This window comes from Candidimonas humi, from assembly GCF_019166065.1.
Taxonomy (GTDB): domain Bacteria; phylum Pseudomonadota; class Gammaproteobacteria; order Burkholderiales; family Burkholderiaceae_B; genus Candidimonas; species Candidimonas humi.
On sequence record NZ_JAHTBN010000008.1, the window covers coordinates 1 to 115,343 of the forward strand.

General features: G+C 65.8%; 95 protein-coding genes, 2 tRNA genes and 1 pseudogene (1 of these 98 running past the window's edge). 31 read left to right on the top strand and 67 right to left on the bottom strand.

Annotated features, from left to right (window positions below):
* Both KVP10_RS16185 and scpB read right to left on the bottom strand, forming a co-directional pair.
* Window positions 1-235, bottom strand: a pseudogene (locus tag KVP10_RS16185) (23S rRNA pseudouridylate synthase B); the annotation flags it as partial.
* A gap of 62 nt (window positions 236-297) precedes the next feature.
* On the bottom strand, window positions 298-1,563 hold the full coding sequence (gene scpB / locus KVP10_RS16190) for an SMC-Scp complex subunit ScpB (RefSeq protein ID WP_217965662.1): 1,266 nt from the start codon (window positions 1,561-1,563) through the stop codon (window positions 298-300).
* A gap of 71 nt (window positions 1,564-1,634) precedes the next feature.
* On the opposite strand from scpB, the gene KVP10_RS16195 reads away from it, so the two are divergent.
* A tRNA-Met gene (locus tag KVP10_RS16195) sits at window positions 1,635-1,711 on the top strand.
* A gap of 435 nt (window positions 1,712-2,146) precedes the next feature.
* On the top strand, window positions 2,147-2,290 hold the full coding sequence (locus KVP10_RS16200) for a hypothetical protein (protein WP_217965663.1): 144 nt from the start codon (window positions 2,147-2,149) through the stop codon (window positions 2,288-2,290).
* A gap of 204 nt (window positions 2,291-2,494) precedes the next feature.
* On the opposite strand, the gene KVP10_RS16205 is transcribed toward KVP10_RS16200, so the two are convergent.
* Complete coding sequence (locus KVP10_RS16205; RefSeq protein WP_217965664.1) at window positions 2,495-3,721, bottom strand: GTP-binding protein; 1,227 nt, start codon at window positions 3,719-3,721, stop codon at window positions 2,495-2,497.
* A gap of 342 nt (window positions 3,722-4,063) precedes the next feature.
* Between KVP10_RS16205 and KVP10_RS16210 the strand changes: the two genes are divergently transcribed.
* A complete protein-coding gene (locus KVP10_RS16210) occupies window positions 4,064-5,230 on the top strand; it encodes a GNAT family N-acetyltransferase (RefSeq protein ID WP_246600757.1) in 1,167 nt (388 codons plus the stop codon).
* An 8-nt stretch (window positions 5,231-5,238) separates the two neighbouring features.
* Here KVP10_RS16210 and phaR read toward each other — a convergent pair whose 3' ends face one another.
* From phaR to KVP10_RS16235, 5 genes are all read right to left on the bottom strand, one after another.
* The gene (gene phaR, locus KVP10_RS16215) at window positions 5,239-5,805 is read right to left on the bottom strand and encodes a polyhydroxyalkanoate synthesis repressor PhaR (RefSeq protein ID WP_217965666.1); all 567 of its coding nucleotides are present in this window, start codon (window positions 5,803-5,805) and stop codon (window positions 5,239-5,241) included.
* A 137-nt stretch (window positions 5,806-5,942) separates the two neighbouring features.
* Window positions 5,943-6,680 carry an acetoacetyl-CoA reductase gene (phbB, locus tag KVP10_RS16220; RefSeq protein WP_217965667.1) on the bottom strand — a complete coding sequence of 246 codons (738 nt, stop codon included), beginning with the start codon at window positions 6,678-6,680 and terminating at the stop codon, window positions 5,943-5,945.
* Between the two features lie 97 nt (window positions 6,681-6,777).
* Entirely contained in the window at window positions 6,778-8,409 is a 1,632-nt protein-coding gene (gene phaC / locus KVP10_RS16225; RefSeq protein ID WP_217965668.1) for a class I poly(R)-hydroxyalkanoic acid synthase, read from the bottom strand.
* A gap of 163 nt (window positions 8,410-8,572) precedes the next feature.
* Window positions 8,573-9,328 carry a peptidoglycan editing factor PgeF gene (gene pgeF / locus KVP10_RS16230; RefSeq protein ID WP_217965669.1) on the bottom strand — a complete coding sequence of 252 codons (756 nt, stop codon included), beginning with the start codon at window positions 9,326-9,328 and terminating at the stop codon, window positions 8,573-8,575.
* 166 nt (window positions 9,329-9,494) lie between these two features.
* Entirely contained in the window at window positions 9,495-10,457 is a 963-nt protein-coding gene (locus tag KVP10_RS16235) for an RluA family pseudouridine synthase (RefSeq protein WP_217965670.1), read from the bottom strand.
* A gap of 86 nt (window positions 10,458-10,543) precedes the next feature.
* Here KVP10_RS16235 and KVP10_RS16240 point away from each other — a divergent pair, with 86 nt between their 5' ends.
* The gene (locus tag KVP10_RS16240; RefSeq protein WP_281422012.1) at window positions 10,544-11,356 is read left to right on the top strand and encodes an outer membrane protein assembly factor BamD; all 813 of its coding nucleotides are present in this window, start codon (window positions 10,544-10,546) and stop codon (window positions 11,354-11,356) included.
* A gap of 140 nt (window positions 11,357-11,496) precedes the next feature.
* Here KVP10_RS16240 and yoaA read toward each other — a convergent pair whose 3' ends face one another.
* Window positions 11,497-13,503, bottom strand: coding sequence for a DNA repair helicase YoaA (gene yoaA, locus KVP10_RS16245; RefSeq protein WP_217965672.1), 2,007 nt, complete (start codon window positions 13,501-13,503; stop codon window positions 11,497-11,499).
* 164 nt (window positions 13,504-13,667) lie between these two features.
* Between yoaA and KVP10_RS16250 the strand changes: the two genes are divergently transcribed.
* On the top strand, window positions 13,668-16,037 hold the full coding sequence (locus KVP10_RS16250) for a Tex family protein (RefSeq protein WP_217965673.1): 2,370 nt from the start codon (window positions 13,668-13,670) through the stop codon (window positions 16,035-16,037).
* Between the two features lie 30 nt (window positions 16,038-16,067).
* Here the strand turns inward: KVP10_RS16250 and KVP10_RS16255 are convergent, their stop codons facing one another.
* The 5 genes from KVP10_RS16255 to KVP10_RS16275 form a co-directional block, all read right to left on the bottom strand.
* Complete coding sequence (locus KVP10_RS16255) at window positions 16,068-17,081, bottom strand: acyl-CoA dehydrogenase family protein (RefSeq protein ID WP_217965674.1); 1,014 nt, start codon at window positions 17,079-17,081, stop codon at window positions 16,068-16,070.
* Window positions 17,078-18,268, bottom strand: coding sequence for an acyl-CoA dehydrogenase family protein (locus KVP10_RS16260; protein ID WP_217965851.1), 1,191 nt, complete (start codon window positions 18,266-18,268; stop codon window positions 17,078-17,080). Before KVP10_RS16260 ends, KVP10_RS16255 begins: the two co-directional genes overlap by 4 nt.
* A gap of 22 nt (window positions 18,269-18,290) precedes the next feature.
* Entirely contained in the window at window positions 18,291-19,268 is a 978-nt protein-coding gene (locus tag KVP10_RS16265) for a tripartite tricarboxylate transporter substrate binding protein (RefSeq protein WP_217965675.1), read from the bottom strand.
* An 88-nt stretch (window positions 19,269-19,356) separates the two neighbouring features.
* The gene (locus KVP10_RS16270) at window positions 19,357-21,489 is read right to left on the bottom strand and encodes an acetate--CoA ligase family protein (protein ID WP_217965676.1); all 2,133 of its coding nucleotides are present in this window, start codon (window positions 21,487-21,489) and stop codon (window positions 19,357-19,359) included.
* Window positions 21,486-22,316, bottom strand: a complete 831-nt coding sequence (locus tag KVP10_RS16275; protein WP_246600759.1) for an enoyl-CoA hydratase — start codon at window positions 22,314-22,316, stop codon at window positions 21,486-21,488. Before KVP10_RS16275 ends, KVP10_RS16270 begins: the two co-directional genes overlap by 4 nt.
* 73 nt (window positions 22,317-22,389) lie before the next feature.
* Here KVP10_RS16275 and KVP10_RS16280 point away from each other — a divergent pair, with 73 nt between their 5' ends.
* Window positions 22,390-23,163 (top strand): IclR family transcriptional regulator, encoded by a 774-nt coding sequence (locus tag KVP10_RS16280; RefSeq protein WP_217965677.1) that lies wholly within the window; start codon window positions 22,390-22,392, stop codon window positions 23,161-23,163.
* A gap of 85 nt (window positions 23,164-23,248) precedes the next feature.
* Here the strand turns inward: KVP10_RS16280 and KVP10_RS16285 are convergent, their stop codons facing one another.
* The 8 genes from KVP10_RS16285 to KVP10_RS16320 all read right to left on the bottom strand — a co-directional run bounded on the left by KVP10_RS16285 (window position 23,249) and on the right by KVP10_RS16320 (window position 35,417).
* Window positions 23,249-24,346 (bottom strand): ABC transporter ATP-binding protein, encoded by a 1,098-nt coding sequence (locus KVP10_RS16285; RefSeq protein ID WP_217965678.1) that lies wholly within the window; start codon window positions 24,344-24,346, stop codon window positions 23,249-23,251.
* Window positions 24,336-25,910: an ABC transporter permease gene (locus KVP10_RS16290; protein WP_217965679.1), complete on the bottom strand. Its 1,575-nt coding sequence runs from the start codon at window positions 25,908-25,910 to the stop codon at window positions 24,336-24,338. Before KVP10_RS16290 ends, KVP10_RS16285 begins: the two co-directional genes overlap by 11 nt.
* Window positions 25,911-25,963: 53 nt before the next feature.
* Complete coding sequence (locus KVP10_RS16295) at window positions 25,964-26,968, bottom strand: iron ABC transporter substrate-binding protein (protein ID WP_217965680.1); 1,005 nt, start codon at window positions 26,966-26,968, stop codon at window positions 25,964-25,966.
* Window positions 26,969-27,073: 105 nt separating this feature from the next.
* Window positions 27,074-28,405 carry a tryptophan--tRNA ligase gene (locus KVP10_RS16300; protein ID WP_217965681.1) on the bottom strand — a complete coding sequence of 444 codons (1,332 nt, stop codon included), beginning with the start codon at window positions 28,403-28,405 and terminating at the stop codon, window positions 27,074-27,076.
* Between the two features lie 42 nt (window positions 28,406-28,447).
* Window positions 28,448-29,539 (bottom strand): cell division protein ZapE, encoded by a 1,092-nt coding sequence (zapE, locus tag KVP10_RS16305; RefSeq protein WP_217965682.1) that lies wholly within the window; start codon window positions 29,537-29,539, stop codon window positions 28,448-28,450.
* A 176-nt stretch (window positions 29,540-29,715) separates the two neighbouring features.
* Window positions 29,716-31,143 carry a dihydrolipoyl dehydrogenase gene (gene lpdA / locus KVP10_RS16310; protein WP_217965683.1) on the bottom strand — a complete coding sequence of 476 codons (1,428 nt, stop codon included), beginning with the start codon at window positions 31,141-31,143 and terminating at the stop codon, window positions 29,716-29,718.
* Window positions 31,144-31,294: 151 nt separating this feature from the next.
* Window positions 31,295-32,515 carry a 2-oxoglutarate dehydrogenase complex dihydrolipoyllysine-residue succinyltransferase gene (odhB, locus tag KVP10_RS16315; protein WP_217965684.1) on the bottom strand — a complete coding sequence of 407 codons (1,221 nt, stop codon included), beginning with the start codon at window positions 32,513-32,515 and terminating at the stop codon, window positions 31,295-31,297.
* 31 nt (window positions 32,516-32,546) lie between these two features.
* Window positions 32,547-35,417 carry a 2-oxoglutarate dehydrogenase E1 component gene (locus tag KVP10_RS16320; RefSeq protein WP_217965685.1) on the bottom strand — a complete coding sequence of 957 codons (2,871 nt, stop codon included), beginning with the start codon at window positions 35,415-35,417 and terminating at the stop codon, window positions 32,547-32,549.
* Window positions 35,418-36,001: 584 nt separating this feature from the next.
* Between KVP10_RS16320 and KVP10_RS16325 the strand changes: the two genes are divergently transcribed.
* Window positions 36,002-38,299, top strand: coding sequence for an NADP-dependent malic enzyme (locus tag KVP10_RS16325; RefSeq protein WP_217965686.1), 2,298 nt, complete (start codon window positions 36,002-36,004; stop codon window positions 38,297-38,299).
* A gap of 103 nt (window positions 38,300-38,402) precedes the next feature.
* On the opposite strand, the gene KVP10_RS16330 is transcribed toward KVP10_RS16325, so the two are convergent.
* The 7 genes from KVP10_RS16330 to KVP10_RS16360 all read right to left on the bottom strand — a co-directional run bounded on the left by KVP10_RS16330 (window position 38,403) and on the right by KVP10_RS16360 (window position 44,192).
* Window positions 38,403-39,707, bottom strand: a complete 1,305-nt coding sequence (locus KVP10_RS16330; RefSeq protein ID WP_217965687.1) for a citrate synthase — start codon at window positions 39,705-39,707, stop codon at window positions 38,403-38,405.
* A 20-nt stretch (window positions 39,708-39,727) separates the two neighbouring features.
* Window positions 39,728-39,988, bottom strand: coding sequence for an FAD assembly factor SdhE (locus tag KVP10_RS16335; RefSeq protein WP_217965688.1), 261 nt, complete (start codon window positions 39,986-39,988; stop codon window positions 39,728-39,730).
* 18 nt (window positions 39,989-40,006) lie between these two features.
* On the bottom strand, window positions 40,007-40,723 hold the full coding sequence (locus tag KVP10_RS16340) for a succinate dehydrogenase iron-sulfur subunit (RefSeq protein ID WP_217965689.1): 717 nt from the start codon (window positions 40,721-40,723) through the stop codon (window positions 40,007-40,009).
* A 13-nt stretch (window positions 40,724-40,736) separates the two neighbouring features.
* Window positions 40,737-42,512 (bottom strand): succinate dehydrogenase flavoprotein subunit, encoded by a 1,776-nt coding sequence (sdhA, locus tag KVP10_RS16345; protein WP_217965690.1) that lies wholly within the window; start codon window positions 42,510-42,512, stop codon window positions 40,737-40,739.
* A gap of 3 nt (window positions 42,513-42,515) precedes the next feature.
* A complete protein-coding gene (sdhD, locus tag KVP10_RS16350) occupies window positions 42,516-42,899 on the bottom strand; it encodes a succinate dehydrogenase, hydrophobic membrane anchor protein (RefSeq protein WP_217965691.1) in 384 nt (127 codons plus the stop codon).
* A 1-nt stretch (window position 42,900) separates the two neighbouring features.
* Window positions 42,901-43,314, bottom strand: a complete 414-nt coding sequence (gene sdhC / locus KVP10_RS16355; protein WP_217965692.1) for a succinate dehydrogenase, cytochrome b556 subunit — start codon at window positions 43,312-43,314, stop codon at window positions 42,901-42,903.
* A gap of 107 nt (window positions 43,315-43,421) precedes the next feature.
* Window positions 43,422-44,192 carry a GntR family transcriptional regulator gene (locus KVP10_RS16360; protein WP_217965693.1) on the bottom strand — a complete coding sequence of 257 codons (771 nt, stop codon included), beginning with the start codon at window positions 44,190-44,192 and terminating at the stop codon, window positions 43,422-43,424.
* A gap of 330 nt (window positions 44,193-44,522) precedes the next feature.
* Here KVP10_RS16360 and KVP10_RS16365 point away from each other — a divergent pair, with 330 nt between their 5' ends.
* From KVP10_RS16365 to gorA, 4 genes are all read left to right on the top strand, one after another.
* Complete coding sequence (locus tag KVP10_RS16365) at window positions 44,523-45,512, top strand: malate dehydrogenase (RefSeq protein WP_217965694.1); 990 nt, start codon at window positions 44,523-44,525, stop codon at window positions 45,510-45,512.
* Window positions 45,513-45,777: 265 nt separating this feature from the next.
* Window positions 45,778-46,956 carry a bifunctional 2-methylcitrate synthase/citrate synthase gene (gene prpC / locus KVP10_RS16370; protein ID WP_217965695.1) on the top strand — a complete coding sequence of 393 codons (1,179 nt, stop codon included), beginning with the start codon at window positions 45,778-45,780 and terminating at the stop codon, window positions 46,954-46,956.
* Between the two features lie 31 nt (window positions 46,957-46,987).
* Window positions 46,988-48,439, top strand: a complete 1,452-nt coding sequence (locus KVP10_RS16375; protein WP_217965696.1) for a bifunctional 2-methylcitrate dehydratase/aconitate hydratase — start codon at window positions 46,988-46,990, stop codon at window positions 48,437-48,439.
* Between the two features lie 83 nt (window positions 48,440-48,522).
* Complete coding sequence (gene gorA, locus KVP10_RS16380; protein ID WP_217965697.1) at window positions 48,523-49,875, top strand: glutathione-disulfide reductase; 1,353 nt, start codon at window positions 48,523-48,525, stop codon at window positions 49,873-49,875.
* Between the two features lie 97 nt (window positions 49,876-49,972).
* On the opposite strand, the gene KVP10_RS16385 is transcribed toward gorA, so the two are convergent.
* Window positions 49,973-50,320, bottom strand: a complete 348-nt coding sequence (locus KVP10_RS16385; protein ID WP_217965698.1) for a hypothetical protein — start codon at window positions 50,318-50,320, stop codon at window positions 49,973-49,975.
* Window positions 50,321-50,616: 296 nt separating this feature from the next.
* Here KVP10_RS16385 and KVP10_RS16390 point away from each other — a divergent pair, with 296 nt between their 5' ends.
* From KVP10_RS16390 to efp, 7 genes are all read left to right on the top strand, one after another.
* Window positions 50,617-51,009 carry a hypothetical protein gene (locus KVP10_RS16390; protein ID WP_217965699.1) on the top strand — a complete coding sequence of 131 codons (393 nt, stop codon included), beginning with the start codon at window positions 50,617-50,619 and terminating at the stop codon, window positions 51,007-51,009.
* Between the two features lie 119 nt (window positions 51,010-51,128).
* Complete coding sequence (locus tag KVP10_RS16395) at window positions 51,129-51,425, top strand: GNAT family N-acetyltransferase (RefSeq protein WP_217965700.1); 297 nt, start codon at window positions 51,129-51,131, stop codon at window positions 51,423-51,425.
* A 412-nt stretch (window positions 51,426-51,837) separates the two neighbouring features.
* Complete coding sequence (gene acnB / locus KVP10_RS16400; RefSeq protein WP_217965853.1) at window positions 51,838-54,423, top strand: bifunctional aconitate hydratase 2/2-methylisocitrate dehydratase; 2,586 nt, start codon at window positions 51,838-51,840, stop codon at window positions 54,421-54,423.
* Window positions 54,424-54,770: 347 nt separating this feature from the next.
* Window positions 54,771-57,476 (top strand): aconitate hydratase AcnA, encoded by a 2,706-nt coding sequence (acnA, locus tag KVP10_RS16405; RefSeq protein WP_217965701.1) that lies wholly within the window; start codon window positions 54,771-54,773, stop codon window positions 57,474-57,476.
* Window positions 57,477-58,168: 692 nt separating this feature from the next.
* Complete coding sequence (locus KVP10_RS16410; RefSeq protein ID WP_217965702.1) at window positions 58,169-59,374, top strand: DUF2863 family protein; 1,206 nt, start codon at window positions 58,169-58,171, stop codon at window positions 59,372-59,374.
* 61 nt (window positions 59,375-59,435) lie between these two features.
* Window positions 59,436-60,539 carry an elongation factor P maturation arginine rhamnosyltransferase EarP gene (earP, locus tag KVP10_RS16415; protein ID WP_217965854.1) on the top strand — a complete coding sequence of 368 codons (1,104 nt, stop codon included), beginning with the start codon at window positions 59,436-59,438 and terminating at the stop codon, window positions 60,537-60,539.
* A 119-nt stretch (window positions 60,540-60,658) separates the two neighbouring features.
* Window positions 60,659-61,216 carry an elongation factor P gene (gene efp / locus KVP10_RS16420; RefSeq protein WP_217965703.1) on the top strand — a complete coding sequence of 186 codons (558 nt, stop codon included), beginning with the start codon at window positions 60,659-60,661 and terminating at the stop codon, window positions 61,214-61,216.
* A 67-nt stretch (window positions 61,217-61,283) separates the two neighbouring features.
* Here the strand turns inward: efp and KVP10_RS16425 are convergent, their stop codons facing one another.
* From KVP10_RS16425 to KVP10_RS16460, 8 genes are all read right to left on the bottom strand, one after another.
* Window positions 61,284-61,754: a DUF1178 family protein gene (locus KVP10_RS16425; protein ID WP_217965704.1), complete on the bottom strand. Its 471-nt coding sequence runs from the start codon at window positions 61,752-61,754 to the stop codon at window positions 61,284-61,286.
* Between the two features lie 231 nt (window positions 61,755-61,985).
* Complete coding sequence (locus tag KVP10_RS16430; protein ID WP_217965705.1) at window positions 61,986-63,794, bottom strand: ABC transporter ATP-binding protein; 1,809 nt, start codon at window positions 63,792-63,794, stop codon at window positions 61,986-61,988.
* On the bottom strand, window positions 63,791-65,266 hold the full coding sequence (locus KVP10_RS16435; RefSeq protein ID WP_217965706.1) for an ABC transporter permease: 1,476 nt from the start codon (window positions 65,264-65,266) through the stop codon (window positions 63,791-63,793). The genes KVP10_RS16430 and KVP10_RS16435 overlap by 4 nt, the downstream gene beginning before the upstream one ends.
* Before the next feature lie 282 nt (window positions 65,267-65,548).
* The gene (locus tag KVP10_RS16440) at window positions 65,549-66,526 is read right to left on the bottom strand and encodes an ABC transporter permease (protein WP_217965707.1); all 978 of its coding nucleotides are present in this window, start codon (window positions 66,524-66,526) and stop codon (window positions 65,549-65,551) included.
* Window positions 66,520-68,787: an ABC transporter substrate-binding protein gene (locus KVP10_RS16445; RefSeq protein ID WP_376810969.1), complete on the bottom strand. Its 2,268-nt coding sequence runs from the start codon at window positions 68,785-68,787 to the stop codon at window positions 66,520-66,522. Before KVP10_RS16445 ends, KVP10_RS16440 begins: the two co-directional genes overlap by 7 nt.
* Window positions 68,763-69,353, bottom strand: a complete 591-nt coding sequence (locus KVP10_RS16450; RefSeq protein WP_217965708.1) for a thermonuclease family protein — start codon at window positions 69,351-69,353, stop codon at window positions 68,763-68,765. Before KVP10_RS16450 ends, KVP10_RS16445 begins: the two co-directional genes overlap by 25 nt.
* Window positions 69,354-69,404: 51 nt before the next feature.
* The gene (locus KVP10_RS16455) at window positions 69,405-71,042 is read right to left on the bottom strand and encodes an acyl-CoA dehydrogenase family protein (RefSeq protein WP_217965709.1); all 1,638 of its coding nucleotides are present in this window, start codon (window positions 71,040-71,042) and stop codon (window positions 69,405-69,407) included.
* 129 nt (window positions 71,043-71,171) lie between these two features.
* Window positions 71,172-72,122: a magnesium and cobalt transport protein CorA gene (locus tag KVP10_RS16460; protein ID WP_246600773.1), complete on the bottom strand. Its 951-nt coding sequence runs from the start codon at window positions 72,120-72,122 to the stop codon at window positions 71,172-71,174.
* A 286-nt stretch (window positions 72,123-72,408) separates the two neighbouring features.
* On the opposite strand from KVP10_RS16460, the gene KVP10_RS16465 reads away from it, so the two are divergent.
* Window positions 72,409-72,783: a DUF423 domain-containing protein gene (locus tag KVP10_RS16465; protein WP_217965711.1), complete on the top strand. Its 375-nt coding sequence runs from the start codon at window positions 72,409-72,411 to the stop codon at window positions 72,781-72,783.
* A 17-nt stretch (window positions 72,784-72,800) separates the two neighbouring features.
* On the opposite strand, the gene KVP10_RS16470 is transcribed toward KVP10_RS16465, so the two are convergent.
* The 3 genes from KVP10_RS16470 to KVP10_RS16480 form a co-directional block, all read right to left on the bottom strand.
* Window positions 72,801-73,940, bottom strand: a complete 1,140-nt coding sequence (locus tag KVP10_RS16470) for a CaiB/BaiF CoA transferase family protein (RefSeq protein WP_217965712.1) — start codon at window positions 73,938-73,940, stop codon at window positions 72,801-72,803.
* Between the two features lie 99 nt (window positions 73,941-74,039).
* Window positions 74,040-75,017, bottom strand: a complete 978-nt coding sequence (locus KVP10_RS16475; protein WP_217965713.1) for a Bug family tripartite tricarboxylate transporter substrate binding protein — start codon at window positions 75,015-75,017, stop codon at window positions 74,040-74,042.
* A gap of 141 nt (window positions 75,018-75,158) precedes the next feature.
* Entirely contained in the window at window positions 75,159-76,853 is a 1,695-nt protein-coding gene (locus KVP10_RS16480; RefSeq protein WP_217965714.1) for an acyl-CoA dehydrogenase family protein, read from the bottom strand.
* Between the two features lie 291 nt (window positions 76,854-77,144).
* On the opposite strand from KVP10_RS16480, the gene KVP10_RS16485 reads away from it, so the two are divergent.
* Window positions 77,145-78,128, top strand: coding sequence for a LysR family transcriptional regulator (locus tag KVP10_RS16485; RefSeq protein ID WP_217965715.1), 984 nt, complete (start codon window positions 77,145-77,147; stop codon window positions 78,126-78,128).
* 16 nt (window positions 78,129-78,144) lie between these two features.
* Here the strand turns inward: KVP10_RS16485 and KVP10_RS16490 are convergent, their stop codons facing one another.
* From KVP10_RS16490 to pcaH, 8 genes are all read right to left on the bottom strand, one after another.
* A complete protein-coding gene (locus KVP10_RS16490) occupies window positions 78,145-79,677 on the bottom strand; it encodes a tripartite tricarboxylate transporter permease (protein WP_217965717.1) in 1,533 nt (510 codons plus the stop codon).
* Window positions 79,674-80,111 (bottom strand): tripartite tricarboxylate transporter TctB family protein, encoded by a 438-nt coding sequence (locus tag KVP10_RS16495; RefSeq protein WP_217965718.1) that lies wholly within the window; start codon window positions 80,109-80,111, stop codon window positions 79,674-79,676. Before KVP10_RS16495 ends, KVP10_RS16490 begins: the two co-directional genes overlap by 4 nt.
* A 4-nt stretch (window positions 80,112-80,115) precedes the next feature.
* Complete coding sequence (locus KVP10_RS16500; protein ID WP_217965857.1) at window positions 80,116-81,087, bottom strand: tripartite tricarboxylate transporter substrate binding protein; 972 nt, start codon at window positions 81,085-81,087, stop codon at window positions 80,116-80,118.
* 181 nt (window positions 81,088-81,268) lie between these two features.
* Window positions 81,269-82,720, bottom strand: coding sequence for a sensor histidine kinase (locus tag KVP10_RS16505; protein ID WP_217965720.1), 1,452 nt, complete (start codon window positions 82,718-82,720; stop codon window positions 81,269-81,271).
* Window positions 82,710-83,387 (bottom strand): response regulator, encoded by a 678-nt coding sequence (locus KVP10_RS16510; RefSeq protein ID WP_217965722.1) that lies wholly within the window; start codon window positions 83,385-83,387, stop codon window positions 82,710-82,712. Before KVP10_RS16510 ends, KVP10_RS16505 begins: the two co-directional genes overlap by 11 nt.
* A 57-nt stretch (window positions 83,388-83,444) precedes the next feature.
* On the bottom strand, window positions 83,445-84,794 hold the full coding sequence (locus tag KVP10_RS16515; protein WP_217965723.1) for a 3-carboxy-cis,cis-muconate cycloisomerase: 1,350 nt from the start codon (window positions 84,792-84,794) through the stop codon (window positions 83,445-83,447).
* A 55-nt stretch (window positions 84,795-84,849) separates the two neighbouring features.
* Window positions 84,850-85,437, bottom strand: coding sequence for a protocatechuate 3,4-dioxygenase subunit alpha (gene pcaG, locus KVP10_RS16520; RefSeq protein WP_217965724.1), 588 nt, complete (start codon window positions 85,435-85,437; stop codon window positions 84,850-84,852).
* A gap of 80 nt (window positions 85,438-85,517) precedes the next feature.
* Window positions 85,518-86,228: a protocatechuate 3,4-dioxygenase subunit beta gene (gene pcaH, locus KVP10_RS16525; RefSeq protein ID WP_217965725.1), complete on the bottom strand. Its 711-nt coding sequence runs from the start codon at window positions 86,226-86,228 to the stop codon at window positions 85,518-85,520.
* A gap of 272 nt (window positions 86,229-86,500) precedes the next feature.
* Between pcaH and pcaQ the strand changes: the two genes are divergently transcribed.
* The 3 genes from pcaQ (at window position 86,501) to eda (ending at window position 90,672) form a co-directional block, all read left to right on the top strand.
* Window positions 86,501-87,511, top strand: coding sequence for a pca operon transcription factor PcaQ (pcaQ, locus tag KVP10_RS16530; protein WP_217965726.1), 1,011 nt, complete (start codon window positions 86,501-86,503; stop codon window positions 87,509-87,511).
* 443 nt (window positions 87,512-87,954) lie between these two features.
* On the top strand, window positions 87,955-89,781 hold the full coding sequence (edd, locus tag KVP10_RS16535) for a phosphogluconate dehydratase (RefSeq protein ID WP_217965727.1): 1,827 nt from the start codon (window positions 87,955-87,957) through the stop codon (window positions 89,779-89,781).
* 270 nt (window positions 89,782-90,051) lie between these two features.
* Entirely contained in the window at window positions 90,052-90,672 is a 621-nt protein-coding gene (gene eda, locus KVP10_RS16540) for a bifunctional 4-hydroxy-2-oxoglutarate aldolase/2-dehydro-3-deoxy-phosphogluconate aldolase (protein WP_217965729.1), read from the top strand.
* Between the two features lie 47 nt (window positions 90,673-90,719).
* Here the strand turns inward: eda and KVP10_RS16545 are convergent, their stop codons facing one another.
* From KVP10_RS16545 to KVP10_RS16575, 7 genes are all read right to left on the bottom strand, one after another.
* Window positions 90,720-91,682 carry a sugar kinase gene (locus tag KVP10_RS16545; protein ID WP_246600763.1) on the bottom strand — a complete coding sequence of 321 codons (963 nt, stop codon included), beginning with the start codon at window positions 91,680-91,682 and terminating at the stop codon, window positions 90,720-90,722.
* Complete coding sequence (locus KVP10_RS16550; protein WP_217965730.1) at window positions 91,679-92,485, bottom strand: sugar phosphate isomerase/epimerase family protein; 807 nt, start codon at window positions 92,483-92,485, stop codon at window positions 91,679-91,681. The genes KVP10_RS16545 and KVP10_RS16550 overlap by 4 nt, the downstream gene beginning before the upstream one ends.
* Window positions 92,486-92,576: 91 nt before the next feature.
* On the bottom strand, window positions 92,577-93,371 hold the full coding sequence (locus KVP10_RS16555) for an amino acid ABC transporter ATP-binding protein (RefSeq protein ID WP_246600764.1): 795 nt from the start codon (window positions 93,369-93,371) through the stop codon (window positions 92,577-92,579).
* A gap of 16 nt (window positions 93,372-93,387) precedes the next feature.
* Window positions 93,388-94,194: a transporter substrate-binding domain-containing protein gene (locus tag KVP10_RS16560; protein WP_217965731.1), complete on the bottom strand. Its 807-nt coding sequence runs from the start codon at window positions 94,192-94,194 to the stop codon at window positions 93,388-93,390.
* A gap of 61 nt (window positions 94,195-94,255) precedes the next feature.
* Window positions 94,256-94,909, bottom strand: coding sequence for an amino acid ABC transporter permease (locus KVP10_RS16565; protein ID WP_217965732.1), 654 nt, complete (start codon window positions 94,907-94,909; stop codon window positions 94,256-94,258).
* On the bottom strand, window positions 94,909-95,580 hold the full coding sequence (locus tag KVP10_RS16570; RefSeq protein ID WP_217965733.1) for an amino acid ABC transporter permease: 672 nt from the start codon (window positions 95,578-95,580) through the stop codon (window positions 94,909-94,911). The genes KVP10_RS16565 and KVP10_RS16570 overlap by 1 nt, the downstream gene beginning before the upstream one ends.
* Before the next feature lie 132 nt (window positions 95,581-95,712).
* Window positions 95,713-96,765, bottom strand: a complete 1,053-nt coding sequence (locus tag KVP10_RS16575; protein WP_217965734.1) for a LacI family DNA-binding transcriptional regulator — start codon at window positions 96,763-96,765, stop codon at window positions 95,713-95,715.
* Window positions 96,766-97,045: 280 nt separating this feature from the next.
* On the opposite strand from KVP10_RS16575, the gene zwf reads away from it, so the two are divergent.
* From zwf to KVP10_RS16600, 5 genes are all read left to right on the top strand, one after another.
* Complete coding sequence (zwf, locus tag KVP10_RS16580; protein ID WP_217965735.1) at window positions 97,046-98,506, top strand: glucose-6-phosphate dehydrogenase; 1,461 nt, start codon at window positions 97,046-97,048, stop codon at window positions 98,504-98,506.
* Window positions 98,503-99,183 carry a 6-phosphogluconolactonase gene (gene pgl, locus KVP10_RS16585; protein WP_217965737.1) on the top strand — a complete coding sequence of 227 codons (681 nt, stop codon included), beginning with the start codon at window positions 98,503-98,505 and terminating at the stop codon, window positions 99,181-99,183. Before zwf ends, pgl begins: the two co-directional genes overlap by 4 nt.
* 192 nt (window positions 99,184-99,375) lie before the next feature.
* Window positions 99,376-100,251, top strand: a complete 876-nt coding sequence (locus KVP10_RS16590) for an SIS domain-containing protein (protein ID WP_246600765.1) — start codon at window positions 99,376-99,378, stop codon at window positions 100,249-100,251.
* 1 nt (window position 100,252) lies between these two features.
* On the top strand, window positions 100,253-101,350 hold the full coding sequence (locus KVP10_RS16595) for an adenosine deaminase (RefSeq protein WP_217965738.1): 1,098 nt from the start codon (window positions 100,253-100,255) through the stop codon (window positions 101,348-101,350).
* Window positions 101,351-101,376: 26 nt separating this feature from the next.
* Window positions 101,377-102,333, top strand: a complete 957-nt coding sequence (locus KVP10_RS16600) for an alpha/beta hydrolase (protein ID WP_246600766.1) — start codon at window positions 101,377-101,379, stop codon at window positions 102,331-102,333.
* 302 nt (window positions 102,334-102,635) lie between these two features.
* Here the strand turns inward: KVP10_RS16600 and KVP10_RS16605 are convergent, their stop codons facing one another.
* Both KVP10_RS16605 and KVP10_RS16610 read right to left on the bottom strand, forming a co-directional pair.
* Window positions 102,636-103,454, bottom strand: a complete 819-nt coding sequence (locus tag KVP10_RS16605) for a hypothetical protein (protein ID WP_217965739.1) — start codon at window positions 103,452-103,454, stop codon at window positions 102,636-102,638.
* Window positions 103,455-103,840: 386 nt separating this feature from the next.
* Entirely contained in the window at window positions 103,841-104,044 is a 204-nt protein-coding gene (locus KVP10_RS16610) for a cold-shock protein (RefSeq protein WP_088603307.1), read from the bottom strand.
* Window positions 104,045-104,446: 402 nt separating this feature from the next.
* Between KVP10_RS16610 and KVP10_RS16615 the strand changes: the two genes are divergently transcribed.
* The gene (locus KVP10_RS16615) at window positions 104,447-104,998 is read left to right on the top strand and encodes a DNA-3-methyladenine glycosylase (RefSeq protein WP_217965740.1); all 552 of its coding nucleotides are present in this window, start codon (window positions 104,447-104,449) and stop codon (window positions 104,996-104,998) included.
* A gap of 242 nt (window positions 104,999-105,240) precedes the next feature.
* Here the strand turns inward: KVP10_RS16615 and KVP10_RS16620 are convergent, their stop codons facing one another.
* From KVP10_RS16620 to KVP10_RS16635, 4 genes are all read right to left on the bottom strand, one after another.
* A complete protein-coding gene (locus KVP10_RS16620; RefSeq protein WP_217965741.1) occupies window positions 105,241-106,263 on the bottom strand; it encodes a D-2-hydroxyacid dehydrogenase in 1,023 nt (340 codons plus the stop codon).
* A gap of 477 nt (window positions 106,264-106,740) precedes the next feature.
* On the bottom strand, window positions 106,741-107,895 hold the full coding sequence (locus KVP10_RS16625; RefSeq protein ID WP_217965743.1) for a type I restriction endonuclease: 1,155 nt from the start codon (window positions 107,893-107,895) through the stop codon (window positions 106,741-106,743).
* Window positions 107,896-108,014: 119 nt separating this feature from the next.
* Complete coding sequence (locus tag KVP10_RS16630; RefSeq protein WP_217965744.1) at window positions 108,015-108,377, bottom strand: hypothetical protein; 363 nt, start codon at window positions 108,375-108,377, stop codon at window positions 108,015-108,017.
* A gap of 644 nt (window positions 108,378-109,021) precedes the next feature.
* A tRNA-Arg gene (locus KVP10_RS16635) sits at window positions 109,022-109,098 on the bottom strand.
* Window positions 109,099-109,291: 193 nt separating this feature from the next.
* Here KVP10_RS16635 and KVP10_RS16640 point away from each other — a divergent pair.
* Window positions 109,292-110,467, top strand: a complete 1,176-nt coding sequence (locus tag KVP10_RS16640) for an alpha-hydroxy acid oxidase (protein WP_217965746.1) — start codon at window positions 109,292-109,294, stop codon at window positions 110,465-110,467.
* Here KVP10_RS16640 and KVP10_RS16645 read toward each other — a convergent pair whose 3' ends face one another.
* Window positions 110,468-111,973, bottom strand: coding sequence for an aminotransferase-like domain-containing protein (locus tag KVP10_RS16645; RefSeq protein WP_217965747.1), 1,506 nt, complete (start codon window positions 111,971-111,973; stop codon window positions 110,468-110,470).
* A gap of 185 nt (window positions 111,974-112,158) precedes the next feature.
* Here KVP10_RS16645 and KVP10_RS16650 point away from each other — a divergent pair, with 185 nt between their 5' ends.
* Window positions 112,159-112,533 carry a hypothetical protein gene (locus tag KVP10_RS16650; protein WP_217965748.1) on the top strand — a complete coding sequence of 125 codons (375 nt, stop codon included), beginning with the start codon at window positions 112,159-112,161 and terminating at the stop codon, window positions 112,531-112,533.
* 186 nt (window positions 112,534-112,719) lie between these two features.
* Here KVP10_RS16650 and KVP10_RS16655 read toward each other — a convergent pair whose 3' ends face one another.
* From KVP10_RS16655 to KVP10_RS16670, 4 genes are all read right to left on the bottom strand, one after another.
* Window positions 112,720-113,307: a transferase hexapeptide repeat family protein gene (locus tag KVP10_RS16655; protein ID WP_217965749.1), complete on the bottom strand. Its 588-nt coding sequence runs from the start codon at window positions 113,305-113,307 to the stop codon at window positions 112,720-112,722.
* A gap of 189 nt (window positions 113,308-113,496) precedes the next feature.
* Complete coding sequence (locus KVP10_RS16660; protein WP_217965750.1) at window positions 113,497-114,219, bottom strand: ABC transporter ATP-binding protein; 723 nt, start codon at window positions 114,217-114,219, stop codon at window positions 113,497-113,499.
* Window positions 114,216-114,965: an ABC transporter ATP-binding protein gene (locus KVP10_RS16665; RefSeq protein WP_217965751.1), complete on the bottom strand. Its 750-nt coding sequence runs from the start codon at window positions 114,963-114,965 to the stop codon at window positions 114,216-114,218. The genes KVP10_RS16660 and KVP10_RS16665 overlap by 4 nt, the downstream gene beginning before the upstream one ends.
* Window positions 114,966-115,343 carry the 3' portion of a branched-chain amino acid ABC transporter permease gene (locus KVP10_RS16670; RefSeq protein WP_217965863.1) on the bottom strand. Its footprint extends 507 nt past the window's final position, so 378 of the gene's 885 nt are visible here — the last part of the coding sequence; its start codon lies beyond the right edge, outside the window; it ends in the stop codon at window positions 114,966-114,968. It abuts the gene before it with no gap.

Below are 115,343 nucleotides of genomic sequence, written 5' to 3' on the forward strand. Positions count from 1 at the left end.
CGGTGGGCTGGGCGGCCGCGGCGGCATCGGCCGGGGCGTCGGATGCGGCGGCCGCGGTCGCCGGCGCATCGGCCGCATCGCCGCGACGGCGGCGGAACGGCGTCCTCAGCTTGCGGCCACGCGACTTGGGAGCCTGCGCGCCGCCTTCGCCCAGAGGCAATTCGGACTGTACGGGCTGCGCATCGGCGCGCTCCAGCACGGGCGTGTTGTTTCCGGACTCATGGTCTTGATTCATTTCAGTCATTTCTTATTTCAGGGAATTCGTTATCGGTATTCGTTATCGGTATTGGGTCTTGATCATCTGTCGGGCCGCTGCGTGTCCTCGTCCCGAGGTTCCGCGGCGGTATCGCCCTGGGCCAGCGCGGCTTCCAGGGGAGCATGGTCTTCGGCGTTTTCCGGACCGGCATTATCTTCCGGCTCTTCCGGCGCCGTCTTGTGTTCCGGCATCGCTGTGTCTTCCGGCACCGCTGTGTCTTCCAGTATCGTTGCGCCTTCCGGTACCGCAGTATCTTCCGGCCCGGTGTTTTCCGACCCGGTGTTGTCTTGTTCAGGCCCGGCCGCAGTATCCAGCTTGCGCGGCGCGGCCTCATCCTGGCTTGCTTCGGGCGCCCGAGGGCTTTCATCCGGCAAGTCGTCGGACGCGCCCCCTTCCTGCGTGGCAGGAGCGGCCTGCGCATCCGCGACCTCGGAGGCTGATGCCGCGATATCTGATACCTCGGCGTCTGAAACTTCGGTATCTACGGCTTCGGCATCCACAGCCGGCGAGTCTGAAGCGGCGGTGTCCGAAGCTTCAATGTTCGAACCCTCGGTGTCCGAAGCCTCATTGTCCGAAGCCTCGTTGCCGGAAGCCTCGTTGTCCGAATCTTGAGTGTCTGCGGCCTCTGTATCCGCAACCTCCGCGCCTGCCACCTGGACCTGTGCATCCGCGACCTGCGTGTCTGCCGTCTGCGCGTCCGAGGGTTGCGCTGCTTCGGATTGCGCATCCGCAGCCCTGGTCGCGACGCCCGTGGCCTCTTCGAGCGACAAGCCGGCCAGGGCGGCCACGGACTCGTGGGTCTCGAGCGGCGGCAATTCGTCCAGCGCCTTCAGGCCCAGGTCGTCCAGGAAAGCGCGCGTGGTGCCGAACAGCGCCGGCCTGCCGGGCGCATCGCGATAGCCCAGGACCTCGATCCAGCCGCGTTCTTCCAGCGTCTTGACGATCTGCGAGGACACCGTAACCCCGCGTATGTCTTCGATGTCGCCGCGCGTGACCGGCTGGCGCCAGGCAATGATGGCCAGGGTCTCGAGCACGGCCCGGGAATATTTGGGCGGCTTCTCGGGGTTGAGCCGTTCGAGATAGCGCTGCATTTCGGCCCGGCTCTGGAAACGCCAGCCGCTGGCCAGATCGACAAGCTCCAGGCCTCGTTCGGCCCACTCGCCCTGCAACTGGGCCAGCAGCCTGCGTATGTCGTCGTTGGAAATTTCTTCGTCGGGGAACAGCTTGCGCAGCACCATCAGGGGCATGGGCTGGTCGGCGCACAACAGCGCGGTTTCCAGTACACGGACAATCTCGGTATCAGTCATCGATCAGCGGCCGGGGACAGGCCCTCGACTTGCAATAAGTATGAATACAAGTTAATATTCTTTTCTTCAGACGCGGGGTGGAGCAGTCTGGCAGCTCGTCGGGCTCATAACCCGAAGGTCGTAGGTTCAAATCCTGCCCCCGCAACCAGAATTCTTCGATGGGCCGCTTTCCTTGTGAAAGCGGCCCATTGTTTTTGGGCTCGCAGCTTTCAGGCTTGCTGCTTTCGGGCTTGCTGCCTGCTCGGCACAAAACGCCTGAGCGGGCGCACTGCTGGCGCGCACACACGGCCAGGCACGGGTCGCGGCGCGGGCGCGCGGCGCCACGGCTGCAAGCGCAGGCATCAAGGAAAATGGATGGTAGAAAAGCGCCAGTACGAGGCGGAAAATCATCATTTCATGGTCAACAGGGCGGCGCGGCATTGCTGCCCGCCGGCAGCCACTAGCGGGCTCGCCGAATCACAGGATTCAATCGGCACGCAGCATTCGGCAAGCCGAACGAGCGACACCACTACGAGTCGGAACAAGGCTCGAGACGCGAATACGCTCGAACCATAAGTGGCCAGCAGGCGCCATGCGACACACCATGACCGCAGCCCGTGCGGCAACGGCGCCCGAACATCAAAGAGCTTTAAATCTGAGATATATAGAAATTGCCTTGCTGCCGATGGAAGAACATATTCCCGGAACTCGGCCGAAAGGCGCCATGTTGTTTTTGGAGGAGCTTTAACATGAACGCGGCCCGCCAGGCAGCAGCTTGCGCATCTAATGCGATGAGCAACTTCCTACATTACACCACCACCCAGCGCTTCGCGCAACTCCTGGCGCGCTCAAATACGGCCGCAATCGACAAAAAAATACAGTGGGACGGCGGCAGCGGCCAAGCATGTCTTCGAAGCCAGCGCCAGAGCGCCACGGCCGATGCCGCGCCGCCTCAGGCTACCCTTCGCGGCGCGGGCGCCATGGCTCGCAAGCCGGACAGCAAGGCCTCGGCCCGGCGCAAGAAGCCGCTCGCCGCGCCGGCCTCCAGCACTACGATCAGCAGCGAGGACTCGCCGGGCGAGGCCGAGGCCACGGCCTGCCAATAGAGCTGCCGGTGCACGCCGCGCAGCTCCCAGGCTCCGGCTTCGCCATGCAAGCGCAAAACCCCGGCGATACGCAAAATGTCGTCGCCATATGCGCCCAGCAACGCATCCATCGCGCGCACGAGGTCGGGCCGCGCCAATGCGCAGCGGCCCGCCAGCCGCAACACGGCCACGCCCGACTGCGGGCGCAGCCGGCCGGCATGAGCCCCGCTCCACAAAGAGCCGACTGGCCTCGCCGCGCGGGCTGGCTCATCCACGGGGGATTCATCCAAGAGTGCCTTATCCAAGGGTGGCCTATCCAGGGATGACGCGTCCGACGGCGGCTCGTCCAGGGATGGCTCGGTTAGGGACGACTCGGTCAGGGATGACCCGTCCAGGGGTAGCTCGTCCGGCGGCGGCTCGTCCTGGAGCGGCTCGTCCTGGAGCGGCTCGTCCAGAGGCCGCTCGTCCAGAAGCGGCTCCTTCAGCGGCGGCGGGTCCAGAGCGGTCCCGCGTGCGAGCATATGCGCCAGGTCCGGCAGCTCGTCCGCATCGAAACATGCCGCCAGCGGATTGATTTCTTCGAGCAGGGAGCGCAAGGCGCCGCGCGGATCTATGCCTGTCGCCGGGGCCGGCCCCAGCACCAGCGCGTCGGCCAGCACGGCCTGGCGCAGCCCGACGCCGTCCAGGCGGCTTTGCGCCGCCACGGTCGTGATGCATCCCCGGTAAAAGTAGCGCTCGCGCAGGAAGGGGTCGTGCTGCAGGGAATACAGTATGGCAGCCGGATCGCCCCGGCCCTCGGTCTCGATCAGCACCTGGCGCGGCACCGCAATGCGCCGCTGCAGCGCCGCCATGAACAGATCGCGCAGCGCGCCAGCCAGTTCGCCGTTCAGGCTGCAGCATGGACAGGCGCCTTCGGGCGCGGCATCGGAGCTGCCGCCCAGCCGGTACAGCGCGCCGGCGGGCGCGGTGCCCTGCGCCCGGGCAAGCACCGCGATCGAGCCGCGCGGCTCGTCGCGCAACAAGCGCTCGATCAGCCAGGTCTTGCCGCTGCCCGGCAGGCCCGAAACCACCACGACCGGAATCCGATTGTCCATGCCCTTCATCCTTCATAGTGTCCATGCCCGCCATCCTTCATAGTTCACCACGCCCTCGCGGAAGGCCGCAGCGGGTAACACAATAGCCGCTGGCCCGGATGCCGGGCACGTCCGCGCACAGCAGAGCGCGCGAACCCCGCAAAGCACCGCGCCCCCGGGGCGCACGCCGCGGCGCATACTTGCCCTTTTATGCATGCGCCGCGGGTTTTGCTAAGCTTGCCCAATATTCGACCGCACCGCCGCCATTGCGCGGCACCCGAGCGATCCACCCCGCCCAGTGCCCCGCTCGGCGAGCAGGGCCGCGATACGATGCATACGTATCACCAACCACGAGGCCCGACCTTGGCTGTCCGCTTTTCCCTCATCCACGACCTGCAAGATATTAACCCCGGGCAATGGAATGCCCTGGCGCAAGACCACCCCCTGGTCGGCCATGAATATCTGCTGGCCATGCAGCAGGCGGGCTGCGCCATCGCCGACACCGGCTGGGCCGCACACTATCTGCTGATGCATCGCGGCAGCGACCTGGCGGCGGCCATGCCGCTATACCTGAAATCCCATTCGCGCGGCGAATATGTCTTCGACATGGTCTGGGCCCGGGCCTTTGCGCAGCATGGCCTGGCCTATTACCCCAAGCTGCTGGGTGCGGTCCCGTTCACGCCGGTGCCCGGGCCGCGCCTGCTCGCCGCCAACCATGCCGACCGGGTGGCGCTTGCGCGCGAGGCCGTGGAGGTGGCGCGCGGCAACGAACTGTCGTCCCTGCATATTTTGTTTCCTTCCGAGGCCGACTGCCAGGCGCTGCGCGAAGCCGGTTTCTTGTTCCGCGAGAACGTACAGTTCCACTGGTTCAATCGCAACTACCGCGACCTGGACGAGTTCCTTGCCGGCATGAGCCAGCCCAAGCGCAAGAAGATCCGCCAGGATCGCAAGAAGGCGATCGAGGCCGGCGTCACGTTTCGCTGGCTGCAAGGCGCGGACATCGACGAAGCGGCCATGGACTATTTCTACCGCTGCTACTGCCGCACCTATATGGAGCACGGCAATGCCCCCTACCTGAACCGGGAATTCTTCCGCCTGCTGCACGTCGCCATGGCCCCCAAGCTGCTGCTCGTGCTGGCTGAACAGGAAGGCACGCCGATCGCGGCGGCCCTGAACATACTCGGCGCCGACAGGCTGTATGGACGCTATTGGGGCTGCACCCGCTACATACCGGGCCTGCATTTCGAGACCTGCTACATACAGGCCATAGAGTTCTGCATATGCCGCGGCGTCGCGGTCTTCGAGGGCGGCGCCCAGGGCGAACACAAGCTGTCGCGCGGCATGCTGCCGGTACAGACCTGGTCTGCACACTGGATACGCGACGAACGCTATGCCGCGGCGATCGCGGATTTTCTGGAGCGCGAGACGCCGGCCGTGTCCAACTATATCGACGAACTGCACGAGCACAGCCCGTTCAAGAAAAACATCGATGACGCGATCCCCGGGCCGCGGCCAGCCGGCGGCGGCTGAGCGCCTGTTTATTTTTTATTGTCCTTGGGCGGCGCGCCGGGCTTGAAGGGAAACACGGAAAACATCGAACGGGTCTGGTCCTGCATCTGGTCCTGCATTTGCACGAACAGATTCTTGCTCTGGTCGATGTAGTTGTTCATCATGTTCTGCAGCACGGGAGTCTGGACATTCATGAACTGGGCCCAGGCCTCGGGCCCGAACTGATTGCCGTACAAGCCCTTGGATTGCTCCGCCACGCGTTCCTGGATGTCCATGAACGCCTGGATGTTCTTTTCCAGGAAGGTTCCCATCACCCCCTGCATGGCGTGCCCGTAGAAACGGATGATTTGCGACAGCGCCGTGGACGAGAACATCGGCACGCCGCCGCTTTCCTCTTCGAGGATGATCTGCAGCAATATGCTGCGCGTCAGATCTTCTCCGGACTTGGCATCGACCACCTGGAAGGCCTGGTTGTCCAGCACGAGTTGCTTGACGTCGGACAAGGTGATGTAGGCGCTGGTCTGGGTGTCGTAGAGGCGGCGGTTCGGATACTTCTTGATCAGCCGGTTTGCTGCAGATGAAGAGGTTTGCGTCATGACATTGGCCGGGTGTGCGTAATGGTCCAGGAAGTAATAATAGAACGATGCAAGATGGAACGCGATGCTACAGCGCCGCGCGGGCCCCGATGCAGGCCGCGCGGCGAGCCTCGGGGCCGCGCATCGCGCAACCGCCATCAGCCCATGTGCAGGCCTCCGTTCAAAGAGAAGTCGGCGCCGGTGGCGAAGCCCGCATCGTCCGATGCCAGCCATGCCACCATCGAGCCGATTTCCTCGGGCGTACCCAGACGCTTGACCGGAATGGTGGCGACGATTTTTTCCAGCACGTCGGGCCGGATCGCGCGCACCATGTCGGTGCCGATATAGCCCGGCGATACGGTATTGACCGTGACGCCTTTATTGGCGACCTCTTGGGCCAGGGCCATGGTAAAGCCGTGTATGCCCGCCTTGGCCGTGGAATAGTTGGTCTGCCCGAACTGCCCCTTCTGGCCATTGACCGAGCTGATGTTGATGATGCGACCCCATTGCTTTTCGACCATGCCGTCTATGACCTGCTTGGTGACGTTGAACAGGCTGTTCAGGTTGGTGTCGATGACCGCGCGCCAGTCTTCCTGCGTCATTTTGCGGAACAGCCCGTCGCGGGTGATGCCGGCATTGTTGACCAGCACATCGACGGGGCCGAGTTCGCTCGTGACGCGCTCGAAGGCGGCCACCGTGGAATCCCAGTCGGACACATTGCCCACCGAGGCATGGAAGGTATACCCCTGCTCGGCCTGCTCGTCGAGCCATTGCTGATAATTACGGCTCGGCCCGCAGCCGGCAATGACCGTGAAGCCCTCTTTGGCCAGGCGCCGGCATATGGAAGTACCAATGCCGCCCATGCCACCCGTCACGTAAGCCAGTTTGCCACTCATTTGATTCTCCTCACCTGAAACATCACTGCAAATCTTCTTGCGGGCCCACGCTGACGATGGCGCGCACGAAATGGCGCACGCCTGCGGCCGGCGCCCGCTACACGGCTCTAACCTTTACGTACCTGCCCGGCGCGTCTTCGATGGGCACATAGCTGGCATTGCCGAGCGACGCGGGCGCCTTGCGCAGCTCGCCCGACTTGGCCGCCAGCCATGCGCACCAGTCGGGCCACCAACTGCCCGCGTGCTCGGACGCGACATCGAACCAGGCCTGGGGATCGCCGGGCAGGCGCGAGGTGTCGGGCCCCGTTCCGACCCAATAGCTGCGGCGCTTCTTGGCGGGCGGATTGACCACGCCTGCAATATGCCCCGAGGCCCCGAGCACGAAACGCATGGGCCCTTTCAGGATGCGGGTGGAGGCGTAGGCCGAGACCCAGGGCACAATGTGGTCTTCGCGCGAACCATAGATGTAGGCCGGCATGTCCAGGGTGTGCAGATCCAGCGCATGGCCGTCGACATGCAGGCGGCCGGGCTGCTTCAGGTTGTTCTCGAGGTAGGTATTGCGGAAATACCAGGTAAAGAAGGGACCGGGCAGATTGGTGCCGTCCGAATTCCAGAACAGCAGGTCGAAAGCCGGCGGCGTCTCGCCTTTCAGGTAGTTGCCTACGACGTAGTTCCAGACCAGTTCGTTCGGGCGCAGGAACGAAAACGTGGTGCCGAGTTCGCGCGCCGACATCAGGCCGCCGACGCCGAGCTGGCGTTCGCGGGCTTCGGCATGCAGTTCGTCGACAAAGACGTCGAGCACGCCGGTATCTTCGAAGTCGAGCAGCGTGGTCAGCAAAGTGAGCGCCGCGACCTGGTTGAGGCCTTGCGCCCGGCCCAGGGCCAGGGCCGAGGCGAGCATCGTGCCGCCCACGCAGAAGCCCAGGGCATTGACCTGTGCTTGCCCGGAGATGTCGCACGCCGCCTGCAACGCGCGCAGCACGCCTTCCTGCAGATAGTCGCCCCAATCCGCGGCATCGACGCCGTCGTCGTCCGAAGGCAGCGGATTGCGCCACGAGACCAGGAACACCGTGAAGCCCTGCTGGACCGCATGGCGCACGAAAGAATTGTCGGGCTGCAGGTCGAGTATGTAGAACTTGTTGATGCAAGGAGGAACGATCAACAGCGGAAGCTTATGGACCTTGGGCGTCAGCGGCGCATACTGGATGAGCTGCATGAGCCGGTTCTCGAACACCACCGCGCCGGGCGAATTGCCGACGTTGCGGCCGACCTCGAAACCGGATTCGTCGGTCTGGGACAGCCGGCCCTTGCGCAGGTCTTCCTGCAGATTGCGCAGGCCGTCGAACAGGCTGCGCCCGCCGCTGTCGAGCAGTTTTTGCTGGGCATCGGGATTGGTGGCCAGGAAATTCGACGGCGACATCGCGTCGACCCATTGCATCACCGAAAAGCGCAGCCGCTCGCGTACCGGCTCGGCCATTTGCGCGGCTTCGGTCATGCGCTCGAGCGCGCGGGCCGAAAGCACGTAGGCATGGGCGAGCAGCGCCGCGGACGTATTGCCGGCCCAGGCGGCGCCATGAAAACGGCGATCTTTGGGAGGAACCAGTGTGCCCTGTCTGGCCTGCATGACGGCGTCATGCCAGTCGCGCGCGAATTCGGCCTGGATATCGGCCAACTTGTCCGGCGCCACGCTCGCCGGGACGGGCCATTCTGAAAGAAATGGAGCACCCATCTGACACCTGTTATTTGGGGTTCTTTGAATCAATCTTGCGGGGCATTGGCAGGCCTGTCAATCAGGGTAAGTCGCTAGGGTAGGCTGGCCGGCGAGCCGCGGACAATGGGTGCTGCGACGGCCGGCCGCAAAGCCCGACATGCCGGCAATGTCATGCAAGGTTTCAGTCCTCCTGCAGCCACGCCACAGTGGCCAGGCGCCCCGAAGCCTGTTCGCGGCGATAGGAATAGAAGCGTTCGGGCTCGCCATAGGTGCAATAGCCGCTGAGCTCGATGTCCTGCACGCCGGCGGCATGCAGCCTGTGGCGCGCCAGGCCCGGCAGGTCGGCCAGCCATTTTCCCGGCTCGCGCTTGGCCACGAAAAACGCGGCGGCGCCCGCGTCGTGCTGCACGAAGGCCGCATGCACGTCGTCGCCCACTTCAAAGTTGCGCTGCCCTATTCCCGGCCCCACCCACGCGCGCCAGCGCGCGCCGCCCGGCACACGGGCCCGCAGCGCGCCCAGGGTTTCCTCCAGTACGCCCGCGGCCAGGCCGCGCCAGCCCGCATGGGCAAGGCCCAGGGCCCGGCCGCGGCTGTCCGCGATCACCACCGGCAGGCAGTCGGCCGTCACGATGACCAGCGCCCGGCCGGCCTGCGTGGTTATGGCGGCATCGGCGGCCGGCGGCTCGCTCCAGGGCCGGTCGGCATCGGCCACCTGCTTGCCGTGCACCTGCCGCAGCCAGCAGGGGTCGGAAGGCAGTTCCGCCCGCAGGCGGCGCCGGTTTTCTGCCACATGCCCGGGATCGTCGTCGGTGCGGCCGCCCAGATTCAAGGTGGCATACGCGCCCGCGCTGACGCCGCCGGCGCGCGTGGTGCAAAAGTAGCGCACGCCTTGCCAGGGCAGGCCCGTGACGCGGGGCAAAGATGCAATATCGCTCATAGTCATACTTTCATCAGGTCTTGCCGGGCCAAATAACAAGGTTCGCAATCAGCAAGAAAGCATACGCAATCAACAAGAAAAAAGGTATGCAGCCGTGAACGGCGGGAGCGGCGAGAAACGCGGCAAGAGGCGGGCATGCCGCCCTCTTTTCGGGCGCGAATCCGCCTCAGGCCTGCCATGCGAGGTTCTCGAGCACAAGGGCAAAATCCTCGGGCGGCTCGGCTTCGAAAGACACGCGAGTGCCGCTGGCGGCATCGTCGAAGCCCAGCGCCCGCGCATGCAGCATGTGGCGCCGCGCGCCGGCGATGAGCCGGCCGCCATAGACCAGGTCGCCCACCAGCGGATGCCCGAGGCTTGCCAGGTGCACGCGGATCTGGTGGGTACGGCCGGTTTCGAGGCGGCAGACGGCCAGCGTGACGGGCTGCCCTTGCGCATCCGTGCCGCGGCGCCGCGGCTCGCAATGCGTGATGGCCGGCTTGGGGGCCACCGGGCGTTCGACCGTCATGCGCACCGGCACGCGCGGATCGCGGCCGATGTCGCGTTCCACGGTCGCGGCCTGCTTGAGAAAACCGTGCGCCAGCGCCAGGTACTCGCGCTTGACCGAGCGTGCCTGCAACTGCCGCACCAGGTCGGTCTGGGCCCGCTCGTGGCGCGCCACCACCAGCAAGCCCGAAGTGTCCTTGTCCAGGCGATGCACGATACCGGCGCGCGCCACCTGCCGCAGCTCGGGATAGCGGTGCAACAGGCCGTTGAGCAGCGTGCCGTGCCAATTGCCGGCGCCGGGGTGGGTGACCAGCCCGGCCGGCTTGTCCACCACGATCCAGTCGGGGCTTTCGGCCACCACGCGGAAATCCACGGGCTCGGCGCTGAAGGCCAGCGATTCCGGCGAGGGCTGCGACCATACGCTGATGCGATCGCCCGCCCCTACCGGCTGGCGCACCCGCGCCGCCTGGCCGTTTACGAGCACATGCCCGGACTCGATCCAGCCCTGCAAGCGGCTGCGGGAGTGCTCCGGCATCAGCCCCGCGAGCACCTTGTCGAGGCGGTCGGGCAGCGCCTTGAGCGGCAGCTCGAATTCGACCGGATCCCCGGCCGCAGGAATTTCCGCGGGAACTGCTGTGTCAGGCATGGCCACTAATCATATAATCAGCCTGCAATGCTACCACCAAGGATTTTTTTGTGACTCGTCCAGACCACGATTCGACCTTCCGCCCCCTGTTCAGGCGCGCAGCATTCGGCGCCGTCGCGCTCGCCGCGGCCATGCTGCTGTCGGCCTGCAGCTCGCTCAAGGGCGGGGAAATCGACAAGACCGCCGGCTGGAGCGCGCAGCGCCTGTACCAGGACGCCCGCGACGACATCGACAACAGCAACTGGAAAGACGCCCGCGCCCGCCTCGAATCGATAGAGGCGCGCTACCCCTTCGGCGTCTATGCCCAGCAGGCCCTGATCGACCTGGCCTATGTCGACTGGAAGGACGAAGAAAGCGACCAGGCGCTGGCGGCCATCGCCCGCTTCCAGCAGCAATATCCGAACCATCCGGGCAGCGACTACATGCTGTACCTGAAGGGGCTGGTCACGTTCACGCCGCCCAGCGCCGCGTTCAGCAACATCACGCGCCAGGATCCGAGCGAACGCGACCCCAAGGGCCTGCGCGAATCGTACGAATCCTTCAACCAGCTCATCAAGCGCTATCCCGACAGCATCTATACGCCCGATGCCAAGCTGCGCGTGGCCTGGCTGGTCGACGCCATCGCCCGCAACGAAGTGCATGTGGCGCAATACTATTACGAGCGCGGCGCCTACGTCGCAGCGGCCAATCGCGCGCAGAAGGTCATTACCGACTTCCAGGGCGTGCCCATCGCCGAGAAGGCGCTCTACATCATGTATCTCAGCTATGGCAAGCTGGGCCTGACGCACCTGCGCGACGACGCCAAGCGCGTGCTCGACAAGAACTTCCCCAACAGCAAGTACTACAAGCAGGGCCTGAACGATCCGGTCAATTACTGGAACCCGGTAAACTGGTTCTGACGCGGCTTTGACCGTTCAGGATATCTTGCCGTGAGCCGGGGACCCCGTAGGAGTCCGAAGCGCAGGCGAGTCTGCCGAGCATCGGAACTCCGCAGGGCAGCCCCGGCGGCTAAAGAAAGCCAAACCCGCTGCTGTCTCGATTACGAGCCGCTGCCTCCCTGCCGGGCAGCCAGGAACGCCAAGGCCTCGGCCGGCTCTCGCGTGCGGGCAAAGGCCGGCAGGCCGCGCCACAGCAGCTTGCCGTAGGGCTTGTCGACCATGCGTACGTCGCCCACCATCAGCACGCCCCAATCGGTCTCGGATCGTATCAACCGCCCCGCCCCCTGCTTGAGCGCAATGGCGGCCTCGGGAAGCTGATATTCCATGAACGGATTGCCGCCCTGTTCGCGGCAGCGCTTCAGGCGCGCCTCGAGCACCGGATCGTCCGGAGGGGCGAACGGCAGCTTGTCGATCGCCACCAGGGTCAAGGCATCGCCGGGCACATCTATGCCCTCCCAGAAACTGGCGCTGCCCACCAGCACCGCGCCCTTCTCGGCGCGGAAGCGTTCCAGCAGGATGCGCCGCGAGTAATCGCCCTGGCGCAGGATCGGCCGCTGCAAGCCGCGTTCCTGCAATAGCTCGGCGATGCGGTCGACCGAACGCAGGGTGGTGCACAAGACCAGCGCGCCGCCGCTGCCCGCCTGCAGCAAAGGCAGCAAGGCATCGACGAAATATTCGTTGAACTGGCGGTCGCTGGGCAGCGGCAAGCCGCGGGGCACGAACAGCAGGCCCTGGCTCGGGTAGTCGAACGGAGACTCCCAGCGCTGCGTGGCCGCGTCGCTCAGCCCGAGCTGGCGCTGGAAATGGCCGAAATCGCCGTGCACCGACAGAGTCGCGGAGGTCAGCACCCAGGCCTGGTCCGGATTCCGGCAACGCGAGAATATGCGCGCCACCGACAGCGGCGCGCTGTGCAGGCGCACGTGATGCATGCCATGTTCGACCCAGCGCACCGCGCCGGAGCTTGCATCGGCTGCGCGGGACTCGGACTGCTCGGGGGCCAGGGCGTTGCGGCCCTGGCGGTCGGGCTGGCTCCAGAGAAACAGGCGCGCGCGCAGGTCTACGCAGGTCTTGGCCGCCGCGGCCAGGTCGGGATGCTTTTCCGCCACGGCGCCCAGCAGCGCGGCGCACTTGTCGAGTTCGGCCAGCAGCTCGGCCAGCGCCTTGTCGAAGGCTTCGGGCTCGGGAATCGCCTCGAACGTGGCCTTGCGCCCCGGCAGCTTGTCTATGGGCGCGGCGGCCAGGCGCAATTCGCGCGCCGCCTGTTCCAGGCGCTTGCCGGCCTCGCTCCAGTTGGTGGCCTCGCGGGCCTGGGCCAGGCCCGCCGCCTCCATATTGCGCGCCAATTCCAGCAACTGGCTGGACGACACGCTGCTGCCCAGGAAGCGCGTGGCGATGTCGGGCAACTGATGCGCCTCGTCGAAGATGACAGCATCCACGGCCGGCAGCAGGTCGGTGATGCCTTCTTCGCGCAGCGCCAGGTCGGCCATGAACAAGGCGTGGTTGACCACGACGAGGTCGGCGTCCTGGGCCTGGCGGCGCGCCTTCATCAGGAAACAATCGCGCACGCGCGGACATTCCTGCCCCAGGCAATTCTCGCGCGTGGAAGTGACCCGGTTCCAGATATCCGCTTCTTCGGGCACCTGGGCCAGGTCGGCCCGATCGCCGGTCTTGGAATGCTGCGCGAACACCTGGATATGGCGCAGTTGCGCCATTTCGGCGCGCGACTTGAGGGCGCGCTCGTCGCCCTGCAGGCGTTCCAGATGGTAGTGGCAGACATAATTGCCACGCCCCTTGAGCAAGGCCACCGTGATGGGCAGCGCCAGCGCGGCGCGCAGCCGCGGCACGTCGCGCCGGAACAGTTGGTCCTGCAGGGTGCGGGTGCCGGTGGACACCAGCACCTTGCCGCCGCCCATGAAGGCCGGCACCAGGTAGGCCCAGGTCTTGCCCGTGCCGGTGCCGGCCTCGGCCACCAGCGTGCCGCGGTTTTGCAATGCGGCCTCTATGGCCTGCGCCATCTCGATCTGCGATTGGCGCGGGCGATAATCGGGCACGGCCGCCGCCAGCGGGCCGTCCGCGGAGAAGATGTCGGAGAGTTCCTGCAGCAGCATGGCAGCCTATGGGTCGTCGAGGCCGTAGTGTAGCGCCGGCCCTGGGTCCGGGCCGCTTACAATCCCTCACGGCCGCACACCCCATGATACCCGGCCCGATCCCGGCCGGGCGGCGGCTTGTGGCAAAATGCCCCGCTTGAATCACGCTACTTCCGCTTTCCCCCATGACAGAAACATCTCTCGCCGCAGCCCCCTCGACCCGCGATCCCGCCGATGAAACCGGACGCATCATCGCTCAGCTCGCCCGCGAACTGGGCGCGCGCGCCAGCCAGCTCGCCGCGGCGGTGGAACTGCTGGACGGCGGCGCGACCGTGCCCTTCATCGCCCGCTACCGCAAGGAAGCCACCGGCGGCCTGGACGACACCGTGTTGCGCAACCTGGAAGTTCGCCTGCTCTATCTGCGCGAGCTGGAAGGCCGGCGCGCAGCGATACTCGAATCCATCGAACAGCAAGGCAAGCTCAGCCCCGAACTGCGCCAGGAAATTACCGCTGCCGACACCAAGCAACGCCTGGAAGACCTGTACGCCCCCTACAAGCCCAAGCGCCGCACACGCGCCCAGATCGCGCGCGAAGCGGGGCTGGGGCCGCTGGCCGAGGCCATACTGGCCGACCTGGCCTGCGATCCGCAGGCGCTGGCCGCCGGCTACCTGAACCCCGAGGCCGGCGTCAACGACGCCAAGGCCGCGCTGGACGGCGCGCGCGACATCCTGGCCGAGCAATACGCCGAAGACGCGGACTTGCTGGCCGAACTGCGCGAATATCTTTGGAACAGCGGCCGGCTGTATTCCAAGGCGGTGCAAGGCAAGGAAGCCGAAGGCGCGAACTTTCGCGACTGGTTCGACTTCAACGAGCCGCTGCGCACCCTGCCCTCGCACCGCATCCTGGCCCTGCTGCGCGGCCGCCAGCAAGGCGTGCTCGACCTGCGCCTGGGCCTGGAAGAAGCGCTGGAAGGCCGCCTGCCGCATCCCTGCGTCGAACGCATCGCCCAGCGCCTGTGCCCGTCGGCCGGCTTCGGCGCCGATGCCGCGCCGCGCGCCCGCTGGCTCGGCGAAGTGTGCCGCTGGACCTGGCGCGTCAAGCTGCTGACCGCCTTCGAATCCGAATTGCTCGGGCGCCTGCGCGACAGCGGCGAAGAAGAAGCCATCCGCGTATTCGCCGCCAACCTGAAGGACTTGCTGCTGGCCGCGCCGGCCGGCCACAAGGCCGTGATGGGGCTGGACCCCGGCATACGCACGGGCGTCAAGGTGGCGCTCATCGATGCCACCGGCAAGCTGCTGGACACATCCACGGTCTACCCCTTCGAGCCGCGCCGCGACCGCGAGGGCGCCATCAATACGCTGGCGGCGCTGGCGCTGCGGCACAAGGTCGAACTGGTGGCCATAGGCAACGGCACCGCCTCGCGCGAGACCGAGAAGCTGGTGGCCGACATGCTCGAAAAATTCCCCGACCTGACGCTGACCCGGGTGGTGGTGTCCGAGGCAGGCGCCTCGGTGTATTCCGCCTCGGAACTGGCCGCCCTGGAATTCCCCGAGCTCGACGTGAGCCTGCGCGGCGCCGTCTCGATCGCGCGCCGCCTGCAGGACCCGCTGGCCGAACTGGTAAAGATCGAACCCAAGGCCATAGGCGTGGGCCAGTACCAGCATGACGTCAACCAGCGCGAACTGGCGCGCTCGCTGGACGCGGTCATCGAGGATTGCGTCAATGCCGTGGGCGTGGACGTGAACACCGCCTCGGCCCCGCTGCTGGCGCGCGTCTCGGGCCTGAACACCTCGCTGGCCAAGAATATCGTTGCCTGGCGCGATGCCAACGGCGCATTCGCCGACCGGCGCGCCTTGCTGGCGGTGCCGCGCTTCGGCGACAAATCCTTCGAGCAGGCCGCGGGCTTCCTGCGCATACCGAACGGCGACAATCCGCTGGATGCCTCGGCAGTGCACCCGGAGGCCTACCCGGTGGTGCAGCGCATACTCGAAAAGCTGCAGGCCGATGCGCGCCAGATCATGGGCCGCCAGGGCGCGCTCAAGGGCGTGTCGCCTTCTGATTTCACCGACGAGCGCTTCGGCCTGCCGACCGTCAAGGACATCTTCAGCGAACTCGAAAAACCGGGCCGCGACCCGCGCCCGGAATTCAAGACGGCGCGCTTCAAGGAAGACGTGCACACGCTTGCCGACCTGCTGCCGGGCATGACGCTGGAAGGCGTGGTGACCAACGTCGCCAACTTCGGCGCCTTCGTCGACATCGGCGTGCACCAGGACGGCCTGGTGCATATATCGGCGCTGGCCGAGAAGTTCGTCAAGGATCCGCGCGACGTGGTGCGGGTCGGCCAGACCGTGACGGTGAAGGTGCTGGAAGTCGACGCCGCGCGCAAGCGCATCGCGCTCACCATGCGGCTCAAGGACGACCCGGCGACGGCGCGCCGCGCGCCCGGCGAGCGCGGCGCGGGCAATGCTTCCGGGGCGCGCCGCCGCACCGACCGGCCCGCCGAGCCGGCGGGCATGGGCGCCATGGCCGCGGCATTCGCCAAGCTGCGCAAGTAGCCGGCCACGGGGCGGGCCGCCCGCCCTGCGTCAGGCCGCGGCCCGCCAGATTTCGTCCAGCAAGCGGGCCGTGCCGCCGCTGCGGCCCAGCAAGGCCGACAGGTGCCGCACCCGCTTCAGATAGAAATGCACCGGGCACTCCCAGGTCATGCCCATGGCGCCATGCGCCTGCAGGGCGTGGGCGGCCGCCCGGCCGGCCCCCTCCACCGCCAGCAACTGCGCCACGGCCAGCGCCAGCGCGACATCGGCGCCGGGCCGGTCCAGCGCGTCGCCCAGCGCCTGCAAAGCCAGGCCGGCATCGTCCAGGGCCATCCAGTCGCCGGCCAGCGTGTGCTTGACGGCCTGGTTCACGCCTATGGGCTGGCCGAACTGCACGCGCTCGCGGGCATGCCCCACGGCCAGGTCCAGCGCCGCGCGCCCCGCACCCAGGATTTCCGCGATGCTCATCGCGCGCCGGCGCAGGCACAGCATGCGCCACGCGTCCTCGCTGCAGTCCGCCAGGCGCTGCGATTGCACCGGCGCGGCCTCGGGGCGCGCCGTCATGATCAGAGGGTCGATGCCATGCCGCGGCGCCCGCAGGGCGTACAGCTCGCCGTAAAGGCCGCCGTCGGCGTGGCGCAGCGCCAGTCCGAGCGAACCCGGCAGCGCATAGCACGCCAGCGGCTCGCCGCGCGAATCGGCAGCTATGGGCGCGCAACAGACATCGCCCGCAAACCATCGCCGCAAGTGCCCGGCCACGGCGCCCGCCGCATCGGAGCCGGCCTCGTCCACGCCTATCGTCGCGGCCAGGACCATCGCGTCCGACAAGGGCGCCTCGAGCAGCCCGCGGCCGTAGCGTTCGGCCATCGCCAAGGCCTCGCCCATGCCCAGTTCCATTCCGCCCCGGGACTCGGGGGCCAGGGCCAGCGGCCATCCCATGTCGGCGCACAGGCGCCAGATCTCGCCCACGGGCCGCCTGGGCTGTCCGGCGCCATGCAAATCGTCCAGCAGGCGCGAGACCGACTCGGCCAGCGCCAGGCGCTCTGCGGCGTTCAAGCTGTTCATGGCTGCACTCCCTTGGGCAGGCCCAATACTCTTTCGGCGATGATGTTGCGCTGGATTTCCGAGGTGCCGGCCAATATGGTCTCGGCGCGCGACGACAGATAGGCGCGCACCAGCTCGGCGGCCTGCGGGTCGCGCTGCGCATCGCCGGTGCACACGCGGTCGCCCAGCAGTTCCACGGCAAAGTCCAGCAGCGATTGATGCGCCTCGCTCCAATGTATCTTGGTCGAAGAGGCTTGCGGCCCGGGCGGCTCGCCCGTGGCGGCCGCCGCCAGCGCGCGCCGCGATTTCAGGTCCAGCACGTGGCTGTCCACTGCCAGCCGCGCCCAGCGCCGCTCGAGCTCGGCGCCGTCCGCCGCGGCCAGGCCGCCGGCGCGTTCGCGCAGCAGTTCGCGCACCCACATCAATTCGCGGCGGAACTTCACCAGGCGCGGAATGAAATACGTCCCGCGCTCGAAGCTGGCCGCGCTCATGGCGATCTTCCAGCCCTGGTTTTCTTCGCCCACCAACGCTTCGGCCTCGACCCGCGCGTCCTCGAAAAAAACCTCGCAGAATTCCGCGTCGCCGGTGATCTGCCGTATGGGCTGCACGCGTACGCCCGGCTGGCGCATGTTGACGAGCAGGAAGCTCAGCCCCCGATGCCGCTGCTGGGCGGGATCGGTGCGCGCCAGGACGAAGCACCAGTCGGCCTGGTCGGCGAAGGACGTCCAGATCTTGTGGCCGTTGAGCACATAGCCCTGGCCGTCGCGCCGCGCGCGGGTGCGCACTGCAGCAAGGTCCGAGCCGGCCTGGGGCTCGGAATAGCCCTGGCACCAGATTTCGCGATTGCTCAATATTCCGGGCAGGAACCTCTGTTTCTGGGCCTCGGTCCCGTAATGGATCAGGGTCGGCGCCAGAATGCCGTGGCCTATGAGATTGACGCCCAGCGGCGCCCCGCATTCGGCATGCTCCTCATGGAAAATGGCCTGCCGGGCGAGATCCAGCTCGTGGCCGCCGTAGCGGCGGGGCCAGCCCAGGCCGGCCAGGCCGGCGGCGCACAAGCGGTCTTCCCAGGCGCGGCGCAGCGCCAGGCCGTGGGGATCCTCGGCGGCGGGCCGGCCGGCGACGAATTCCGCATACTCGCGCCTTAGCTGCTCGCGCACGCATGCGCGAAACTGCGCCGGATCCTCAGGAAAGTCCGGCGCCGCCATGCGTGCCGGACCATGCTGCGTCTCAATCGACACGGATGTTTCCTTCACGGGCGACCTTGTTCCAGGTCTTGATGTCCTTGGCGATGAAGCGCCCGAACGCCTGGGGATCGCTGCCTATGGCATCCAGGCCCAGGGTGACGAACTTGGCCTTGACCTGCGGCTCCTGCAGGATCTGGGCTACGTTCTTGTAGATCGTGTCGACGATGGGAGCGGGCGTGCCGGCCGGCGCGACCAGGCCCAGCCAGGGCATGGCGGCGAAGCCGGGAACCGCGGTGGCGATGGGCGGCAGGCCGGGCACCGAAGGCGAAGGCTGCTCGGTAGTCACCGCCAGCGCGCGCACTTTGCCGCTGCGCACGAAGGGGCCCGAAGACGCCCAGGCATCGAACATGACCTCCACGCGGCCCGCCACCAGGTCGGTCAGCGCCTGGGAGCTGCCTTTGTAGGGAACCTGCTCCATCTTCACGCCCGAAGTGCTCTTGAAGAGCTCGGCCTCGAGCTGCGTGGAAGTGCCCACGCCCACGGAAGCGTAGCTGACTTTTCCTGGATGGGCCTTGAGATAGGCGATCAGCTCGCCCACGGTCTTGACGGGCAGCGCGGGATTGACCTCGAGCACGTGCACCACGGAAGCCACCTGGGTGACGGGCGTGAAGTCCTTGACCGGATCGTAGTCGACCTTGCGATAGACGCTGGGCGCGATGCCCAGCGACGAGGCCGCCAGCAGGAAGGTGTAGCCGTCGGGCTTGGCGCGCGCCACATAATTGGATGCGATGATGGTGCCCGCGCCCGGCTTGTTTTCCACTATCACGGACTGATGCAAACGGGTCGACAGGCGCTCGGCCAGCAGCCGCCCCAGGATGTCGGTGGCCCCGCCCGGCGAAAACGGCACCACAATGGTGATGGGCCGTTGCGGATAGGCGTCCGCGGCGGCGTGGGCGGTCGCCGCGGCCAGGCCGAGGCCCGCGGCGGCAAGCAGTTTCCGGACAAAATATTTAGGTGTCATTCGAGTCTCCTGTGTAGTCGTTGCGTGCATGTTCGATTGTTTGCGTGTTGCTTGTGTGCGAATGTGCCGGCGCGCGGATGGCCGCCGGCTACGCCATGGCTGCGCGGTGCGATGCCTGGCCGGATTCCGGGCAGGCATCGGCCGCGAGCAGCAGCGCATCCAGGGCTACCGCGCCCTGTCCTTGTGGCCGCACCCACAAGGGATTGACTTCTATTTCCGCGACCTGTGCCGGCGCGGCCACGAGCGCGTCGCCGATGGCGACCATCGCTTCGCAGGCCGCATCGACGTCATAGGCCGGCATGCCGCGAAAGCCTTCGAGCAAGGGGAAGATCCTCAGCCCGCGCAGCATGCGCGCGGCGGCGGCGCGATCCAGCGGCAGCAGGCCGTGGCTCGTGTCCTGGTAGATCTCGGTCAGCACCCCGCCCATGCCGACGGTCAGCATGGGCCCGAATACAGGATCGCGGCGCGCGCCTACGATCAATTCCATGCCCCGCCGCTCCATCTTCTGCACCAGCAGGCCCGCCACGGCGATGTCCGGCCGGGCAGCGCGCACGGACTGCAGCATGCGTTGCGCGGCCGCGCGCAACGCGGCCTCGTCGGCCAGGTTCAGCGCCACGGCGCCCAGTTCGGTCTTGTGCGCGACATGCGCGCTGAGCAGCTTCAGCACCACCGGATAGCCCAATCGGCCGGCGATCGCGCAAGCCTCGTCGACATCCGCTGCGCCGGCTTCCTGCGGGCATTGCAGGCCGAAGCCGGCCAGGTAGCGGCGCGCATCGAGTTCGTGCGCGGGCAGCGGCGGCAAAGCCGCGGCGCCCGCCGGCGGCACGCGTACGGCCCATGCCCGAACCTGCTTCCTGCGTTCGCACCAGGTCAGGTACGGCCCCAGCGCCGACACTGCGACGCCCAGGTCTTCGAACACCGCCACCTCGGCGGCGCGCAATGCATCGCGGCATTTCGCCTGCCCGGTGTCTATGGCCGCGATCAGGCGCGGGTGGCGCTGCGCGACTTCCGCGATGGCATCGGCCATGCGGTCGAGCATGTAGCCCGGCGCGTAGATCACCACCGCGTCGACCGCCGGGGTGCTGGCCAAGGATTCCAGCACCGTGCGCACAAACCCCGGGTCGTTGACCACGTTGCCCGTGACATCCACGGGATTGCCCACCATGCCGTAGTCCGGTATGCCCGCGCGCAACACGGCCTGCACGGCTTCGGGCAGGTCGGGCAGTTCGAGCCCGGCTTCGATGAAGCGATCGGCCAGTATGGCGCCCAGGGCGCCGGACATCGTGATGACTGCCACGCGCCGGCCGCCGCCGCGATGCCTGAGCTGCGCCAGCCGGGCCAGCCATGCCATCTGGGCGAAGTCGCGCGCCTCGATCACATTCAGTTGTTCGAAGGCCGCCCGATAGACGCGACGATCGCCGGCCAAGGCCGAGGTATGCGAGCGTACCGCCTGCGCCCCCTTGTCGGTGGCGCCCGCCTTCAAGGCTACCAGCACCTTGTCCTGCTGCTGCAAGCTGCGGCACGCGCGCATGAAGCCCGGGCCGTCGCGCAATTGCTCCATATAGCCCAGCACGATTTCCGTATGCGGATCCTCGGCCAGGTACTGCAAGTATTCGGCAAAATCCACGCAGGCCTCGTTGCCTGTGTTGATGAACTGCGACACCGGCAGGTCCAGCTTCCTGAGCAGGCCGTACAGCGCCGAGCAGACGTTGCCGCTTTGCGTCAGCAGGCTGACCCGGCCCGGCTCCTGCTGCATGGGCGATGTCTTGAAAACCGAAGCGAAGGCGGTGTGGGCCTGGGTATTGAGATTGGCCAGCCCCATGCAATTGGGCCCTGCCACCACCATGCCGGAAAGCGCGGCGAATTCCTCGATCTCGCGCTGCAGCGCCATTCCCGCCTCGTTCTGCTCGGCAAAGCCGGCTGCGTAGACGATGGCCGACTTGGCGCCGCGGCTGCGGCAGCGCCGCAGCATGGGCAGCACGTCCTGCGCGCCGATGGCCAGCACGGCCAGATCCACGGGCTGCGGGACCGATTCGATATCGGGCCAGCATTCCAGCCCGAAGGCGCTGGAATACTTGGGATTGACGGGGTAGATTTTTCCCGCGTAGCCGTAGCGCGTCAGCAGTTCGATCGGCATGCCGCCGATCCGCCCCGGATCGGTGCTGGCGCCGATGATGGCGATGGAGGACGGATTGAGCAAGGGTTCGAGCCTGTGCGTCATGCGCTGGCTCCCGTCTTGTTGCGCTGTATCGCCGCGGCCAGGCCGCGGTCGCGCACCGCGCGGAATTCCTCGCTCATGTGCGAAAGCTGGTGCGTGTCGAAGTGCGCCTCCAGGGCCGAACGCAGGCCCTGGATATCGAGCGTGCGGTTCAAGGAGCGCTTCACCAGGCGCAAGCCGAAAGGCGGCGCCTGCGCCACGCGCTGCGCCAGTTCCCAGGCGCTGGCCTGCAAGTCGGCGGCCGGCACCACGCGGTTGACCATGCCGATCTCCTGCGCCTCGAGCGCGCCGAGCTTTTCGCCGGTGTAGAGCATTTCCTTGGCCTTGCGCAGGCCCATGACCCAGGGATGGATCAGCACCTCGGTGGCGGCCGCGGCCAGCGTATGGCAGACCGGATCGGAAAAATACGCGTTCTCCGCGCATATCAACAGGTCGCACATATTGGCGATCATGAAGCCGCCGGCCACGCAGGCGCCCTGCACGGCGCATATCGTGGGCCTGGGAAAATCCCAGATGCGCAGGCAATAGCCGTAATAGCGCAGCGACTCGTATTCCCAGCGCTGCTCGACGGAGAACCCGGCGCGGCTGGCCTGGGCTTCCTTGAGATCGTGGCCGGCCGAGAAATGCTCCCCTTCGGCGGCGATGATCACTACCCGCACCTGCTCGTCGCGCGCGGCCTCGTCCATTGCGTGATCGAGTTCGTCCAGCAACTGGCGGCTTTGCGCGTTGCGCGCCGCCACCCGCGCCAAAGCGATGCGCCTGACCGCGTCGCGCTGCTCGATGACTATCGTCTGGTAATCCACGTGAGCCCCTCCTCCTGCAATGTCCATAGAATTCGCGTGGCTTGAATTAGGCTCCAGTGGTTCCTACAATACAAAATAAATTTTCTATTTTTCCCACAATATGGACATTAAATCGAAAGGCGGTACGCAAAGCATACGCAGGGCCCTGCATCTGCTGCGCCTGATCGCCCAGAACGAAGACTCGGGGCTGTCGCTGCAAGAACTGACGCAGCTCAGCGGCCTGGAACGCTCGACCGCCCACCGCGTCGTTGCTTGCCTGATGGACGAAAACTTCGTGCGCAAAGATGCCGCCAGCAAGCGCTACGAGTTGGGCATAGACGCCATGCAGATAGGCTTTTCGGCCATGCACCGCATCCCCATCGCAGACGAGCTGCGCCCCCTGGCCAAGCGGCTGTGCCGGCTGTCCGACGATACGGTCTTCCTGGTGGCGCAGCAAGGCGACCACGCCCTGTGCCTGGCGCGCGAACACGGCGATTTTCCCGTGCGCATCTTCACGATAGACGCCGGCGAAAAACGGCTCATGGGCATAGGCGCGGGCGGCCTGGCGCTGATAGCCGGCTATTCCGACGAAGAAATTGCCCATATCCACGCGCGCCACACGGAAGAATACGAGCAGGCAGGGCTGCCGCTGCGCACATTGATGCTCAAGGCGCGGCAAACGCGCCGCAACGGCTATTCGGAAATCGTCGACGGCATCACACAGGGGGTATCGGGCGTGGGCTACGCCTTTTCCCTGTCGCAAATCACGCGGGTGGCGATCAGCTTCGGCGCGATCAATCCGCGGCTCGATGCCGCGAGACGCAAGCAAATGGGAGAACTCCTGGCGCGCGAATGCAAGGCCTGGGTGCAGGCAAGGCAGCAGGCCGGCGCCTGAATCCTGATCGATGCAAGGGCCGCCTTTCGCGCGGCATGCGCGCCGCAAGGCGGCTTGGCTTGCAATGACGCCTCGCGCCGGCGCGTCAGTCCCGCGGGCCGTAGATCATCGCGGGCCCGAGCACGCGCACGCCGACGCGGTCGCCGATGCGGTATTCGAACGGGTAATGGGCCCGGACCAGGAACTCGATGAGCGGCGGCTCGCCGTCCTGCGCACCGGCCTCGCCCGCCGCCTGCGGCGCGGGCTCCAGGACCACGGTCAGGCTCGAATACTGGCCGTGGAAGGCGATGTCGGTGATCCTGGCCGCCTTGCCCTGCTCGGGCCCGGCCAGCCGCAGTTGTTCGTGGCGCAGCATCACGCGCACCGCGGTTTCGCCGTCGCAATGGTTGGCGACGGCTATCGGGCCCAGCGCCGTCTGCGCCATGCCGTCGCGCAGCACGCCGTCGAGAAACACCGCGCTGCCTACCAGTTGCGCGGTCTGCACGTCCACCGGCCGGCGATAGACGCGCACCGGCTCGTCGAACTGCACGATGCGCCCGTCGCGCATCACGGCCACGCGGTCCGATGAGACAAAGGCCTCGTTCTGATCGTGGGTCACCAGCAGCACGGTGGCGCCCAGGCGGCGCAACAGCGCCATGACGTCCTGGCAGATGGTGGCGCGCAGCGCCGCATCCAGGGCATTGAAAGGCTCGTCCAGCAGCAGCATGCGCGGCCCCGGCGCCAGCGCGCGGGCCAGCGCCACGCGCTGCTGCTGGCCGCCCGAAAGCTGCTGCGGCATCAGGGCGCGCAGTTCGGCGATGCCGGTCAGTTCCAGCATGTGCTCCACGGCACGCTTGCGCTCCGGCCCCTTGGGCAGGCCGAAGCCGATATTGTCGTAGACGCTCAAATGCGGAAACAGCGCGCCTTCCTGCGGCACGTAGCCGATGTGGCGCTTCTCGGCGGCGACGAATACCCGGCCATCGGCCATCAACTGGCCCGACACGCTGATGCGCCCTGCGTCCGGGCGTTCGAAGCCCGCAATCAGGCGCAGCAGCGTGGTCTTGCCGCAGCCCGAAGGGCCCAGCAGCGACACCACCTGGCCCGGCTCGACGACGCAGTCCACGTCCTGCAGCACCTTGCGGGCGCCAAAGGATTTCTGCACCTGCTGTACTTGCAGGGTGGCGGGCTGGGATTCAGTGCGCATCGAAATAGACGGCCTTGCGCAGGATATGCACGGGTATGCCGGAAATGAGTATGAGTACGGCGGCGTACGGAGCGGCCGCCGCGAAGGCGGAGTTATTGGTCGCCGACCAGACCTGCATCGACAAGGTGTCCACGCCTATGGGCGCGAGGATCAGCGTGGCGGTCAGCTCTTTCATGAGCTGCAGGAACACCAGGGCGCCGCCGGCCGCCACGCCCGGCGCGATACAGGGCAGCGTGATTTTACAGAAAACCGACCATGGGCTGTGGCCCAGGGCCCGCCCCACGTCCTCCAGGCCCGTGGGCAGTTGCTCGAGCGACGCGCGCACCGAGGCCTGCGCCAGCGGCAGATAAAGCACCACATAAGCGACCAGGATCAGGAGCCAGCTCTGGTAGGCCCATGACACATAAGTGATCGAGAAGAAGGCCAGCGACAAGGCGATCACCAGCCCCGGCAATGCGTGCACGACATAGGGGATGCGATCGAGCCAGTCCCCGAACAGGGCTTTGTAGCGCATGGCGGCCAAGACCAGGGGCACGGTGCACAGCACCGTGCACAGCGCGCCAGCCAGCGACAGCGAGAGCGAATCGCCGGTGGACGCCGCCAGGGCGCCCCAGTCCACCCCGGCCGAGGTGCCATGCGTCAGCCAGTACGCCAAGGTGCCCAGCGGCACCAGCAGGGCCAGCACCATCAATGCAGCAAAAGCCGCCAGCACCGGCCAGCGCCAGCGGCCCAGCGGCACGCGGGTTACTGTCCGGCGCGCGCCCTTGCCCACCTTGGCCAGGCGCGCGCCGCCGCGCACCCGCAGTTCGAACACGATCAGCGGCACGCACAAGAGCAGCAGTACGAAAGCCAGCAAGGCGGCCGAGGCATTGCTGAATTCCAGTTCGTACTCTTCGAAGATGGCGGTGGTGAAGGTCTGGTAGCGCAACAAGGCAAGAGCGCCGAATTCGGCCAGCATGTGCAGGCCCACCAGCAAGGCGCCGGCGCCCAGCGCCGGCTTGAGCTGCGGCAGCACTACCTGCAGGAAGGTCTGCCAGCGGTTGCGGCCGAGCGACTGGCTTACCTCTTCGAGCGCCGGGTCCAGTCCGCGCAGCGCGGCGGACACCGGCAGATACACCAGCGGATAAGTGGCCAGGGTCAGGATCAGCACCGCGCCGCCGTAGCCCTCGAATATCGGGCTGATGGACACCCAGGTGTAGCTGCCGACAAAAGCCGGAATGGTCAGCGGCATGCTGAGCAGTACCGCCCAGGCCTGGCGGCCGGGCAGATCGGTGCGCTCCACGCACCACGCCGCGCCGGCGCCCAGCAGCACCGTGGCGGCCGTCACCGAGACCATCAGCGCAACGGTATTGAACAGCAATTGCGCCACACGCGGGCGCCAGAGCAGATCGAAGCCGCGCGTGAACCCCACCTGCCCGGCGCGCCAGATGACATACAGGAATGGCAGGCAGACGGCCGCCAGTACCAGCGCAATGACGACGCTGTGCAGGAAAGAAGGCAGGCGGCCCGAGCGCCTTGCATAACCGCAACGGCGCCATGCCGCCGCGACCGCATGGGCTACCATCGATGCCTGTTCACATTGAATTCAATATCAAGCTGCCGAGGCCGGGCGGGGCCCTAGCTCAGGCCGGCTTCGCGGATCAGCTCGGTGGCCTCGTGCGCGTCGCCCAGGTCGGCGGGCGATATGGCCGGAGGATCGAGCTCGCTGAACGGCTTCAGGTCGAAGGGCGACTTGATGCTGTGGTTCACGGGATATTCGGCCACGTCGTCGACGATGGTCTGCTGCCCCTGCGGGCTGGCCAGGAAGGCCACGAACTTCTGCGCGAGTTCCTGGTGCTTGCTGGCCTTGAGCACGCCTATGCCCGAGAAGGTGATGAGCGCGCCGGGGTCTTTGTGCCCGACGTAGTCCAGCGCCGAATGCATGTTCTTGGCGCCCTTTTCCTTGGCCAGCGCATACCAGTAATAGTTGTTGATGAGCGCGACTTCGACCTCGCCGCGCTCCACGCCTTGCAGCGCCGCCATGTTCTTGTTGTAGGCCTTGCCGTATTTCTTCAGGCCCTTGAGCCAGGCCAGCGCGGCATCGCGCCCCTTGAGCTTGGCGATAGCCACGACCTGTTCCTGGAATGCCCCGCTGGTGGGCACGAAACCGATTTTGCCGGCCCACTTGGCGGTGGCGTAATCCAGCACCGAAGGCTCGAGCTGGCTGGGCTTGAGCTTGGCCTTGTCGTAGGCCACCACGCGCGTGCGCGCCGAGGTGGCCATCCAGTCGCCGTTGGCGGCGTGGTAGTCGCCCGGCAGCAGCGCCAGGGTCTTGGGATCTATGGGCGCGAGCAGCCCTTTCTCGGCCAGTGCGGCCAGCGGCGGGGTTTCTTCGGAATAGAACAGATCGGCCGGCGACTTGGCGCCTTCCTCGACCAGCAGATTGGCCAGTTGCGAGCTGGAGCCGTTGCGCAGTTCCACCTTGATGCCGGTGGCCTTTTCGAAGGCCTTGGCCGCGCCCTGCGCGGTGACCTTGTGCTGGCCGTTGTATATCACCAGGGTCTGCGCGCCCGCTTGCGCACCGAAGACGGCAGCGACGGAAAAAGAAGCCGCCGCCCAGAATTTGCTGGACAGTATGTTCATGGAAATTCGCACTCTTGGGTTTGAGAATGATTATTGTTTTTATTATTTCATTGAGGACACACTGCGTCAAATGCGCCGCGCCGCCGTTGCCGCGCTACGCCATGGCTATTGCGCAGCCAGTTCGGCCAATGCCTCGCGCACTTGCGGCAGATGCTCGGCGGCCAGACGCACCACCACCCTGCCCTCGACGCTGAGGGCCGCCGATTGCCCGTCCAGGCTCAACAGTTCGTCGAGCGCGCTGCCGCGCAAGGCCTGGATGACACGGCCCGCGGCCTTGGGATCGTCGAAAGTCTCGGACAGCAGCAGCTCCTGGCCGTCGGTGCCCAACAGGCGAAAGCGGAACAGGCCCTGCTCGTCGCGGAAGCTGACGAAGCGCGCCTTGCCGCCCGCCGCCCCCTTGTCCTTGGCTGCGCCCCGGGCAGCCGGCTTGGCAGGGGCACGCAGCCCCACGGCCTCGCGCAGCCGCGCCATGAAGGGCCCGGACAGCTTGCGCGCCTTGGCCGCGCCGGCTTGCAGGATGTCCTCGATGCGCTCGGGCTTGGCCATCAGCTCGGCGTAGCGCTCGCGCATGGGCGCCAGTTCTTGTTCGATACGCTCGCACAACAACTGCTTGGCGTCGCCCCAGCCCAGGCCCTGCTCTAGCTGGGCGCGGAACTGCGCCGATTCCGCGGTGCTGGCGAAAGCGCGGTAGATGGTGTACAGGTGCGAGCCTTCCGCGTCCTTGGGCTCGCCGGGCGCGCGCGAATCGGTGACGATGCGCAGCACCGCGGCGCGCAGCGCGCGGGCGCCGCCCTCGAACAGCGGGATGGTGTTGTCGTAGCTCTTGGACATCTTGCGCCCGTCCAGCCCCGGCAGGGTCGCCACGTCCTCTTCGATCTGCACTTCGGGCAGCACGAAGTATTCGCCGCCGTACAAATGGTTGAAGCGCTGCGCGATATCGCGCGTCATTTCCAGGTGCTGGATCTGGTCGCGGCCCACCGGCACCTTGTTGGCATTGAACATCAGGATGTCGGCGGCCATCAGGATGGGATACGAGAACAGGCCCATGGTGACGCCGTCGTCGGGGTCGACCTGCTTGAGCAGGTTCTGGTCCACCGAGGCCTTGTAGGCATGCGCACGATTCATCAGGCCCTTGGCGGTGACGCAGGTCAGCATCCAGCACAGTTCCGGGATCTCGGGGAGGTCGGACTGGCGGTAGAAGGTGACGCGTTCCACGTCCAGCCCCGCCGCGATCCAGGTGGCGGCGATTTCCAGGCGCGAGCGCGCGATGCGCTGCGGATCGTCGCACTTGATCAAGGCATGGTAGTCGGCCAGGAAGAAGAAGGCGTCGACGCCGGCCTGCGTGCTGGCGCGGATGGACGGGCGTATGGCCCCCGCATAATTGCCCAGGTGGGGAGTTCCGGAGGTGGTGATGCCTGTCAATACGCGGGTGTTCATGGCGAGAGGATGTTTGAGCAATGGTTGAATCGCGGGGGCGGGTCAGAGCGTGGCGGCCTGCCGGCGTTCGGCCTGCAGGTATTCGGGCGACTGCATCTCCATGATGCGGGAGACGGTGCGCACGAATTCGTGGGCCAGCGCCCCATGGGTGTAGAGCTGGTCGGGCTCGCATTCGGCCGAAATGATCAGCTTGATCCTGTGATCATAGAACACGTCGACGAGCCAGGTAAAACGCCGCGCCTCGGAAGCATGGCGCGGCCCCATGCACGGTACGTCCGACAGAATCACGGTATGGAAGCGGCTGGCCAGTTCCAGGTAGTCGATCTGCGAGCGCGGGCCGCCGCACAGCGTGGCGAAGTCGAACCATGCCACGCTGCCGCTGACCGCGATCGCCTTGAGCGGGCGATTGGCCACGGTCAGCATCGGATCCTGCGGCGCGGTATCCGACAGGCGCTCGAAGGCTTCGCGCAGCTCGGCATTGGTCTGGGCCGTGATGGGGGTATGGTACATGCGCAGTTGCTGCAGCGTGATGCGGCGGTAATCGACGCCGCCGTCCACGTTGAGGATGTCCATGCGCTGGCGGATCAGCTCGATGGCCGGCAGCAGGCGCTCGCGCTGCAGTCCATCGGGATACAGGGTCGAAGGCTCGTAGTTCGAGGTCATCACGAACGACACGCCGGCCTCGAACAGGCGCAGCAGCAGCCGGTACAGGATCATCGCATCGGCGATGTCCGACACATGGAACTCGTCGAAGCATATCAGGCGGTAGCGGCGCGCCACCCGCCTGGCCACTTCGTCCAGGGGATTTTCCCTGCCCTTGACCTCCTGGAGCTCGCGGTGCACGCCCTGCATGAACTCATGGAAGTGCAGGCGCGTCTTGCGCTTGACCGGCACGGTCAGGTAGAAAGCATCCATCAGGAAGCTCTTGCCCCGCCCCACGTCGCCCCACAGGTAGACGCCGCGCGGCACCTCCGGGTGATTGAACATGCGCTTGAGCCGCGTGGCACGCGCCCGCCGGTACGCCACCCAGTCGTCGTAATAGCGCTGCAGCCGCTCGACCGCGGCCAGTTGCGCCGAATCGGGACGGTAGCCGTGTTGCGCCAGCGCCTGCTGGTAATACTCGCGTACGTTCATGGGGTTCGGTAATCGGGATCGGGAATCGAGGCTAGGCGGATTTTAGTATCTCGCCCGCGCGGCCGCCGCAACGGCCGGGCGGACGGCGCCGGGGTATGCTCGCGGCGCACACGTAAACAGGGCGGACCAGTGTCCGCCCTGTTCGCATCCGCACCGCGGCGGCATGAAGGCGCGGTTTAGAAATTAAGCGCCCGCTTGTCCACCGCCAGGGCAGCTTCTTTCACGGCTTCCGACAGGGTCGGGTGCGCGTGGCAGATGCGGGCGATGTCTTCGGCCGCGCCGCGGAATTCCATGATGGTGACCGCTTCGGAGATCAGCTCGGAAGCCATGGGCCCGATGATGTGCACGCCCAGCACTTCGTCGGTCTTGGCATCGGCCAGGATCTTGGCGAAACCGGTGGTGTCGCCCAGCGCCCGCGCGCGCCCGTTGGCCAGGAACGGGAAGCTGCCGGCCTTGTACTCGCGGCCCTCGGTCTTGAGCTGCTGCTCGGTCTTGCCGACCCAGGCGATTTCCGGCGAGGTGTAGATGACCGAAGGAATCGTGCCGAAATTCACATGCCCGTGCTGGCCGGCGATACGCTCGGCCACGGCCACGCCTTCTTCCTCGGCCTTGTGGGCCAGCATCGGCCCGCGCACCACGTCGCCCACCGCCCAGACATTGGGCAGGTTGCTGCGGCAGTCTTCGTCGACCGCGACAAAGCCGCGCTCGTCCAGCTTCAGGCCGACCACTTCGGCGCCCAGGCCTTCGGTGCGAGGCACCCGGCCGATGGAGACGATGAGCTTGTCGACCACGAGCTTCTGTTCGGCGCCGGCGGCGTCGTTGTACGAGATGGTGACGTTGCGCGCCGCCGTCTTGACTTCGTTGATCTTGACACCGGTGTGTATGGCCAGGCCCTGCTTGGCGAAGGCCTTCTGCGCCTCTTTGGCGACCTGCTGGTCGGCCACCAACAGGAATTCGGGCAGCGCCTCGAGGATCGTGACCTCGGCGCCCAGGCGGCGCCACACGCTGCCCAGCTCCAGGCCGATCACGCCGGCCCCGATCACGCCCAGTTTCTTGGGCACTTCGGGTATGGACAGCGCGCCGTCGTTGGACAGGATCTGCTTCTCGTCGAAGGGCGCGCCGGGCAGCGCACGCGGCGAAGAGCCGGTGGCGACGATGACATGGCGCGCAACCAGGTCTTCTTCGGAAGCGCCCGACACCTTGATCGACCAACCGCCGTCGACCTGCGCGGCGAAGGAACCCATGCCGTGGAAGAACGTCACCTTGTTCTTCTTGAACAAGTACAAGATGCCGTCGTTGTTCTGCTTGACCACATTGTTCTTGCGGCCGAGCAGCGTGTCGAGCTTGAGCGTGGCGCCCTTGATCTCGATGCCGTGCTCGGCGAAATGATGCGTGGCCTGCTCGTAGTGTTCGGAAGACTGCAGCAAGGCCTTGGACGGAATGCAGCCCACGTTGGTGCAGGTGCCGCCAGGGGCGGGCTTGCCGTCGCCGGTGCTCCAGGCGTCGATGCAGGCCACGCTCATGCCCAGTTGGGCGGCGCGTATGGCGGCTATGTACCCGCCCGGCCCGGCGCCGATGACGACTACGTCGAATTGTTTAGCCATGTTCTTTACTCGCTATAGGGGTTGATGCGCGGGATCGATGCGCGGGGGGCCGGTGCGCACGCGCACCGGCGCAGGCGGCCGATGGCGGCCGCGCCGGCCAGGCGCCGCGATCCGTCGCGCGGTTCGCCGGCGCCGCCTTGCAACAGCTTGCTCAGACCTCGAGCAGCAGGCGCTGGGGATCTTCGAGCGCCTCTTTGATGGCCACCAGCGCCAGCACTGCTTCGCGGCCGTCGATGAGGCGGTGGTCGTAGGACAGGGCCAGGTAGTTCATGGGACGAATCACGATCTGGCCGTTTTCCACCACGGCACGGTCCTTGGTGGCGTGTATGCCCAGGATCGCCGCTTGCGGCGGGTTGATGATGGGCGTGGACAGCATCGAGCCGAACACGCCGCCGTTGGAAATCGAGAAGGTCCCGCCGGTGAGCTCTTCGAGCCCCAGCTTGCCGTCGCGCGCGCGCGCGCCGAAGTCGGCGATCTGCTTCTCGACATCGGCGATCGACATCTGGTCGGCATTGCGCAGGATGGGCACCACCAGGCCGCGCGGGCTGCCCACCGCGATGCCGATGTCGAAGTAGCCGTGGTAGATGATGTCCTTGCCGTCGACCGAGGCGTTGACCACCGGGTACTTCTTGAGCGCGGCGACCACGGCCTTGACGAAGAAGGACATGAAGCCGAGCTTGACGCCGTGTTCTTTTTCGAATTTTTCCTTGTACTTGCTGCGCAGGTCGATGACGCCCTGCATATTGACCTCGTTGAAGGTCGTCAGGATGGCGTTTTCAGCTTGCGATTGCAGCAGGCGCTCGGCCACGCGGGCGCGCAGGCGGCTCATGGGCACGCGCTGTTCGGGACGGCCGTCGAGCGACAGGGTGGGAGGCGCGACCGGCGCGGCGGCGGGCTTGGCCGCGGGGGCTGCGCCTGCAGCCAGGGCGTCGCCCTTGGTGATGCGCCCGCCCCTGCCGCTGCCTTCGACCGAGGCAGGGTCCACGCCCTTGTCGGCCAGGATCTTGCCGGCGGCGGGCGAAGCGATGGCCGAAGCGGCGGGGGCCGGTGCAGCGGCGGCCGCGGGAGCGGCTGCCGGAGCCGCAGCCGGCGCGGGCGCAGCGGCTGCAGCCGGGGCTGCGGCGGCCTTGGCATCGGTGTCGATGCGTGCCAGCACTTCGCCGGCGGTGACGGTGCTGCCGTCGCCCTTGACGATTTCCTTGAGCACGCCGGAGGCCGGCGCGGGCACTTCCAGCACGACCTTGTCGGTCTCGACTTCGATCAGGATTTCGTCGGCTTCCACGGCCTGCCCGGGCTGTTTCTTCCAGGTGAGCAGCGTCGCCTCGGATACAGACTCCGAAAGCTGAGGAACGAGAACGTCAGTAATAGCCATGATTTTCAATCCGTTATTTGAAGGTATTCGGTTATTTCGTAAGCATGAAGCCCTTGAACTTGGCGGCCAGCGCCGCTTCGATCAGGCTCTTCTGCTGCTCCTGGTGCTTGGCCAGGTAGCCCACCGCGGGCGAAGCCGAAGGCGGCCGGCCGCTATAGCCCAGGCGCTGCCCTTCAGCCATGTTCTCGTACAAATGATGCTGGACATAGAACCAGGCCCCCTGGTTCTGGGGTTCGTCCTGGACCCAGACGACTTCCTTGGCCTTGGAATATTTTTGCAGTTCGGCCTGGAAGGCCTTGTGCGCGAAGGGATAGAGCTGCTCGACGCGCAGGATGGCCACGTCGCCGCGGCCGGCTTCCTTGCGGGCATGCACGAGGTCGTAGTAGACCTTGCCCGAGCACGCCAGCACGCGCTTGACGTCGCCAGGCTGGATGGAAGGATCCTGCTCGCCCAGCACCGGCATGAAATGGCCGTTGGCCAGGTCGGCCAGGTCGGAAGCGGCATCCTTGTTGCGCAACAGCGACTTGGGCGTGAACAGGATCAGCGGCTTGCGGAACTGGCGGATCATCTGGCGCCGCAGCACATGGAAGATCTGCGCGCTGTTGGTGGGCTGCACCGCCTGGATGTTGTTATCGGCGCACAGTTGCAGGAAACGCTCGATGCGCGCCGAGGAGTGCTCGGGGCCCTGCCCTTCGTAGCCATGCGGCAGCATCAGGGTCAGGCCGCACTGGCGGCCCCACTTGGCTTCGCCCGAGGCGATGAACTGGTCGATCACGACCTGGGCGCCGTTGGCGAAGTCGCCGAACTGGGCTTCCCAGATGGTCAGGGTGTTGGGCTCGGCCGACGCATAGCCGTATTCGAAGCCCAGCACCGCCTCTTCGGACAGCACGGAATCGATGACGGTGAAGGGGGCCTGCCCTTCGGACACGTTCTGCAGCGGGATATACACCCCGTCGTTCCAGCGCTCGCGCTTCTGGTCGTGCAGCACGGCGTGGCGATGCGAGAAAGTGCCGCGCCCGGAGTCCTGGCCGGTGATGCGGATCGGATACCCCGAAGCCACCAGCGTGGCGAAGGCCAGGTGCTCGCCCATGCCCCAGTCGAGCTTCATTTCGCCGCGCGCCATGTTGCGGCGGTCGTTCAGGAGCTTCTGCACCAGGGGATGCACCGTGAAGTCGTCGGGCACGGTGGTGATGCGCTCGCCGATGCGGGTGAGTTCGGCCACGGGCACGCCGGTATCGGCATTGTCGGTCCATTTGGCGCCCAGGAATGGCGCCCAGTCGGTGGAATACTTGCTCTTGAAATCGGTGAGCACCGGTTCGATGGTGCGCTGGCCGTCTTCCATGAGCTGGCGGTAGTCCTTGACCATCTGGTCGGGTTCGCCCTCGGCCAGCACGCCTTGCGCGACCAGCTTGTCGCCATACAGCTTGCGGGTGCCGGGATGCTTGCCGATGCTCTTGTACATGAGCGGCTGGGTGAGGGACGGAGTGTCCTGCTCGTTGTGGCCCAGCTTGCGATAGCACACGATGTCGACCACGACGTCGTGGTGGAACTGCAGCCGGTAGTCGAGCGCCAGGCGGGTGACATACACCACGGCCTCGGGATCGTCGCCGTTGACGTGGAACACCGGCGCCTCGATCATCTTGACCACGTCCGTGCAATACAGCGTCGAGCGGGTGTCGCGCGGGTCGGAAGTGGTGAAGCCGATCTGGTTGTTGATGACGATGTGCAGCGTGCCGCCGGTGCCGTAGCCGCGAGTCTGCGCCAGGTTGAGGGTTTCCATGATCACGCCCTGGCCGGCGAAGGCTGCGTCGCCGTGCACCAGCACGGGCAGGACTTCGCGGCCTTCGTGGTCGCCGCGGCGGTCCTGGCGGGCGCGCACGCTGCCTTCGACCACCGGGTTGACGATTTCCAGGTGCGAGGGATTGAAGGCCAGCGACAAATGCACCGGGCCGCCGCGCGTGGACAGGTCGCTGGAAAAGCCGTTGTGGTACTTGACGTCGCCGTCGGTCAGGCCCTGGGCATGCTTGCCTTCGAATTCGGCGAACAGGTCGCCGGGCATCTTGCCCATGATGTTGACCAGCATGTTGAGCCGGCCGCGGTGGGCCATGCCCACCACCAGTTCCTGCACGCCGTTTTCGCCGGCATGGTTGACGACTTCGTCCATCGAGGCGATGAAGCTTTCGCCGCCTTCGAGGGAGAAGCGCTTCTGCCCCACGTACTTGGTATGCAGGAAGCGCTCGAGCCCTTCGGACTCGGTGAGCTGCTGCAGGATGTGGCGCTTTTCCTGGGGCGTGTAGGCGGGCACCCCGCCGGTGGATTCGAGGCGCTCCTGGATCCAGCGCTTGGCCGCCGGGTCGGATATATACATGAATTCGGCGCCCACGTCGCGGCAATACGTGTCACGCAAAGCCTTGAGCATGTCGCGCATGGTCATGGTGTCGGCTTTGGTGAAATAGGTATTGGTGGCCGCATAGACCTGGTCGAGGTCGGCTTCCGTCAAACCGTAGAAGCTGGGATCGAGCTCGGGGATATCGGGCTGTTCGTGGCGCTTGAGCGGATCGAGCTGGGCGAGGCGCGAGCCCAGCGTGCGGTAGGCGGCGATCAGCGACTGGACATTGACCTGCTTGCTGGCGACCGACAGATCGGGCTCTTGGGCGCGGGTGACGAAGGCATTGGCCTTGGCCCGTTGCGCGAACGATTCGATGATCGGAGCATGGGCTTGGTCGCGGGTGATTTCGCGGCCATCGGTGGCGGGCAGGTGCTGGAGCTGGTCGAAATATTCACGCCAGGCGTCGGTGACCGAGCCGGGGTTGGCCAGATAGGATTCGTAGAGTTCTTCTACGTAGGGAGCATTACTGCCGAATAGATAAGAATTGGATTGGAGTTCTGTTTCCGATGACATTTGTGCGCTTCACCTAGCCGAGTGTCTCACTCGTTATGATGCAGGAAAACCTTCCGCGACACGGCCAGACCGGTTAGCGGATAGCGGGGCAGAAGGCAACGTACGACGCCTTGATTAGCCGTATTCGCGGTAGTATAACGCCGAACCCAGCGCATACACACGACAAAGGCGGCAAATGGGCCAAAACCACAGGCCGGGCGTTGACATTAACAAACACTTCGTCCTTGCTTGCCGGACAAACCCATATTGCGTTGCAAAACCACACGGCGGCAAACTCTGCTGAAATACGCAAATAACGCAATATCACGCACCCGATGATCCGCGCCGGAAAGAGCCCCCGCATGTTCACGTCCCCCGCCCCGGCGGCCTGCCGCCCGGACGCGCCGGGGCCTGCGCCCTGCCCGCTGCGTCCCCCGCCGCTGCCGTCGGCCTCGCCGCCCCGGCCCTGATTCCCGCCCCGCCGCCGTAGCGCCGCAGACCCTCCCCTATTCGACATATCGCCGCAATCAACTAATCAACTATTACCGCATTTGTATTTCCCGTATCTGTATTTCCTGTATCACCTGCATTCGGAGTTTTTCATAATGGACGCCAAAGCCGATCTCGCCAAACTAGCCCTCGACTATCACGCCTACCCCACGCCGGGCAAGATTTCCGTCACCCCCACCAAGACCCTGGCCAACCAGGACGACCTGTCGCTGGCCTATTCCCCGGGCGTGGCCGTGGCCTGCATGGCCATCCACGAAGAAGGCGAGCCCGCGGCCTCGCGCTACACCTCGCGCTCGAACCTCGTGGGGGTGGTCACCAACGGCACCGCGGTGCTGGGCCTGGGCAATATCGGCCCCCTGGCGGCCAAGCCCGTCATGGAAGGCAAGGGCTGCCTGTTCAAGAAATTCGCCGGCATCGACGTGTTCGACATCGAGCTGAACGAAACCGACCCCGACAAGCTGGTCGACATCATCGCGGCGCTCGAACCCACACTGGGCGGCGTCAATCTCGAGGACATCAAGGCGCCCGAGTGCTTCTATATTGAAAAGAAGCTGCGCGAGCGCATGAAGATCCCCGTGTTCCACGACGACCAGCACGGCACGGCAATCATTTCCTCGGCCGCCATCCTCAATGGCCTGAAGGTAGTGGGCAAGAAAATCGGCGAAGTCAAGCTGGTGTGTTCAGGCGCGGGCGCAGCCTCGATCGCCTGCCTGGACCTGCTGGTGCACCTGGGTGTGCAGCGTTCCAACATCTACGTTGCCGATTCGCGCGGCGTGATCTGGAAGGGCCGCGAGGCTAATATGGAACCCAACAAGGCGCGCTATGCGCAGGACACCGACGCCCGCAGCCTGGCCGATGTCTGCCGCGACGCCGACGTGTTCCTGGGATGCTCGGCCCCCGGCCTGCTGACGGCGGAAATGGTCAAGACCATGGCGCCCAGCCCGCTGATCCTGGCCCTGGCCAATCCGGAACCGGAAATCCGCCCCGAGGTCGCCAAGGCGGCTCGCCCCGACTGCATCGTGGCCACCGGGCGTTCCGACTACCCGAACCAGGTCAACAACGTGCTGTGCTTCCCCTTCATCTTCCGCGGCGCCATGGATGCGGGCGCTTCGGTCATCAATGAAGAAATGAAGCTCGCCTGCGTGAAGGCAATCGCCGAGCTGGCCGAAGCCGAGCAGAACGACGAGGTGGCCAATGCCTACGCCGGCCAGGAACTCTCCTTCGGCCCCGACTACATCATTCCCAAGCCCTTCGATCCGCGCCTGATCGTCAAGATCGCGCCGGCGGTGGCGGCCGCGGCCGCCGCCTCGGGCGTGGCCGCCCGCCCCATCGAAGACCTCGAGGCCTACCGCCAGAAGCTCATGAGCCTGGTGTATCACACGGGCCAGTTGATGCGCCCGCTGTTCATGCAGGCCAAGACCGCGCCCAAGCGCGTGATCTACGCCGACGGCGAGGACGAGCGGGTGCTGCGCGCGGCGCAGACGGTGGTCGACGAGAACATCGCCCATCCTATCCTGATCGGCCGCCCGGCGGTGATCCAGATGCGCATCGAAAAATTCGGGCTGCGCCTGGTCGCCGGCGAGAACATCGAGATCGTCAACCCCGAGGACGACGAGCGCTTCAACGAAACCTGGACCGCCTACTACAAGCTGATGGGCCGCGAGGGCGTCACCCCCGAGATCGCCAAGGCGATGATACGCAAGCACAATTCGCTGATCGGCGTGATGCTGCTGCGGCGCGGCGACGGCGACGCGCTGCTGTGCGGCGTCGGCAGCCGCTACGACAATCAGCTCAAGTATGTCGAGCAGGTCATCGGGCTCAAGCCCGGCGCGCAGACCTATGCCGCCATGAACGTGCTGATGCTGCCCGAACAGACTCTGTTCGTGTGCGATACGCACGTCAATGAAAACCCCAGCGCCGAGCAAATCGCCGACATGACCATCCTGGCCGCCGAGGAAATCCAGCGCTTCGGCGTCGCGCCCAAGATCGCCCTGCTGTCGCATTCCAATTTCGGCAGCCGTCCCACCGAGTCTTCGCGCAAGATGGCGCAGGCGCGGCAACTGATCTCGCAGCGCGCGCCGCAGCTCGAGGTCGACGGCGAAATGCACGCGGATGCGGCCCTGTCCGAAAAAATCCGCCTCAAGGCGTATCCGGATTCGACGCTCAAGGGCCCGGCGAACCTTCTGATCACGCCCAACCTGGACACCGGCAACATCACCTACAACATGCTGAAGATGACCGGCAGCCACGGGGTGGCGATGGGCCCGGTGCTGCTGGGCGCGGCGCGCCCCGTGCACATCCTGACCACCAGCGCCACGGTGCGGCGCATCGTCAACATGACGGCGCTGGCGGTGGTGGACGCGCAGCAAGAAGCGGCGCAGGCGAGCAAGTAAGCCGCAAGCCGCATGCGCAAAGGGCCCCTCGACGAGGGGCCCTTTTCCTTGGCCGGCAGCGCGAGGGCCGCAGCCCCCGGCAAGGCCGGCGCGGTTTGCCGGATCAGCGCTTCTTGGGCACGTCGCGGACGGCGGAACCGACGTACAACTGGCGCGGACGGCCAATCTTGTAGTCGGGGTCGGACAGCATTTCGTTCCATTGGGCGATCCAGCCCACGGTGCGGGCCAGGGCGAAGATGGCCGTGAACATCGAGGTCGGCACGCCGATGGCGCGCTGCACGATGCCCGAGTAGAAGTCGACGTTGGGGTACAGCTTGCGGTCGACGAAATACGGGTCTTCCAGCGCGATGCGTTCGAGTTCCATGGCCAGCTTGAACAGCGGATCTTTTTCCAGGCCGAGCGCCGACAATACTTCCTTGCAAGTCTGCTGCATCAGCTTGGCGCGCGGGTCGTAGTTCTTGTAGACGCGGTGGCCGAAGCCCATCAGGCGCACGCCCGAATTCTTGTCCTTGACCTGTTCCATGAACGCGCCGACCTTCTCGATGCCGCCGTTGGCTTGCAGGTGTTCGAGCATCTGCAGGCAAGCCTCGTTGGCGCCGCCGTGGGCCGGGCCCCACAGGCACGCCACGCCGGCGGCTATGGCCGCGAAGGGGTTGGTGCCCGACGAGCCGCACAGGCGCACCGTGGACGTGGAAGCGTTCTGCTCGTGATCGGCGTGCAGGATGAAGATGCGGTCCAGGGCGCGCACGACCACATCGTTGACCTTGTAGTCTTCGCAAGGCGTGGCGAACATCATGCGCACGAAGTTGGCGGTGTACGACAGGTCGTTCTGCGGATAGATGAAGGGCTGGCCTTGCGAATACTTGTAGGCCATGGCCACCAGCGTGGGCATCTTGGCGATCAGGCGGATGGCCGAGACGTCGCGATGATGCGCGTTGGTGATGTCGGTGGAATCATGATAGAAGGCAGCCAGCGCGCCGACCAGGCCGGTGAGCACGGCCATGGGGTGCGCATCGCGGCGAAAGCCCCGCAGGAAGAAATGCAGCTGCTCGTGCACCATGGTGTGGTGCGTGACCAGCGAGTCGAAATCGGCCTTCTGCGCGGCGTTCGGCAGGTCGCCGTTGAGAATCAGGTGGCAGATGTCCAGGTAGTCGCAGTTCACTGCGAGCTGTTCGATGGGATATCCGCGATACAGGAGTTCGCCCTTGTCGCCGTCGATATAGGTGATGGCCGATTCGCACGACGCGGTGGACAGGAAGCCCGGGTCGTAGGTGAACATGTCGGTCTTGCCGTACAACTTGCGGATGTCGATGACATCCGGGCCTATCGTGCCCTTGTAGACGGGAAAGTCCACCGAAGGGCTGCCGTCGGAAAAGGATAGCGTGGCTTTTTTATCCGATAGTTTCATTGCGATATTCCTCAAAAGTTTTACAGCTCTCGCATTTGCCCGACCAGGCGCCGCAGATCGGAGGTGTCGTATTCCCCCTCTAGCTGCGAGCGGCCCAGCAGGACATCGAGCAATTCGTTATCGCCCATTTCGAACAGCTGTGTCAGTGCCGATACATCGGTATCGGTCAACTGGTTTTCATACCGATCCAGGAACCGGGTGATGATCAGGTCGTTTTCCAACAAACCGCGCCGCGCCCGCCATCTGAGGCGGGCACGTTCCAGCTCGGACAAGGTTTTCATCGAAGCGCCGGTACCAGACTAGATACTGCGGCGAACCAAAAGTTCCTTGATCTTGCCGATCGCAGCCGACGGATTCAGGCCCTTCGGACACACGTCCGCACAGTTCATGATGGTGTGGCAGCGGAACAGGCGGTATGGATCCTCGAGGTTGTCCAGGCGATCTTCCGTCGCTTCGTCGCGGCTGTCGGCGATAAAACGATAAGCCTGCAGCAGGCCGGCAGGGCCGACGAACTTGTCGGGATTCCACCAGAAGGACGGGCAAGCGGTCGAACAGCAGGCGCACAAAATGCATTCATACAGGCCGTTGAGTTCCTCACGGGCCTCGGGGCTCTGCAGGCGCTCTTTTTCGGGCGGCGGCTGGTCGTTGATGAGGTAAGGCTTGATCGAGTGGTACTGATTGAAGAAGTGCGTCATGTCGACGATGAGGTCGCGCACCACGGGCAGGCCCGGCAGCGGCCGCAGGACGATGGGTTCCTTCAGTTCGCGCAGGTTGGTGATGCACGCCAGGCCGTTCTTGCCGTTGATGTTCATGGCGTCGGAGCCGCACACGCCCTCGCGGCACGAACGGCGCAGCGCCAGGCTGTCGTCGACGTCGTTCTTGATGCGCAGGATGGCGTCCAGCAGCATCTTGTCGGTGGGTTCCAGCTCGACCTCGAGCTTCTGCATATACGGACGTTCGTCCTTGTCGGGATCGTAACGGTAGATCTCGAATTTCACTTTGCGTTTTTCGCTCATTTCAGTGTCCTGCTTAGAAGGTCCGCGCTTTCGGAGGGAAGGTCTCTACGGTGAGAGGCTTCAACTGCACCGGCTTGTAGTCCAGGCGGCTGCCTTCGGAGTACCACAGGGTGTGCTTGAGCCAGTTGACATCGTCGCGCTCGGGGTAATCGCTCAGGGCTTGCGCGCCGCGGCTTTCCTTGCGATTGGCGGCCGACTTGGTGGTGGCGCGCGCGACCTCGATCATGTTGGTCAGTTCCAGGGCCTCGACGCGAGCGGTATTGAAGACCTTGGACTTGTCCTGGTAGGCGATATTGTCCACGCGCTTGGCGAGCTCTTCGATCTGGTCGACACCTTCGTTGAGCAGCTTCATGGTGCGGAACACGCCGCAGTGATGCTGCATCGAAACGCGGATGGCGTTGCCGACATCCTGCACCTTTTCGCCCGAGGTACGGCTTTCCAGCTTGTTGACGCGATCCAGCGAATAGTCGATGGACGATTCGGGAATGGGCTGGTGGGAATGCTGGCGCTCGGGATGCGAGGCGACGATATGGTTGCCCGCGGCGCGGCCGAAAACCACCAGGTCGAGCAGGGAATTGGTGCCCAGGCGGTTGGCGCCGTGCACCGAGACCGCGGCGCACTCGCCGATAGCGTACAGCCCGTTGACGACCTTGGTCTGGCCATCCTTGGTGGTCACGACCTGGCCGTTGTAATTGGCAGGGATGCCGCCCATCTGGTAGTGAATGGTGGGAACCACAGGGATGGGTTCCTTGATGGGATCGACGTTGGCGAAGCGGATGGCGATCTCGCGGATCGACGGCAGGCGCTTGTTGATGGTTTCGGCGCCCAGGTGATCGAGCTTGAGCACCACGTGGGAGCCGTCGCCGCAGCCGCGGCCTTCCTTGATTTCCTGGTCCATGGAGCGCGAGACGAAGTCGCGCGGGGCCAGGTCTTTCAGGGTGGGCGCATAGCGTTCCATGAAGCGCTCGCCATCCTTGTTGAGCAGTATGCCGCCCTCGCCGCGCACGCCCTCGGTGATGAGCACGCCCGCGCCGGCCACGCCGGTGGGGTGGAACTGCCAGAATTCCATGTCCTGCAGCGGCAGGCCGGCGCGGGCGGCCATGCCCAGGCCGTCGCCGGTATTGATGAAGGCATTGGTGGAGGCCGCCCAGATACGGCCGGCGCCGCCGGTGGCCAGCACCGTGGTCTTGGCTTCCAGCACGTAGATGTCGCCGGTTTCCATTTCGAGGGCGGTCACGCCCAGCACGTCGCCGGCCTCGTTGCGCAGCAGGTCGAGCGCCATCCATTCGACGAAGAACTGGGTGCGCGCCGCCACATTGCGCTGGTATAGCGTATGCAAGAGCGCGTGGCCAGTGCGGTCGGCCGCCGCACAGGCGCGCTGTACGGGCTTTTCACCGAAATTGGAGGTGTGGCCGCCGAACGGGCGCTGGTAGATGGTGCCGTTGGGATTGCGGTCGAAGGGCATGCCGAAGTGCTCGAGCTCGTAGACCGCATTGGGCGCCTCGCGGCACATGAATTCGATGGCGTCCTGGTCGCCGAGCCAGTCGGAACCCTTGACGGTGTCGTACATGTGCCAGTACCAGTTGTCCTCGCTCATGTTGCCCAGCGAAGCGCCGATGCCGCCCTGGGCGGCGACGGTGTGCGAGCGCGTCGGGAACACCTTGGACAGCACGGCCACCGACAGGCCCGCCTGCGCCAGTTGCAAAGAGCAGCGCATGCCGGCCCCGCCGGCGCCTACGACCACCACATCGAACTGACGGCGGGGTAGGGAATTTTTGACAGCAGCCACGGCTCAGAGACTCCAGAGAATTTTTGCGAAAAAGACGACGGACCCGACCAGCCACAGCGCGGTCAGGACTTCCAGCAGCAGCCTCACGCCGGCCGGCTTGGCGTAGTCCATCCAGATGTCGCGCACGCCTATCCATGCGTGCCAGGCCAGGGACATGAAGGCCAGCGTGGCGAGCAACTGCCCCAGGGGTATCGCAAAGAAGTGGAAGGTGAATATGTGGCGCCAGCTCTGGAAGTCGAGGCTGGGCGAGAAGATGATGGACAGGATGAGGATCAGGGTATAGACCGCCATGATGATGGCGGTCATGCGCTGGACCAGGAAGTCGCGCGAACCGTAATGGGCGCCTACGACCAGGCGATGCGTGCCGATGCGTTCTTGTGAGGCCATATTACCAGGCTCCGAAAAGTTTGAGACCGAACACGATGGTCAGAGCCAGGCTGACGCCGAACACGATACCGGCGCTTTTCTGTGCCGTGATCTTGTCGTTGCCGATATGCAGGTCCAGAGTGAGATAGCGGATGCCGGCGCAGAAATGATGCAGATAACCCCACAACAGCACCAGCAGGACCACTTTACAGGCCGGGTTGGCGGTGTAGGCCTTCATGGCGGCGAAGGAATCGGGCGAGGTCACGCTCAGTGCGAACAGCGGCAGGATCACCAGAGGCAGACAGAGAAACAATAGCGCCCCGCTGGCGCGGTGCAGGATTGACGATTTGCCCGCGAGCGGCAGCCGATAGCTCAGGATCTGGGGGATGCTGAGGTTGCGGAACTGCGGACGCGGCTTGGAAGCTGAGTCGGACATATGAGCCTCGGATTTATGACAAGTAACTTTTGGCAAAGAGCAGCCAGTATTTTCGCCGATTGGTGGGGCGGTATCAAATCAGTACGGCATTGCTGGCAAAACCCTTTTCAATTCAAACTGTTTCTGTAATGGAAGTGCTCGGTCAGGTACAAACCCCTGCGCAATTCCATGGGGCGATCCCCGTAGGTATAGGAAACGCGCTCGACCTGCAGCAGCGGCTCGCCCTCGGGCACCTGCAGCAGTTCGGCGGGTTCGGCCCCCGCGCGCACCGCCTTGATCTTTTCTTCGGCGCGCACCATGCTCACGCCGAATTCGGACTCGAACAAGGCGTACAAGGGACCGCGATAGCGGGCCAGGGATTCGGCGGTCAGGCCGCGGAATACCGCGCCCGGCAGCCAGATATCGTCCAGGATCGTGGGCACCTGGTCGAAGGACAGCACGCGGCGCAGATTGACCACGGTCTCGGACATGCGCAAGTCGAGCAGGCGGGCGACGTCCGGGGCCGACTTGACGCGCCGGCATTCGAGGATGCGGCTGCCGGATACCGGCGGCCTGCCCTCGTCGGGAGTGAGCCGCAGGAAGCGATAACGCACCCGCGCCTCATTGTGGGTGGCGACGAAAGTGCCTTTGCCCTGGCGCCGCAGCAGCAGGTTTTCGGCAGCCAGTTCGTCGATGGCCTTGCGCACGGTGCCCTGGCTGACCTGGAAGCGCGCCGCGAGATCGAATTCGCTGGGAATCGCTTCGCCCGGCTTCCATTCCCCGCGGTCCAGGCTTTGCAGCAACAGGCCCTTGATCTGCTGGTACAGCGGGCTGAACGCCGCGCTGCCCGCAGCGCGCGGAGCACCGGGACTGCGATCGGACAAGGGGATGTCTGGCATTGTTGCGGGAAGTGGGCGCAAGACCCGTCGTGGAGAACGTCCGCCATTTTCGCACGTAGCGGCGCTCCTGTCTAACACTCTTATATAAGATATAAGAATGGTTGACGTTAACGTCAATTTCCACTAATCTTCGCTGATGCGGGCCTGCCTCGCGGGCGGCGTGCGCGCGGCCTCGGCGCCCCGGGCGCCCGGACCTCGCTCCGGGCACGGGCGAGCCGCCGCGCAACTCGCGTCCCGGCCCGCATTGCCGGCCGCCCCGCGCCATTGCAAAGGATTAAACTGTCGGGTGATTTTTCTTCATCCTTCACCCTCATCAACCGGAGATTGTTCATGTCCAAACCCGCCCTGCGCGTCGCCGTCACCGGCGCAGCCGGCCAGATCGGTTACGCCCTGCTGTTCCGCATCGCCTCCGGCGAAATGCTAGGCAAGGACCAGCCCGTCATCCTGCAACTGCTGGAAATCCCCGACGAAAAAGCCCAGAAGGCGCTCAAGGGCGTCATGATGGAACTCGACGACTGCGCCTTCCCGCTGCTGGCCGGCATGACCGCGCACAGCGATCCGCGCGAAGCCTTCAAGGACGCCGACGTGGCCCTGCTGGTGGGTGCCCGCCCCCGCGGCCCCGGCATGGAGCGCAAGGACCTGCTGCACGTCAACGCCCAGATCTTCACCGCCCAGGGCAAGGCCCTGAACGACGTGGCCAGCCGCAACGTCAAGGTGCTGGTGGTCGGCAACCCCGCCAACACCAATGCCTACATCGCCATGAAGTCGGCGCCCGACCTGCCTTCCAAGAACTTCACCGCCATGCTGCGCCTGGACCACAACCGCGCGCTGTCGCAACTGGCGGCCAAGTCGGGCAAGGCCGTGGCCGACATCGAAAAGCTGATCGTCTGGGGCAATCACTCGCCCACCATGTACCCCGACTACCGCTACGCCACCGTCGGCGGCCAGAGCCTGGCCAAGCTGATCAACGACGACAAGTGGAACCGCGAAACCTTCATCCCCACCGTGGGCAAGCGCGGCGCCGCCATCATCGACGCGCGCGGCCTGTCCTCGGCCGCCTCGGCCGCCAATGCCGCCATCGACCATGTGCACGACTGGATCCTGGGCAGCAACGGCAAGTGGGTCACCATGGGCGTGCCCTCCGACGGTTCCTACGGCATCCCCGAAGGCATCCTGTACGGTGTGCCGGTCACCACCGTCAACGGCGAATACACCCGGGTCACCGGCCTCGAGATCGACGCCTTCTCCCGTGAACGCATGGATTTCACCCTGAAGGAACTGCTCGAAGAGCGCGACGGCGTGAAGGACCTGCTGAAGTAAAGCAACAGCAAGCGCAAAGGCCCGGCAGCGGGCCTTTGTTTTATATCCTCCGGGGCGAGCTGCCCCGAAGGGCGCGACGCCCAGGCGCCGGCGCGGCAGGCCTCGGGCCGGCCGCGTTCACGGCCGCCGCGACACGGCGGCAAGGCGCCGCGACCGCGCGGCAAGGAGCACTCGGCCGCAAGGCCGCGCGGCCCCGGCCACGGCCCCAAGACGGCAGCCCCGCGCATCAAAACGGATTCCATCGACCTTTCCAGGAGTTTGAGACATGGCCAGCAAAGCAACGAAGACCCCCACCCCCGCTCCCGCACCCGCTTTCAAGCCCAAGAAATCCGTCGCGCTATCGGGCGTGGCGGCCGGCAACACCGCACTGTGCTCGGTGGGCCGCAGCGGCAACGACCTGCACTACCGCGGCTACGACATCCTCGACCTGGCCGACACCTGCGAATTCGAGGAAATCGCCCACCTGCTGATCCACGGCAAGCTGCCGACCAAGGCCGAACTGGCAGCCTACAAGCAGAAGCTGCGCAAGCTGCGCGGCCTGCCCGCCGAACTACAAAGCGCGCTGGAAGCGCTGCCGGCGGCCAGCCACCCCATGGACGTGATGCGCACCGCCGCCTCCGTGCTGGGCTGCATCTTGCCCGAGAAAGACAATCACAACGCGCCCGACGCGCGCGACATCGCCGACCGCCTCATGGCCAGCCTGGGTTCGGCGCTGCTGTACTGGTACCACTACAGCCACAACGGCCGCATCATCGACGTGCAGACCGACGACGACAGCATAGGCGGCCATTTCCTGCACCTGCTGCACGGCACCGAGCCGAGCAACGACTGGGTGCGCGCCATGCACACCTCGCTGATCCTGTACGCCGAGCATGAATTCAATGCCTCGACCTTCACCTGCCGCGTCATCGCCGGCACCGGCTCGGACATGTATTCGGCCATCGCCGGCGGCATCGGCGCGCTGCGCGGGCCCAAGCACGGCGGCGCCAACGAAGTCGCCTTCGAAGTGCAAAAGCGCTACGACTCGCCCGACGAGGCCGAGGCCGACATCCGCCGCCGCGTCGAGAACAAAGAAGTCGTCATCGGCTTCGGCCACCCGGTCTACACCGTTTCCGACCCGCGCAACAAGGTCATCAAGGAAGTCGCCCGCAAGCTCTCGCGCAAGCAAGGCAATACCAAGATGTTCGACATTGCCGAGCGGCTCGAGGCCGTGATGTGGGACGCCAAGAAGATGTTCCCCAACCTGGACTGGTTCTCGGCCGTCTCGTACCACATGATGGGCGTGCCCACCGCCATGTTCACGCCGCTGTTCGTCATCGCACGCACCGCGGGCTGGTCCGCGCACATCCTCGAGCAGCGCGTCGACAACAAGATCATTCGCCCCACCGCCAACTACGTGGGCCCGGAAGACCGCAAGTTCGTGCCCATCGAAAAGCGCAAGTAATTCCAGACCCCGAACCAGGAAACCTCTCTCCATGTCTTCGCATATCTCGAACGTGCGGCCCGCGCCCGACCAGGTGCTGGTCGACATCGTCGACTACGTTCTCGACTACAAGATCCAGAGCGATCTGGCCTACGAAACGGCGCGCAACTGCCTGATCGACACCTTGGGCTGCGGCCTCGAGGCGCTCGAATACCCGGCCTGCCGCAAGCTGCTCGGGCCCATCGTGCAAGGCACCGTGGTGCCCAACGGCGCCAAGGTGCCGGGTACCCAGTTCCAGCTCGACCCGGTGCAGGCCGCGTTCAATATCGGCGCCATGATCCGCTGGCTCGACTTCAATGACACCTGGCTGGCCGCCGAATGGGGCCATCCTTCCGACAACCTGGGCGGCATCCTGGCCACCGCCGACTGGCTCTCGCGCACCGCGGTGGCCGCCGGCAAGCCGGCCCTGAAGATGCGCGACGTGCTCACGGGCATGATCAAGGCGCACGAGATCCAGGGCTGCATCGCGCTGGAAAATTCCTTCAACAAGGTCGGCCTGGACCACGTGGTGCTGGTCAAGGTGGCCTCCACCGCAGTGGTTTCGCAGATGCTGGGCCTGACTCGCGACGAGACGCTGAACGCCGTGTCGCTCGCCTGGGTCGACGGCCAGAGCCTGCGCACCTATCGCCACGCCCCCAACACCGGCAGCCGCAAGAGCTGGGCCGCGGGCGACGCCACCAGCCGCGCCGTGCGCCTGGCGCTGATGGCCCGCACCGGCGAGATGGGCTACCCGTCGGTCTTGAGCGCCAAAGTCTGGGGCTTCTACGACGTGCTGTTCAAGGGCCAGCCCTTCAAGTTCCAGCGCCCCTACGGCAGCTACGTGATGGAAAACGTGCTGTTCAAGATCTCGTTCCCGGCCGAATTCCACTCGCAGACCGCGGTGGAATGCGCCATGCAGATCCACGACAAGCTCAAGGCGGCGGGCAAGTCGGCCGACGACATCGCGAAGATCACCATCCGCACGCACGAGGCCTGCATCCGCATCATCGACAAGAAGGGCCCGCTGAACAATCCGGCCGACCGCGACCACTGCATCCAGTACATGGTGGCCGTGCCGGTGCTCTTCGGCCGCCTGACCGCCGCCGACTACGAAGACTCGGTGGCCGCCGACCCGCGCATCGATGCGCTGCGCGACAAGATCGTCTGCGTCGAAGACCCGGCCTACACCCGCGACTACCACGATCCGGAAAAGCGCTCGATCGCCAATGCCCTGACCGTGGAATTCAAGGACGGCAGCAAGCTCGACGAGATCGTCTGCGAATACCCGATCGGCCACAAGCGCCGCCGCAAGGAAGGCATCCCCCTGCTCGAAGCCAAGTTCCGCACCAACCTGGCGCGCCAGTTCCCCGCCCGCCAGCAGCAGCGCATCCTCGACGCGTCCCTGGACCAGAAGACGCTCGAGGCCATGCCGGTGCACGAGTACGTGGACTTGTACGTCATCTAGCCGGGACGCGCCGCGCCCGCGGCCCGGTGTCGGCTATAGTGTCACCGGGCGCCGCGGGCGCGGCGCATATCGGAAGGAAGCCCATGACCAGACACTACGACTACATTGCGATCGGCGCGGGCAGCGGCGGCATCGCGTCCGTCAACCGCGCCGCAATGTACGGCCTGAAATGCGCGCTGATCGAAAGCAAGGAAATCGGCGGCACTTGCGTCAACGTGGGCTGCGTGCCCAAGAAGGTCATGTGGCACGCCGCGCAGGTCGCCGAGGCGATCCGCGTCTACGGCCCCGATTACGGCTACGACACTACGGTGAACCGTTTCGACTGGGCGCGGCTGGTGCACAACCGCAGCGCCTACATCGAGCGCATCCACAAGTCGTATGAAACCGGGCTGGACAAGAACAAGGTGGACATGGTCGCGGGCTTCGCGCGCTTCGTCGACGCCCACACCATCGAAGTCGCAGGCGAGCGCCTGTCGGCCGATCACATCCTGATAGCCACCGGCTGCCGTCCCAGCCGCCCGGACATCCCCGGCGCGGAACACGGCATAGACTCGGACGGCTTCTTTGCCCTGGATGAAATGCCCAAGCGCACCGCGGTCGTCGGCGCCGGCTATATCGCCGTCGAACTGGCCGGGGTGCTGAACGCGCTGGGCTCCGAGACACATTTGTTCGTGCGCAGGGACATGCCGCTGCGCAGCTTCGATCCGCTGCTGGCCGAAACCCTGGTCGAAGTCATGCAGGCCGAAGGCCCCACGCTGCACCGCCAGGCGATCCCGCAGGCCGTGGAAAAGAACGCAGACGGCAGCCTTACGCTGAAGCTGCAGGACGGCGGCAGCCAGACCGTGGACTGCCTGGTATGGGCGATCGGCCGCGAGCCGGACACATCCGGCCTGGGCCTGGCCGCGGCCGGCGTGACGCTGGACGAACACGGCTACGTCAAGGTCGACAAATACCAGAACACCAATGTACCGGGCATCTACGCGGTCGGCGACATCACCGGCCAACTGGAACTGACCCCGGTAGCGGTGGCGGCCGGGCGCCGCCTGTCGGAACGCCTGTTCAACGGCAGGCTCGACGAGCACCTGGACTACGAAAACGTCCCGACCGTGGTGTTCAGCCACCCGCCCATCGGCACGGTCGGGCTCACAGAGCCCGAGGCCCGCGCCAAGTACGGCGACGCCGAAGTCAAGGTGTACAAATCGTCATTCACCGCCATGTACACGGCGGTGACCCGGCATCGCCAGCCGGCGCGCATGAAGCTGGTGTGCGTGGGCAAGGAAGAACGCATCGTCGGCATACACGGCATCGGCTTCGGCATGGACGAAATGCTGCAGGGCTTTGCCGTGGCGCTGAAAATGGGCGCCACCAAGAAGGACTTCGACGATACCGTGGCGATCCATCCCACGGCGTCCGAAGAATTCGTGACCATGCGCTAGGCGCGGCGGCGCCGGCGGGCTCAGCGCCCGGACGCGGCGCCGGGCTGGCAGCGCCGCGGCGCCCGCCGGATGCGAGATGCTTCTGCTTCCGCTTGCCCTAGTTGCTGACGATGTGCCAGCTTGCGCCCTTGGCGCCTTCCTCGCGGAAATCCAGGGTGACGGGGTAGTCCTTGCCGCAACCCTGCACTACCCACTGCTCGCTCCAGGTACGAGAACCCGCCGACCCGGAGGGCTTTTGCATGACGTAGGGTTGATAGCGCTCGGGATTGCTGCAGCCTTCGGAACGGACCTTGGCGGTCACGCCTATCAGGGCGTCGCGAGCCAGCACCTGGTTGGCATAACTGCCCTTCTCTACCGAGCCAGCGGGAGCGGCGGCGAGGGCGACGCCCGACAGGGCCAGCGACGCTGCCGCGACGACGAACCGGGTGGGAGAGTTCTTGCGCATGGTATGTACCTCCGTTCGAGAGAATGGCCCGGCCGGGGAAGATCCGGCCGGAAATGGCCCGACCGGATCGAGGCCGGCGGGCTGCGCCCAGCCGGAACGGACCCAGCCGATGCCGGCGCATCCGGAAGCGGCGGCGCGGCGCTCCGCACCGCCATTACAGCGGATCTCAGAAAAGATCCTTGAAAAAACAGTATAGTGTCTCCTATAGGCCGTACAAGGGCCATACACATGCTTTTACAATGCCTCGCGCCTGGCCACAACTCGTTTGCGGCGGGCACGCCGCCGTAGTCCGCACCATGTCCAACGCCCTCTATTTCTACATACTCCCCATAGTCTTCTGGTTGTTCGTCGCTTGTTTCGTGTCCGCATGCGTTTCGGCGCTGACGCTGCTGCTGTTCACGCTGCGCAAGACCAACGAGGCATTCCAGCACCCCTACCTCAAAGAGCAGCCGTTCGAGCGCTACTCGTTCTCCATCCGCCTGTCCATGATCATGGACTACTTCTTCCGCATCTGCTTTCCGCACAGCCAGTTCTGGCTGGTGGGCCAGGCCAACCGGCTGCTGGCGCATGTCGACCCCCAAAAGATCCCGACCCGCCTCAAATGGCCCGTGGTCGGGCTGTGGGGCGGCTGCTATGTGGGGCTGGTGACGATAATCGTGCTGTGGGCCATGCTGCTGATGAAGATGTAGCCCGGATGCAGCCAGGCCCCGGGGCACGGCGCCTCGCCGGCGCGCCCGCCTGCGCCGGCGGGGCTCGCGGCCGCGGCACCCGCCACGCACTCCAACCCCGCGCACTCCCGAGAAATCCCATGAGCCGAAGCATCACGCACAACGCCGCCCGCCATCGCTACGAATACACCGAGGACGGCGTGCTTTGCGTGCTCGACTACGAACTGCGCGATGCCGGCGCCACCATGGCGATCCTGCACACCGGCGTGCCCGCGGCAGTCGGCGGGCGTGGCGTGGCCGGCGAGCTTACCCGCGCCGCCCTGGACGACGCGCGCTCGCGCGGCCTGAAAGTCCTGCCCCTGTGCAGCTACGCGGCCGCATGGATCGCGCGCCACCCCGACTATCGAGACCTGGTCGGGCCCGCCGCCGGCCGTTGATCCCGGCCCCGCAAGCGCGGCCCGGCGCGGCGCCCATTTCTCGGAGCCGCCGCCGCGGACGTCCCTGTGTCCAACCCCTGCGCCGGCGTTGTTGCGCCCCAGTGTGGCGCGCCTGCATCTCATGTCTTATATAAGATATAAGACATTTGCCTGATCCCCTTCTTTGCTCTTACAATTCCCCTGTTCGGGAAAGTTCTGAACAGGCCGGCCACGGCCGGGCCGCTCTTGGCCGATCCCGCCTCCCGCGTCCGGTAGGCGGACGTTCGCCCGCCATGCCCGGCCAGGCTGCAAATCCAGGAAATATCGAGATTCAGGCCCGTGCGCGCCGCCAAGCCGGCATGCGCGCCGGACCCAGGGCCGCTTGTTCAGCACCTCCGCGGTTTTTTCCAACCCTTCTTCACAGGGCACCATCATGCTGGAATCCTATCGCCAACACGCCGCCGAACGCGCGGCGCTGGGCATCCCTCCCCTGCCTCTGTCCGCGCAACAGACGGCGGACCTCATCGACCTGATCGAAAACCCGCCTGCCGGCGAGGCAGAGTTCCTGCTGGAACTGCTCACGCACCGCGTCCCCGCCGGCGTCGATGACGCCGCCAAGGTGAAGGCCTCGTACCTGGCCGCCGTGGCCCTGGGCAAGCGCGCCTGTCCTCTGATCGATCCGCGCAAGGCCACCGAACTGCTGGGCACCATGCTGGGCGGCTATAACATCAGCCCCCTGATCGAACTGTTGGACGACCCCACCCTGGGGCCCGTGGCCGCCGCAGGCCTGAAGAAGACGCTGCTGATGTTCGACGCCTTCCACGACGTGCAGGAAAAGGCCGAAAAGGGCAACGCCAACGCCAAGGCCGTGCTGCAAAGCTGGGCCGACGCGGAATGGTTCACCAGCCGCCCCGAAGTGCCCGAAAGCCTGATGATCACCGTCTTCAAGGTGAGCGGCGAGACCAATACCGACGATCTGTCCCCCGCACCGGACGCCTGGAGCCGCCCCGACATTCCGCTGCACGCCCTGGCCATGCTGAAGAACCCCCGTCCCGGCATCGAGCCGCAGGAACCGGGCAAGGTCGGCCCCATCAAATTCATCGAAAGCCTGAAAGAAAAAGGCCATCTCGTCGCCTACGTGGGCGACGTGGTGGGCACGGGCTCCTCGCGCAAGTCGGCCACCAACTCGGTGCTCTGGCACACCGGCAAGGACATCCCCTTCGTCCCCAACAAGCGCTTCGGCGGCGTGTGCCTGGGCGGCAAGATCGCCCCCATTTTCTACAACACCATGGAAGACGACGGCGCTCTGCCGATCGAGCTGGACGTCTCGGGCATGGAAATGGGCGACGTCATCGAACTGCGCCCCTATGAAGGCAAGGCCCTGAAGGACGGCAAGGTCATCTCCGAATTCAGCGTCAAGTCCGACGTGCTGTTCGACGAAGTGCGCGCCGGCGGCCGCATCCCGCTGATCATCGGCCGCGGCCTGACCGCCAAGGCGCGCGAGGCGCTGGGCCTGGCACCTTCTACCCTGTTCCGCCTGCCCGTGAACCCCGCCGACACCGGCAAGGGCTACACCCTGGCGCAGAAGATCGTGGGCCGCGCCTGCGGCCTGCCTGAAGGCCAGGGCATACGCGCGGGCACCTACTGCGAACCGCGCATGACCTCGGTCGGCAGCCAGGACACCACCGGCCCCATGACCCGCGACGAACTCAAGGACCTGGCCTGCCTGGGCTTCTCGGCCGACCTGGTGATGCAGTCGTTCTGCCATACCGCGGCCTATCCCAAGCCCGTGGACATCAAGACGCACCACGAACTGCCGGCCTTCATGAGCAATCGCGGCGGCGTGTCCCTGCGCCCCGGCGACGGCATCATCCACTCGTGGCTCAACCGCATGCTGCTGCCCGACACCGTGGGCACCGGCGGCGACTCGCACACGCGCTTCCCCATAGGCATCAGCTTCCCGGCGGGTTCGGGCCTGGTCGCCTTCGCGGCGGCCACCGGCGTCATGCCCCTGGACATGCCCGAATCGGTGCTGGTGCGCTTCAAGGGCACCATGCAGCCCGGCGTCACCCTGCGCGACCTGGTCAACGCCATTCCCCTGTATGCCATCAAGCAGGGCCTGCTCACCGTCGAGAAAAAGGGCAAGAAGAACATCTTCTCGGGCCGCATCCTGGAAATCGAAGGCCTGCCCAACCTCAAGGCCGAACAAGCCTTCGAACTCACCGACGCCTCGGCCGAACGCTCGGCGGCAGGCTGCACCGTGCGCCTGAACAAAGAGCCGATCATCGAATACATCACCAGCAACGTCACGCTGCTGAAGTGGATGATCGCCAACGGCTATGAAGACGAACGCACCCTGGGCCGCCGCATCAAGGCCATGGAAGCGTGGCTGGCCAACCCGCAACTGCTCGAACCCGACGCCGACGCCGAATACGCCGCCGTCATCGAGATCGACCTGGCCGACATCCACGAACCCATCCTGGCCTGCCCCAACGACCCCGACGACGTCAAGACGCTGTCGGACGTGGCCGGCACGCACATCGACGAAGTGTTCATCGGCAGCTGCATGACCAATATCGGCCACTTCCGCGCGGCTTCCAAGCTGCTCGAAGGCAAGCGCGACATTCCCGTCAAGCTCTGGGTGGCGCCGCCCACCAAGATGGACCAGAAACAGCTCACCGAGGAAGGCCATTACGGCGTGCTGGGCGGAGCCGGCGCGCGCATGGAAATGCCGGGCTGCTCGCTGTGCATGGGCAACCAGGCGCAGGTGCGCGAAGGCGCAACCGTCGTCTCGACCAGCACGCGCAACTTCCCCAACCGCCTGGGCAAGAACTCCAACGTGTACCTGGCCTCTGCCGAACTGGCCGCCATCTGCTCGCGCCTGGGCCGCATCCCGACCCGCGAGGAATACATGGCCGACATCGGCGTCATCAACCAGAACGGCGACAAGATCTATCGCTACATGAACTTCGACCAGATCGAAGACTTCCGCGAAGTCGCCGACGCGGTCGGCGTCTGAGTCCCGGCGAGCCGCCCCGTGCGGGCGGCCCGCCGGCCCAGGCCAAGACTGTGTCCATGCCCGAGGGGCGCCCGCCGGCAGGCAGGCGCCCCTCTTCTTTTGTGCAAGGGCGGCCGCGGAAATTTATCGCCGCAGGCCCCTGCAAAACTGCGGGAAACAAGCCTAAAATGTAGTGGTCGCGATACGTTGGAGACACACGCGCCGGCGGCTCTGGATGCGGGCGCGCGATGCCGGCGGCGCGACGCCTGCAGACATGCCGCCAGGCAATGGCGGCGCGTCCCCCCGGTTCAGGCGCCCCGCGCCCGGCCGGCCCCTTTCCGATCGCCTGCCTCTACGGAGCTCCTGCCATGCCGAACAACACGTTCAACAGCCTGCAAAAATTCAAGGTGGGGCGCAAGACGGCCCAGTTCTATTCCCTGCCGGCGCTGGGCCGCAGCCTGGGAATCGACATGAAGCGCCTGCCGGTGTCGATCCGCATCGTCCTTGAATCGGTGCTGCGCAACTGCGACGGCAGCAAGGTCACCGAACAACACGTGCGCGAACTGGCCGGCTGGAAAGCCAACGCCAGGCGCACGACCGAAATTCCCTTCGTCGTGGCGCGCGTGGTGCTGCAGGACTTCACCGGGGTGCCGCTGCTGGCCGACGTGGCCGCCATGCGCTCGGTGGCCGAGCGCATGGGCAAAGACCCCAAGCGCATCGAGCCGCTGGTGCCGGTCGACCTGGTGGTCGACCACTCCGTCATGATCGACTACTTCGGCACGCCCAAGGCGCTGGGCATGAACATGCAGGCCGAATTCCACCGCAACCGCGAACGCTACCAGTTCCTCAAGTGGGGCATGCAGGCCTTCAACACCTTCGGCGTGGTGCCCCCGGGCGTGGGCATCGTGCACCAGGTCAACCTGGAATACCTGGCGCGCGGCGTGCACCATGACGCCAAGAACAACATCTACTACCCCGACACCCTGGTGGGCACCGACAGCCACACCACCATGATCAACGGCATCGGCGTGGTCGGCTGGGGCGTGGGCGGCATCGAAGCCGAAGCCGGCATGCTGGGCCAGCCCGTCTACATCCTGACCCCCGATGTCGTCGGCGTCGAACTCAAGGGCGAACTGCGGGGCGGCGTCACCGCCACCGACCTCGTGCTCACCATCACCGAAATGCTGCGCCGGGAAAAAGTCGTCGGCAGCTTCGTCGAATTCTGCGGCCCCGGCACCTCCAGCCTGTCGGTCACCGACCGCGCCACCATAGGCAATATGGCGCCCGAATACGGCGCCACCATGGGCTTCTTCCCGGTCGACGACCGCACCATCGAATACTTCAAGGGCACCGGCCGCAGCAACGAAGAAATCGAGGCCCTCAAGGCCTACTTCAAGGCCCAGGAAATGTACGGCATCCCGCGCGCCTCCGACATCTCCTACAGCAAGCTGCTGACCCTCGACCTGTCCACCGTCACGCCCTCGCTGGCCGGCCCCAAGCGTCCCCAGGACCGCATCGAGCTCGGCAAAGTCAAGGACACCTTCGCCGACCTGTATTCGCGCAAAACCGCCGAAAACGGCTTCAACCAGCCGGCCGCCAATCTCGGCAAGACCTACACCACCAGCGCCGGCACCGAAATCCACAACGGCGACATAGTCATCGCCGCCATCACCTCCTGCACCAACACCTCCAACCCCAGCGTCATGCTGGCCGCCGGGCTGCTGGCCAAGAAAGCCGTCGAGGCCGGCCTCAAGGTGCCCAAGCGCATCAAGACCTCGCTCGCCCCCGGCTCGCGCGTCGTCACCGAATACCTCACCAAGACCGGCCTGCTGCCCTACCTCGAAAAACTCGGCTTCGCCGTCGCCGCATACGGCTGTACCACATGCATCGGCAATGCCGGCGACCTCACGCCCGACATGAACCAGGCCATCAACGACCACGACCTGGTCTGCGCCGCCGTCCTCTCGGGCAACCGCAACTTCGAAGCGCGCATCCACCCCAACGTCAAGGCCAACTTCCTGGCCTCTCCGCCCCTGGTCGTGGCCTACGCCCTGTCCGGCACCATGCTGCGCGACCTCATGACCGAACCCGTCGGCAAGGGCAAGAAAGGCAATGTCTGGCTGGGCGACATCTGGCCCAGCAACGCCGAAGTGCAGGCCCTGCTCAGCCAGGCCATGGATCCGGACGCCTTCCGCGCCAACTACAGCCAGATCAAGAGCAAGCCGGGCAAACTCTGGCAGCAAGTGGCCGGCGTACAGGGCGAAGTCTACGACTGGCCCGAATCCACCTACATCGCCGAACCCCCTTTCTTCACCGACTTCGGCATGCGGCCCGCCCCCATGCCCCAGGTGCGCGGCGCCCGGGTGCTGGCCATCTTCGGCGACTCCGTCACCACCGACCACATCTCGCCGGCAGGCTCCATCAAGGAAAACTCGCCGGCCGGCGTCTGGCTCAAGCAGCACGGCGTGGCCAAGCAAGACTTCAACAGCTACGGCTCGCGCCGCGGCAACCACGAAGTCATGATGCGCGGCACCTTCGCCAACGTGCGCATCAAGAACCTGATGATCCCCGCCAACCCCGACGGCAGCCGCTTCGAAGGCGGCGAAACCCTGCACCAGCCCGACGGCTCCCGCATGTCCATCTACGACGCCGCCATGAAATACGTGGCCGACGGCGTGCCCACCGTAGTCTTCGGCGGCGAAGAATACGGCACCGGCTCCTCGCGCGACTGGGCGGCCAAGGGCACCCAGCTCCTGGGCGTGCAGGCGGTCATCGCCCGCAGCTTCGAGCGCATCCACCGCAGCAACCTGGTGGGCATGGGCGTCCTGCCCCTGCAGTTCAAGGGCCAGGACAGCGCCGTCTCGCTGGGCATCACCGGCGAAGAAACCTTCGATATCTCCGGCATCGAAAACGGCATCACGCCGCAGCAGGACGTCACGCTCACCATCCACCGCAAGGACGGTTCCAAGCAGGACGTCACCATGCTGCTGCGCATCGACACCGCGACGGAAGTCGACTACTACCAGAACGGCGGCATCCTGCCCTACGTCCTGCGCGACCTGCTGGCCGCCTGAACCGCGCCCGGCACGCCACCGCCCTGCCGGGCGGTGGCATCAAACGGCTGGGGCCAGGGGTATTCGCACCCCTCAACGCACCAAGCCCCACCCACGCCCTCTACCCGCCTACAGCACGGGCCCGTTCGGGGCCACAGACCAGAAACCCGTCCGGCAACGACAAACGCAAAGCCCATCCGCCTGCAAAACGAGCGGAGAGAACGGGGTACCTCCCGGAGGTGCGTGGGGTATCGCACCGGAGGGAGGTACCCCGTTCTAGGCCGCGTCTAAAGCACGCAACCCGCCGACGCATCAAAACCCATAACCACCCGCCATCCGTCCACAAAACGAGCGGAGGGAATGAGGTATCTCCCGGAGGCGAGCGGGTCATCGAGCCGGAGGGAGGTACCCCATTCCAGGCCGCGTCTAAAGCACGCAGCCCGCCGACGCATCAAAACCCATAACCACCCGCCATCCGTCCACGAAACGAGCGGAGGGAATGGGGTATCTCCCGGAGGCGAGCGGGTCATCGAGCCGGAGGGAGGGTACCCCATTCCAGGCCGCGTCTAAAGAACCCAACCCGACGACGAATCAAATCCCAAGCCACAGCTACATCAAGAACAAGGCCCCGAGGCATGGGGATAGAGCGCATATCCCCCCCTCCCGGCCATAGGGTTAAACTAGAACATTCCCCAGAGCCCACATCCACCTCCATGCCCCGTACGTCCGACCTCGCCCCCACCGCCAAGCCGACCCGCGAAGCCCAGCAGCTCGTCACGCTGGCGCAGGCGCTTGCGCTATCGGGCAGCCGCCTCGAAGACGCATACTGGGAAAACCTGCTCGCCGGCCACGTCAGCAAACTGCTGCAAAGCAAACGCAACCGCAGCGTCGAATCCGCGCTCGACCACCTCGCCGCGCACGACCTGCCCGCCTACGAAATCCTCGTCGAACAAGCCGAGACATCCTCGGAATCCACCCGCATCGAGGCCGACGGCGTCGAATACGACGCACTATTGTTCTCCGCCCCCATCGTCGCCTGGACCCGCTACCGCCTGCCCGACGGCCGCCTGGCCGCCGACCTGAAACAAACCCTGCAGGCCCAACTGCAACAACACATCGTCGCCGAAGGCGCGCGCCTGGCCATCCTGCCCGAACTCGTCAGCTTCGACCAAATGCCCCAATCCTTCCAGGACACCTGGAACTGGACGCGCCGCCTCGGGCTCGCCGCGCTGGGCCAAGGCCGCGAAACCTCGCTGCTCAAGGCCCCGCCGGACTCCGAAGGCATGCTGGCCGACGCGCGCTTCATCGTCGGCGCCATCGTCGTGCCCAAAGGAGCAGCCCTGTTCCGCTGGCAGTCCCAGGCCGAACCCGTCTCGCGCGGGCAATGCCTGGAACGCTGGGCCGCCGACAGCAGCGCGGCCCTGGGGCCCCTGTTCACCGGCTGCCAGTTCGACTACGTGCAGCCCGACGCCTTCTACATCAGCAATCGCGAAGCCGACCGCCGCATCCGGCCCCTGGCCCTCAAGGCCGCCGTGGCCTGGCTTTCGTCCGCGGCCGGCATCGAAGCCGCCGACCTGCGCGCCGTCATCGCCGGCTGCGGCGAAACCCAGGTCGAGGAATACCGGATCGGCTTCGGCACCCGCCAAAGCAGCGAAGTCGTCTACGGCTGCATCTGGCCCATACTCAGCAAGGACGAAGCCGCCGCCGAATCCGAGGACGGCGGGCGCATCGACATACCCGACGAAATCGCCGCCGAACTCAAAGAGCTCGGCGTGGCCGACATACGCCGCCTGCCGGGCCTGTACCCGGCGGAATTCTGCGAAGACTGCGGCGCCCCCTACTTCCCCAACGCCCTGGGCGAAATGATGCACCCCGAGGTCCCCGAAGAGGCCGACCTGGGCCCCGCCCATTTCCATTGACGCGAGCCGGCGGGCGCGACGCAGCGGGATGACCCGCCCGCGGCCCGTTCTCACCATGCCCATCAGCTACGACATATTCTGCCGCGTCGTCGACAACTACGGCGACATCGGCGTCTGCTGGCGCCTGGCCCGGCAACTGGCCGACACGCCCGGCGCCGGCCCGCTGCGCCTCTGGGTCGACGAATTGCGCAGCTTCGCCCGCATCGAGCCGCGCCTGGATCCCGGCCTGGCCGCCCAATCGCTTGCAGGCGTCGAAGTCAGGCACTGGGCCGAACCCCTGCCCGATACCGAGCCCCACGACGTCGTGATCGAGGCCTTCGCCTGCGACACCCCCGCGTCGTTCGTGGCGCGCATGCGGCAACACCGCAGCCTGTGGATCAACCTCGAATACCTCAGCGCCGAGCCCTGGGTGGAACAGTGCCACGCACTGCCTTCCCTGCAGGCCAACGGCCTGCGCAAGGCCTTCTTCTTTCCCGGCTTCACCTCCCGCACCGGCGGCCTGCTGCGCGAGCCCGGCCTGCTGGAGGAACGCAACCGCTGGCTGGCCCAGCCGGAACTGCGCGCCGGCCTGCTGCGCAGCCTGGGGCTGCCAAGTCTCGCCGTGCAAGGGCTGCTCGACGGCTGGCGCCAGGTCTTCCTGTTCTGCTATCCCGAGGCCCCGGCCGAAGCCCTGCTGCGCGCACTGGCGCGGGATCCGCGGCCCAGCGTGGTGCTGGTGCCCGCGGGCGTGCGCCCAGGGCTGGCGCGCCACGCCGCCGCTCATGTACATGTCCATGAGATTCCTTTCCTTGCCCAGACCGCATTCGATCCGCTGCTGTGGGGCAGCGACCTGAACTGCGTGCGCGGCGAAGACTCCCTGGTGCGGGCCATCTGGGCCGGCCGGCCCCTGGTCTGGCAACTTTATCGGCAAGAAGAAAACGCCCATCTGGCCAAGCTCGACGCCTGGCTGGAGCACGGGCCCGTCCCGGACGCCCGCCGGGGCCTGTTGCGGGCCTGGAATACCGGCACGGAAGATTTCGAGCAGGAACTGGAGCAGGCCCTCGCGCCCGACGCATGGCGGCAATGGCAGCAGCATGCGGCGAGCTGGGCCCGCGGCATGCTGGCCCTGCCCGAGCTGGCGGGCTCGCTGGCCGCCTTCTGCGTGGAAATCCTGCAAACAGGTTAAAATACCGAGTTTTTCAAAGAAACCGCGCTTGGCGCGCAGGCCTTGCCCGATACGCCGGCACAGGCTATGCGCGCGCTGCGTATCGGGCGCGGCACATCAATCCGGAGCATTTTCCAAACATGAAAACCGCACAAGAATTGCGCGTTGGCAACGTGGTAATGGTGGGCAGCGACCCGCTGGTCGTACAGAAGGCCGAATACAACAAATCCGGCCGCAACGCGGCGGTGGTCAAGCTCAAGTTCAAGAACCTGCTAACCGGCTCGGGCAGCGAATCCGTCTACAAGGCCGACGAAAAATTCGAGGTCGTGGTGCTCGATCGCAAGGAATGCACCTACTCGTACTTCGCCGACCCGATGTACGTCTTCATGGACGAAGAATACAACCAGCACGAAGTCGAGGCCGACAGCATGGGCGACGCGCTCAACTACCTCGAAGAAGGCATGCCTGTGGAAGTGGTGTTCTACGACGGCCGCGCCATCTCTGTGGAACTGCCCACGATCGTGGTGCGCGAAATCACCTACACCGAGCCGGCCGTGCGCGGCGATACCTCGGGCAAGGTGCTCAAGCCCGCCAAGATCAACACCGGCATGGACCTGAACGTGCCCCTGTTCTGCGCAATCGGCGACAAGATCGAGATCGACACGCGTACCGGCGAATACCGCAGCCGCGTGATGTAATCGCCAGCCGGGCCGCAGGCCCGGCATGGACGCCGCGGCCAAGGGCCCCGGCGCGCCGGCGACGTGCTTACTGCAGCCTGTCGTCGTCGAGGAAGTCGGGAATGGGCATCACCGCGATGCCTTCCTGCGCCAGCGATTCGCGCTCTTGCGGCGTAGCCGTGCCGCGGATCGCCCGCTCTTCGGTTTCCCCCGCATGCATGCGCCGCGCCTCGTCGGCGAAGCGTTCCCCGACATTTTCCGTATTGCGCACCATCTGGCGCACCTGGCGCATGATTTCGGCTTGCAGGCGGGCCATCTGGGCGCCGCCCGGCGCCGCCACCGGCATCGCGCCCTGCGCGGGCGCGCGGGCCTCGCCCTCGGGCCGTGCGCCCGTGTTGACGCGCGGCGCCGACAGCTTCTTGTCGACCTTGTGGCTGCCGCAGACGGGGCAGCTCAAGAGGCCGCCCTCGCGCTGCGATTCATAATTTTCGAGCGAACCGAACCAGCCCTCGAAGACGTGGCCGGAATCGCACTGGAGATCAAAGACTTTCAGGCTCATGGAAGCACTATGGGGGCGCAGCGCCGGATTGCAATACCGCTGCCGCCAGAACGGAAATTACTTCTACTATAACCGCGGGCGCGCCCAGGCAAAACGCCGGCGCGCGGCGGCCGACACGAACAACGCCGGCCTGCGCGAAGACGCGGTTTCATGGGTGCTAATTTCCGAGGCACGACACCAGGCCCTCCCACAGCCCCGGCGGGGACTCCGCTACGATGACCGGGACCGGCGCTACAGGCGCGGCACGGCCCGCAGCAGCGCCCGGGTGCTTTCATGCGCCGGATGCAGCAGCACCTGCGCCGCATCCCCTTGCTCGACGATGCGCCCGGCATGCATTACCGCGATCCGGTCGGCCAAGTATTCCACCACCCCGAAATTGTGGGTGATGAACAGATAGGCGATGCCGCGTTCCTTCTGCAGGTCCTGCAGCAGATCGAGAATCTGCGCCTGCACCGACACGTCCAGGGCCGAAGTGGGTTCGTCGCAGACCAGCACGCGCGGCTCCACCGCCAGGGCCCGCGCAATGGCCAGCCGCTGCCGCTGGCCGCCCGAAAACTCGTGCGGATAGCGCCGCGCGGCGTCCGCCGGCAGGCCGACCCGGTCCAGCAGCCCGCCGGCAATGGCGGCGCGATCGGCGGCGCTCAGCCCGGGGCGCAGCGCCTCCATGCCTTCCTGCAGGATCTCGCCCACCTGCATGCGCGGATCCAGTGACGCGTAGGGGTCCTGGAATACGATCTGCAAGCGGCGCCGCAAGTCTTTCAGGCGCGCGCCGCGCGCATCGAGCAGCGATTCGCCCTGGAACTCGGCCTGCCCGAGCACCTGGGCCTGGCCGTCCAGCAGGCGCAACAAGGCCTTGGCCACCGTGGTCTTGCCGCAGCCCGACTCGCCCAGCAGCGCCAGGGTTTCGCCGGCGCGCAGATCGAACGACACATCCTCGGCGGCCACATGGCCGGGATCGGCCCGGCGCAGCAGCCCGCCGCGCGGCCTGTAGCGCACCTCCAGGCCGCGCACGCGCAAGACGATGTCCCCCTCGAGGCGCGAGGGTTCGTCCGGAGGAGCGGCGCCCGCGGCATTCGCGGCATTCGCGGCATTCGCGGTGTGGGCGGCCTGTGCGCCCTGTGCGGCATTGGCGGCATCCGTAGCATCCGCAACACCCTTGACGTCCATGGCGCCTGCCGCATCGGGCGCCATCGCGCTCAGCCTGCGGCCGCGCTTGGCATAGCTCGGCATGGCGGCGATCAGCTCGCGCGCATAGGGATGCCGCGGGTTGGCGAAGAACTCGGCCGCCTCGCGCGTTTCCACGATGCTTCCGTGGCGCATCAAGGCCACGTGATGCGCCACGTTCCTGACCACGGCCAGATCGTGGGTGATCAGCAGCATGGCCATGCCCATCTCGCGCTGCATCTGCGCCAGCAGATCCAGGATCTGCGCCTGCACCGTGACGTCCAGCGCCGTGGTCGGCTCGTCGGCGATGAGCAATGCCGGACGGGCCGCCAGCGCCATGGCTACCATGATGCGCTGCTTCTGCCCGCCCGAAAACTGGAAAGGGTAATCGTCCAGGCGGCGCCGCGGCTCGGGGATCCCCACGCGCTCGAGCCAGCGCACCGCCTGCTCGCGTGCCTGCGCGCCCCTGGCGTCCGTATGGGCACGCAGCACCTCCAGCAGTTGCCGGCCCACCGTCAGCACCGGATTCAGGCTGGTGGAAGGCTCCTGGAACACCATGCCGATGCGCCCGCCGCGCACGGTGCGCATGCGGGACTCGGGCAGCGCGTTCAATTCCAGGCCTTCCAGCCAGGCCTGGCCGCCGGCGACACGGCCCGCTTCGGGCAACAGGCGCATCAAGGCCAGCGCCGTCATGCTCTTGCCGCAACCCGACTCGCCCACCAGGGCGAAGGTCTGGCCGCGGCGCACGCACAGGTCCAGGGCCTTGACGGCCTCGGCCATGCCCGCCTCGCTATACACCTGCACGGTCAGATCGCGCACCGACAGCACGTCCGCGGCGTCGCGCCGATCTGCAGTGGGCCGCACTGTCGTGTTCATGGCCGCTCTCCGGCGCCAGCCTGCGCGGCCTGCCGCCCGCGCCGCGCGAGGCGCGGCAGGCGCGGCCGGTAGCTGCGCATGCGCGGATCGAAGGCCTCTTGCACGGCATCGGCGAACAGATTGGCCGACAGTACCAGCGCCAGCAGGAATACGAAGGCCGAGGCCAGGTTCCACCAGATCATGGGGTCGCGCGACATCTCCAGCCGCGAGGCGTCTATCATGGTGCCGAAAGACGGCATGCTGGGATCCACCCCTATGCCCAGGTAGGACAACACCGCCTCGTAGAGCACCAGGCCCGAGAATTCCAGCACCATAGAAATCAGCACGATGTGCATCAAATTGGGCAGCAGGTGCCGGCGCATGATGCGCCAGTGCGACAGGCCGAACGCGCGCGCCGCCTGCACGTATTCGAGTTCGCGCAGCTTCAGCGTCTCGGCGCGCACCAGCCGGCACAGCCCCGCCCAGCCTGTCAGCCCCAGTATCAGGCACAGCATGAACAGCCGCAGGTCGGCGCGCATGGCCACGGTCTGGAACAGGCCCGGATTATTGTCGATGTACACCTGCATCATCAGCACGCAAGCCGCCACCAGCAACACGCCAGGTATGGAGGTAAGCGTGGTGTAGACATACTGGATGAGATCGTCGATCCAGCCCTTGAAATATCCCGCCGAAATGCCGAACACCAGGGCTGGCGGCAGCATGGTGATGGTGGTCAGGGTGCCGATCACCAGCGCCGTGCGCACGCTCTTCAGGGACCGCAGCAACACATCGTTGCCGCTGCGGTCTGTGCCCAGCACGTGGTAGTCCATGCCCAGTGCCACGACGACGCACACCAGCAGGCACAATATGGCGGCCATCAGCCACATGGCGCGCCAGGGCAGCGCATTCCGCCCGGGCTGCCACCATGACGCCCAGGCCTCGCGCCAGCCGGCGCCGCGGCGCCGATGTCCCCAGGCCAGCGCCAATGCCAGGGCCAGCGCGCAAGCAGCGCCGGCGGCCACGCCCATCGCCACGCGCCGCAGTATATCGGCGCGATGGTCCGCATCCGAATGCAGTTTCCGGCCGGCGTGCCGCAGGCGCGGATAGTCGCGCCGGACCTGGCCGCCGACCCATTCGTTTTCCTTGGTGAACTGGCGCAGCGCCAAAGGCGCGGAATAGGTTCTTTCGTGCGCGCCGATGCCGGCGGCCGCGAGCAGCGCGTCGAGCGCGGAACGCGATTCGGGCGCATAGACCGGGCTGGCGGCGCCCGCCTGCGGCGGCAGCCGCGGCCGGTAATGCACCGAGTCCAGCAGGCCGACCAGCACGAACAGGCCCAGCACGATGGCGGCGCACATCGCCGCGGGGCTGTGCCCTACCCGGGCCCAGGCCGAGCGCAAATGCGCCGAGCGCCGCGCCCGCAGCGCGTAGGCCGCCACCGCCAATACCAGGCAGTAGAGGAAGATGTCGGTCCAGAGCGGTGCGAACTGGGGCATGGCGATTCCAGGGCTTAGGGCCTGTTCACACTAAAAGGGGTGCCGCACTGGCGGACAGAAGCTCGCCAGGCCAGGCGCGGGCGAGGCCGCGTGGCCGCCCCACGCAACGAGTCCGCAACGACGCATGGCGGGCTTCTGTCCGCCAGCCCGCTGGGTGGCCACAAAACAGCCCGCCCCTCGGCGTTGCTCATGCTCGCCGTGGAGCCACCACGGCTGCGCTTCGCGCCTTGATGGACAGGTTGTTTTGTGGCCATGCGGTACCCCTTTTAGTGCGAACAGGCCCTAATCAAAACGCACCCTGGGATCGGCCAGGGTGTAGGAAATATCGGCCAGGATCAGCCCGACGATATACAGCAGCGAGCCCAGGAACACCATGGCGCGCACGATGGAAAAATCCTGGGCGTTGATGGCATCTATCGTGTAGCTGCCCAGGCCGGGAATGCCGAAGAACGATTCGGAAATCAGGCTGCCCATGAACAGCAGCGGAATGGCCGAGACCGTGCCCGTCAGGATGGGCAGCATGGCATTGCGCAGCACGTGCCGCAGCAGCACCGTACGCTCGGCCAGCCCCTTGGCGCGCGCCGTGCGCACATAGTCCTTGCCCATTTCCTCGAGGAACAGGCTGCGGTAGAAACGCGATTCGCCGCCCAGCCGCGAGCCTATGCCGACCAGCACCGGCAGCGCCAGGAAACGCAGGCCGTCGCTGCCGTCCAGGAAGCCCGAATACGGCACCCAGCGCAAGATCTTGGCGAACAGCCACTGCCCGGCGATGATGTAGAACAGGCTGGAAATCGACAACAGCACCACGCAGACCACCACTCCAGAAAAATCCAGCGGCGTCGCCCGGAAATACACCAGCAGCAGCGCAAAGCAGACGCATACGTACAGGCCCAGCACGAAAGTGGGCAGTGCCAGCGCGAGGCTCGGGCCCATGCGTACGCGGATCTGGTGGCCTATGTCCTTGCCGTCGTCGGACATTCCGAAATCCAGGCGCAGCAGCGGCGCCGAACGCGTGTAGAAAATGGTGTCGGTCCAGCGCGCCGGGCCGTGGGCCTGGGCGTTGAAGAGCAGCGGCTTGTCGTAGTCGTGCTCGGCCTTCCATTTTTCTATGGCGACCTGGCTGACGCGCTGGCCGCCGATCGCCAGGCGCGCCATGTCGTCGGGCGTGTTCACGGCAAAGAACAAGGCGAAGGTCAGCAGGTTCACGCCGATCAGCACCAGCACGCCATAGGCCAGGCGACGCAGGATATAGCTCAGCATGGTCCGTCTCCCGGCGAGTCTGCGGCGTCCAGCGCCGTGGCGCGCTCGCGGCGCCGTATCACGCGCCAGGCCGGATATACGCACAAGGCCAGCAGTGCCAGCAGCAGCCACAGCGGCCACCACACCGGCCGGTTCCAGGCCAGCAGGCTCTTTTCCCTGGCGGCCGGATCCAGCCGGTAGTACTGCAGCGAATCGCGCACCATCTGCGTCGGCTTGGCATTGCCCACCCAGCGCTGGTAGGCGCCGCCGGACTTCGGATAAAAGCCGAACATCCAGGGCGCGTCGGCCTGCACGATGGCCACCATGCGGTGCACGATGCGGTCCTTCTCGGGGCCGTCGTCCAGCAGGCGCATGCGCTCGAACAAATGGTCGAACTCGGGATTGCTGTAGTTGGCGGCGTTCTCGCCGCCATGCGCGGCCTTGGCATTGGGGCCGTAGAGCAGGAACAGGAAATTCTCGGGATCGGGGTAGTCGGCCACCCAGCCCCACATGAACATCTGCTCGGTGCCGTGGCTCATCTTGTCCTGGAAGCGGTTGTAGTCGGTGGCCCGCACCTCCAATCCGACATTGATCGCCGCGAGCTGGCGCCGCATCCAGTCCAGCGACGCGTCGGATCCCATGCCGCCGGCCGAATCATAGTGCAGGATCAGCGGCGCGCCGGTGCGCGCGTCGCGCCCGTCCGGATAGCCGGCCTCGGCCAGCAGGCGCCTGGCCTCGTCCAGCGGCCGGCGCTGCGGGTGCCCGTCATGCAGCGTATACACATAGGGGTCCATGCCCTCGGGGGCCGCCTGGTAGCCGGGGATGCCCGGCGGCAGCGGGCCGTAGGCTACCTGCCCCTGGCCGTTCTGGAATATGGATACGTACTGTTCCCAGTCGAAGGCGATGCTGATGGCCTGCCGCAGCTTGCGGTTTTTTTCTTGCTGCTGCGGCGTGTCGCCGCGCCCCACCACCGGGTCCAGCCAATTGAAACCCATGTAATAGATCTGCGCCTCGGTCGACGAAGGCAGGCGGATGCCGTGGCTCTTGTACAGCGCGGCCTTGCTGGCGGAGTCGGACGCGGCCACCCGCATGGCCACGCCGATGCCGCCGCCGTCGAGTTCGGGCACATCGTAATAGCCCTGCATGAACTTGCCCAGCAGCGGAATACTTTCCTTCTCCATGGAAAAGACGATGCGGTCGATGAACGGCGTGCGCTTGCCGCAATCGGCCAGCAGCCCCGCGGCGCGATCCGCCGGCTCGCCCTCGCAGGGGTAAGGCTCGCCGCGGAAATTCGGATTGCGCGACAAGACATGGCGCCGGTTCTGGATCGACTCGGTCAGCATGTACGGCCCGGTGCCCACCGGCCAGGTATTCAGGGACAAGTTGTGCCGCGCCATGCCCGGCTGCTGGTAGAAGCGGTCGGCCTCCCAGGGCACCGGCGCGGTAAAAGTCATGGCGAGCCAGTACTTGAATTGCGGATACTTGCCTAGCACCCGTATGCGCAAGGTGTGCGCGTCCAGCGCCTGCACGCCGTCGAAGCCGTAGCGGCGCAAGTCCAGCCAGGGCGCGGGCGTGCCCGGCGGGGCCTGGGCGCGCAGCGCGCGGTCGATCTGCTTGAGGCGTTCGCCGTATTCGTGCATGCCCACCACGTGCTCGGCCATGATGGCGTAGGCCGGCGACACCACGCGCGGACTGGCCAGGCGCCGGAAGGCGTAGACGTAATCGTCGGCCGTCAGCTCGCGCGTGCCGGTGTGGTGGAAGTCGCCGATGGCATATTTGTGCTCGAGAGCCCCAGGCGCCAGGGGCCAGTACACATAGCGCCCCGAGGCGTCGCGCGCGAAGGCGGGATGGGGCTGGAACAGGATACCGGGCTTGATATGGATGTCGTAGACACTGGTGGCGACTTCCTGTCCCGGCGCGTCCTGGGGCAGGCGGCGGCCGTCCTTGTCGAGATAGAACGGCGTGGCCAGCGCCGTGGCGGCGCGCGGCTCCAGTCGGTAGGGGCGAGCCAGGTAGGCGTAGCGGTATAGCGGTTCGTAGATGGAGTAGGTGAACGGCGTCTCGTCGGTCGAATACGAACTGGCCGGATCCAGGTACTTGGGCGAACGCTGCATGAACGCCGTGTAGAGCGTGTTCTGGCGCTCGGCGCCCTGGGCGTAGGGGCTGTTGACCGGCGTGCGCCCGCAGGCCGCGAGCAGCGCCAGCAGCCCCGCCATCGCGCCCCGCCGCAGCCAGGACCAGGATATGCGCCGCCCTTTCAGCACCGTCCCTGCTTCCAGCATTGGTAGCGCCACACCCAGGGCTGCGCGGCTTGCGGATCGCGCCACAGGCCCAGCCGCTCGCGGCGGGCGCGCTGCTCCAGGGCCTGCATCCGCGGATCGCGCATGAACCTGCCGCGGCCTTCCATATTGGCCCAGGCCATGCCCGCCGCCACCTGCTCGCGGTTGGCGCTGCGGCCGTCGCCCAGGGGCACATCGCAAACATCCCTGCCATAGCGGTCGCGCTCGTAGCATTCGAGGCGCAGGATCTTGCCCGCGACAAGGCCGGCCAAGGCTTTGCGCGAGGCCTGGGCCATGGGCTGTCCCGGCCTGTCGCTGCCCTTGCTGGTCTCGGGAGCGTCGATGCTGGCCATGCGTATGCGATGGCAGCGCCCGTCCACGAGCAAGGTAAAGGTATCGCCGTCGGCCACGTGCACGACCCGGCCTGCCAGGACATACTGTTGCTGCTGCGAGGACGGCGGCAGCGGCGCCCTGCGCGCATGCGCCGGAGCCAGGCAGGCCGCCGCCAGGGCCAGCGCAGCCATGGCCGCACGGCCGCCGCGCGGGACGATATTACCGAGACGTATCATGGTTCTCCAGACAGCAGCCGCATCACGGGAGGCCGCTGCAATATAACGGGTTCACGGCACGCCGGCCCGCTCGAGCAGGCCCTGCGCCGCCGCGGCCGGGACCCCCAGGCCGAACACGCCGCCCGCCCGGCCGAAGCGCGTGCGCACGAAGATGTCGGCCAGGGCCTGGGGCGCGTGGCGCCGCAGCAGGCCGGCCTGCGCCAGCAGGACCAGGTCGCGGGCGACATGCCTGGCGGCGGACTCCAGCCCGCTGCCGCCGGCACGCAGCAATGATATCAAGCCCTCGGCCGCGTCCTTCAGCAGCGGATCGCCGGCGCTGTCGCGCGCCAGTGCATCGAGCAAGGCGGCGGCCGCCTCGGGGCTGTCCTTCAGGGCGCGCAGCACGTCCAGGCACATGATGTTGCCCGAACCTTCCCAGATCGAATTGACGGGGGCTTCCCGGTACAGGCGCGGCATGGGGCCGTCTTCGATATAGCCGTTGCCGCCGCAGACCTCCATGCATTCGGCGACCGCTGCCACCGTACGCTTGCAGACCCAGAACTTGGCGGCCGGCGTCAGGATGCGGCGATACGCCTGCTGCAGCGGATTATCGCCGCCGTCGAAGGCGGACGCGAGCCGCAGGGCCAGGACCGTGGCGGCCTCGCTTTCGATCGCCAGGTCCAGCAGCACGCAGCGCATCAGGGCATGGTCGGCCAATGTGCTGCCGAACGCGCGGCGATGGCGCGCATGATGCAAGGCCTGCACCAGCGCCTGGCGCAGCAGCGCCGTGCTGCCCAGCACGCAGTCCAGCCGGGTATGCGCCGCCATCTCGATGAGCGTGGCGATGCCGCGCCCCTCTTCGCCCACCAGCACGCCGTGGGCATCGCGGAACTCGACCTCCGCGCTGGCATTGGAGCGGTTGCCCAGCTTGTCCTTCAGGCGCTGGATCTCGACGCGGTTCTTCTCGCCCGCATCCGTCCAGCGCGGCACATAGAAGCACGATAGCGACTCGCCATGCCGCGCCAGCACCAGGTGCGCGTCCGAAGTGGGAGAAGAAAAGAACCACTTGTGGCCTCTTAGCAAGTAGCGCTCGCCGCGCCCCGCGGCGCCCACCGGAGCCGCGGTGGTGGCAGTGCCGCGCAGGTCGGAGCCGCCCTGCTTTTCGGTCAGGCCCATGCCGACCATCATGCCGGTCTTCTCGGCAAGCGGAACGTCGCGCTCGTCGTACTGCAGGCTGTACAGCCTGTCCCGCACTTGCCCGAACCAGGGCTCCTTGCGCAGCAAGGGGATGGCGGCCGCGGTCATGGTGATGGGGCACAAGGAGCCTGCCTCGACCTGGCCATGCAGCAGATACGAGGCAGCGCGCGCCGCATGCGCCCCGCCGCCCGGCTCGGCCCAGGCGCCGCAGTGCATGCCGTGGGCGAAGGCCATGCGCAGGAATTGATGCCAATGGGGATGGAAGTGCACACGATCCACCCGATAGCCGCGGGCGTCGTAGGATTCGAGCTCGGGCGGATGGCGGTTCGCGTCGCGCGCCCACAGTCGGGTCTGCGCGCGCCCCAGGCGCTCGCCGTAATGCGATAGCGCCTCGTCGTGGCCCTGCGCGCCGGCGCGCTGCACCGCCGCGCGCAGCACCGTGTCGCTCAGGTACAGGTTGTAGTCCCCAAAATCGGGAACCTGGTTCGTCACTTCGTGCGTAGCCTCGATCATGCCGTCCTCCCCGCGATTCGCGCGTGGGCGTCGAATCCGGACATCAGTGCCCCGATACGGCACAGCCTCGCTGGAATATCGAAATCGGTCGACGCCATGGCAATGCTTCAGCGGGCTGGCACCGCGGCCCTAGAGCCAGCGATTCTTCTTGAAGCGCCAATACAGGATCGCGCATGCCCCCGCCGTCAGGCCCATGATCAGCGGGTAGCCGAAGGTCCATGACAGCTCGGGCATGTACTTGAAATTCATGCCGTATATGCCGGCCACCGCGGTCGGCACCGCCAGGATGGCCGCCCAGGACGCCAGCTTCTTGGTGATGTCGGTCTGCTGCGACTGGCCTATCATGAGGCTGGCCTCGAAGGCGAAGGCCAGCGCCTCGCGCAGGCTGTTGAGCAGTTCGTCGACGCGCTGCACGCGGTCGGCCACTTCGCCGAAATAGCCGCGGCAATTCTGGTCGATATTGTTGCTCTCGACGCGCGACAGCCTGCGGCAGATTTCCACCAGCGGCGAGATCGCCACGTGGATGCGCAGCAGGTCGCGACGGTATTGATAGACGCGCCGCACGTCGGTATCCTGGAAGCCGCGCAGCAGGAATTTCTTTTCCACCGCCTCGACCCCCGACTCGATCTTGGCCGAGGCCGCCACATAGCGGTCGGCCATCAAGTCCAGCAGCATCGAAGCCACGTAGTCGCTGCCGCGATCGAGCAGTTCCGGGGAATTTTCGAGCAGTTCGCGCAACTTGGTGTGGGTGGCCTGCGCGCTGCGACGCACCGTGACCAGGAAACCCTTGCCGATGATGATCTGCGTCTCGCCAAAGGTCGGCCGCATGGTCTCCACTTCGACCGTGATGGCGACGATCTGGGTCAAACCGGTGTATTCGACGACCCGGGGACGGCGATGAATCTCGTTGATTTCTTCTATGGCCTTGCTGGAAAAACCCAACTGGGCGCCGAGCTGCTCGATCAGGGCGGGCTCGGGGGATTTCAGGCCCACCCAGATCAGGTGTTCGCCCGGCTCGACATAGCGCGCGATATGGCTGACCGGGATTTCGCGCGGCTCATGGCCCTTGCGATACAGCATCGAGGCGACGACGCTGGAATCGCCCTGGGCATCGAGCGTCGAGGCTTCATGCCCCGGGCCGGCCGCGTCGGAATGGCCGGACTCGGTGGCGGCGGGATCGCTGGACATGGCTTTTCTGCACCTCGTGCGTGGTGTTTCGGCCCATGATAGCATCTGTGCATGCGCCCACCCGCGCGTTCGCGCGCCCGGCATCGACACGCCGCCGCACACGCGCTGCCGCCCAGCTAGGGGCGAATCCGCGGGCCCGCGCATCGCCCGCCTACCATAGCCGCCGGAGCCTGATTCCATGTCCGACCGAACCATAGTGATCGTCGCCAGCCTCACCCTGCTGGTGGCCGTGGCCGCCGGCGCCTTCGGCGCCCATGGCCTGAAACGGGTGCTCAGCGCAGACATGCTGGCGGTCTGGCATACCGCCGTGCTCTATCAGCTCGTGCACGGCCTGGGCATGCTGGCCATTGCCGGGCTGGGGACGCGCTTCGGCTCGCCACTGCTGAGTTCGGCCGCAGGGCTGATGTTCGCCGGCATCGTGCTGTTCAGCGGCAGCCTCTACTTGCTGGCGACCACCGGCGTGCGCTGGCTCGGCGCCATCACCCCCATAGGCGGCCTGGCCTTCATCCTGGCCTGGGCGCTGGTGGCCCTGGCCGCCTGGCGCTCAGCCTGAGCAAACCCGCGCCACGCCTACGACGCGCCGAAGATCTCGTCGTTGTGCTGCCCATACGCGGGCGGCAGCCTGCGCAGGCTGGCGGGTGTGCGCGACAACTTGATGGGCGAGGCGAGCGCCCGGTAGGCGCCCTGCTCCAGCACCATGCCGCGATGCCTGGTATGCGGATGGTCTATCAGCTCGGCCACGTTCAGCACCGGCGCGGCCGGCACCCCGCGTTCGAGCAGGGTCTGCGCCAGCTCGGCCGCCGCGTGCCCGCGCAGCAGCTCCGTCAACAGCGCCCGCAGCGCCTCGCGATGCTGCAGCCGGTCCGCATTGCTGCGAAAACGCTCGTCGGCGGCCAGGCCGGGCGCGCCGAGCACGTCCGCCAGCAATTCGAACTGGCGGTTATTGCCCACCGCCAGGAATAGTTCGCCGCTGCGGGTGGGGAACGATTCGTAGGGCGAGATATTGGGATGCGCATTGCCGGTGCGCCGCGGCACGGCGCCGCCCAGGAAATAATTGGCGGCATGCGGATGCAATAGCGAAATGGCGCAATCGAACAGCGTGATGTCCAGGAACTGGCCGCGCCCGCTGCGCTGCCGTTCGTTGATGGCCAGCAAGATCGCCAGGGCGGCATTCAGGCCGGTCACCATGTCCACCACCGGCAAGCCCACGCGCGTGGGTTCCCCATCGGCCTGGCCGTTGACGCTCATCAGGCCGCACATCGCCTGGGCGCAGGCGTCATAGCCCGGCAGCCCGCCCAGCGGGCCGTCGGCGCCGAAACCGCTGATGCGGCAATGGACCAGGCGCGGAAATTCCTGCTGCAGCGCCTGTGCGCCCAGGCCCCATTTTTCCAGGGTGCCGGGCTTGAAATTCTCGACCAGCACGTCCGCATCGGCCAGCATGGCCTTGAGCAGCGCCTGGCCCTGCGCTTGCGACAAGTCCAGCGACAGGCCGTACTTGTTGCGGTTCACGCCCAGGAAATACGAAGCCGTGCCGTCCAGGAACGGAGGCCCCCAGGCGCGCGTCTCGTCGCCCGAAGGCGGCTCGATCTTGTAGACGTCGGCGCCATGATCGCCGAGGATCTGGGTGCAGTACGGGCCGCCCAGCACGCGCGACAGGTCGATGACCTTGCAGCCGGCCAGTGCGCCGGCCTCGCGATTGTTCTCTTGCATGACCTCGGTCTCCTTAGGGCCGGTTGATGTTGAATAAGGCGCCGCGCCGCAGGCCGGCATCCGGGCGGGACGCCCCTGCGGCCGCCGCGCCCGCCTCGTTCAATCCAGCGAGATATGGGCGCTGTGGATCAGCGCGGCCCACTTGGGCACCTGCTGGCCTATGAAATCGGCCAAGCCCTGGGGCGTCTGGTCTGCGGCACGCACGATGCCCTGAGTGGCCAGGGTGCTCTTGACCGCCGGATCGGACATGGCCTCGATGAAGGCATGATTCAGCTTGTCGACCACCGGCGCCGGCGTGCCCTTGGGGGCGACGATGCCGAAGAACACGCTGGAATCGTAGCCCTTGAGGCCTTCCTCGTCGAGGGTGGGCAGGTCGGGCAGCGCTTCCGAGCGCTGCGCGCTGGCCAGGCCGATGGCGCGCAGGGTGCCGTTCTTGACGTGCGGCAGTGCGGTCAGGATATCGGTGAACGACATCGTCACCTGGCCGCCCAGCAGGTCGTTGAGCGCCGGGCCCGTGCCTTTATAGGGTATGTGCTGGATGTCCGTGCCGGCCATCTGGTTGAACAACACGCCCGCCAGGTGCGAAGACGCGCCGTTGCCCGAGGACGCATACGTGAGCTTACCGGGATTCTGCTTGGCGTAGGCGATCAGTTCCTGCAAGGTCTTGGCCGGCACCTTGGGATTGACCACCAGTATGTTCGGCAGGTGGCCGATGCGGATGATGGGCGCGAAGCTGGTGCGCGGATCATAGTGCAGGCGCTTGTACAGGCTGACATTGATCGCCAGCGGCCCCGAAGTGCCGAACAGCACCGTATAGCCGTCGGGCTTGGACTGCGCCACGTATTCGGAACCGATATTGCCGCCCGCGCCCGCCTTGTTCTCGACGATGACCGTCTGGCCCAGCGGCTTGTTCAGCGCCTGCGCCAGCCTGCGGGCCAGGGCGTCGGTCGGGCCGCCGGGCGGGAACGGCACGACCAGGTGTATGGGCCGGTCGGGGTAGCTGTCGGCCGCGGCGGCGGGGCCGGCCAGCGTGCACAGCGCCGTGGCGGCAAGCAGGGTTGCAAGGGCTTTCTTCATGATGTCTCCAGGTGGTCTATGAATATGCTGCAGGGGAAAGATGCTGCAAAGTACAGGGCTGGCGCCGCGCTCCGGCGCAGGCCTTGCGGCGTGTATGACGCGCCGCCGCCGGATATCCGGATAGATGGCGCCGGGGCGCCTTCAGCCGCGGCCCGCCAGCAATGCGCCGCAATCGGCCAGGGGCTCGGCCGCGGCGCAGGGGTCGCGCGGCGCCAGGCGATGCTGCAGGACCAGGTCGGCCAGCTCGTTGCGCCGTTCCAGTCCCGCGTGCCGGGCCTCGCTGCGCATGGCGGCCAGCGACACCAGGTGATAGAGGGCCGAAGCCGCCTGGCGCGCCAGGTCGGAACGGTCGTCGCGCACCGCCGCCTCGGCCAGGTCGCAGGCCTTGTCCAGGCTTTCGGCCTGCAGCGCGGCCAGGTGCGGCGCGCAAGGCAGGCCCTCGGCCAGCAGGCTCTCGACATGTTGCCGCAGCGCGGCCAGGCAATCGTTTTTGCGTATGGCGCGCAGCACGTCCAGGGCCACGATATTGCTGGTGCCTTCCCAGATCGAGCCCAGGTGCGCATCGCGCACCAGGCGCGGCTCGACCCACTCCTCGATATAGCCGCAGCCGCCGCGCACCTCCATGCCGTCGCCAGTAACCTTGCGAGCGTCGCGGCAGGCGCGGAACTTGATCAGCGGCGTCAGGATGCGCACCAGCTTGCGGGCCTGCGTCTCACCCTGGTCGGCTCGCTGCAATGCCTGCGCGGTCTGGAACACGAAGGAACGCGCCTGTTCCGTGGGCAGCGTCATCTTCAGCAACTGGCGCTGCATCAGCGGCATGTCGAGCAAACGCTTGCCGAAGGCGCGCCGGTGCTCGGCCACGTACATCGCCTCGGTAAGCGAGCGGCGCATCAGGCCGGCGGCCCGCATGCCGTTGGACAGGCGCGAGTTGTTGACCATGTCGGCCATCTGCTGGAAGCCGCGGCCGCGCTCGCCCACCAGCCAGGCCAGGGCCCCTTCCAGGCGAATCTCGCCGCTGGCCATGGAGCGCGTGCCCAGCTTGTCCTTCAGGCGCAAGATGCGGTAGTGATTGTGCCCGCCTTCGGGCAGCTCGCGCGGCAGCAAAAACAGCGACACCCCGGCCAGGCCGTCCTGCGCCTCGCTGCGCGCCAGCACCATGGCAAAGCCGGCGTCCGGGTTCGAGCAGAACCACTTGTCGCCTGACAGACGCCAGGTGCCGTCGAGCTGGGCTTCGGCGCGCGTCTCGGTGGCGCTGATGTCCGAACCCGCCGCCTGCTCGGTCATGAACATGGCGCCCTGGCGCAGTTCGTCGAAATCCAGGGCAGTCACTTGCGGCAGTACCCGCTCCACCAGCTCGGGCGTACCGAAGCGGCGCAAGGTGCGGGCCAGCGAATCGGTCATGCTGACGGGGCAGCACAAGCCGAACTCGGCCTGCACGAACAAATGGCTCAACGCATACTTGACCAGCGGCGGCATGGGCGCATCCCAGCCCAGCACCCCGGGCCGGTGCGACATCGCCGCCAGGCCGAACCGTTCGTAGGCCCAACGCTCCAGCTCTACATAATCCGGATGCTTGTCGATGCGCGACTCGTCCTGGCCGGCGCGGCTGCGCACCGACAGCGTCGGGAGATGCTTGTCGGCCGACGCGGCCAGCTCGTCCAGCGTCGATCCCGCCAGGCGCCCCAGCTCGTCGAAATGCGGCAGCAGGTGCGCATACAGGTCGGCGGGCAGATAGGCGCGCAGCATGGGCTCGGCATAAGGGTCGGCCCGGAACAGATTGATGCCTCGGGAATCGGGAATATTCGGCGCCGCCGCCGCAGTCGCTTGTTGCACCATGATGAGCCCGCCTCGAAGAGTGTTCGTACTGATGTTGCGGATCTTAGGCGCGGGTATTGATATATACAAATACTGTATTTATGATTATCTATATAGAATATGTATAGATAGCCGGAACGTGTATGGGTAACCGGAACGGCTGCCTGCGCGGCAGCGCGCCGCGCCAAGCCGCCGCGGTAGCCTGCTTCGACCCGCGCTCTACAGGCGCGCGGCCGTGCAAGGCCGGCGGCTCTGCGGCAAGCATGGCCGGATCTTGCCGCGGCAAACAGAAAGCGGAAAACGGGAGCAGACATGGACGAGCTCGACCCCAGGCTTCTGCGCTACTTCGTGGTGGTGGCCGAAGAACTCAGCTTCAGCCGGGCGGCGCTGCGTCTGCATATTTCACAGCCGCCCCTGTCCTATGCCATCAAGCAGCTCGAGGACAGCCTGGGCGCCAGGCTGCTGGAACGTACCAGCCGCCGCGTGGAACTCACCGCGGCCGGGCGCGCCCTGTACCGCGAAGCCCAGTTCCTGCTGCGCAGGCACGTCGATGTGCGCAAGCTGGTGCAGCGCATCGACGCCGGGCTGCACGGGCAGATCAAGATCGGTTTCGTGGGTTCCATGCTCTACCGGCGCCTGCCCGAGGTGCTGAAGCTGTTCCAGCATCACTATCCCGACATCGAGCATGTGCTGCTGGAGCTGAACTCGGCCGAACAGATCGAACTGGTGGAACGCGGCGGGCTGGACCTGGGATTCATCCACGCCAATCCGGTAGCGCCGCCCGTGCGCGCGCTGGATCTCGTGTCCGAGCCCTTCGCCATCTGCCTGCCCGCCGGTCATCCCCTGGCATCAAAGCGGCGCCTGCGCCTCGACCAATTGGCCGAGGACGATTTCATTTTCTTTTCGCGCTCGTTCTCGCCCTACTACTACGAAACCCTGCTGTCCATGTGCCTGCAGGCGAGCTTCTATCCCAAGGTACGCAACGAGGCGCGGCACTGGCTCAGCGTGGCCTCGCTGGTGTCGCAGGGCCTGGGGGTTTCCATCGTGCCGCAGTGCCTGTCGCGCAGCGGCATGTCGGGCCTGCGCTTCCTGCCTTTCGATCATGGCCACGAATCCGTCTGCAGCCTGATCTGGTCGGAACAGGCCGCCTCGCGCATCCATGCCCGGCACATCGAGCTGGTCAGGCAGGTGTACGGGCTGGACGCTGCGGACAGCGGCCGCAAGAAAGGCGGCGGCCCGCGGCGAGGCGGGCCGGACGCGGGGCGACTGGTGCCGCCCCGCAGGCCGGGGTCGTAGACCCGCGGCAGGCGGATCAGGCCTGGGCGGCCATCTCGCGCTTCTGCTTTTTCTTGATGCGGCGCATCAGCGGCGGGACCACCACCACGCAGATCGAGACAATCCACAAGCCCAGCGATACCGGGCTGGCGTACAGGATGCCCAGATCGCCGTTGGTAATGGACAGGGCGCGGCGCAGGTTCTGCTCCATCATATTGCCCAGCACCACCCCCAGCACCAATGGCGCCATCGGCACACCCGCCTTGCGCAGCAGATAGCCGACACCGCCCAGCACCGCCGCCATGACCAGGTCGAAGGTGCCGGAATTGATGGCGTACACGCCGATATAGCTGATCGACAGGATGCCCGGCACCATGAGCCAGCCCGGCACCGACAACACCTTGGAGAACACGCGCACCATAGGCACGTTCATGAAGAACAGGATCACATTGGCGATGAACAGCGATGCGATCAGGCCCCAGACCAGTTCCGGCTTGGTATCGAAAAGCGCGGGCCCGGGCGTGATGTTGTACAGGGTCAGCGCGCCCATCATCACCGCGGTGGTGCCCGAGCCCGGCACCCCCAGGGTCAGCATGGGCACGAAAGAGCCCACCGCCGAAGCCGTGGCTGCCGCCTCCGGAGCCGCCACGCCGCGCAAGTCGCCCTTGCCGAACTGCGAATCGGCAGGATCCTTGCTTTCGCACATGCGCTTCTCGTTGGAATAGGCGACTGCCGCGGCCACGCTGGCGCCCGCGCCCGGCAGCACGCCGACGATGAAGCCCAGTATCGAGCTGCGCGAGATCGTTCCCTTGGCGAAGGACAGTTCCTTCAGGTTGAACAGCTTGCGGCCGCTGGACTCGACTTCTACGTTCTGGCCGGCGACGATCTTCTCGAGCATCTCGAGCAGCTCGGCCACGGCGAACAGCGCGATCACCACCACCACGAAATCGATGCCGTCGAACAGGTGCACCGAACCGAAGGTATAGCGGTACACGCCCGAATTCGCGTCCACGCCCACGGTGGCGATGGCCAGGCCCAGCATGGCCGAGATCGCGCCCTTGACCGGCTGGTCGCCCAGCAGGCTGGTCAGGCAGCAGAAGGCAAAGACCATCAGCACGAAGTATTCGGCCGGGCCGAAGGCCAGCGCCCACTTGGCCAGCATGGGGGCCAGGATGACGATGCCGATGACGGAAACCAGCGCCCCGCAGAACGCGGAAAACGCCGACAGCGACAGCGCCACATTGGCCAGCCCGCGCCGCGCCAGCGGATAGCCGTCCAGCGTCGTCATGATGGCGCTGGCCTCGCCGGGCACGTTGATGAGGATGGCCGTGATGCGCCCGCCGTATTCCGCGCCGACGTACACCGCCGCCAGCAGGATCAGGGCCGTTTCGGGCGGCAGGTTCATCGCGAAAGCGATGGGGATGAGCATGGCCACGCCGTTGATGGGCCCCAGGCCCGGCAGCACGCCCACCAGGGTGCCGAAGAAGGCGCCGATCAGGGCGACCGCCAGGTTGGACCACGAAACAGCGACGCCAAAGCCCATCTGCAAGTGGGAAAGAATCTCGCTCACGACAGGAACTCCAGCAAACCCGGCGGCAGGACCACGTCCAGCAGGCGGTCGAACAACAGATAAAAGAACACGCTCATGACTACGCCGCTCAAGATGATCTTGCGCCACGCGCCGCCGAACAGCCTCCCGACCAGCACGACCATGAGCGTGGTGGCGATGATGAAGCCCAGCCAGTCGAACAGCAAGGCATAGACGATGCAGTAGACGACCATGAGCGCAATGCGCGCGTTGGCCCCCGGCGGATTGCTCTCCGCCCTGTGGCGGCCCTTGAACAGCAGCCACAAGCCGCACAGCCCGATGCATGCGGCCAGCAGCAGCGGAAACGTGCGCGGGCCCACCGGTTCGTAGGAGAACGGCGCCTCGATGCCCCAGCCGAACCAGGCCATGAGCACCGCGAACGCAAGCGCGGCGCCCCCCAGATAACGATCGGTCATGGCTTTACTTCTTGATCAGGCCGAACGCGCGAGCCTGCTCTTCATAGGCCTTGACACGCTGCTTGACGAAGGCGTCGAGCTCGGCGCCGGACTTGTTGAAGGGGAACAGGCCCACTTTTTTCTGCAGCTCGGCGAACTTGGGATCCTTCTGCATATTGTCGAAGGCCTGCACCCACCACTGGTACTGGGCATCGGAGACCTTGGGCCCCACATAGAAACCGCGGATGATGGGCCAGTCGATGTCGAAGCCCTGTTCCTTGGCGGTGGGAATATTGGACATCTCGCCGGGCAGGCGCTCGCTGGCGAACACCGCCAGCACCCGCACCGGCGCCCCGCCCTGCAGCAAGTTGTAGGCTTCGGCCGCGTCGCCCATGTAGGCCTGGATGTGGCCGCCGCGCAGCGCGGTGGCCGACTCGCCGCCGCCCTCGAACGCGACGAAGCGCATCTTGCGGTAATCCACGCCCGCCGCCTTGGCCGTCAGGGCCGCCTTCATCCAGTCCTGGCTGCCCACCGTGCCGCCCGCGCCCAGCACGATCTTGGTGGGGTCGGCCTTCAGGGCGTCCATCAAGTCCTTGAGATTCTTGTAGGGAGCGTCGGCGCGCACGATGGCCACGCCGTAGTCGGTGCCGACCGCCGACAGCCAGCGCACGTCATTGACGTTGTACTTGCCGAATTTCCCCTGCGCCAGGTTGAGCAGCGAGCCGCCCGAGAAGGCGACGATGCGGCTGCCGTCGGCGGGCTTCTGGCCCACCACGTGGTTGTATGCCACCGCGCCGATGCCGCCGGGCATGTAGATGATGCGCATGGGCTCTTTGAGCTGCCCGGTCGCGCCCAGGCCTTCCTGGGCCAGGCGGCAGGTCAGGTCGAAGCCGCCGCCGGGCTGGGCCGGGGCGATGCATTCGGGCCGGCGCGGCGCGCCGTCGGTGGCGGCGACAGCCGCGAAAGAGGCGCCGGCCAGGGCCAGGCAGGCCAGCATGGTGTTCAGGAATGGGGTTCTGGTTTTCACGTCGCTACTCCGTGTCGGTTCTGGCATGCGCATGGCATGCCGCAAGAGGCCGGCCCGGCGCCGCCCGCCGATGCTGCACATCTGGCGGATCGGGCGCGGATCCCGGCTAACTGACCGGCAAGCGTACGGATCCGCGGCTTTCCGAATGCTTTCAATTCCCGTTTTTTCTACCCGCGGCCGGCTGCTCCGTAGGGGAATCTAGGGTAAATACCAGGGTCGCGCGGCAGCCGCGCCCCGGAGATTCGAGGCGGAATTCGCCGCCCAACTGCTGCATGATGGCATGCACGATGGCCAGGCCCAGGCCCGCCCCGGAGGTGTTCTTGCCGGCCCGGCCGCGCCGGAACCTGACGCCCGCCTTCTCGATATCGTCGGGCGTCATGCCCGGCCCATTGTCCTCGACCACCACGCGGGCGCCGCGCGCATCGCCGCTCACGCTCAAGGTCACCACGCCCCCTTCCGGCGTGTAGCGCAGCGCATTGTCGACGAGGTTGGCGATGGCCTGGCGCAAGAGCCATTCGGGCGCCGCCAGCCAGACGGGGCCGGCGGGACAGTCCAGGCCCAGGTCCTGCCGGCGCGCACGCGCCGCAGGATACAGTTCGCGCACGATGCTCTGCGCCAGGGCTGCCAAATCAGTGCGTTCCGGCGCCTCGTTCTGCAAAGGGGCGTCCTTGGCGCGAGCCAGCGCCAGGAGCTGGCTCGCGGTCCGCTCGGCGCGCTCGAGGCCGTCGCGCATGGCCAGCAGCGCCGCGCGGATCTCGGCCGGATCGGACTCGCGCAGGGCATAGCCCACTTGCATGCCCAGCACCGACAGGGGCGTGCGCAACTGGTGCGAGGCATCGTCCAGGAACTGGCTCTGCAGCCGGGCCTGGCTCGCGTAGCGCTCCATATGCAGGTTGACGGCCGTGACCAGCGGCTGCACTTCGCTCGGGATGTCGCGGTCGTCGATGGGGCTGAGGTTGTCGGGCCGGCGGCCCCGCAGTTCCTGCTCCAGCCGCGTCAAGGGCCGCAGCGCCCACAGCACGCCCGCAGCCACGATGAGGATGACCAGGGCCAGGCCCAGCGCGTCGCGCTCCACCGAACGCCACATCATGGAGTCGATGAATGCCTCGCGGCTCGCGACGTCCTCGCCGACCATCACAATGACGCGCTCGCGCGGATTCGCGTTGAGCGGAGGATCCATGCGGCGCGCCATGGCCGCAATGCGTATGCGCTGGCCCAGGTAGTCGGCGGTGTAGAAGCGCGGCACGCCCGAGACCAGCCGTTCGTCGGGCAGCGGCAGCGCCTGGTTGCCGATCTCGGCCAGGCCGTCCTCGGTCAGCACCCGGTAATAGACGCTCTCGTCGGCGGTCAGCTCGAAAAACTCCAGCATCAGGTAAGGCAGTTCCACCGACAAGCCGCCGCCCTGCGTGGAAATCTGGTGGTCGATGGAGCGCAGCGCGCCCGCGAGCGAGCGGTCGTAGGCCTGGTTGATCTGGACGCGCAGTTCATGGTTCGACAGCCACAGCGCGCCCGTCATCAGCAGCACCAGGGCCGGCAGCAGGGCCAGCAGCAGCACCGACTTCAGGCTGCGCCCGCCCCTCTTGGCCCAACGCTCAGCCTTCATCGGCCGGCTCCAGGCAATAGCCCATGCCGCGCAGCGTTTCGATGCGCACGCCCGAGTTCACCAGCTTCTTGCGCAACCGGTGCACGATCACCTCCACGGCCTCGAGATTGATGTCGCGGTCGTCCGGGCTGATGCGGTCCAGGATCTGCTGCTTGGACACGGGCTCGCCGCTTTTCTGCAGCAGCACCTTGAGCACCGCGAACTCGCGCGGCGACAGGGCCAGCGGCTCGCCGTGCTCGAAGAAGCGCTGCGCGCCGGTGTCCAATACCAGGCCGCCCAGCGCCAGGCGCGGATGCTCGCGGCCGCGGCTGCGGCGCACCAGGGCCACCAGCCGCGCCTCCAGCTCTTCGATGATGAAGGGCTTGCGCAGGAAATCGTCGGCGCCTTCGTGCAGGGTGCCGATGCGCTCGGCCAGCGAATCGCGCGCCGTCAGCACCAGTACCGGAGTGCGGTCGTCGCGCGCGCGCATGCGCGCCAGGAAAGTGCGCCCGTCCATGCCGGGCAGGCCGAGATCGAGAATCACGGCGTCGAATTCTTCGACCTGCAGGCGGCGCTCGGCCAATTCCGCATCGTCGGCCCAGTCCGCCACGAAGCCGCCATGCCGGGCCAGGCTGCGCGTCAACCAGCGGGCCAGTTCGGCCTCGTCTTCGACCAGGAGTATGCGCATATCGGAGTCCCGTCGGTTTGATCCGGCCGCTCATTGCCGGCGGCCTGACTCCTGATTTTATGACACGGGTTTTGCGCGGGCGTGTTCCAGCACGCGGTCGACGAATACGCCGGCGGCCCCGAGATAATTCTGCGGCGCCATGAGCTCGGCCAGCTTTTGCGTGCCGAGCGCGGCAAGCACGCGCTCGTCTTCGGCCAGGACGTCTTGCAGGCCGCGGCCCTGCTCCAGCGCCTGGCGGCATTTCTGTTCGACCAGGGCGTGCGCCTGCAAGCGGCCCATGCTCTCGGCGAGCGCCATGGAAACGGCCTCGGCCATGATCAGGCCATGCGTGGCGTCCAGGTTCTCGCGCATGCGCGCGGCATGGACCTCGAGGCCGCGCACCAGCTCGATGGCAGTGTCGAGCGCGCCGGCCGCCAGCATCGCCAGCTCGGGCAGGGTTTCCCATTCCGCGTGCCAGCCGCCGAGCCCGCGCTCGTGTTCTTGCGGCATGGCCGCCATCAGGACGGCCACGAGTTGCGGCGCACGCGCGGCCGCCGCCAGGATCACGGCGCAGCCCACCGGGTTGCGCTTGTGCGGCATGGTGGAAGAACCGCCGCGGCCTGCCCCGGCGGCCTCGGCGACTTCACCCACGTCCGTCTGCGCCAGCAGCGACAGGTCGCGCGCCAGCTTGCCCAGTGTGCCGGCCAGCGTCCCCAGGAAGGCCCCGGCCCGCACGATGCGGTCGCGCTGGCCATGCCAGGGCAAGTCCGGCAGTGCCAGGTCGAGTCGGCGTGCCAGCTCGCGCGCAACATCGGGGCCTTGAGCACCCAGCGAAGCGAGCGTGCCGGCCGCGCCGCCGAATTGCAGGCACAGCACCTCGGGCGCCAGGGCCTGCAATTGCGCACGCAAGCGCAGCACCGCATCCAGCGATCCCGCCAGCTTCAGGCCGAAAGTCACGGGCAGTGCGTGCTGCAGCCAGGTGCGGCCCACCATGACGGTGTCGCGATGCCTTTCGGCCTGTTCTGCCAGAACTTGCTGCAGGACGCCCAGTTGCCCGTCGACCAGGGCGAAGGCGGCCTTGAGCTGCAGCATCATGCCGCTGTCGATCGCGTCCTGGCTGGTGGCCCCCCAATGCACGTAGCGCGCCGCCTCGGGGTCGTCCCGGCGTACGCGCGCGGTCAGGTGCTTGATCAGCGGAATCGCGAGATTGCCGGCCCGCGCCGCCTCGCCGGCAATGAGGGCCGGGTCGAAATAGTCGCTGCGGCAGGCCTGCTCGATGGGCGTAGCGGCCTCGCGCGGGATGACGCCGGCATCGGCCTGGGCGCGCGCCAGCGCCGCTTCGAAGTCGAGCATGCCTTGCAGCGTGGCCGCGGCGCCGAAATGCTCGGCGCAGGGCGATGAACGAAACAGCGGATCGAACAATTCCAATCGAGACTCCCGGGCATGCGTTGCGCGGCCGCCGGCTATGCGCTGCGGCCCGCGCTCAGGCGTCGAAGAATACAGTCTCGCGATCGCCCTGCATGTATATGTCGAAATGATAGACCACGCGCCCGCCCCGCAGGTCGCGGCGCGCCAGCAGCGTGCCGCGGCGGTCTTCCGGCACCGACTGCAGCAGCGAGTCGCTGGCATTGGCCTGGGCTTCGTCGTCGAAATAAATGCGCGTGTACAGATGATTGAGCATGCCGCGCATGGTGAGTATGACGTCGATGTGCGGCGCCTCGCCATTGCTGGCGCCGGGCTTGACGGTGTGCACCACATAGCGCTGGCGTGCGTCGGTGCCGGTGCCCACGCGCCCGAAGCCGGTAAAGCCCGAGGCTGCGATCTGCTCGACCGATTCCGGACGCTGGCCCGCGGCATCGGCCTGGAAGAGTTCGAGCATGGCGTCGCCCACCGGCTTGCCGGCGCCGTCCAGCACCCGTCCGGCCAGCACGATGTGCTCGCCGGGCACCTGCTCTTCGGCCAGCACCGCGTCGAAGGCGCTGCGCAAATCATAGTTGTACTGTTCGGGCGTCAGGCCGTAGGCGAAGAAGGGCCCGACGGTCTGCGAAGGGGTTTGTTTCAACGTGGTCATGTCAGCTCCTTTGAACCATCCGGTGGCTCCGGCGGCATCCTCGGGCAGGCGAACACAGCGGGCGCGCGAGCCTTTTCATGTCAGTGCCCCATCGGAGTAGGACGCGGGCCGCGCAGCACGATGTCGAATTCGTAGCCCAGCGCATAGTCGGCCTCGGTGATGTCCATGGAAAAGCGCGACACCAGCCGCTCGCGCGCGCCCTCGGGCACGCCCTGGTAGATGGGGTCGTACTGCAGCAGCGGGTCGCCGGGAAAATACATCTGGGTCACCAGGCGCGAGCCGAAGTACTGGCCGAACAGCGAAAAGTGGATGTGGTTGGGACGCCAGGCATTAGGATGATTGCCCCAGGGATAGGCACCGGGCTTGACTGTCAGGAAGCGGTAGCGCCCTTGTGCGTCGGTGAGCGTGCGGCCCGCGCCCAGGAAATTCGGATCCAGCGGCGCGTCGTGCTGGTCGACCTTGTGCACGTAGCGCCCGGTGGAATTGGCCTGCCAGATTTCCACCAGGGTATCCGGCACCGGCCGGCCGTTGTCGTCGAGCACGCGGCCGGTGACGATGATGCGCTCGCCCAGGGGCTCGCCATTGCGCCGCGCATTGCGGGTCAGGTCATTGTCGAGCTCGCCGATGATCTCGTGGCCGTACACCGGCGCGCGCAGATTGCCCAGGCGATCTCCCACGGGCAGCAGCGGCCGGGTCGGCCCGCGCAGCAGCGAGGATTTGTAGCCCGGCTCTATCAATTTGGGATGCGCATCCCAATCGCGGGGATTCAGGGGCGGGGTTGCTGTGGACATTGGAGGCTCCCGGTCGAAGAATGCGCGGCCGAAGATGCCGCAGCGACTGCCCGCCACTATATACTTAACCTATGGATATATATATTGAGAATTTTTCAAGCCATGCATAAAAGTTGGTTATGAAAAATCATCCTGGCGGCACTGGCCGTTCCACGAAAACCGGCAAGCAGCGGCCCGCGCCTGCCGCTGCCCCCACGCGCGCTGTATCCGCCGCATCCACTGCATCCACTACATCCGCTACATCCGCTGAATCCCTTGCGCCCACCGCCGCCATGGGTGCCCCCCACTCCTCCGCTTCCCGCGCGGCCACGGCCGCGCCGGCAGCCGCGACAACCGGCGCAACGGCGCGGCCGGGCGACCTCGTCCAAGGTTCCCACATCAAGCTGCGCCACCTGCAATGCCTGCTGGCTGTGGCACAGCACGGCAGCCTGCGCGGCGCGGCCGACGCGTTGGCCATTACCCAGCCGGCAGTATCCAAGACCATCGCCGAGCTGGAAGAACTGCTGGACGTGCACCTGTTCGATCGCGGCCGCCACGGCGCGCGCCCCACCGCCCAGGCCAGCCTGTTCCTGCGCCATGCCGGCGCCAGCCTGGATGCGCTGCGCCAGGGGCTGGACCTGCTCGCCCGCGGCAAGGAAGCCGGCAGCGGCACAATAGCCGTTGCGGCGCTGCCCACCGCGGCGCCCAGCCTGGTGCCCGCCGCGCTGCATGCCTTTCGCGAACAATGGCCCGGCATGGCGGTGCAGATCCATACCGGCTTGAACAGCCAGTTGCTGGACATGCTCAGGACCGGCAAAGTGGAACTGATGCTGGGGCGCCTGTCCGACCCCGAGGCCATGAGCGGCCTGACCTTCGAGCATCTGCTGGCCGCGCCGCTGGCGCTGGTGACCGGCCCGCGGCACCCGCTGCTGTCGCGCGCCGAGCCGGCCGCGGCCGAGCTGGCGCGCTTCCCCCTGGTCATGCCGCCGCGCGGCACCATCATCCGCCACATGGCCGACAGCTTCCTGCGCGGCCACGGCCTGGATACGCCGGTCAATCCTTGCGAGGTGCTGTCGGTATCGCTCGGGCGTGCCCTGGCGCTGGGGCCGGGCGACATGGTCTGGTTCGTTCCCCGCATTGCCGTGCGTGCCGACCTGCAGCAGGGCACGCTGCGGCAATTGCCCATAAGCATGGAAGGCACCGAAGAACCCCTGGGATTGATCCTGCGCAACGACGCCGAGCCGGCGCCGGCAGCGCGCGCCTTGATCGCCGCGCTGCGGACGACAGCCAGGCACGCCCCATAAGCGGCAAACCCCTGGCAGCCGCGACGACGGATCGCGGCGACGAATCGCAACGGCAAGCCGCGACAGACCAAGCGCACGACTGGACGAGAGGACGACGTCGCATGCCGTACCCCGTACTCCACACTCGGTATTCCGCTCTTCGCTCTTCGCATTCCGCATTCTGTGTGCCGTGTGCCGTGTGCCGTGTGCCGTGTGCCGCATTCCGTTCGCCGTTCGCCGTTCGCCGTTCGCCGTTCGCCGTTCGCCGTTCGCCAAAAATGTAGTTTAATTACAAATATTTTTTAGGCCATACGGCAAGCCATTCATTATTTATCAGTTATATCCGGTATCTATAACTGTTCAAATCCCATTATATGTAGTAAAACTACAATTCAAGCAGCAAACCTCAGGCCAGCCGAAAAACGGCGCCTTGCCTCGTCTCTACTCGCAAACAAGGCCGACCCATGCCCCAGCAACCCGCCCTGCTCGCCGTCACGCAACGCATCGTCGAGCGCAGCCGCCCCACGCGTACAAGCTATCTGCAGAGAATGCGCGCCGCCGCTGGCAGCAAGGTAAGCCGCGGCCAGCTCGGCTGCACCAACCTGGCCCACGCGCTGGCCGCCATGCCCGACGCGGCAAAGCTGCGCCTGAAAGAACTCGAGCGGCCCAATCTGGCCATCGTATCCGCCTATAACGACATGTTGTCGGCGCACCAGCCGCTGGGCGACTACCCTGCCCTCATCAAGGCGGCGGCGCTGGAGGCCGGCGCTACCGCACAGTTCGCCGGCGGCGTGCCGGCCATGTGCGACGGCGTCACCCAGGGCCAGCCCGGCATGGAACTCAGCCTGTTCTCGCGCGACGTGATCGCAATGGCCACTGCCGTGGCGCTCAGCCACCAGATGTTCGACGCGGCCCTGTACCTGGGCGTGTGCGACAAGATCGTGCCGGGCCTGCTGATGGGAGCCTTGAGCTTCGGCCACCTGCCCGCCCTGTTCGTGCCGGCCGGCCCCATGGCCACCGGCATCGCCAACGACGAAAAAGCCCGGACCCGCCAGCTCTATGCCCAAGGCAAGGTCGGGCGCGAAGCCCTGCTGGAATCCGAATGCCGCTCGTACCATGGCCCCGGCACCTGTACTTTCTACGGCACCGCCAATTCCAATCAGATGCTGATGGAAATCATGGGCCTGCACCTGCCGGGCAGCGCCTTCGTGACGCCGGGCACGCCGCTGCGCGACGCGCTGACCCGCGCCGCGGCGCTGCAGGCGGCACAGATCACGGCGCGCGGCCCGGCCTATACGCCGGTGGCCGAAGTCGTGTCGGAAAAAACCGTCGTCAACGGCATCGTCGGGCTGCTCGCCACGGGCGGCTCCACCAACCATACCCTGCATCTGGTGGCCATCGCCCGCGCCGCGGGCATCGTGATCGACTGGGACGATTTTTCCGAACTGTCCGCCGTGGTGCCGCTGCTGGCGCGCGTCTACCCCAATGGCCAGGCCGACGTGAACCACTTCCACGCCGCGGGCGGCATGGGACTGGTGATCGGGCAGTTGCTGCGGGCAGGGCTGTTGCACGAAGACGTGGCCACCGTCGCCGGCCCCAGCCTGGCGCGCTATACGCAAGAACCCTGTCTCGACCAGGACCGGCTGGCCTGGCGCGCGGGGGTGCTGCGTTCCCTGGACCGCGACGTCGTGCGCACGGTGGACGAGCCCTTCAGCGCCGATGGCGGCCTCAAGCTGCTGCGCGGCAACCTGGGGCGCGCGGTCATCAAGGTTTCGGCGGTCAAGCCGCAACATCGGGTGGTCGAGGCACCGGCGCTGGTGTTCCATGACCAGGACGAATTGCTGGCCGCGTACGGCCGCGGCGAACTCGCGCGCGACTTCATCGCGGTGCTGCGCTTCCAGGGCCCGCAAGCCAATGGCATGCCCGAGCTGCACAAGCTCACACCCGCGCTTTCCGTGCTGCAGGACCAGGGCCACAAAGTCGCGCTGGTCACCGACGGACGCATGTCGGGCGCCTCGGGCAAGGTGCCCGCGGCCATACACGTCACGCCCGAAGCCCTGGCCGGCGGGCCGCTTGCGCGCGTGCGCGACGGCGACTTGCTGCGGCTGGACGCCCACGCGGGCGAGCTGCGAGTGCTCGCCCCGTCCGATTGGGAACAGCGCCCCGCCGCCGGCGCCGACCTGCAAGCGCACCAGCAAGGCTATGGCCGCGAACTGTTCGCGGGCGCACGCGCCCTGGTTGGCCCCGCCGAGCAGGGCGCCAGCATTTTCCATGAAGGACTGGCCGCCTGAAGTGAAACCCTATCCGCTCCCGATGCGAGCTCGCGATCGGAATGGCCGCAAGGGGACGAGGGAGCGGACGAACGACGGTGCCTCGCCCCGCCACACGACCTGCCGCGGCCACGGCCGCCCACCCTCTGCATGGCCGCAAGCCCTTATGCAGCGCGGCACACGTCCGCCGCCGCCCGCGCTCGTGCCATACTATCGTCAACACGCTCAGTGCCGCGGCCGGCGCCCAGGCTCGCCGACGCCGGCTGCGATCTCGACTTCGAAGGAACCCATATGAACGCATTGGAACTGATGCGCGCCGGCCCTGTCATGCCGGTTATCGTCATCAAGGATCTCGACACCGCCGTGCCGCTGGCGCAGGCCCTGGTCGCCGGGGGCATACGCAGCCTGGAAATCACCTTGCGCTCGGACGTGGCGCTGCAGGCCATGCGCCTGATCGCAGAAGCCGTGCCCGAGGCGCTGGTGGGCGCAGGCACCGTGCGCAGCGCAGCGCAGCTCGATGCCGCGCTGCGGGCCGGCGCGCGCTTCGCCATCAGCCCGGGGCTTACACCCGACCTGGCGGCAGCCGCGCGCGACTGCGGAGTTCCGTTCCTGCCCGGCATCGCAACGCCCGCCGAGGCCATGTGGGCCGCCGAACAAGGATATACGGAACAAAAACTCTTTCCCGCCGCGGCCGTGGGCGGCGTGGCGCTGCTCAAGGCCCTGCACGGCCCGCTGCCCGAATTGCGCTATTGCCCCACCGGCGGCATCAACGCCGCCAATGCCGGCGAATACCTGGCGCTGCCCAATGTGGAATGCGTAGGGGGTTCGTGGCTTACACCCGTAGCGGCCGTTGCCGGCCGGCGGTGGGCCGACATCACTGCGCTGGCGCGCCAGGCCGCGGCCCTGAAATAAGCGCCGCGGGCCTTGCCGCCCGCGGCTTCAAGAACCGGCCGGCGCGATCAGAAGCCGGCCTGATCGAGTTCCGCGCGAGTCGGCAGGCCCTCGGTATCGCCCAGTACCTGCACTGCGCGCGCGCCTATCCAGGCGCCGCGCGTCACCGCGGCGCTTATGTCCAGGCCTTCCAGCAGGCCGCTGATCACACCCACCGCGAAGCCGTCGCCCGCGCCGACCGTGTCGATCACATGGGCCACGGGAAAGCCGGGCACCCGGCCCGTGCCTTCGGGGCCGTCGTAATAAGCGCCTGCCGGGCCGAGCTTGACCACCACGCGCTGCACGCCGCGTTCGCGGTAGAACGCGGCCACGCCCTCGGGCGTGTCGCGGCCCGTAAGCAGGCGCCCTTCTTCGATGCCCGGCAACACCCAGTGGGCCAGCACCGCCAGATCGTTGATCCCCTGGCACATGGCATCGGCCGAAGACCAGAGGCTGGGCCGCAAATTCGTGTCGAAGGACACGCTGCGGCCGGCATCGCGCATCAGAGTCATGGCGCGGCGATTGACTTCGCGGCAATTGGCCGACACGGCCGCGAACACGCCGGTCGCGTGCAGATGCCGCGCACCCAGCAGCCAGGCCTCGTCGAGGTCGTCCGGCTGCATCAGGCTCGCGGCCGAACCCTTGCGGTGATATTCGACCGGAGGATCGCTGCCGTCGGTCACGCGGCCCTTGAACTGCAGCCCCGTGCGCTGCTGCGCATCGACCTCCACGTGCGAGCAATCGATACCCTCGCGCCGCATCTCGTCCAGCAGATAGCGGCCCATGGAGTCGGCGCCGAGCCGGCTGGCCCAGCCCACGTTCAGGCCCAGGCGCGCCAGGCCGATGGCCACATTGGTTTCCGCGCCGGCCGTGCGCTTGGTGTAGGACTGCGCCTGTTCTATCGGGCCGGGCCGGTCGGCGATCAGCATCATCATGGCCTCGCCGAAGGTCACCACGTCCAGGGCCGCGGCTCCATTGTTCGACCGCATCATTGCAGGGAGCTCCTGAGCTGGCGCAACTGGCCTACCGCCGCGCGCGTCACGGCCAGCAGGTCGTCGCCCTGCAGCGGATATTCGATGGCGCAAGGCGCATCGGCCGGCATGGCCTCGAACACCGCCCGCCACGGCGCAGCGGAATCGGCCAGCCCGACCGCCACCCAGCGCTCGGGGCGGCGCTGCACGCCCTTGCAATGTACGTAGCGCACGCGCGCGGCAAAGCACTCGGCGGCGCGCAGCGAACTTTCGCCCACCCAATGCCAGTTGCCCATGTCGAAGGTCATGCCCAGCGGCAGGCCGGCGCTTTCGGCCGCCGCGAAGAACCGTTTCAATGCCGAGATGCTGCCGGCGGCCACGGTCTGGTCGTTCTCGATCAGCAAGGCGGCGGGCGCCGCGTCCAGCCGCGCCTTGAGGTCCATCAGCGTCGCGCCCGAGGCGGGCTTGAAGCCGCCTATCGACATCTTCAGCACCCTCGCGCCCAGCGCCCGCGCCGCCGCCATGCCCCGGTCCAGGGCCGCGCCGTCCAGCGCGCCGGCCTCGTCCCACAAGCCCTCGGGGCTGGAATAGACGCCGCTCATGCCGGTGTCGCGCAGCAATGCGGCCAGTTCCGGCAATTCGCGCTGCGGCTGCATCAGCAGTTCGCCGCGTACCTCGACGCCGTCGGCGCCCGCCTGGCGGCAAAGGTCGGCGAACCAGCGCTGGCCGTGCCGCCGCACCTCCGCGGCGCCGAAGGAAGACAGGGACACGATGATGCGTGCCGGGCAGGACTCGGAAGAAGATGCGGAAGAAGATATCGTCATGGATGTACGCGATGTATCGCCGGCCCGGCCCGGACGCGGCCGGCCGCGGCGGGCTGGCCGCGCGCCGGCAGGCTGGCGGGCATGAGCAGGTTCAGTGCTGGCTGCTGAGGATTTGTCCCAGGAAATTACGGGTCTTCTCGTGTTGCGGATTGCTGAAGAATTCGCTGGGCGGGGCCTGCTCGATGATGCGTCCGTCGGCCATGAAGATGACCCGGTCGGCCACGCTGCGCGCAAAGCCCATTTCGTGCGTGACGCAGAGCATGGTCATGCCGTCCTCGGCCAGGCCGATCATGGTGTCGAGCACTTCCTTCACCATTTCCGGATCCAGGGCCGAAGTGGGTTCGTCGAACAGCATGATCTTGGGCGTCATGCACAACGCCCGGGCGATCGCCACGCGCTGCTGCTGGCCGCCCGAGAGCTGGCTGGGGTACTTTGCCGCCTGGTCGACGATGCGCACCCGTTCCAGGTATTTCATGGCGGTGTCCTGCGCCTGCTGCCTGGTGACGCCGCGCGAGCGCATGGGCGCCAGCATGCAGTTCTGCAGCACCGTCATGTGCGGGAACAGATTGAACTGCTGGAACACCATGCCGACTTCCTGGCGCACCGCCTCGACGTTGTGGGCATTGGCCGTAAGGTCGATGCCATCGACCACGATGCGGCCCTGCTGCACTTTTTCCAGGCCGTTCAGGCAGCGGATCATGGTCGACTTGCCCGAGCCCGAAGGCCCGCAGACCACGATGCGCTCACCCGCCGAGACCTCGAGATCGATGCCGGTAAGCACCTGGAACGTCCCATACCATTTGTTGACGCCCGCCACCTGGATGATGGGGCCGCCCTGCGCACCGGGCGCGGGCTGGCGGGGGTCGAGGCCTTGCTGCGTGCTCATGGTGCGATCGCCGCGATCAGGACGCGCTCAGCTTGGGCAAGTCCACGCCCAGCCATTTCTTGTACAGCTTGTTGAATTCGCCGTTGGCGATGTTCTTGGCCACCAAGTCATTGACGGTCTTGAGCGTATTGGGTTCGCCGGGACGCATCGCCACCGCCATTTCCTGCTGCAGCAGCACGAACTTCGGCGCATAGCGATCGGGCGCGCGCTTGGAGATTTGCGCGGCCACCGTGGTCGAGCAGCCGATGGCATCCACCTGGCCCGACAGCAGCGCCTGCATGGCCGACGCGTCGTCGTCGAAGCGGCGGATATTGGCGCTCTTGGGCGCAATCTTGGTCACCGCGATGTCCTGGGTGCTGGCGCGCGCCACGCCGATGCGCAGGCCGGCCAGGTCGGCCGCCGACTTGATCTTGGCGTCCTTGCCGCCGAACAGCACGATCTGCGCCGCCGAATAGGGCCGCGAGAACTGCACCTGCTTGGCGCGTGCGGGCGTGATGGCCAACGAAGCGACCAGCAGGTCGACCTTGTTGGTCAGCAGGAAGGGAATGCGGTTCGGGCCCGTGACCGGCACGATCTTGAGCTTGACGCCCAGGTCCTTGGCCAGCACCTTGGCCACGTCGGCGTCATAGCCGTCGGGCTGGTTCTGCGAATTCATGATGCCGTAGGGCGGGAAATCCACCAGCATGCCGACGGTAAGCTCGCCCTTCTGCTTGACCTGGTCTATGGTTTCGGCCTGCGCGGCGGCAGCGCCCAGCGCCAGCACACCGGCGCCGGCCAATAGCGTCGCGCCCATCAGGGTGCGGAATTTTTTGCCTAGGAACATGGTTGGTCTCCGAGAATTGAAACTGAAGCTGGGTTGAAGAAGAAACTGAGCCGGCCCGCGCTCATCGCGCCAACGCCGCGGCCAGGCGGCGCTCCATGTGAGCGGCCAGCAGCGACAGGGGCCAGCACAATATGAAGTAGATCGCGGCCACTTCCGAGAACACCAGCATGGGCTGGAAAGTGGCGTTGTTGATGATCTGCCCGGCGCGGGTCAATTCGGTGAAGCCGATGATGGCCGCCAGCGACGTGCCCTTGACGATCTGCACCAGGTAGCCCACTGTGGGCGGCACGGCGATCTTCAGCGCCTGCGGCAGTATGACTTCGCGCATCTTCCAGCGGTACGACAGGCCCAGCGCCTCGGCGGCTTCCCATTGGCCGCGCGGAATGGCCTCGATGCAGCCGCGCCAGATCTCGCCCAGGAAGGCGCCGCTGTTCAGCGTGAGCGCCACGCCCGCCGCGACCCAGGGGTTGACCTCCAGGCCCACGACCGGGAAACCGAAAAAGATCAGGAACAACTGCAGCAGCAGCGGCGTGCCGCGGAACAACTGGATGAAGCCTATGGCCAGCACGCGCAATGTCTTGTGCTCGGCGGTGCGCGCCAGGGCCACGATCAGGCCGACGATGCCCCCGCCTATGAAGGCCAGCAGGGACAACAGGATGGTCCATCTGGCAGCATCCAGGATGAACATGAATTCCGAGTAGCCGAAGGTGCGCATTATCGACGGTCCGGATAGTTCAGTCCCCACTGGTACACCAGTCGGAACAGGTACGAGAATATGAGCGTCAGCAGCAGGTAGATCGCCGTCACCACGATGTAGATCTCGAAGCTGCGGAAGGTCTCCGATTGCAGATTGGCCGCGACCGAGGTCAAGTCGTCGGCCGAGATCACCGACACCACGCTGGAGGCCAGCATCAGCAGGATGAACTGGCTGGTGAGCGCGGGATAGATGGCGCGCAAGGCCGGCTTGAGCACCACGTAGCGGAAGATTTCATAGCGCGACAGGTTCAGCGCCAGGCCGGCCTCGATCTGCCCCTTGGGGATGGATTCGATGCCGGCGCGCACGATCTCGGTGGCGTAGGCGCCCAGGTTGACCACCATGGCCACCAGCGCCGCGGTATGCGAGGACCAGCGCACGCCCGCCGCGGGCAGCGCAAAATAAAAGAAGAACAGTTGCACCAGGAACGGCGTATTGCGGATCAGCTCGATATAGGCGTTGATCAGCCAGCGCAGCGACCGCGGCCCCGAGGTCTTGCCCCAGGCGCACAGGATCGCCACGATCAGCCCGAACAGCATCGACAAGAACGACAACTGGATGGTGATCCAGGTGCCGCGCAGCAGCAGCGGCCACGCGTCGAAGACGGGTGCGAATTGAAAAGAGTAAGTCACTGGTCCACTGCCCTTGGCCGCGATTGCGCCGGCTCGTCCTCCATTGCACCGGCCTCGCGACAGCAACTGAAACCGGTTTCAAGTTTCCAGAAGTTTAGTCAAGCGAGGAGAAAAAGTCGAATAGTAGTTACCCTAGGAATGCTTGCCGGCGGCGGCCGGCCTGGAAGAGCCGCGCACATTCAGCGTGCCCGGCAGCAAAATCCGGCGCGGCGCCGCGGCGCCGCCGTCCAGGCGTTCTATCAGGCACTGCGCAGCCCAGCGGCCCAATTCGCCGGTGGGCTGCGACACGGTGCTGATGCCGGGCCCCACGTAGGGAGCCCACTCGGTCTCGTCGATGCCCACCAGCCCGATGTCCTCGCCCAGCCGCCAGCCCAGGCGGGCCATCGCAGCCACCACCCGCAAGGTCACGACGGCATTGCTGGATATCACCGCGGGCAGGCGCCCGCCTTTGCGCGCCCGCGTGCTCAAGGAGCGCAGGGCCGCATCCAGCGCCGCGTCATCGCCGGCCGCGCTCTCGAAGTACTGGCCGCGGGTTCGGCCGGCGGCGCCCGTCGCGAGAAAGGCCTGGAATTCCTGCACCCGCTCGATACGCGAACTGACGGTGCCCAGGGGTTCAGTGGCCAGCAGCAGCTCGCCGTAGCCGGCCTCGATCAAATGCGTGGCGCACAGATCGATGGCCTGCCGGTTGTCCAGCGACACGAAATCCACGTCCAGCCCCGCGTGCAGGCGGTCGACCAGCACCACAGGCTTGCCCTGGCGCGCGGTTTCCATCACAGCGCCCGGATCGTGGCCCATGGTGTTCAGTATGTAGCCTTCGACCCGATACGAAGACAGCGCGCGGATGCCGGCGCTTTCGCGCTCGATCTCGTTGCCCAGGTTGAACAGCATCACCAGGTAGCCGGCCGCGCGGCAGGCCATTTCCGCGCCGCGCAGCACCGCCACCGAATACGGATTGGTGATGTCCGCCAGCACCAGGCCGATGAGCCGGGAGCGGCCGCGCTTGAGCGCCTGCGCCATGGGGCTGGGTGTATAGCCGAGTTCGCTGATCGCCACTTCCACCCGCTGCGCGATCTCGGACGACAGCAGCGTCTCGCGATGATTCAGGAATCGCGAGACGGTCGCCTTGGATACCCCTGCGCGGCGCGCCACATCGGCGATCGTCGCGCGGGCTGCGCTCTGGGTCATGAGTATTCGATGGTGATGATGGAGTAAGCGGCCGCGTAGCGGCGGCCACAAAATATGCCACAAGCCTTGCATTGTAGCCAGTGCCCCGAACGGCCGGCGCGCAGGCTGCCCAGGTTGCGCCGCCGGTGCAATGCCGATACGATGCCGCCCTGCCGGGGGCCCGGCGGCGGCATCCGCCCGCCGCTTTACATCAAGAAGAGGATGTAGCCTAATTGAGTTTTAGCCCCATGGCGTGCCGCGCTGCGCTGCCCGCGCGCCATACACACAGGAACCTACCGGCATGTCCAGCACTCCCGCCTTCGATATGGTGTTCTTCGGCGGCACGGGCGATCTCGCCCTGCGCAAGCTGCTGCCCGCGCTGTACGAGGCACACAAGGCAGGCACGCTGCATCCCGACGGCCTCATATATGCGCTGGGGCGCAAGGCCCTGGGGCAGGAAGGCTATCTGGCGCTGCTCGACGAACAGGTCAAGCCCAGGCTCGGCGCCAATCTCGACGGACAGGCCTGGCAAGGCTTCCTGCGGCGCGTACGCTTCCAGCGCCTCGAGGCCGGCTCGGCGGCCGACTACGAGGCCCTGGCGCAGTCGCTGGGACACGATCCGGGCCGCATCACCGTGTACTACCTGGCCACCGCGCCGCAGCTCTTCACGCAGATTTGCGAACACCTGGCTGCAGCCGGGCTGAACCACGCCGGCGTGCGCATCGTGCTGGAAAAGCCCCTGGGCCACGACCTGGAATCCTACGAAGCCATCAACGCCGCGGTGGGCCGCTGCTTCCAGGAAAACCAGATCTACCGCATTGACCATTACCTGGGCAAGGAATCGGTGCAGAACCTGATGGCGATACGCTTCGGCAATGCGCTGTTCGAGCCGCTGTGGCGGCGCGAATGGATAGAAAACGTCCAGATCACCATCGCCGAAGAGCTCGGCGTCGAAGAGCGCGGCGAATTCTACGACCGCACCGGCGCCCTGCGCGACATGCTGCAGAACCACCTGCTGCAGCTATTGTGCATCGTCGCCATGGAACCGCCCGCCAGCCTGGACGAAGACGCGGTGCGCGGCGAGAAGCTGAAAGTACTGAAATCCCTCAAGCCGTTTTCGGCCGAAGACGTCATCAGCAAGACCGTGCGCGGCCAATACGGCCGCGGCGCGATCGACGGCCTGCCTGTGCCCGCCTATCGCGAAGAACACAAGGTGGCGCCCGACAGCAATACCGAGACCTTCGTGGCGCTGCAGGCCGAAATTTCCAACTGGCGCTGGGCCGGCGTGCCCTTCTTCCTGCGCACCGGTAAGCGCATGCAGGAACGCGTGGCCGAGATCGTCATCAATTTCCGCAACGTGCCGCACGCCGTCTTTCCCAAGCCGCTGGGCCTGCATTCGGCCAACCGCCTCGTGATCCGCTTGCAGCCCAAGGAAAGCATACGCCTGTATTTCCTCGCCAAAGAACCCGGCGACGCAATGAACCTGCAACCCACCTACCTGAACCTGGACTTCCACACCATGTTCAAGGCGCGCTGGGCCGACGCCTACGAACGCCTGCTGCTGGACGTCATCCGCGGCCGGCTGGCGCTGTTCATGCGCCGTGACGAACTGGCGCAAGCCTGGGCCTGGGTCGAGCCCATCATCGATTCCTGGGAACAGAACCGCATCGCCCCCCGCCCCTATACCGCCGGCACCTGGGGTCCTGCAGCCTCCAGCGGGCTGCTGTCGCGCGCCGGCGCCGCATGGCACGAAGAAACATGATGAATCTGCATACCTATGCCGACGAGGCTTCCTGCGTGCGCGAACTGGCCGCGGCCATCGCCGCGATCCTCGGCCAGGCCATCGGCGAGCAAGGCCGCGCAGGCCTGGCCGTCTCGGGCGGGCGCTCGCCGATAGCCCTGTTCGAGGCTCTGTCGAATACTGAACTGGACTGGTCCCGGGTCGATATCTCGCTGGTGGACGAACGCTTCGTCGCCCCGTCCGACCCGGACAGCAACGAAGGGCTGGTGCGCCGCTATCTGTTGCAGGCACGCGCCGCGCAGGCCCGTTTCACCGGCCTGGTCAGCGACCCCGCAAGCATGGCTGCCAGCCTGGAACGAGCCAACCAGGCTACGGGCGAACTGACGCTGGCCTTGCTCGGCATGGGCGAAGACGGCCACACCGCGTCGTTGTTCCCGCAGGCCCCCGAACTGGCGCAGGCGCTCGACCCGGCCCAGGCCTTGCGCTATGTAAGCGTCACGCCGGAAAGCGCGGCGCACCTGCGCATCAGCATGACCTTGGCGGCCTTGCTGCGTGCCCGGCGCCGCATCCTGTTCATCGGCGGCGCGGCCAAGCGCGCCGTGTTCGAACGAGCCTGCATCACCAAGACCAAGGCCATGCCGGTCAGCTTCCTGCTCGACCAGCCCGACTCCCCCATCGATGTCTACTGGCATCCTTGACCGGCAGCCCTCTCTTGACTGGCAGTGCCCTTGCCTCTGCGGGCTCGGCCGGCCCTCGCCCGCCGAAAGCCCACGAGCGGCCGGCCCTGACGGGAACCCCTCCGGTCACTATCGCAGGCATGGCGCCTCGGCTTACACTTCGGGGACAGCCTGCCTGAACTAAATTCTTTCACCACCTGCAACCGTTTCACTATGGCCGCCGACACCGACACCATGCTGCAGCACATTGCCCAACGGCTGGACCACTACAGCGAAGCCGAAGGCAAGGTCGCCCGGCTGGTGCTGGACCAGCCCAATGCCATCGCCGATTCCGCCGTCGGCGAAGTCGCCAGGCTCGCCCAGGTCAGCGAGCCCACCGTCATACGCTTCTGCCGCTCGCTGGGCTACCGCGGCTGGTCCGATTTCAAGCTGCGGCTGGCCGCCGGACTGATGGTCGGCGTGCCCTACGTACATTCCAATCTGCGCCCCGCCGACGCGATCTCGACGCTGGCCGCCAAGGTGTTCGACAACGCCGTCTCGGCCCTGCTGCGCACGCGCAACGACATCGACCCCGAGCGCGTGGATGCCGCGATTTCGCTGCTGTGCGGCGCGCGCCGCATCGAGTTCTACGGCGTGGGCAACTCGGGCATCGTGGCCGCCGACGCGCAGCATAAATTCTTCCGCTACGACGTCGCCACGGTCGCCTACGCCGACACGCACACGCAGCTCATGGCCGCGTCGCTGCTGGGGCCGCGCGACGTGCTGGTGGCTATTTCCCATTCCGGCCGCTCGCGCGAACTGCTGGACGCCGTGAGCCTGGCCGCCGGCAACGGCTGCCCGATCGTCGCCATCACCGCCTCGCACACGCCTCTGGCGGACATGGCCACCGTGCTGCTGCGCGCCGACACCCAGGAAGACACCGAAATCTACAGCCCCATGCTTTCGCGCCTGGTGCACCTGACGATTATCGACCTGCTGGCTCTGGGCGCGGCCCTGCGGCGCGGCGCAGGCATCAGCGCAGTATTGGAAAAAACCAAGCAAAGCCTGAAGCGGCATCGCACCGCCAAGACGCGCACACCACGGAAATGACATGAACATTCCCACCGCATACCCTGCCGGCCTCGAGCAGTTCGTGCGCAGCCTGCCCAAGGCGGAACTGCATCTGCACATCGAAGGCACACTGGAACCCGAACTGATCTTCGAACTCGCCGCCCGCAACGGCGTCGCCCTGCCCTACGCCTCGGTACAGGCGTTGCGCGACGCCTATCAATTCACCGATCTCCAGTCCTTTCTCGACCTCTACTACGCCGGGGCCGGCGTGCTGCTCACCGAACGCGACTTCTACGACATGACCATGGCCTACCTGCGCCGCGCCCGATCCGAAGGCGTGGTGCATGCTGAAATCATGTTCGACCCGCAGACCCACACCGCGCGCGGCGTGGCGATCGAAGCCGTCTTCGCCGGCATAGCACGCGCGCTGCGTGAAATGCGCGACACCGCGGGCATGAGCGGCTGCCTGCTGATGAGCTTCCTGCGCCATCTTTCCGAACAGGACGCCGTCGACACCCTGGACGCGGCGCTGCCGCTGCGCACGCAATACGCCGACGTATGGACGGGCATAGGCCTGGACTCGGGCGAGCGCGGCAATCCTCCCGAAAAATTCCGGCGCGTGTATGCGCGCTGCCGCGAACTGGGCTTCCGCCTGGTAGCCCATGCCGGCGAAGAAGGGCCGGCGGCCTATGTGCAAGACGCGCTCGACATGCTGCACGTAGAGCGCATAGACCATGGCGTGCACAGCGAAGACGATCCGGCCCTGACACAAAGGCTGCGCGAACAGCGCACGCCGCTCACCGTCTGCCCGCTGTCCAATTTGAAGCTGTGCGTCGTAGATTCATTGGACAAACACAACCTGGCGCGCCTGCTGCGCCAGGGGCTGTGCATCACCATCAACTCCGACGACCCCGCCTACTTCGGCGGCTACCTGCTGGACAACTACCTGGCCAGCGCGCAGGCGCTGGGCCTGAGCCGCGCCGAGCTGGCGACCCTCGCCGAAAACAGCCTGCAGGCCTCGTTCCTGCCTGCCGCACGCAAACAGGAACTGGTGCAAAGACTGCGCGACACCGTTGACCGTGACCGTGACCGTGACCGTGACCGGGACCGGGACCGGGACGGTGACGGCATCCATTGAAGCCGCGCAAGCCCACGGAGCCCTCCATGCCCCTATCCACATCGCCATCCATGCCCGCGTACCCGCAAGCATATCCTGTCCCGCCATTCTTCTTTACCCCGACAGTGAGTCGCCGCCCCGGCACACGGGGCCGGCGACGCGCCGCGCTGCTGCTCGCCCTGGCTTGCGTCTGCGCCACCGCACAGGCCGGCGAAGTCGTCGCCGACAAGATCGACTCCAAGGTGCTGGGCCGCAGCCTGCCCTTCACCGCCTACCTGCCCGACGGCTATTACGATTCCTTCGATACCTTTCCCGTGGTCTACCTGCTGCACGGCTCGGGAGGCGACGAACACACCTGGGTGCAGTACGTGGGTGCGCGCGAAACCCTGGACGCCCTGATACGGCGCAAGGAAATCGCGCCCCTCATCGCCATCATGCCGGCGGGCGGCGCAAGCTGGTGGGTGGACGGCGCGGCAGAGCAGATGCAGACGGCGCTGCGCACCGAGCTCATCCCCTATGTGGAAAAACACTACCAGGCCACCGCCGACCGGGGCCATCGCGCCATCGCGGGCATTTCCATGGGCGGCTTCGGCGCGCTGAACCTGATGCTCAGGCATCCCGAGCTGTTCTGCGCGGCAGGGCTGCTCAGCCCCGCGGTCTTCTCCTCGCCCGACGCGCAGTCCAGTGCCCGCGGCTCGGCCGGGCAATTCGCGCATGATGGCAAGTATGAGCCGGCGCTGTGGTCCGCCCAGAGCTATCCGGCGCTGCTGCCGGACTACAAGGCCAAGGGCCAGCCCGTCGCCGCCTACATCAGCAGCGGCGACCGCGACCGCCAGGTCACGCCGGCCATGAGCTCCGGCCTGTTCGAGGCGCTGTATGCCGTCCAGCCGGGCCGCGTGCGCCTGCGCATCGGCGACGGCGCGCACGAATGGATGACTTTCCGGGACGCCCTGCCCAAGGCACTGAAATACATAAATGGACAATGCGGCTTCACGCGCCCCTGATTACGAGACCCGGCGGCCGGTAAACGGTCGCCAGTGACGTGCCTTGAAGGCCAGAGCCGTGTCTTGAAGGTTCGTATTCATAAACAAATCGATGGATTCGTGTGCGAGGCGAGGAGCACACCGCAGCAACAATCATAAGCATTGCAAGGCCAAGCTCCGACGCGGACAGTCTCCGCGGACTGCTCGTGGCCGGTGCAGGCTTGAGTCCTTGAGCCCTTGAGCCAGCGCAGCCTGCAGGGCTTGCAATGCAACTCTACGCGCGAAGACGCGATTTCATGGGCGCGCGTTTCTGAGACACGACATCAGCGGCCGCTACTGCTCCCGGCTGCCGTCTCGTTTCCGGAGTCCGTGCCATGTTTATCGTCTTCGGGCTGCGCTCCCGCGCCATGGCCGCTTGTATCCGTGCCGGCATCCGGCGCACCGCTGGCGTGGCTGGCGGCAGGCGTAGAGTCGCCGGCAGACACAGGGCTATCGGCAGGACTGGAACTACCGGCTGAGCTGGGGCTATCGGTAGGGTTGGAGCTATCGGCAGAGCCAGAGCTATTGGCAGGGCTGGAGCTACCGCGAGAGCTGGGACTATCGCCAGGTGTAGGGCTATCGCTAGGTGCGGGGTTGACGGCAGGTGTAGAGTTGCCGGTAGATATGGGGTTGCTGCCAGACGCGGGCTGGCCGCCCGGCACGGCATATTTGCCTCCGGCCTGGAAATTGGCTTCCTGCATTTCCGTGACGCAATGCGAATTGCCGAAGAACACCACCTTGCCGTCCCTGGCCACGATCACCGCCGCGGCCGTGGCCGAATAGACGGCCGGAAATTCGTAGCAGGTATAGCCTTGGGGATTGCCGGATTTTTCTTTGGGAGTCTCGCCCATGGCATGCAGCACCGGCGCAGCATCCTGCCCCACCTGCACGGCATTGAGCACACCCTGCAATTTCACTTGCCGCGGATCGCGCCCCTGCGCCGTCTCGGCCGACGACGACGAGCCGAACACATTGCCCAGGGGTCCGTGCGCAACGCCATACCCTGCGCTGGCCACCGAACTGCCCAGCAGCGGCGCGGCGCACCCGGCCAGCAAGGCGGAACTCAGCAAGGCAAGGATCAAGCGCAGATCGACTCGTCGCATTTCTCTGGGCATCTCTCTAAGGCCATCCATGGGCTGGCGGCACAATCCGCCAGTAGCGGAAATCAATGATAACCGTGTTTGGGCGATGCCCGCCGCCACTGCCTTTAAGGTGCGACCCTCAACGCAAGGTTGCGACTTGTTGCATCCGTTTTCCAAGCTGCCTGCGCTGCAGAGAACCGCCCCGAAACAGCAGGAGCAAGCGCTGGCGTCCTTCCAGGCTGCCTGCGCTGCAGCGAAGGTTGGGGCGCCGCCAGGACCGCATTCCATAATCTCCGAGCTGCCTGCGCGGCAGGCGCAATGAAAACGCCCCGAGAAGCCGGACAGGCGTCCGGCGCTCGGGGCGCGGTTCGGGCCGCGGCGTTTTCAGCCGGGCCGCGACGTGCGGATCAAAGAGCCTTGATCGACTTGGCTTGCGGGCCCTTTTGGCCCTCGGCCACTTCGAACGACACGCGCTGGTTTTCTTCCAGCGACTTGTAGCCCGTGCCGAGAATGTCGGAATGATGCGCGAAGAGGTCCTTGCCGCCGGAGTCGGGCTTGATGAAGCCATAACCCTTTTCGCTGTTGAACCATTTGACGATGCCGGTTTCCATTACTGTAAATCCTTGAAATTAAGGGAGATGAAAGGCGATATTGCCAGACAAGACTATCAAGGACTGGAGATCCGAGCAAAAAAGCGGCTTTTCCATCCGCCTGGCCGGCTATCCCGGCCACGCTGAAAACCTTTGGCTGCCACCTGCTCAGCCGGCGTAAACAGGATCACTGCCACGCCAGGCGCACCGGCAAATCAGCCATCGGAAAGCGCTGGATTGAGCAAACTTCGACGCACTTGAAAATCTAGGTGCATATTTTAACTCGGGAAGATACCGCAAGTCCAAAAGGCCCCCACCCCCGGCCGACACCTCGCCCAGGGCCACCGCGGCGGCTGTACTAAAATCCCCCGGGCCGGCCGTGCCCGCATCGGCCGCCAGCCAGCCGCCAATGCCGTGTCCGTCATGAAAAAACTCCCCCGCCGCTTCTACAACCGCGATACCACGCAAGTCGCGCAAGACCTGCTGGGCAAGCTGCTGGTCCGGCGCAGCGACGGCGTCACGCGCATCGGCCGCATCGTCGAAGTGGAAGCCTACCTGGGGCCGCACGACCTGGCCGCTCACACGTCCAAAGGCCTCACCTCCCGTACCCGCGCGATGTTCGGGCCCCCCGGCCATGCCTACGTCTACCTCATCTACGGCATGCACCATTGCATGAACGTCGTCACCGAGCCCGACGGCACCGGCGCCGCCGTGCTGTTGCGCGCCATCGAGCCGATACGCAATATCGAAGGCAAGACCAGCGGCCCCGGACTGCTGTGCAAAGCCATGGGCGTCACCATGCAGGATTACGGGCACGACCTGTGCAGCCCCGATTTCTACATTGCCGAAGACCCCGCCGCCACGCCGCCGGCCATCGTGGCCCGCCCCCGCGTGGGCGTGGACTACGCCGGCGAATGGGCCGCCAAGCCCCTGCGCTTCTATATAGAAGGCAACCGGTACGTATCCAGGAAATAGCGGGCCCGAAGATATCGAGTCAGGAAAAAGTAAGTCGGAAGATCGCGATTCGAGAGATCGCCAGCCCGGGAAAAGCGAGCCGCCAGGCGGGCTGTCGCTTCTTGCGTAAATGCAAAGTCCGACTATCGATCCATGCCCGACGAACGACTCGCCCGATCCAGCACGAGCCACCTGACAGTTCACCCCAACAATTCGCTACGACTGTTCGCTCCGACAACACGCATCGGCCGCGTCCAGGCGTCCTACAAGGCGATATTCAGCAAAGGCTGGTCCAGGCACCAGCGTTCCAGGTTCTGCACGAACACATCGATCACGCGGCCATAATTGCCGTCGGAATGGCCGGCCGTGTGCGGCGACACAATGACATTGGAAAGACCCCACAGCGGCGAATCCGCGCTCAACGGCTCGTGCGTGTAGACATCCAGATACGCGCCGGCCAGCCTGCGGGATTCCAGCGCCTCGATCAAGGCCGCCTCGTCCACCACATCGCCGCGCGACACATTGACCAGATGCGTGCTGTGCGGCAAACGCCGCAGGAACTCCGCATCGACCAGCCCACGCGTGGTCTCGGTCAGCGGACAAGCCAGGATCACCCAATCGCAAGGCGGTACCGTGCGCCGCAACTCATCGTAGGAAATCATCGCGGCAACTGGGCCTGCACTTGCGCTTCCCGGCGCGACCGCGCTGTGCCGCACTACCGTGATCTCCATCCCGAGCATGCCCAGGTATTCCGCCACCTTGCGCCCGATCGCGCCCCAGCCGACGATCACCGCCTTTTGCCCGGCCAGGTCACGCGGAATCAGCTCGCCCATCAGGGGCAGCCACACCTTGTCGCGCTGCGCCTGCTCCAGCAGCCGGAATCTCCGGTTCAGCGCCAACACCCCGGCAAGCACGCTCTGCGCCACCACCACCGCGTTGCTGCCCGTCGAAGTGGTGATGGTCATCCCGCGCCGTTTCAAGTCCGCATAAAAATACCGGTCTATGCCCGCCGAATGAGTATGCACCCAACGCAGGCCGGCCCCGGTGCACAGCATGTCGCTGAACACCTGCAGCGTCGGCAACACAGTGTGCTTCGTCGATTCGCCGGTAATATCGCGCGCCAGCAAGGCCACATCGGCCGTGTCGAGGACATCAGCCTCGATGCGCTCTTTCGCAATATACGGAACGGTCGCTTCCACATAGCGCGACCAGGCCTCGGGATGACGCGCCTCGATCATGCTCAGGGCCTTGGGCGAAGACAGGAGACGAACTTTCTTGTGCGACATGAGAGTATGGTGACATCAAGGGTAAACCCGCATTTTACAAGAGGGATACCCAGGCGGAAAAGCATCGGGGCGACAGAGCAGCCTCCTACTTGTCCCACACCGCGCTGGCAGGAAGAACGCCGATCGCAGCATGACAGCCCTTGGCTGCACAAGCGACTATGGCAATCGCCTTGTCCGCATTCACGACCGCATCGTCATTCAACACGATAAAACCTTGATGGCCGCATTTCGGGCATACAGGCCGAATTCCTACAGGAAAGTGCCTATCAAAAAACCCGCGTTCATGTTCCCCTGTCATCGATCAGCGCCTCCTTTCGCGATCGATCTTACCTTATAGCTGTCGGGGACGCTTGCCTAACGGGAAGATCTAATCCCCCGCAAACAGCGGTTGGCCATGGCTTCTTAGCAGTCCTACTTCTGCGCCGCGTTAAAAATGGGGGGATTGCCGGAGTATGTATAGAATCACAGAAAGCTGATTTATTCAGTGTCGCTGTCTCTTCCCTTTCTTCTGAAGTTTTCGTTATTTTTGCAGTAAGCAAGAGCATCTCCTACAATTCCGACGAGCCGGTACAAATTCTCGGGCTTATCAAGCAAAATTTGATCACTAGTACCCGTCTGTAGGCCTGCCCGGGCGACTTCGGCGCGGTGAACGTCGGTTAGTGGAACAATGAACTGGATGGTAGGGTGCTTTTTATCACCCCAAAATCGAAATAACCAACGATTTGTTTTTCCGCCGTGCATAATGGAGAAATAGGACTCCGTATCGCGAGCTTGTAGATCCTCTCCTGGCAAGATATCGCAACAGACCTTATATAGGTTCTGCTCATCGACGGTTGTGATGATGTTTGGATTATCAGGGTCAACAATCGACGCACTTTCGTCGACAACTACCTCTACCGGAGCCGTGGGCGATATAGTCTCGGGCGCGGATAGGCTGGTTGCCACCATTGAGCTAACGGATTGGGCGACGGCTTGCTTGATGATCGGCTGCACACTTTCTAGAAATTTGCCGGTCATGGTGCGCTGCGTTCCAGCACGCGTGGCAACATATTTTACGAAATCCAGATCACAGTCACGTAGCGCAGAAGTAATAGCATCCTTGAAAGCGTGCAGATAGACATTTTCTTCGGCAAGAGCTCGCAGTGCTTCGGGCTCTAAGCGATCATAGTGAAAACGTTCGAGCTGTTCGGCAATATCTTCAGCGCCACTGGCGAAATCGACTACCAGAAATGGTTCGCGATCCATAATATTGCGATTGTCCAGGTCGGCAAAAAAGCGCCATTCGCGACCGTTGGTAATAGCCGCTACAGCAACTTCGGGGGTAGCGTTGTAGTAACGAGCAAGCTGAGGGCAATGATTGGTCAAATCGGCCGAGTATGTCTTGGCCTCAATGAATAGAACAGGGATGTCGTTGCTGAACAGAGCATAGTCAACACGTTCGCTCGCCTTGACTCCTGGAAAATCGGCACCGTACTCAGCTTTGACCTTAGTGGGGTCGTAGGGGCTGAAGCCCAAAATATCAAGCAAGGGAAGAATTAGGGCTTGCTTGGTCGTCTCCTCGGTCGCGCAATGCGCCCCGACATTCTTGACATGCTCAATGTGATGCTCGATACGGCGTTTGAATTCCTGCATGATTCCTGTCTCCAAAGCATTTTCACGTTATCTACAAGGGCTTATTGTTTATAAGGCCGCAAATCCCCGCTTCGCACTATATCCACCTGCTTTCCCGCTCGACCCAACATAGACAACCATCATCTTGATTTGCTTGATCCAATGAATGGCTCGGCAGAGCGTAGTCGTATCGGCGCCGCTTGAGGCTCTAATTGCGTATGGCCTCCAACTGAGGATGCGATGTCCTCCAAGAACATCGCCATCATTTCATTCTGGCGCCTGATCTCGTCCATGGTATTGGACATCACCACGACCGTTGTGATGAATCCGAATACCACAACCCACCCCACGACAATTCCCAGAACAATCAAACCCACAGTGGCGGCGGGATAGTGCGAGTCGCTATTCCATAAATAAAGAACGATTATCGCGATTGCGAGGACAAAAAGAATATGGGTCGCCTCGATGATCCCCGAATAAAACCGTGCAATGAGCCTATTCATCGTTCTCCTCCTAAAAACCTTCGCCTGTGCTTCTACCGATCGTGTCGCACTGTTCGACTTGTTGTTCTAGCGCCAATACCCATGTAGACATTATTGGTATTATTTTTCTTATTTAGTTACTTTTAGCGCAAAAATAAGGCTGTCGCTTCTACTTTCACCTCCAACCGCCTACTCTTCTTCTCTTTAGCCAGACATTTTCTGGCATGTGCTGGCAGACAGGCGACTCGAGAGGACTAGGGGCTGGAATGCAATTAGGCGGGCTCGTCCGTCAACGACTAGGTGCATCTTGAATGCAATTGCGCGCGAGTGACGAGATCCATCCCATCGCCCTCTTCTTGTAACCTTTTATTGTTTTATACACCTTTCGTTATTTTTTGGTCAAAGGAATATAAGCATTTTAAATTGCACGGGCTCGTGGTCACTTTCCGAGTGTTCTGTCGAATCTGGGCCACTGCGTTGATGTTGCTCCTTAGGCCACCGCGAGGCGGGCGGCGAGGCCGTGCAACACTGGGAACCACACCACTTGTGCGGAATCGGTCGTCGGGGGGAGGCGCCGGGTAGCCGGTGCCGACACCCGGTTTAGGCCTTGCGGTCAGAAAAGAAAAAGGACCTACAGACAAAAATCTGTAAGTCCTTGATAAATATGGCGCGGCTGGCAGGATTCGAACCCACGACCCCTTGGTTCGTAGCCAAGTACTCTATCCAACTGAGCTACAGCCGCTCCAAAGAGGCGTAACTATAACACACGTTTTCCAGGGTGCGCAAACCAGGCTCGAAAAGCAGGCCAATAGCGCCGGACGGGCGCTTTTCCGCCGCGCAGAACTACGCCATAGCCAGCCTGGCGGCCCTATCCGCACTCCGTATAATGTCGGGCAGACGCCGCGCCCAACAGCGGTTCATCCCAGGAGGCCCTCTTGTTTACTAGTCCCAAGATCACCTGCATCGAAGATTTTCGGCGCCTGGCGCAATGGCGCGTGCCGCGGATGTTCTACGACTATGCGGATTCGGGGTCATGGACCGAGGGCACGTACCGATCCAATGAAAGCGATTTCCAGCGCCTGAAGCTGCGGCAGAAGGTGGCGGTGAACATCGCGAACCGGTCTATCCGCACCCGCATGTTGGGCATGGACGTGGCGATGCCGGTGGCGATTGCACCCACGGGCCTGACGGGCATGCAGCATGCCGACGGTGAGATCCTGGGCGCACGGGCTGCCGAGAAGTTCGGCATTCCTTTCACGCTGTCGACCATGAGCATCTGCTCGATCGAGGACATCGCGGCCCATACGCGCCAGCCGTTCTGGTTCCAGTTGTATGTCATGCGCGACCGCGATTTTATCGGCCGCCTGATCGACCGCGCCAAGGCGGCGGGCTGCTCGGCGCTGGTGCTGACGCTGGACTTGCAAGTACTGGGCCAGCGCCACAAGGACATCAAGAACGGCCTGTCGACGCCGCCCAAGCCGACGCTGACGAATATCCTGAACCTGATGACCAAGCCGCGCTGGTGCATCGACATGCTGGGCACGCAGCGGCGCACTTTCGGCAATATCGTCGGGCATGCCAAGGGCGTGACGGATCTTTCCTCGCTGTCGTCGTGGACGGCGGAGCAGTTCGACCCGAGCCTGAACTGGGACGACCTGGAATGGATCAAGCAGCGCTGGGGCGGCAAGCTGGTGCTCAAGGGCATCCTGGATGCCGAAGATGCGCGCCATGCGGTGGACGTGGGTGCGGATGCGCTGATCGTGTCCAACCACGGCGGGCGCCAGCTCGACGGCGCCCCGTCGTCGATTTCCGCCCTGCCCCACATCGTCGAAGCGGCGGGTAAGGACATCGAGGTCTGGGTGGACGGCGGCATACGTTCGGGACAAGATGTGCTCAAGGCCATGGCGCTGGGCGCCAAGGGCACGATGATCGGCCGCGCGTTCCTGTATTCGCTGGGCGCGATGGGCGAGGCAGGCGTCACCCGCTGCCTGGAGATCATCGCCAACGAACTGGACATCACCATGGCGTTCTGCGGCCGCACCGATATCCACGACGTCGACCGGTCGATTCTGCTGAACCCACAGATCTTCGACAAGCCGGGCCAGGCCTGACTACCGTGCCTCCTGGCAAGCGCTTTGACCATCGTCGGCCAATTCACGAGCCAGCATCCCCACACGCCGAATCGAACGATCCAGCAGATCCGGGTCCGCCAGCCCGCAGCTCAAACGTATGAAATGATCATAGCGCCCTGAATTGGAAAAGATGGTGCCTGGCATGATGCATAGCCCGTCGCCCAAGGCAATTTCAAACAGGCGCAGAGCATCGACGGCGGCGGGCAGCTCCAGCCAGAATGTCACGCCGCCTTCGGGCGGGGTGAATCGCGTGCCCGGGGGAAACGATGCCGCGATAGCTTCGGCGGCGCGGGCGCGCAGCAGCCGCATGTGGTGCTTCAGTCTTTGCAAGTGCCGGTCGTAGGCGCGGGACTGGATGAACTGCGCAGCGACAACTTGCGGCCATTCCTCGTTGCTGCGGCCCTGGGCGGACTTGAGCATGCCGATGCGGGCATGCCAGCGGCCGCCATTCATCCAGCCCAGGCGCATGCCGGGTGCCAGTGTCTTGTTCAACGACACGCAATATATGACCGTGCCGTCGGTGTCCCAGGCCTTCAGGGGCTTCAAGGGCATCGACGCATCGGCCAGGTCTCGGTAGGACTCGTCTTCGATCAGGGCCACGCCGCTGCGCGAGCACAGTTCCACCAAGCGCGCCTTGTGGGCGTCGGGCATGCTGCAACCCAGCGGATTGTGCAGATTCGGCATGACCACCACCGCCTTGATGGTGTCGTAGGTTTGCAAGGCCAGCTCCAGCGCCTCGACGACCAGGCCCGTACTGGGGCTGGTGGGAATTTCCAGGGCGCGCAAGCCCAGGGCTTCTTGCACCTGCAGCAGGCCGGAAAAGCACGGGGACTCGATCGCCACCGTATCGCCCGGCCGAGTCACGGCGCGCAGGATCAGATTGACTGCCTCGATGCCGCCATGGGTCACGATGACCTCATCGGGAGCCAGTTGTACGCCTGCATCTAAGGCGCGACGCGCCACCATGCGGCGGAAGTACTCATTGCCAGGATCGATGCCCGTGGCGGTAAGCAATTGCGGATTGTGGCGCAACGCCGCCGTCGCCAGCTTGCGCAGGGCTTCGGCGGGATAAAGCTCGGGCGCCGCGGCGTTCGCGCCGCCCAGGTTCAGCGCCTGCGGCGCGGCCTGGCACATGGCAATGACGGCCGAGACCTTGGAATGCACGCCCACGAACTGGGCGCAATCGGGAATGGCGGGTGTCGGCTCGGCCACCGCAGGGAGCTGGGCCGAGCGGCCGCGCTGCACGAAATAGCCCGAACGCGGCCGGGCGTGCACCAAGCCTTCCCGTTCCAGCGAACGATAAGTTTCGGTCGCGGTCGCCAGGCTCACCCCATGGCGCCGCATGAAGTCGCGCATCGAAGGCATGCGGTCGCCCGGCCGCAAGGTGCCGGCGGCAATGTAGCCGCTGTATTGCCTGGCCAGCCGCCGGTATAGCGGCTCGCTTTCAGGATCAGCGGCAGCTGTGGCTGTCGGGTCTCGGACCATGCGTTCATGATACAGCGCCGCATATGCATACGACAGATATAGATGTGGAGCCTTTCTACCGATGCAGGCGCCGCGCGATACAAGCTGTATCGCATCAAATCCTCAACGCGTGTGCCTGTTCCGGCAAGGCGACGGCCACTATCCTAAATACCCGAAACCTCTTCCTAGCATTACAGGGATGCCTCATGCCCTCAGCCACTTTCCGTGCCCCGCCCGATTGGTCCGAACGCCGCTATCCGGTGCCCGGTGGCCAGCCGCTGCTATTATGGTTGCCGCGTGCAGCGCTGCTGGTTGCAGCCCATGGGCGGATCGAACTGGCCGGCGCATGCAATGCACTTGCCTGGCTGGGCACGAAGGCCCCGCGCCTGCACACCCGCATCGAAGACGGTGAGCACTATATGCTGCAACAGAGCGGCCATGTATTCCTATCGACAGATCCAGGACGGACCGCTACGCTGATCGTGCAGCGACCGGCCAGCGCGGCGGGAAAGCTGCTGGCCAGGCTGGGGCGGCGTCGCCCCGCCGGCGGCACGCAGAGCCCGTGCGCGCCCGACGCATAGCGCCACCCTGAGCAGGGCGCCCAGTTCGACACCGCCGCCGAGATACGCCAGCACCGCCGCCCTCGCGGCTCCGAAAACGAACAAGGCCGCGCAAAACAAGCATCGTCATGTGCCAACGCCAGGCACTACCTGCACTATCTGCTACAGCCTCCCGCTGCACCCGCAGCGCCTGCTACGGCCGAGCATTCAAACTGGATCGACGTCGGCGGGCGTAAATCGGCGGCGGCCGGGTTCGGGGCGGGACAACGGATCCACCGACCGCATGGTTTGCAGCGAGCGCTGCGTCAAGCGGTGGTACATAGCCGTGCCGCGCGTCTTGTCCGCGACTTCGGCTGCGCTCAGTTCACGCACGACGCGGGCCGGCGACCCGATCACCAGGCTGCGCGGCGGCACCGCCAGGCCCGCCTTGACGAAAGCCATGGCCCCCACGATGCTGCTCTCGCCCACGACTGCGCCGTCCATCACCACTGCGTTCATGCCCACCATGGCGTTGCGCCCTATGTGGCAACCGTGCAGGATGGCGCCGTGCCCGATGTGGCCGTCGACATCGACGATGGTGTCGTCCCGTTCCCCGCCATGCAGCACGCAGGCGTCCTGCACATTGCCGCCTCGCTCGACGATGATGCGGCCGAAGTCGCCGCGCAGGCTTGCCAGGGGGCCGATATAGGCGCCGGGCCCGACGAGCACGTCGCCGATCAGCACGGCGCTGGGGTGTACGTAGGCGGTGGGGTCGACCACCGGGGTGAAGCCGTCGATTGCGTAGACTTTAAGCATGGGGTTCCTCGGCAAGACCGGGCGGCCCGAAAGGTCGCCGTCATCTGTGCCTACTATAGCGCCCCCAAGGCTTCAGGCTCGGGCCCCGTCAGTCTGAGCCCTCTCAGTCCTGCACTTACCCTCAGTCCAGGGTTTCCCTTTAGTTCAGGGTTTCCCTTCAGTCCGATTTCCCTCCAGTCCCGCTTCCCTTCAGTCCAGCGCTTCCCATTTCTCGGCGCTGGCGCCGGCCAGGGCGCGCACGCGTTCTTCGTCCTGGCCGAACTCGGCCGCTGCACCGGTATAGACGATATGGCCGTCGTCGAGCACGTAGGCGCGATCGGCAACCTCTACCGCGGCGCGTACGTTCTGCTCGATCAGCAGCACCGACATGCCTTCGTTGCGCGTGGAGACGATGACGCGGAACACGTCCTGCACGATCAGGGGCGCCAGCCCCTGGGACGGTTCGTCCAGCACCAGCAGCTTGGGATTGAGCAGCAGCGCGCGCGCGATCGCCAGCATTTCCTGTTCGCCGCCCGAAAGCTGGCGCCCCTTGTTGTGCTTGCGTTCGGCCAGGCGCGGGAACAGATCATAGACCCGGGGGATGTTCCAGGGGCCGGGGCGATCCATGGGCACCTTGAGGTTTTCCTCGACGGTGAGGTTGGCGAAGATGCGCCGCCCCTCCGGCACGAAGCCTACGCCCAGCATGGCGATGCGGTACGGCGGCGCCTGGGTCGTGTCCTGGCCGAATATGCGGATGGAACCCGACTTCGCCGGCGTCAGCCCCACGATGCTGCGCAAGGTGGTGGACTTGCCGGCGCCGTTGCGGCCCAGCAGGGTCACGAGCTCGCCCTCTTCCACATATAGGTCCACACCCTTCAGGATGTGGCTCTTGCCGTAATAAGTGTTGAGTCCTTGGACTTCCAGCGCCTTCATGCCGCCTTCCCCAGATAGGCCGTCTGCACCTGTTCGCTGGCGGCGATTTCGTCGGGGCTGCCTTCGGCCAGCACCCGACCTTCCGCCAGCACGGTGATGCGGTCGGCTAGATTGAAGATCACCCGCATGTCGTGTTCGATCAGCACGATGGTAAGGCTCTGCGACTGGTGCAGCCTGCGGATCAGCCTGGCCATGTTGTAGGTTTCCTGGTTGCCCATGCCCGCTGTGGGTTCGTCCAGCAACAGCAGGCGCGGGCGCAAGGCCAGGGACATCAGGATTTCCGTGGCGCGCTGGTCGCCGTGCGCCAGTTCTCCCACCATGCGGTCGGCGTGGGCCGACAGGCCGCCCAGGTCGAGCAGTTCCTCGACCCGTTGCGAAACCTGTTCTTGTACATCTTTGGGCACCCGCAGCTTGAGCCGCAAGCCGTGGGCGAGTTCCACCGGTATGCGCAAGTTTTCGCGCACGGTCAGTTCGGGAAAGATCTCGGTGATCTGGAAGGTGCGCGCCATGCCCATGGCCACGCGCTCGTCGGGCGGCAGCAGCGTGACGTCGCGGCCGTCGAAGAATATGCGCCCGGATGTAGGCCTGAAGAAGCCGCTGATGAGATTGAAAAAAGTGGTCTTGCCGGCGCCGTTGGGGCCGATGACGGCGTGCAGGCGGCCCGCGTCCACCGAAAGCGAGACGCCGTTGACCGCGACCAGGTTGCCGAAGTGCTGTGAGACATTGTCGATCTGCAGCAGGCTCATTTATTTTCTCCGCAGGAAGCCGAGTACGCCCCGGGGGAAGAACAGGACGATGCACACGAAGAATATGCCTATGAAGAACATCCAGTTCTGGGTGTGGCTGGAGACGAAATCCTGCAGGACGACGAAGATCGCCGCCCCCACCAGCGGCCCCCAGAACGAGCGCATGCCGCCCAGCACGGCCATGATCACGAAATTGCCCGACAGCGTCCAGTGCAGCGAGCGCGGGTCGGTGAAATTGCTGAGCAGCGCATACAGCGTGCCGGCAATGCTGACGAAAAAGCACGAGATCACGAAGGCGATCCAGATATGGCGGTCGACCGGAATGCCGAGGAAGCGCGCGCGGCGTTCGTTCTCGCGAATGGCCAGCAATGTGCGGCC

Bases quoted from the DNA above. Each gene is read 5' to 3' on its own strand.
- scpB (WP_217965662.1), bottom strand. From the start codon at position 1,563: ATGACTGATACCGAGATTGTCCGTGTACTGGAAACCGCGCTGTTGTGC.
- KVP10_RS16200 (WP_217965663.1), top strand. From the start codon at position 2,147: ATGACCGCAGCCCGTGCGGCAACGGCGCCCGAACATCAAAGAGCTTTA.
- KVP10_RS16205 (WP_217965664.1), bottom strand. From the start codon at position 3,721: ATGGACAATCGGATTCCGGTCGTGGTGGTTTCGGGCCTGCCGGGCAGC.
- phaR (WP_217965666.1), bottom strand. From the start codon at position 5,805: ATGACGCAAACCTCTTCATCTGCAGCAAACCGGCTGATCAAGAAGTAT.
- phbB (WP_217965667.1), bottom strand. From the start codon at position 6,680: ATGAGTGGCAAACTGGCTTACGTGACGGGTGGCATGGGCGGCATTGGT.
- phaC (WP_217965668.1), bottom strand. From the start codon at position 8,409: ATGGGTGCTCCATTTCTTTCAGAATGGCCCGTCCCGGCGAGCGTGGCG.
- pgeF (WP_217965669.1), bottom strand. From the start codon at position 9,328: ATGAGCGATATTGCATCTTTGCCCCGCGTCACGGGCCTGCCCTGGCAA.
- KVP10_RS16235 (WP_217965670.1), bottom strand. From the start codon at position 10,457: ATGCCTGACACAGCAGTTCCCGCGGAAATTCCTGCGGCCGGGGATCCG.
- yoaA (WP_217965672.1), bottom strand. From the start codon at position 13,503: ATGCTGCTGCAGGAACTCTCCGACATCTTCTCCGCGGACGGCCCGCTG.
- KVP10_RS16250 (WP_217965673.1), top strand. From the start codon at position 13,668: ATGACAGAAACATCTCTCGCCGCAGCCCCCTCGACCCGCGATCCCGCC.
- KVP10_RS16255 (WP_217965674.1), bottom strand. From the start codon at position 17,081: ATGAACAGCTTGAACGCCGCAGAGCGCCTGGCGCTGGCCGAGTCGGTC.
- KVP10_RS16260 (WP_217965851.1), bottom strand. From the start codon at position 18,268: ATGGCGGCGCCGGACTTTCCTGAGGATCCGGCGCAGTTTCGCGCATGC.
- KVP10_RS16265 (WP_217965675.1), bottom strand. From the start codon at position 19,268: ATGACACCTAAATATTTTGTCCGGAAACTGCTTGCCGCCGCGGGCCTC.
- KVP10_RS16270 (WP_217965676.1), bottom strand. From the start codon at position 21,489: ATGACGCACAGGCTCGAACCCTTGCTCAATCCGTCCTCCATCGCCATC.
- KVP10_RS16275 (WP_246600759.1), bottom strand. From the start codon at position 22,316: ATGGACATTGCAGGAGGAGGGGCTCACGTGGATTACCAGACGATAGTC.
- KVP10_RS16280 (WP_217965677.1), top strand. From the start codon at position 22,390: ATGGACATTAAATCGAAAGGCGGTACGCAAAGCATACGCAGGGCCCTG.
- KVP10_RS16285 (WP_217965678.1), bottom strand. From the start codon at position 24,346: ATGCGCACTGAATCCCAGCCCGCCACCCTGCAAGTACAGCAGGTGCAG.
- KVP10_RS16290 (WP_217965679.1), bottom strand. From the start codon at position 25,910: ATGGTAGCCCATGCGGTCGCGGCGGCATGGCGCCGTTGCGGTTATGCA.
- KVP10_RS16295 (WP_217965680.1), bottom strand. From the start codon at position 26,968: ATGAACATACTGTCCAGCAAATTCTGGGCGGCGGCTTCTTTTTCCGTC.
- KVP10_RS16300 (WP_217965681.1), bottom strand. From the start codon at position 28,405: ATGAACACCCGCGTATTGACAGGCATCACCACCTCCGGAACTCCCCAC.
- zapE (WP_217965682.1), bottom strand. From the start codon at position 29,539: ATGAACGTACGCGAGTATTACCAGCAGGCGCTGGCGCAACACGGCTAC.
- lpdA (WP_217965683.1), bottom strand. From the start codon at position 31,143: ATGGCTAAACAATTCGACGTAGTCGTCATCGGCGCCGGGCCGGGCGGG.
- odhB (WP_217965684.1), bottom strand. From the start codon at position 32,515: ATGGCTATTACTGACGTTCTCGTTCCTCAGCTTTCGGAGTCTGTATCC.
- KVP10_RS16320 (WP_217965685.1), bottom strand. From the start codon at position 35,417: ATGTCATCGGAAACAGAACTCCAATCCAATTCTTATCTATTCGGCAGT.
- KVP10_RS16325 (WP_217965686.1), top strand. From the start codon at position 36,002: ATGGACGCCAAAGCCGATCTCGCCAAACTAGCCCTCGACTATCACGCC.
- KVP10_RS16330 (WP_217965687.1), bottom strand. From the start codon at position 39,707: ATGAAACTATCGGATAAAAAAGCCACGCTATCCTTTTCCGACGGCAGC.
- KVP10_RS16335 (WP_217965688.1), bottom strand. From the start codon at position 39,988: ATGAAAACCTTGTCCGAGCTGGAACGTGCCCGCCTCAGATGGCGGGCG.
- KVP10_RS16340 (WP_217965689.1), bottom strand. From the start codon at position 40,723: ATGAGCGAAAAACGCAAAGTGAAATTCGAGATCTACCGTTACGATCCC.
- sdhD (WP_217965691.1), bottom strand. From the start codon at position 42,899: ATGGCCTCACAAGAACGCATCGGCACGCATCGCCTGGTCGTAGGCGCC.
- sdhC (WP_217965692.1), bottom strand. From the start codon at position 43,314: ATGTCCGACTCAGCTTCCAAGCCGCGTCCGCAGTTCCGCAACCTCAGC.
- KVP10_RS16360 (WP_217965693.1), bottom strand. From the start codon at position 44,192: ATGCCAGACATCCCCTTGTCCGATCGCAGTCCCGGTGCTCCGCGCGCT.
- KVP10_RS16365 (WP_217965694.1), top strand. From the start codon at position 44,523: ATGTCCAAACCCGCCCTGCGCGTCGCCGTCACCGGCGCAGCCGGCCAG.
- prpC (WP_217965695.1), top strand. From the start codon at position 45,778: ATGGCCAGCAAAGCAACGAAGACCCCCACCCCCGCTCCCGCACCCGCT.
- KVP10_RS16375 (WP_217965696.1), top strand. From the start codon at position 46,988: ATGTCTTCGCATATCTCGAACGTGCGGCCCGCGCCCGACCAGGTGCTG.
- gorA (WP_217965697.1), top strand. From the start codon at position 48,523: ATGACCAGACACTACGACTACATTGCGATCGGCGCGGGCAGCGGCGGC.
- KVP10_RS16385 (WP_217965698.1), bottom strand. From the start codon at position 50,320: ATGCGCAAGAACTCTCCCACCCGGTTCGTCGTCGCGGCAGCGTCGCTG.
- KVP10_RS16390 (WP_217965699.1), top strand. From the start codon at position 50,617: ATGTCCAACGCCCTCTATTTCTACATACTCCCCATAGTCTTCTGGTTG.
- KVP10_RS16395 (WP_217965700.1), top strand. From the start codon at position 51,129: ATGAGCCGAAGCATCACGCACAACGCCGCCCGCCATCGCTACGAATAC.
- acnB (WP_217965853.1), top strand. From the start codon at position 51,838: ATGCTGGAATCCTATCGCCAACACGCCGCCGAACGCGCGGCGCTGGGC.
- acnA (WP_217965701.1), top strand. From the start codon at position 54,771: ATGCCGAACAACACGTTCAACAGCCTGCAAAAATTCAAGGTGGGGCGC.
- KVP10_RS16410 (WP_217965702.1), top strand. From the start codon at position 58,169: ATGCCCCGTACGTCCGACCTCGCCCCCACCGCCAAGCCGACCCGCGAA.
- efp (WP_217965703.1), top strand. From the start codon at position 60,659: ATGAAAACCGCACAAGAATTGCGCGTTGGCAACGTGGTAATGGTGGGC.
- KVP10_RS16425 (WP_217965704.1), bottom strand. From the start codon at position 61,754: ATGAGCCTGAAAGTCTTTGATCTCCAGTGCGATTCCGGCCACGTCTTC.
- KVP10_RS16430 (WP_217965705.1), bottom strand. From the start codon at position 63,794: ATGAACACGACAGTGCGGCCCACTGCAGATCGGCGCGACGCCGCGGAC.
- KVP10_RS16435 (WP_217965706.1), bottom strand. From the start codon at position 65,266: ATGCCCCAGTTCGCACCGCTCTGGACCGACATCTTCCTCTACTGCCTG.
- KVP10_RS16440 (WP_217965707.1), bottom strand. From the start codon at position 66,526: ATGCTGAGCTATATCCTGCGTCGCCTGGCCTATGGCGTGCTGGTGCTG.
- KVP10_RS16445 (WP_376810969.1), bottom strand. From the start codon at position 68,787: ATGCTGGAAGCAGGGACGGTGCTGAAAGGGCGGCGCATATCCTGGTCC.
- KVP10_RS16450 (WP_217965708.1), bottom strand. From the start codon at position 69,353: ATGATACGTCTCGGTAATATCGTCCCGCGCGGCGGCCGTGCGGCCATG.
- KVP10_RS16455 (WP_217965709.1), bottom strand. From the start codon at position 71,042: ATGATCGAGGCTACGCACGAAGTGACGAACCAGGTTCCCGATTTTGGG.
- KVP10_RS16460 (WP_246600773.1), bottom strand. From the start codon at position 72,122: ATGCTGTATCGCAAGGGCCATGAGCCGCGCGAAATCCCGGTCAGCCAT.
- KVP10_RS16465 (WP_217965711.1), top strand. From the start codon at position 72,409: ATGTCCGACCGAACCATAGTGATCGTCGCCAGCCTCACCCTGCTGGTG.
- KVP10_RS16470 (WP_217965712.1), bottom strand. From the start codon at position 73,940: ATGCAAGAGAACAATCGCGAGGCCGGCGCACTGGCCGGCTGCAAGGTC.
- KVP10_RS16475 (WP_217965713.1), bottom strand. From the start codon at position 75,017: ATGAAGAAAGCCCTTGCAACCCTGCTTGCCGCCACGGCGCTGTGCACG.
- KVP10_RS16480 (WP_217965714.1), bottom strand. From the start codon at position 76,853: ATGGTGCAACAAGCGACTGCGGCGGCGGCGCCGAATATTCCCGATTCC.
- KVP10_RS16485 (WP_217965715.1), top strand. From the start codon at position 77,145: ATGGACGAGCTCGACCCCAGGCTTCTGCGCTACTTCGTGGTGGTGGCC.
- KVP10_RS16495 (WP_217965718.1), bottom strand. From the start codon at position 80,111: ATGACCGATCGTTATCTGGGGGGCGCCGCGCTTGCGTTCGCGGTGCTC.
- KVP10_RS16500 (WP_217965857.1), bottom strand. From the start codon at position 81,087: ATGCTGGCCTGCCTGGCCCTGGCCGGCGCCTCTTTCGCGGCTGTCGCC.
- KVP10_RS16505 (WP_217965720.1), bottom strand. From the start codon at position 82,720: ATGAAGGCTGAGCGTTGGGCCAAGAGGGGCGGGCGCAGCCTGAAGTCG.
- KVP10_RS16510 (WP_217965722.1), bottom strand. From the start codon at position 83,387: ATGCGCATACTCCTGGTCGAAGACGAGGCCGAACTGGCCCGCTGGTTG.
- pcaG (WP_217965724.1), bottom strand. From the start codon at position 85,437: ATGACCACGTTGAAACAAACCCCTTCGCAGACCGTCGGGCCCTTCTTC.
- pcaH (WP_217965725.1), bottom strand. From the start codon at position 86,228: ATGTCCACAGCAACCCCGCCCCTGAATCCCCGCGATTGGGATGCGCAT.
- pcaQ (WP_217965726.1), top strand. From the start codon at position 86,501: ATGGGTGCCCCCCACTCCTCCGCTTCCCGCGCGGCCACGGCCGCGCCG.
- edd (WP_217965727.1), top strand. From the start codon at position 87,955: ATGCCCCAGCAACCCGCCCTGCTCGCCGTCACGCAACGCATCGTCGAG.
- eda (WP_217965729.1), top strand. From the start codon at position 90,052: ATGAACGCATTGGAACTGATGCGCGCCGGCCCTGTCATGCCGGTTATC.
- KVP10_RS16545 (WP_246600763.1), bottom strand. From the start codon at position 91,682: ATGATGCGGTCGAACAATGGAGCCGCGGCCCTGGACGTGGTGACCTTC.
- KVP10_RS16550 (WP_217965730.1), bottom strand. From the start codon at position 92,485: ATGACGATATCTTCTTCCGCATCTTCTTCCGAGTCCTGCCCGGCACGC.
- KVP10_RS16555 (WP_246600764.1), bottom strand. From the start codon at position 93,371: ATGAGCACGCAGCAAGGCCTCGACCCCCGCCAGCCCGCGCCCGGTGCG.
- KVP10_RS16560 (WP_217965731.1), bottom strand. From the start codon at position 94,194: ATGTTCCTAGGCAAAAAATTCCGCACCCTGATGGGCGCGACGCTATTG.
- KVP10_RS16565 (WP_217965732.1), bottom strand. From the start codon at position 94,909: ATGCGCACCTTCGGCTACTCGGAATTCATGTTCATCCTGGATGCTGCC.
- KVP10_RS16575 (WP_217965734.1), bottom strand. From the start codon at position 96,765: ATGACCCAGAGCGCAGCCCGCGCGACGATCGCCGATGTGGCGCGCCGC.
- zwf (WP_217965735.1), top strand. From the start codon at position 97,046: ATGTCCAGCACTCCCGCCTTCGATATGGTGTTCTTCGGCGGCACGGGC.
- pgl (WP_217965737.1), top strand. From the start codon at position 98,503: ATGATGAATCTGCATACCTATGCCGACGAGGCTTCCTGCGTGCGCGAA.
- KVP10_RS16590 (WP_246600765.1), top strand. From the start codon at position 99,376: ATGGCCGCCGACACCGACACCATGCTGCAGCACATTGCCCAACGGCTG.
- KVP10_RS16595 (WP_217965738.1), top strand. From the start codon at position 100,253: ATGAACATTCCCACCGCATACCCTGCCGGCCTCGAGCAGTTCGTGCGC.
- KVP10_RS16600 (WP_246600766.1), top strand. From the start codon at position 101,377: ATGCCCCTATCCACATCGCCATCCATGCCCGCGTACCCGCAAGCATAT.
- KVP10_RS16605 (WP_217965739.1), bottom strand. From the start codon at position 103,454: ATGCGACGAGTCGATCTGCGCTTGATCCTTGCCTTGCTGAGTTCCGCC.
- KVP10_RS16610 (WP_088603307.1), bottom strand. From the start codon at position 104,044: ATGGAAACCGGCATCGTCAAATGGTTCAACAGCGAAAAGGGTTATGGC.
- KVP10_RS16615 (WP_217965740.1), top strand. From the start codon at position 104,447: ATGAAAAAACTCCCCCGCCGCTTCTACAACCGCGATACCACGCAAGTC.
- KVP10_RS16620 (WP_217965741.1), bottom strand. From the start codon at position 106,263: ATGTCGCACAAGAAAGTTCGTCTCCTGTCTTCGCCCAAGGCCCTGAGC.
- KVP10_RS16625 (WP_217965743.1), bottom strand. From the start codon at position 107,895: ATGCAGGAATTCAAACGCCGTATCGAGCATCACATTGAGCATGTCAAG.
- KVP10_RS16630 (WP_217965744.1), bottom strand. From the start codon at position 108,377: ATGAATAGGCTCATTGCACGGTTTTATTCGGGGATCATCGAGGCGACC.
- KVP10_RS16645 (WP_217965747.1), bottom strand. From the start codon at position 111,973: ATGGTCCGAGACCCGACAGCCACAGCTGCCGCTGATCCTGAAAGCGAG.
- KVP10_RS16650 (WP_217965748.1), top strand. From the start codon at position 112,159: ATGCCCTCAGCCACTTTCCGTGCCCCGCCCGATTGGTCCGAACGCCGC.
- KVP10_RS16655 (WP_217965749.1), bottom strand. From the start codon at position 113,307: ATGCTTAAAGTCTACGCAATCGACGGCTTCACCCCGGTGGTCGACCCC.
- KVP10_RS16660 (WP_217965750.1), bottom strand. From the start codon at position 114,219: ATGAAGGCGCTGGAAGTCCAAGGACTCAACACTTATTACGGCAAGAGC.
- KVP10_RS16665 (WP_217965751.1), bottom strand. From the start codon at position 114,965: ATGAGCCTGCTGCAGATCGACAATGTCTCACAGCACTTCGGCAACCTG.